The sequence below is a fragment of the Streptomyces sp. R818 genome, assembly GCF_056172735.1.
Window position 1 is genome coordinate 960,569 of the sequence record NZ_JAOCNE010000003.1, and the last position, 82,526, is coordinate 1,043,094.

Below are 82,526 nucleotides of genomic sequence, written 5' to 3' on the forward strand. Positions count from 1 at the left end.
GCGGCCGCTGGAAGCCGGGTGAGCGCATCGTGGAGCGCCGCATCGCCACGGAGCTGGAGGTCAGCCAGACTCCCGTGCGGGAGGCTCTGCGGGAGCTGGAGTCGTTGCGGCTGATCGAGTCGGCGCCGAACAAGGGCGTGCGGGTACGCAATCTGTCGGCGGCGGATCTGGAGGAGAGCTATCCGGTGCGGGCCGGGCTCGAAGCCATTGCGGCGGAGCTGGCCTGCGGCCGGCTCGCGGAGGACTGCTCGGCCCTTGAGCCGCACGTCGCGGCGTTGTACCGGGCCGACCAGGAGGCCGATGGGACCGCGCAGGTGCGGCACACGGTTGGTTTTCACCGGGAGCTGGTGCGCGCCGCGGGGAATTCGGTGTTGCTGCACACGTGGGAGGGGCTCGGGATCGAGGTCTTCACCGCGTTGTCCATTCGGTGGCTGGGGACCGTTCAGCAGTCCTATGCCGAGGAGCACGAGGAGCTTGTCGCGGCGTTTCGGCGGCGGGATCCCGAGATTGCCGCGCTGGTCAAGGCGCATGTTCTGGGATGCGCCCCGCGCCCGTGAGACGGGACTCGTCTGCCATCTGCGGTGCGTCGCGGACCTCTGACCGTGCGTGGTTGCTCGCGCAGTTCCCCGCGCCCCTGAAGGGGCACTGCGTGCCCCTATCCGTGGCACCTTGTGCCTACTTTCTCGATCTGAAGAGGTTTTACCCGGCGAACCTTTGATCGATCATCGATCACGGAGTTATTGTCACTGGCGGGTCTCCACCGGGACCCCGCCCTGTCCTGCCAAAGACCAAGGGCACCCCCACCCCACCCCCTTCGACTCAGGAAGGCGTGCGGCGACTATGACCGACCCCATGCGCATCCAGCCGAGCGAGCTCGACCAGCTCCCGGACCGCGACCCCGAGGAGACCGCCGAATGGCAGGCCTCCCTGGACGCCGTCACCAAGGCGGCCGGGCCGCACCGTGCCGCGCAGCTGATGCGACGCACGCTGGAGCGCGGCGAGGCCGGCGGCCTGCCGCTGCCCAAGCTCCTGTCGACCGAGTACATCAACTCGATCCCCACCTCCGCCGAGCCGGACTTCCCCGGTGACGAGGAGATGGAAGCCAAGATCACCGCGTACAACCGCTGGAACGCGGCCGCGATGGTGACCCGTGGCTCGAAGGCCGGCGTCGGCGGGCACATCGCCACCTTCGCCTCGGCCGCCTGGCTGTACGAGACCGGCTTCAACCACTTCTTCAAGGGCAAGGAGGGGGACGGCAGCGGCGACCAGCTCTACATCCAGGGCCACGCGTCGCCCGGCATCTACGCCCGCGCCTTCCTCGACGGCCGCCTCTCCGAGGAGCAGCTCGACAACTTCCGCCGCGAGGCGGGGGGCAACGGTCTGCCGTCGTACCCGCACCCGCGCCGCCTGCCGTGGCTGTGGGAGTTCCCGACCGTGTCCATGGGCCTCGGCCCGCTCTCCGCGATCTACCAGGCGCGCTTCAACCGCTACCTGACCGCGCGGAACATCAAGGACACCTCCAACTCCCACGTCTGGGCCTTCCTCGGCGACGGCGAAATGGACGAGCCCGAGTCGACCTCGGCGCTCACGCTCGCCGCCCGCGAGGGTCTGGACAACCTGACCTTCGTCATCAACTGCAACCTGCAGCGCCTGGACGGCCCGGTCCGCCCGAACTTCCGCGTCGTGCAGGAGCTGGAGGCCCAGTTCCGCGGCTCCGGCTGGAACGTCATCAAGTCGATGTGGGGCAACGCGTGGGACGAGCTGTTCCAGCTCGACACCACCGGCGCGCTCCTGGAGCGGCTCCGTGAGGTCCCGGACGCCCAGTTCCAGACGTACCAGACGCGTGACGTCGCCTACATCCGCGAGAACTTCTTCGGCACGAACCCGGCGCTGGTCGAGCTCGCGAAGGTGCTGTCGGACGACAAGATCTCCGAGTGCTTCCACGTCTCGCGCGGCGGTCACGAGCCCCGCAAGGTGTACGCGGCGTACAAGGCGGCCGTCGAGCACAAGGGCGCGCCGACCGTCATCCTCACGCAGACCGTCAAGGGCTTCACGCTCGGCAAGGGCTTCGAGTCCAAGAACGCCAACCACCAGATGAAGAAGCTGACGATCGACGAGTTCAAGGACATGCGTGACCTCCTTGACCTGCCGATTCCGGACAGCCGCTTCGAGGACGGTGTCGTTCCGTACGCGCGTCCCGCCGAGGACTCCCCCGAGCTGCGCTACCTCGCCGAGCGCCGTGCCGCCCTGGGCGGTCCCGCCCCGGCCCGCCGTACGCAGCCGCTCGCGCCGCTGCCCGCCCCGGCCGACAAGGCGTTCGCCTCGTTCGACAAGGGTTCGGGCTCGCAGTCGGTCGCCTCGACGATGGCGCTCGTACGGCTCCTGAAGGACCTCGTACGGGACAAGACGTCCGGCAAGCGCTGGGTGCCGATCATCCCCGACGAGGCGCGCACCTTCGGCATGGAGTCGCTGTTCCCGTCGCTCGGCCTGTACTCGCCCAAGGGGCAGACGTACGACCCGGTCGACCGTGACCAGCTCATGTACTACAAGGAGTCCGAGTCCGGCCAGATCCTCAACGAGGGGATCAACGAGGCGGGCTCGCTGGCCGACTTCATCGCCGCCGCCACGTCGTACTCGACGCACGGCGAGCAGATGATCCCGTTGTACATCTTCTACTCGATGTTCGGCTGGCAGCGCACCGGCGACCAGTTCTGGCAGCTCGCCGACCAGATGGGCCGCGGCTTCGTCGTCGGCGCCACCGCCGGTCGCACGACGCTGACCGGTGAGGGTCTGCAGCACGCGGACGGCCACTCGCCGATGATCGCGGCGACCAACCCGGCGGCCCTGTCCTACGACCCGGCCTTCGCGTACGAGATCGCGGTCATCATGAAGGAGGGCCTGCGCCGTATGTACGGCGAGGCCAAGCCGGGCGAGGACCAGGACGTCTTCTACTACCTGACGGTCTACAACGAGCCGATGCCGCAGCCGGCCAAACCGGCCGTGGAGGGTCTCGACGAGGCCATCGTCAAGGGCCTGTACCGCTTCAACACGGCGGAGACCGCGGGGGTCAACGTGGCGGCGGCGAACGCCCCGCGCATCAACCTCATCGGTTCCGGCACCGCCATCCACTGGACGCTCAAGGCGCAGCAGCTGCTCGCCGAGGAGTGGGGCGTCGCCGCCGACGTATGGTCGGCCACCTCGTGGACCGAGCTGCGCCGTGACGCCCTGGAGGCCGACGAGGCGCTGCTCAAGGGCGAGGAGCGGATTCCGTTCGTCCGTCAGGCGCTCGCCAACGCACAGGGCCCGGTCCTGGCCGTCTCCGACTACATGCGCCAGGTCCCCGACCAGATCGCGCAGTGGGTCGAGCAGGACTACACCTCCCTTGGCGCGGACGGCTTCGGCCTCTCCGACACCCGTGAGGACGCGCGCCGCCACTTCGGCGTCGACGCCGAGTCGATCGTCGTCGCGGCCCTCGCCCAGCTCGCCCGCCGCGGCGAGGTCAAGGCGACGGCCGTGAAGGAGGCGCGCGAGCGCTACGGCCTGTAGTACCTGCCGGTTCGCACCGGTCACGCGTGCCCTGTCCCGATTGCCGGGGCAGGGCACGCGTGCGTGAATGGACGGGTCGTCAAGGGGCCAGAGGGGCGGGCCCGGCCGTGGGAGGCGTTTCGCGTGCAGATCTCCAAGACCCCCTCCGCCCCGTGCTGGGCCGACCTCTCCACACCGGACCCGGACGGGGCCCGCGGCTTCTACGAGGCGCTGTTCGGCTGGCGTTCGCGGCTCGCGGACGACCCGGCGACCGACGGCTACGGCCTGTTCGCACTCGACGCCGAGGACGGTCATCTGGTCGCCGGGGTCGGCCCTGCGGCGGAACCCCGGGAGCCCGCGGCGTGGCTGCCCTACTTCCAGACGAGCGGGGTCGACGCGGTCACCGCACGCGTGGGCGGCAATCGCGGCCGGGTCGTCGCCGGTCCCGTGCCTGCGGCGGGCCAGGGCAGGCTCGCGGTCTGCCAGGACCCGGCGGGGGCCCCGTTCGGCCTGTGGGACCCGCTGTCGCACGCGGGCTTCGAGGCGGTGAACGTGCCGAGCAGCTTCTGCTGGTTCGAGCTGCTCACGCGGGACGGGCCGGGAGCGGTCGATTTCTACCAGGCGGTGCTGGGGTGGGGTACGCGACAGCGCCCGTTCGGCGACGGATACGGATACGGAGACGGGGCCACGTATACGGAGTGGACCGTGGCGGACGAGGCGTTCGGCGGGATGGTCGACATGTCGACGGGCTCGGCCGGCTCGACCGGCTCGACCGGCCCAGCCGGTGGGTTTCCGCTCGATCTGCCGTCCCACTGGAACCTCTACGTCGCCGTGGACGCCCCGGACGCCACGGCCGCGCGCTGCGAGGAGCTGGGCGGGCGGGTCCTCGTGGCACCGGCGTCGATCCCCACGGGCCGGTTCGCGGTGCTCGCGGATCCGCAGGGCGCGACGTTCTCGGTCATGCGCTTCACCGCCACCCGGGCTGACCGTCCATGATGGCGGCATGCGTGCTGCCCGCCTGATCAAGATGGTGCTGTTGCTCCAGTCCCGGCCCTCGATGACCGCGGCCGAGCTGGCGCGCGAACTGGAGGTCTCCGAGCGGACGGTGACGCGCGACGCTCAGGCCCTCTCGGAGGCGGGCGTCCCCGTCTACGCGGACCGGGGCCGGGTGGGCGGCTACCGGCTGATCGGCGGCTACCGTACGCGCCTGACGGGCCTGGCCCGCGGTGAGGCGGAGGCGCTGTTCCTGTCCGGGGTGCCCGGGGCGCTGCGCGAGATGGGCCTGGACGACGCGGCCTCGGCGGCCCGGCTGAAGGTGTCGGCGGCGCTGACCCCGTCGGCGCGGGACGCGTCGCGCACGGCGGCGCAGCGGTTCCACCTGGACGCGCCGGGCTGGTTCAAGGAGCCGCGCACCCCCGAGCTGCTGCCTGCGGTCGCGGAGGCGGTGTGGGGCGACCGGGTGCTGCGGGTCGCGTACGCGCGCCGGGACCGTCAGGAGCAGCCGGTGGAGCGGGAGCTGGAACCGTACGGCCTGGTCCTGAAGGCGGGCGTCTGGTACCTGGCGGCGGCCGTGCGCGACGGGACTCGGCCCGTGGCGGAGCGACGGGTGTACCGCATCGACCGGCTCACCTCCGCCGAGGCGCTGGACGAGCGGTTCGAGCGGGACGAGGAGTTCGACCTGCCCGCGTTCTGGGAGGAGCGGGCGGCCCAGTTCGCGCGGGCGATCCTCCGTGCCGAGGTGGTCGTACGGCTGACGGCCGACGGGGTACGACAGCTGCCGTACGCCACCGGTACGGCGTCCGCGCGGGAGGCGATGGAGTCGGCGGGCCCCGCGGACGCGGACGGGCGGGTGACGGTGACGCTGCCGGTCGAGTCGGAGGACGTGGCGTACACCCAGCTCATGGCGCTCGGCCCGGAGGCGGAGGTGATGGCTCCGGCCGCTCTTCGGGGACGGTTCGCGGAGGCGGGGCGGCGGATGCGGAGGTGGTACGAGCAGGACGGGTGACGGGCCGTCGGCGGGGGTGCCCTGGGCATGTGCATGCATAACGAACTGGCGCACGTCCGACGCTCGGCGTGCGGCCCCCCGGCGCAGGGCCGATGCTTGTCCCGTGATGGACGAGACCGAGTTCTGGGAGATCGTGGACAGCACCCGCGAGGCCGCCGAGGGCGACCCCGAGGACCACGCCGAGCTGCTCGTCGACAGACTCCTGCGCTCCGACCCCGACTCGGTGCTCGACTTCGCCCGGCACTTCGAGTCCCGGTACAACCGCGCCTACCGCTGGGACCTGTGGGGGGCGGCCTGGGTGCTGCTCGGCGGGGCCAGTGACGACGCGTTCGACTACTTCCGGTGCTGGCTGATCGGGCAGGGCCGGGAGGTGTTCGAGGGGGCGCTGCACGACCCCGACTCCCTTGCCGAGTCCCTGGACGAGTTCGACGAGGACGTCGACGGGGACGGGGAGGATCTCGGTTACGCGGCGGACGAGGCGTACGAGGAGCTGACCGGCACGGTAGCCCCCGACTTGGGCCTTGCCCCGCCCCCCGCGGAGCCCGACGGCACCCCGATCGACTTCGAGAACGAGTCCCTGCTGGCCGGGTTGTACCCCCGCCTGACGGAACGCTTCGGCTAGCACGGCCCCCGCCGTAGGGCTTCATCACATCGCCGGCCACCACGCCGTCGTGGTTGCTCGCGCAGTTCCCCGCGCCCCTGAAGCATGCGGCTTCGCCGCAGCCCCAGGGGCGCTGAGATGGCGCACGCAGTGCGCATCTCAGGGGCGCGGGGAACTGCGCGACCAGCCCCCACCGGCCCGCGGATCACGCACACCTCACGCGGAGCGAATCGCCTGTTCGAGGCCCGGGAACGCGAACTCGAACCCGGACTCCAGCAGACGCGTCGGCACCGCCCGGGTGGACCCGAGAACCTCCCCCGCCATCTCCCCGAGCGCCAGACGGAGCGCCGGCGCCGGCGCCGGGAAGAGCGCGGGCCGCCGCAGCACCCGGGACATCGCCGCGGTGACCTCACGATTCGTCGCCGGATGCGGAGCGGTCAGGTTCACCGGCCCGGCCAGGGCGTCCGTGTCGAGACAATGCCGCACCGCCGCCACATGATCGTGCAGCGCGATGTACGCCCAGTACTGCCGCCCGTCCCCGAGCCGCCCCCCGAGCCCGGCCTTGAACAGCGGGAACAGCTTCCCCCAGGCACCCCCGCCCCGGGCCACGACCAGGCCCGTACGCGCGAGGACCGTACGGACACCCGCGTCGCGCGCGGGCGCGACGGCCGCCTCCCACTCCACGCACACCTCCGCCAGGAACCCCTCCCCCGCGGGAGCGGACTCGTCGACGGCGCGGCTGCCCGTGGACCCGTAGTAGCCGATGGCGCTGCCGTTGACGAAGACGCGGGGCGGCTCGGGCAGCCCGGCGATCGCCTCGGCGAGGGTGCGGGTGCCGAGGACCCGGCTGTCGCGGATCTCCCGTTTGTAGGCCTCCGTCCAGCGCCGGTCACCGACCCCGGCACCGGCGAGGTTGACGACGGCGTCGCACCCGGCGAGCCGTTCGGCGTCGACCTCCCCCTTCTTCGGGTCCCAGCGGACCTCGTCCGCCGCGCGCGGGGCCCGGCGCACCAGGCGCAGCACTTCGTGTCCGTCACCGGTCAGGGAGCGGACGAGGGCCGAGCCGGTGAGTCCGGAGGCGCCCGCCACCGCGATACGTGTCATGCCTCCATCCTGCCGGTCGTACAGTGACGCGCATGTCGCGACAGCCACCGCTCATACGTTTCGCCGTGCCGGACGACGACGGGGCCCTGAGCCGTCTGGACGGGGAGACCTGGTCGCCGCTGCACGCGGTCCTGCCGCCGCGCGAGCCGCCCTACCCGCCGTTCTTCAGCGACCGGTTCGGCCCGCGCGACCACCTCGTCGCCGAACTGCACGGGCGGGTCGTCGGCTACATCCGGCTCGTCCGCCCGACCCCGCTGCCCTCGAACGCCCACGTCAGGCAGGTGCAGGGGCTGGCCGTCGCGACCGCCGCGCGCGGGCACGGCGTGGGCCGGACGCTGGTGCGGGCCGCGGTCGAGGAGTCGCGGCGGCAGGGCGCGCGCCGCCTCACGCTGCGGGTGCTCGGCCACAACACCCCGGCCCGCAAGCTGTACGAGGCCGAGGGCTTCGTCGTGGAGGGGGTGCTGCCCGAGGAATTCCTGATCGACGGGGAGTACGTGGACGACGTGCTGATGGGGCGGTCGTTGCTCGACGGCACGGCGTGCTGATGGGGCGGTCGTTGCTCGACGGCACGTGGCGGAGTGCGGGGGCAGGCGACTCGTAGCAGGGTTGAGGGCGTAGGCCGTCACGAAGGGAGCCCTGCCGGCATGACCTGGCCCGTGGCGCGCCGCCGTGACGGGGAGGAGCGCGCCTGGCTGCGCGGGGCGCCGCCGCCCCGGTGGGTGCGCTGGCTGCCCATCGTGCTGCTCGTCGGTCTGGGCGCGCTCCAGGCGGGTACGGAGCAGCACCTGGAGCTGGGTTTCCTCCTCGGCGCGATCCCGCCGCTGGCCGCCCTGTCGTACGGGCCGGTGGCGACTGGTGTGCTCGGCGCCGTCGTCACGGTGATCCTGGCGCTGCCCCCGGCGGGGTTCGGCCGCCCCGGCAACAGCGATCTGCTGACCGTGCTGTTCGTCTCCGTGCTGAGCGTGCTGATCGCCTGGGTGCGTCAGCGCCGGGACGAGCATCTGGTGACGGTGCGTACGGTCGCGGAGGCCGCCCAGTTCGCGGTGTTGCCGCCGCTGCCGGAGCGGGTGGGCCGGGTGCGGTGCGCGGGCCTGTACCGGGCGGCGCAGCGCGGGGCGCTGGTCGGCGGCGACTTCTTCGACGTGCGGCGCGGGCCGCACGGGGTGCGGGCGGTCGTCGGCGACGTACAGGGGCACGGCCTGTCCGCGGTGGGGACGGTGGCGGGGCTGCTCGGCGCGTTCCGGGAGGCGGTGCTCGACCAGCCGGACCTGGAGAGCGTCGCGGCGCGGCTCGACCGGCGGCTCATCGTGGACACGGCGGGCGACGAGCTGGCCGAGCTGTTCGCGACGGCGGTGCTCCTGGAGTTCCCGGACGACTCCTCCACCGTACGGATCGTGAGCTGCGGTCATCCGTGTCCGCTGCTGCTGCGCGGCGGGCGCGTGACGGAGATCCCGGTGCCGTCGGCGGCGCCGCTGGGGGTCGGGCTCGACGTGGAGCCGCCCGTGGGGATCACGTTCGAGCTGCGCCGCGGGGACCGGCTGCTCGCGCTGACCGACGGGGTGACGGAGGCCCGGGACTCGGCGGGCCGCTTCTACCCGCTGGCGGAGCGCCTGCGGGGCCACGCGAACGACGAACCGGCGGCGCTGACGGACGCGGTGTGGCGGGACGTGGTGCGGTTCGCGGGGACGGTCAGGGACGACCTGACCCTGCTCGTCTTCGCCCCGGACCTCCCCTGACCTCGCCTGACCTCGCCTGACCTTCCCCGAGATCCTGTTCGCGACCCGGCAGGAGTGCCCCGCGCGTGCCTCGCGGAGCGCGAAGTGTGAACGTAGGGGCCATGAAATACCTGGGACTCCGGCTCCGCCCGGGGCGTCGCCGTACCGCGACCGCCGTCTCCGTACTGCTGCTGCCACTGACGCTGACCTCGCTGTCCGCGTGCTCGGACGACGACGCGACCGCGACGCCGCCGGTGGCGTCGCCGCCCGCGACGGCGAGCGGCGCGCGATGCGGGACGGTTCCGCTCGACACGGACCACGGCTCGGGCGCGGCGCCCGAGCCGGCCGGCGCGTACACGCTGGACAGCGGTGCGCACGCGGCGCCGCGCAAGGAGGAGTTCGAGACGGCCGAGCGGGACGAGTCGGCGGTGCTCGTGTCCGGCTCCGGGCACCTCACGACCCGTGACGCGCACATCACCAAGCGGGGCGGCACCTCCTCCCTCGACGCCTCGGGCCGCCAGGGTCTGAACGCGGCGGCGCTGGCCAGGGACGGCGGCCGCCTCGACCTGTCCGGCGGCTGGTTCTCCACCAAGGGCAAGGGCGCGACCGGCGTCTTCGCGTCGGGCGAGGGGTCGCGCGCGACGCTCAGCGCGAGCGCGGTGCGCACCAAGGGCTCGTACGCGCCCGCCGTGCGGGCCGCCGACAAGGGCGAGGCCGAGCTGACGTACGCGGAGATCGAGACGGCGGGCGCGCAGGCGCCGCCGGTCGCGGCGGACTCCGGCGCGAAGGTCGAGGTGTACGACTCGACGATGACCTCGGCGGGCTGCGGTTCGCCCGGGGTGCAGACGGCCGGAGAGGTGTCGGTGACGGGCACGCTGTTCGACCTGGCGAACTCCGAGGCGTTCACGGTGGAGGGCGGCGGCTCGCTGTCCCTGCGCAACGTACGGGCGACCGCCGCCGCGGGCGGGGTCGTGCTGCGCGGCGACGGCGACGCGTCGTTCACGATGTCCGGCGGGTCGATCCAGGCGGCGGACGGCGACCTCTTCTCCGTACGGGAGGCGATCGCGGACATCGAATTGAGCGGTGGCGCGGAGCTGAAGACGAAGGGCGGCAAGCTGCTGCGGGTCCGCGACAAGGGCGTCGTGACCTTCACGGCGGACAACCAGCGGCTGAAGGGCGACGTGGTCGTCGCCGACGGCTCGGCCGCCCTCGAACTGACCGGCCGCGCCAAGCTGGACGGGGCCGTCGCGGGCGCCTCCCTGACGCTCGGCCCCCGCGCCCGGTGGTCGGTCTCCGGGGACTCCCGGCTCAAGGGCCTGGACCTCGGCCCGGGGGCGCGCCTGTCGAAGGTGATCGACGGGAACGGCCACTCGGTGACGTACGACCGTGCCGAGAGCCCAGGGCTGAAGGGCAGGACCTACCGGCTGAACGGCGGCGGAACCCTTCGTCCCGCCTGAGGCCCGTCCGAGGTCCTAGTCGCGGTTCTGGAGGCGGGCCGCGCGCTCGCGGATCGCGGGGAGTTCGCGCATCAGCGCCTCGCCGGGGCAGGCGGTCTCGTAGCCGTCGCGGTGGCCGGAGATCGCGTGGAAGTCGGCCGAGGTGCCCTTCTTGTAGCGGCTCAGGCTGTTGCTGCTGGTCAGGCGGGTGGTGGAGCGCGGGTCGACGTCGGAGAGGCCGAGTTTCCACGCGGCGAGCGCGGCGATGGAGTCGGCCATCGCCTTCGGCACCGGGGTGCCCTCGCCGAACGTGCCGATGGCGGCGATCCCGGCGGTGTCCTGGTTGAAGCCCTGGGTGTGCGCGCCGACCACCGGCCGGTCGACGCCGCCCGCCCGGCCCTCGTAGACGGTGCCGCAGCGGTCGACGAGGAAGTTGTAGCCGATGTCGTCCCACTCCTTGCCGCCCGCCTGGCCCGCGTAGACGAAGCGGATGATCTCCGGGACGTCGGCGCAGTCGTAGCCGTTGGGCGAGTCGGTGTGGTGGATGAAGACGGCGACGACGCGGTCCCCGTACCGGACGGGGTCGCGGTCGTAGGTCTTCATGCCGCCCAGCCACCGCGAGCGCGGCACGACGCGCGGCTTCGGGGCGGCGTGCGCGCCGCTCGCGCGGTCCGCCGGGACGGCCGTCGCCTCCCGGTCCGCCGCCCCCGGGCGGTCGCCCGCGACGGCACACAGCACCAGCGCCGCGAGGGCCACTCCCCCGGGCACCCAGCGCACCACCCTCCGCACACCACGCACGCCTCCCACTCTCGGACGCGGACGCGCTGTGCGGTCTCCCACATGTGGGCCGATTGGCGGAACCAGCACGGTCACCGCGTTCGTTTGTTACCGATATGGACCCGCAGAACCACGTCCTCGACGCCGTACTCATCGTGCTCGCGCTCGTCTATGCCGTCTCCGGCTACCGGCGCGGGCTGCTCGCGGGCCTCGTCTCGCTCGCCGGGTTCGTCGGCGGCGCCGTCGTCGGCGTGTGGCTGCTGCCGTACCTGATGGACTCGGTCACGCCCGGCACGTCCACGGCGACGGTCGTCGCGGTCGTCACGGTGCTGCTGCCCGCGGTCGCCGGACAGGCCCTCGCGGGGCGGCTCGCGGCGCGGGTGCGCGGCGGGATGGACCGGGCGCCGGGCCCGCTGCGGGTGGCGGACGGGGCGGGCGGCGCGGTCGCGAGCGCCGCGGCGGTGCTGGTCGTCGCCTGGGTGGCGGCCAGCGTCCTCGCGTCGTCGTCCTCGGCGGCGCTGAACCAGGCGATCCGGTCCTCGTCGGTGCTCGGCGCGGTCCACGACACGATGCCGTCCTCGACGCCGGGCTGGTTCGCGCGGGCCACCGGGGCGCTCACCTCGGCCGGGTTCCCACAGGTCTTCGACCCGTTCTCGAACGAGCCCTCCGCCGAGGTCGCGAAGCCCTCCGGGGACAACGTGACGGCGGCGGCGACGCGGGCCGCGCAGCGCAGCACGGTGAAGGTCGAGGGCTCCTCCGGCACGCAGGGCCGCGAGGGCAGCGGTTTCGTCTTCTCGCCGCAGCACGTCATGACCAACGCGCACGTCGTCGCGGGCATCGACGACCCGTCGGTCCGGGTGGGCGGCGTCGGCCGCGCCTACGCCGCGCGCGTCGTCCTCTTCGACCCCGACAAGGACGTGGCGGTCCTCTACGTCCCGGAGCTGCGCGCCCCCTCCCTCCCCCTCGACGACAGCGCGTCGCGCGGCAAGGCGGCGGTCGTCGCGGGCTACCCCGAGAACGGCGGTCTCGACCTCCAGGCGGCCACGGTCGCCGACACGATCCGCGCGGGCGGCCAGAACATCTACGGCTCCGGCACCGTCACCCGCGAGATCTACTCCATCCGCTCCACGGTCCTCCCCGGCAACTCCGGCGGCCCCCTCCTCACGACGGACGGCCGTGTCTACGGCGTCGTCTTCGCCCGCTCCACGACGGACGCGGGCACGGGGTACGTCCTGACGGCGGACGAGGTGACCCCGGAGGCGCGGAGCGCGGCGGCCGCGAAGGAGCCGGTGGACACGGGAGCGCTGGTCTCCTCCTAGAGCGACGGGTGGTGCGCGGACGGGGCGCATCGCCCTGTCACTGCGTGCCTCCAAGCCGCCCCCCGCGCGCGACTGTTCCTGGGCGCGTGCGCACCTAACCTCGTGCCGAACCGGGTATTCCGGCGCTTTGTCGGGGGCATGACGCCTCCGGGACGATCCGCCGCCGGCCGCGCAACGCTGGGAGGGGCACGTGCTTGAGCCCGCTGACGCAGGAGCAGGGGCCGTCGTCGTCGTAGGGGCCGGGGTGGCGGGGCTCGCCGCGGCCCAGCATCTGACCAGGGCGGGTGTACGGGTGCTCGTCCTGGAGGCGGGCGGCTCGGTCGGGGGCCGGATGTCCACCGAGAAGGTCGACGGGTTCCGGCTCGACCGGATCGGGCGGCCCCTGTCCACCTCCTACCCCGAGCTGAGCCGCGCGCCGGGCCTCGACGGGCTCGTGCTGCGGCTGTTCGCCCCCGGTGTCCTGGTGCACAGCGCGGGCCGCCGCCATCGCGCGGGCGAACCGACCGACCCCCGGCGCACAAGGGGCGCATTCAGCGCGGCGCGCGCCCTCGCGACCGCCCCGCGCCCTCCGCGCGGCACGCGCCCGCCCCTCGGCGGCCCCCTGGACCACGCCCGGCTCGGCGCGGCCCTCGCCCGGCTCGCCGCGACCGACCCCGCCCGGCTCCTCGCCCGCCCCGAATCCCCCGTCGGCCGCGCCCTGCCCGCCCGGACCCTCCACGGCTTCGTGCGCCCGCTGCTCTCGGCCCTGCTGTGCGACCCGGAGCTGACGACGTCCAGCCGCTGCGCCGACCTCGCCCTGCACGCGTACGCCGCGGGCCGCCTCGCCGTCCCCGAGGGCGGCGCGGACACGCTCCCCGAACTGCTCGCGGCCACCCTGCCGCCGGGCACCGTGCACACCGGCGTGCGGACCACCGCCGTCTCGGCGAACTCGGTCACCACGGCCGACCACGGTCACCTCCCGTGCCGCGGCGTCGTGCTGGCGACCGACGCGGTCACCGCCGCCGCACTGCTGCCCGGCCTGCGCGTGCCCGCCTTCCACGAGGTGACCGTCGTGCACCACGCCGCACCCGAGCCGCCGCTCACCGAACCCGCGCTGCTGCTCGACGCCGACCGGCTCGGACCCGTCGCGCACACCGCCGTGATCAGCCAGGTCGACCCGGTCCGGGCCCCGGCGGGCCGCGCGCTCGTCTCCTCGACGGTGCTCGGCCCCCCGCCCACCGACCGGGAGCTGCGCCTCCACCTGGCCGCGCTCTACGGCACGTCGACGTCCGCCTGGGAGACCCTGGCCGTCCACCACACCCCGCACGCGGTCCCGGCGATGCCCGCCCCGCACGACCCGCGCCGCCCCGTCCGCCTGCTCGACGGCCTGTACGTGTGCGGGGACCACCGGGACACCAGCACGGTCCAGGGCGCGCTCACCTCCGGGCGCCGGGCGGCCCGGGCGGCACTGCGCGACCTGGGCCTCCCGGCCGTCCCGGCACAGAGCCGCCCGCGCGCGCCCGAGCCGGTGCGCAAGGCGGCCTGAGCGCCCGTCATCCCAGCGCCGCGACCTTCTCCCGGTACCCCCGGACGGGCCCCGCGTCCCGGTACGGCTCAAGCCGGCGCTCGAACTCCCGCACATACTCGTGCGCCCGCACCGACCGCATGTCCGCCGCCGCGGTCGCCGCCTCCGCGCCGAGCGCGCACGCCGAGTCCAGCTCGCCGAGGCCGAGCCGCGCGGAGGCGAGCACGACCCGGCAGAACAGCCGGCTCCGCGCGAACCCCGGCGCCCGCAGCCGCAGCGACCGCTCCGCGTGCTGCGCGGCCGTCCGGTACAGCTGGAGGTCCCGGTGGCAGTGCCCGAACTCGTCGGCCAGCTGCGCCTCGTCGAAGAACCGCGCCCAGTGCGGCACGTCCTCCCCCGTCCGCGCCGCCTCCAGCGCCCGCTCGGCCCGTACGAGCGACGCCGTACAGGCGCGCACCTCGCCGAGGACGCCGTGCCCGCGCGCCTCGACCGCGTGCAGGAGCGACTGCAGCAGGGCGGGCGCGGACGCCCCGACCCCCTGCTGCGCGACCCGCGCCAGCTGCACCGCCTCCCGGCCGTGCCCGAGGTAGACGGCCTGCCGGCTCATGGTGATGAGGACGTACGAGCCGTACATCCGGTCCCCCGCGGCCTGCGAGAGCCGCAGCGCCTGCACGAAGTACCGCTGCGCGAGCCCGTGCGCCGCGATGTCGTACGAGGTCCAGCCCGCGAGCCGGGTCAGATCGGCGACGGCCGCGAAGAGCCGCCGCCCGGTCTGCTCCCCGTACGTGCCGCGCAGCATGGGTTCGGCCTCGTGCTCCAGGTAGCGGACGAGCGCCTGGCGCGCGTGCCCGCCCCCGTAGGCGTGGTCGAGGGCGCGGAACAGCTCGCCGACCGAGCGGAGCGCCGCGATGTCGCCGCCGGTGACCCGGTGTCCTGGGCCGCGCTCGGTCGTGGTGCGCTGCCGGGGCACGACGGGCCGCCCCTGCGCGGGGACGCGGGGCGGTGCCTCACCCCGTAGGACGCGGTCGTCGGCGCGCCCGATCAGCCAGTCGCGGCTGGGCACGACGAGCCCGGCCGGGGTGAACGCGATCTTGCGGAGCTCGGCATGGCTCCCCGAGTCCTTGCGCCACAGGCCGCTGACGATGTCGACGGCCTCCTCGGGCGAGCCCGCGAACTCCAGGCCCGCGTAGACGGGGGCGCACGCGTCGAGCCCGAGGTCCTGGGCGGAGAGGCGGCGGCCGAGGCGGCGGGTGAACACCTCGGCGATCAGCGCGGGGGTCGTCCCGCGCGGCTGCTGCCCGCGCAGCCATCTGGTCACCGATGTCTTGTCGTACCGCAGGTCAAGACCGTGTTCGAGCCCGAGTTGGTCCACGCGGCGGGCGAGGCCCGCGTTGGAGAAACCAGCCTCCGCGATGAGCGCGGCGAGCTGGCGGTTCGGTGTGCGCTGCGGAGGTCGTTCCGTCATCAGCTGTGCGGTCTCCTGCCTTCCGGGCCGGGGTGCAGCCCTCATGGAACGGCGCGAATGTAGCGGCGATATTCGGCCTCCACCGGGCCTTGAAGGACCCTTCATCCGATCGTGTGACGAACCCCGCAAAGAGTGGACGCGACAGCGCTCGAACGAGGGGCGGAAGGCGTACGAGCGGCGTGCGGACGGGGCGGTCCGGAGGCAGCCTCCGCTCAGGCATACGATTCCTGTGCACTACACCGAGAAGTACGGAGCACTGGTAAGCGGTCGGCGACGGCCTCGATCGCCGCGCGCCGCCGCCCCGTACTCGGAGAAGTACCCGGAAGGTCTGTCCCGTGCCTCACATCGTCATCGACTACTCCGACGGCCTCGCCGGCACGGTCGACGTCCCCGCCCTCGTGGCCGAACTCCACCCCCTCGTCGTCGAGCGCGTCAGCTCGGTCGGCGTCGGCAAGACGTTCGCCCGGCCCTCCACCACGTACGTGGACGGGGTCGCGGCCGCGTTCGTGCACGTGGAGGTCGGTCTGCTCGCGGGCCGTCCGCAAGCCGCGAAGAACGCGCTGTCGGAGGACGTCCTCGCCCTCCTGGACAAGCACACCTCGGCGGCCCCGGGCGTCACCTGCTCCGTGGAGGTCCGCGACCTGGACGCCTCGTACCGCCTCTTCCCCACCCACTGAGCCCGGGAGCGGGAGCCGTACAGTTGTTCCGGGCGCGATATATGCACGGTGCAGCTGGATGTGCACGGTGCGGCTGGTCAGCTGCTGAGGGAGGCACGTGCCGTGAGTGAGTTCCGGTTCGTCCGCATGGGGTTCGGTGCGGACATGGTCGAGTACCAGGTCGCCTGGGACGAGCAGCGCCGCGTGCACGCCGCCCGTTTCGCCGACGAGGTGCCCGACACCTGTCTGCTCCTGGAGCACCCGGCGGTCTACACCGCGGGCCGGCGCACGGCGCCCGAGGAGCGCCCCCTGGACGGCACCCCCGTCATCGACGTGGACCGCGGCGGCAAGATCACCTGGCACGGCCCGGGCCAGCTCGTCGGCTACCCGATCCAGAAGCTGCCCCGCCCGGTCGACGTGGTCGCGCACCTGCGCCGCCTGGAGGACGCGATGATCGCGGTCTGCGCAGAGTTCGGCGTCGAGACCTCGCGGGTGGAGGGCCGGGCGGGCGTCTGGGTCCTCGGCGACCCGGTCGCCCAACGGCCCCAGCTCGGCGGCCTCACCCTCGACTTCGACCCGCGCGCCGCCGACCCGGAGTTCGACCCCCGGCTCAACGGCCCGGAGTACGCCCCGTCCAACGCGGGCCAGCGCCGCGAGGACCGCAAGATCTGCGCCATGGGCATCCGCGTCGCCAAGGGCGTCACGATGCACGGCTTCGCGCTGAACGTGAACCCGGACACCTCGAACTTCGACAAGATCATCCCCTGCGGCATCCGCGACGCGGGCGTCACCTCGCTCTCGTACGAGCTGGGCCGCGAGGTCACGATCGAGGAGGTGCTCCCGGTCGCCGAGAAGCACCTGCGCACCGTCCTCGGCGACGCGGACCTGCGCCCGCGCGTCATCGAGAAGACCCCGGCGTAGCACCGTCCGGTGAACGGGCCGGGGAATGCACCCCGAGGGCCAGAGGTTGGCCGTCCGTAAGGGCCATGAACATTCGGGCGTACCCTGATGTACGCCGAGGAATCAAAGCTTTAGGGAGCCGGTCGTGTCCGCAGTCGCACCCGACGGACGCAAGATGCTGCGCCTGGAGGTCCGTAACGCTCAGACCCCCATCGAGCGCAAGCCCGAGTGGATCAAGACCCGGGCGAAAATGGGTCCCGAGTACACGAAGATGCAGAACCTCGTGAAGTCCGAGGGCCTGCACACGGTCTGCCAGGAAGCGGGCTGTCCCAACATCTACGAGTGCTGGGAGGACCGCGAGGCCACGTTCCTCATCGGCGGTGACCAGTGCACCCGTCGCTGCGACTTCTGCCAGATCGACACCGGCAAGCCCGAGGCGCTCGACCGCGACGAGCCGCGCCGCGTCGGCGAGTCCGTCGTCACGATGGACCTGAACTACGCCACGATCACCGGCGTCGCCCGCGACGACCTCGAGGACGGCGGCGCCTGGCTCTACGCGGAGACGGTCCGCCAGATCCACGAGCAGACGGCGAACCGCCCCGACGGCCGTACGAAGGTCGAGCTCCTGGCCCCCGACTTCAACGCGGTGCCCGAGCAGCTGGCCGAGGTCTTCTCGTCCCGCCCCGAGGTCTTCGCGCACAACGTCGAGACGGTCCCGCGCATCTTCAAGCGCATCCGCCCGGGCTTCCGCTACGACCGCTCCCTCAAGGTGATCACCGAGGCCCGCGAGTACGGCCTCGTCACCAAGTCCAACCTGATCCTGGGCATGGGTGAGGAGCGCGCCGAGGTCAGCGAGGCGCTGCGCCAGCTGCATGACGCGGGCTGCGAGCTCATCACCATCACGCAGTACCTGCGGCCCTCCGTGCGCCACCACCCCGTGGAGCGCTGGGTCAAGCCGCACGAGTTCGTGGAGCTGAAGGAGGAGGCCGAGCAGATCGGTTTCTCCGGCGTCATGTCGGGCCCGCTGGTCCGCTCCTCGTACCGCGCGGGCCGGCTGTTCCAGATGGCGGTCGAGAAGCGCGGCGCGTACGTGGCCTCGCAGGCGGTGTGAGCGCGGGCACTCCGTGCCGAACGGGCCGTGCGGGACCGTGTGAACTCCCGCACAAGTGACTACCGGCCGGTATCGGCCTGAAGGACGCGGTCCCGGCCGTCCTCGCAGATGAGGGCGGCGATCGGGGCCGCGTCGACGTGTGAACGGCGTCCGCCGGGGCTTCATCACGGTTTGACCGTCCGGTCACGCCCTGGTAACACCAATCAGTGACCCTGAAATCACGCCTCGTGCACCTTTCACCAAAGCCGTGATCGGTTCCGTTTCCGTGACCGGCCGGGTGCCCCGTCACCCGTTCCGTCTTCCGTCTTTCGTCTCCGTGATCCGTTATCGAGGGGGGACCTCACCCATGCAGGCCGCGCCCGTACGCGCCACCGCGATCCCGACCTTCACCGACGCCCTGCGCGCCGTCGAGTCGCTGCTCATGAGCAGCGGTCAGCGCACCGCCCGCCGCAATGCCTGGACCTCCGTCCTGGAGGACCGCCGCCGCGCCAAGGACCGGGTGGAGGCGCAGCGCGTCCTCGAATCGTTCGGCTCGCGCGGCTGACCGCAGGCCTTCCGCCGGGCCGCCGGGCCGGTGCTGCTGTTCATCGGCGGCCACCGGCCACGTAGACTTCACGCATGGCGAGGAAGGAACCTGCAGCGGACGCTGCAAACACCGGGCGACTCAAGCAGATCGCTCTGACCTACAAGATGACCCGCAAGGTCGATTCGAAGATCGGTCTTGTACTCGCGGCTGTGGGAATCGTCACCTTCGGTGTCTTCCTCGCGATCGGTTTCTTGATCGGTCACCCCATCTATCTCGGAATTCTCGGCTTCCTGCTCGCCTTCCTCGCGATGGCGATCATCTTCGGGCGCCGCGCCGAGCGAGCGGCCTTCGGCCAGATGGAGGGCCAGCCCGGCGCGGCGGCCGCGGTGCTCGACAACATCGGGCGCGGCTGGACGACCACCCCGGCGGTCGCGATGAACCGCAGCCAGGACGTCGTGCACCGCGCGGTCGGCAAGGCCGGCATCGTGCTCGTCGCCGAGGGCAACCCGAACCGGGTCAAGACCCTGCTGGCCGCCGAGAAGCGCCGGATGGCCCGCGTCGTCGCGGACGTCCCGGTCCACGACATCCTCGTCGGCAACGGTGAGGGCCAGGTCCCGCTCAAGAAGCTCCGCACGACCATGCTCAAGCTGCCCCGCGTGCTTCCTGGTCCCCAGGTGACCGCGACCAATGACCGGCTGCGGGCGATGGGCGACCTGATGTCGAACATGCCGCTGCCGAAGGGGCCGATGCCGAAGGGGATGCGGATGCCTCGCGGCGGCAAGATGCGCTGACGCTCCGCTGCTGTCCACGAAGAAGGCGCCCCGAGCTTTGTCGCTCGGGGCGCCTTCTTCGTTGTCTGTTTCTTTGTCTGCGGCGTGCGTCGTGGCTGGTCGCGCAGTTCCCCGCGCCCCTGAGATGTGCACTGCGTGCGCCATCTCAGAGGGCGCGTTTGATGTGCGGGCCCGGCACGCTCCAGGGGAAGGCGCGGCGAAGCCGCTGCCTTCAGGGGCGCGGGGAACTGCGCGACCAGCCCCCACCGGCCCGGTGGCCGACGACGCTCAGATACGGACCTCTACGGACTTCGCGAGCCGATCGTGCAGCCCGCGACCATCCCGGTCCCAGACCAGCGCGGGCACGGCCACACACAGAAGCAGCGTCCGCACGACAACCCGCCCGAACCCGAGCCGCCCGCCCGCCTCGGAAACAACCCGCAACCCGACGATCCGCTTACCCGGCGTACAGCCGATCGTGCCGACGGTCAGCACGCCGAGCACGAAGAAGATGAGCAGCGCCCAGTTCCCCGTAGCCTGGTCGTAACCATGCGTGACGAGGCCGTATGCGATCAGCATGCAGAGCGCCCAGTCGACGACGAGCGCCAGGAGGCGGCGGCCGGGGCGGGCGATGGAACCGGGCCCGTGCTCCGGCAGGCCGAGCTGCTGGCCGCGGTAACCGAAGTCCGCGCCCGACTGTTCCAGGGCCTCGCGGGGCCCGGACAGCCACGATCCCATTGCTTCCCTGTTGTCCACGCATCCACGGTACTGCCCTCGGCCGCCCGGCCCGCCCGGGCCCCCGGGTCCGGTTAACTTGAGCGAAACAAATGGGTCATGCTTGAGAAACCACGTCTGCCTATGGTCAGGTCCAGCGTGTGCCACCGCACCGGCCGCACCACCGAGCTGCAAACCCCGCCCCTCCCCGGGTGGGAGTAGGAGGAGTTGGATGTTCCAGAACGCCGATGACGCCAAGAAGTTCATCGCGGACGAGGACGTCAAGTTCGTCGACGTCCGGTTCTGCGACCTGCCGGGTGTGATGCAGCACTTCACGGTGCCGGCCGCGGCGTTCGACCCGACGGAGGAGCTGGCCTTCGACGGCTCCTCGATCCGTGGGTTCCAGGCCATCCACGAGTCCGACATGGCGCTCCGCGCCGACCTGACGACCGCGCGCGTCGACCCGTTCCGCCGCGACAAGACGGTCAACATCAACTTCTTCATCCACGACCCGATCACGGGCGAGCAGTACTCCCGCGACCCGCGCAACGTGGCGAAGAAGGCCGAGGCCTACCTCGCCTCCACCGGCATCGCCGACACCGCGTACTTCGGCCCCGAGGCCGAGTTCTACGTCTTCGACTCGGTCCGCTTCGAGACCTCGGCCAACCGTTCGGTCTACGAGATCGACTCGGAGGCGGGCGCCTGGAACACCGGCGCCGTCGAGAACAACCGCGGTTACAAGGTCCGCTACAAGGGCGGCTACTTCCCGGCCCCGCCGGTCGACCACTTCGCCGACCTGCGCGCGGAGATTTCCCTGGAGCTGGACCGTCAGGGCCTCCAGGTCGAGCGCCAGCACCACGAGGTCGGCACGGCCGGCCAGGCGGAGATCAACTACAAGTTCAACACGCTGCTCGCCGCGGCCGACGACCTGATGCTCTTCAAGTACATCGTGAAGAACGTCGCGTGGCGCAACAACAAGACCGCGACCTTCATGCCGAAGCCGATCTTCGGTGACAACGGTTCGGGCATGCACGTCCACCAGTCCCTGTGGTCCGGCGGCGACCCGCTCTTCTACGACGAGCAGGGCTACGCGGGCCTCTCCGACATCGCCCGCTACTACATCGGCGGCATCCTGAAGCACGCCCCGTCGCTCCTGGCCTTCACGAACCCGACGGTGAACTCGTACCACCGCCTGGTCCCGGGCTTCGAGGCGCCGGTCAACATGGTGTACTCGCAGCGCAACCGCTCCGCGGCCATGCGTATCCCGATCACGGGCTCGAACCCGAAGGCCAAGCGCGTCGAGTTCCGCGCGCCGGACCCGTCCTCGAACCCGTACCTCGCCTTCTCCGCGCTGCTGATGGCGGGCCTCGACGGCGTCAAGAACAAGATCGAGCCGGCCGAGCCGATCGACAAGGACCTCTACGAGCTGGCTCCCGAGGAGCACGCCAACGTCCAGCAGGTCCCGACGTCCCTCCCCGCGGTCCTCGACGCCCTCGAGGCGGACAACGAGTACCTCCAGGCCGGCGGCGTCTTCACCTCCGACCTGATCGAGACCTGGATCGACTACAAGCGCACGAACGAAATCGCCCCGATCCAGCTCCGCCCGCACCCGCACGAGTTTGAGCTCTACTTCGACATCTAAAGATCGTGTTCAGGTGACTTGGGCGGGATCGGACGTATGAGGTGCATGTGCTCCGTCCGCCCGCATCCCTGACCTAGCGACAGTGCGGCCGCCACTCCTCAGCGGGTGGCGGCCGCACCCGTTTTCACCAGCGCTGCGTAACACTTCGGGTCGCGCCTCACTTCCGCTTAGGGCAGCGGCTCTGGCCATCGCTCATTGCGTATGTCGAGACCTCCGCCGAGTTCACGGACATCACAGGATCAGGGCCGCCACGCTTGCGAGCCCGTGCCGGGTCCCACAAGTAGAGGACGGCACCATCTGTGCTAAAAGCAAGCAGCGCATGATCGATGGCAAGCGGGCCATTGTGCACGGAGAGCTCGCCCTTGAGCGGCTGCACACATATCCGCTTGCCCTGGATGCCGAAGTAGGAGTCGGGGGCGGTCGCGTGTACCACATCGCTAGCGGCGCGTTGGGCCGCTGCAGAAGTGCGGTTTATGAACGCAATTCCTCCGGCGAGGACGAGAATGACGGCGGCGCTTACGGAGACGACGTTTACGATGCTCTTCTCCCAGGCCCAGTGGAAGTGGCGCGCCCAGCCGTAGAGGGCAAGAGGCGGCAGGAGTAGCCCGACACAGCCGAGTGTCGGAAGCAGTGCAGACGCACCGGTCCAGTAAACGGGGGTGGAGACCGAGTCGGAGGGGATTCCGAAAGCGTCTTCCACATACAGGAACTGCAAGAACGAGCCGACGAACGGCAGGACCCACGGCAGGGGCAAAACGAGCACGGTAACCAGACCCACAGCATGTTTGCTGATCCAGGTCTGACGAACGGCGTACCAGCAGCCTCGGGGTACACACCACAGCAGGGCCAGACAGGAAAGTGCGAGCAGAATGGTTCTGATCTGCGCGATGACGTCGTAGGGGACCTGCCGGTGCCACATGTATCCAGGTATCGAGCTGCCGACGAGGACCAACGCCCCAACCGCCCAGCGCAACGGCCAGGGGCGGTGCTGATTGCTCGTGTACCAGTTGCCAACGAACCATGCGGCGACGGCCAGCGCCGCGAACATGGCCAGCTGGCCGATCAAGGATCGGTCGTACGCCAGCCAGCCATAGAACATGATCAGACACGCCAGGGCAAGGCGGAGTGTCGCCCCTCGACGACCGCGCCACCAGAGGTTCCCGTCCTCACCGGTCTCATTGGCCATGGGCCCAACGCTCTTACGCAAGCCGTGGCGCGACTCGTCGAAGCGGAATCCCGCGAGCTGCTGCTGTCGAAGCAGCTCTCTGACTTCTGTCTCCTCGACGGATGGAGAAACGCTGATGGTGCGCTGCTCGTCAGCTAGCCCCGCATGGGCACGAAGCGAGGCCAACCAGCCGAGCCCTCGCCTGTTCCGCCAACTTGATAGCTGAAAAACTCGCCACGTCACCAACGGCGTGGGCACTGGAGGGCGGACCAGTGCCCCTCCCACGATGGTCACAGACACGTGTGTGCCGATGACCTCCAGCAGGCGTCGGCGGGCGCCCGTTTCAGCGCCCGTGCGCGAGCCTGGAAGACGCACTTCTACGACGTAGGCGACTTGATCCTCTGGCTGGCCGGGATCCTCCTGGTCCCCCGCCAGCCGGATCGCCCATCCTTGCTGCTCACAAAGTCCCTTGGCTAGCAGCTGATCACGCTCACGCCTCGGAGTTCGAAAGACCAGATCCACTCGTTCGTCGAACACCGCGACCGGCAGACTGATTTCCGCCTCGACTACAGGTGCGGCAAGTCGAGGTTCGCCGGATCTGGCATCGTTCGCACCTCTGCGCGCCCCAGGAACCCTCGACGCAGTCGGCGTTCGCGTCCTCCGTTCACCCACCGACGTCGTCAGACGACGATTGAGTAACGTGCCGAAGAGCATTGTCCGGCGTCCCCCTTGCTGTCAGCGTTTCACCAGTGGACCGTCATACGGCCTAATTGCGTGCACGGTCGCACAGTGCGCAAGTTGTCACAACACGGCGTGTTGTAGCCAGAGTTGAGGAACGATAGTGCCGACCGTACGAAAGCTAGGGGGCCACGCATGACGCGCATCGAAGTACGCATAGATGGGCAGGACCAAGACGAGGCTTTGCAGTCTCTCCATGGCTGGCTGTCCGATGACTTGGCTATACGAACCACCGCAGAGATCTCCCTCCTTGAACAGCCCCCGCGTAGCGGGGCCATGGGGGGCTGGCTCGACGCCGTGCAGTTGGCCACGGAGAACGGCTGGAGTGCCGCGTCCTTCATATTGGCTCTTGCAGCATGGCGTCAGACACGAGCGCGTGCACCACGTATGACGATCCGACGCGGCGATCTCGAGATTTCCATCACGGACGCGTCACCGACGGAGATCGAAGGAGCCATCGCCTCTCTCGCTGAGCCCGCGCCGACGCCGACATCGAACCGATCAGGCGGCCAGCAGGCATGACAGCTAAACCCGACCCGCTTCAGTCCCGAGCCGTAATACTGGGAGTCAGCCGCTACTCACACCTCGAAGACCTTCCTGGCGTGGCTGACAACCTTCCCGCACTCGCAGATGCCATCCGCGGCCCCTACGGGTGGGGCCTCCCGGCTGAGCACTGCACCGTAGTGGCTGAGCCTGCCTCGCTGGACGGCATGCTGGAGCCCGTGAGCGCGGCCGCCAAAAGTGCTCGCGACACGCTGCTGGTCTACTACGCAGGACACGGGCTCTTGAACCGGCAGCAGGAACTCCATCTAGGGCTTCCAAACTCGCACATGGGTCAAGGACGCAGAGCGGTGCCCTACGCGTGGTTGCGTGAAGCCATCAGCGAGGGCCGCGCCCAGCGTCACGTGATCATCCTCGACTGCTGCTTCAGCGGCCGGGCTCTCGGCAGCATGTCGGGACCTGGCACCTTGGCCGACCAGGCGTGGATCGACGGCAGCTTCCTCATCGCGGCTGCCCCTGAGACCGGCCTCGCCCTCGATCCGCCTGGTGAGCCGTACACCGCCTTTACCGGCGAGCTCCTGGCCACGATGGAGCGCGGGGTTCCTGGGGCGGGCACGTGGCTCACGATGGACGACCTCTACGGTCACCTGCGCTCCGCGTTGGCCTCCAAGGAGCACCCCACGCCACAGCGCCGTACGCGAAATCGTGCTGGCGAGCTGGTGTGGGGACGCAACGCCGGCTACGAGCCGTCCCTGAAGCAGCCGGCCCATCTGCTCGCCGATAGCGCTGCGTGGCCCGACCCGGACCGATTCCTGGACGCTGCCGAGTTCATTCAGGCGCTTGGCGTGGTCCGTGTGATCAGCGGCCTCACGCAACGCGAGGTGAGTTCGAACTCCCCCCTACCACTGTCCGAGGGAAGCATCAGTCGGCTGCTCAACCTCGACGGCCTCCCTAAACGGTGGACGAAGACGATCGAGGCGTACCTTTCTGCGTGCGGCGTACCCGACGACCAAGTCGACCGATGGAAAACAGCCTGGGAACGGCTCAGAGCTGCCTCAGCGCAGACTTTTTCGATCGTCGCACCTGCTACGGCAACGGAGCAGAACTCGTCGAAGTCCTTGCGCAGTAGACTCAAAGCCATCGGTCTTCGCAAGCAGTCATCGGTGAAGCGCAGCAGCCGCTGACGCCATAACAAGCGCTGCCGACTTCCGCCAGTGGCAGGGCACTACTTCGTTGTAGGCGAGGCTGTGGCGGACGGCGTGTCCGTCTTCTGCGTAGTGCTTCCACCATCCCCACTGCCGGAGAACAGCCCGAGCTTCGCCCCAAGAAGCAAAAGGGCCACAGCAGCTACGCCAGCCCAAGTCTTTTTCTTTGGCCGCTTACGGCGGCCTGTGGGCCGGTTCACCATGTGACCAGCGCGATAGTACTGACCGGAACGCCCTGCCATCACAAACCCCCGAGTTGAACGACCGCCCTGCCCACCGAGTCTCTCAGCGAACCGAGCGGACGGCAGCTACGTCGAACGCACTTGGCTGAATTGAGGGCTGCCACGTGCATAGCAACGCTTTCTAAGGGGCCCTGAGAGGAGCGGTCCCCGTGCCGACGCCCCCTCAGTCTGCTCATCGAACACGCGCAGTAGATAGGCATAACGAAGGACTGCGCGGCCAAGAGCATCCCTCCGCCTTCTGCTGACCCAGGGCCACCCCGAGGCTTACTGCCCACAGTCGTCCCAACAGGCGGGTGCCTCCCCGTGCGCTCCGTTGAGCTGGACGAGATGGGCATGACCGCGATGAGCCCAGATCGTGTATCCAGGCCCGGACACGCCCCGCTTCACGGCGACCGCGACCATGTCCTCCGGGCCGGTGATCAGTTCCTCGCACCACCGACACACCTGCTGAAACTGCGTCTCGGGCACCGCGCGGCCGCCCAGAGTCTCATAGTGATCGGCCAGGGCGACGACCGACCGGCTCAAGCGCCGCGCATGGGCCAGACCCGCGGGCAGCCCCGGGCGAGCAACGATGTTCAGGCGGGCCCGTGCCTCGCCGATTCCGATGCGTGCGCAGACCGCCGGCACATCATCACAGGGCAGGGCATGCGCGAGAGCCACGACCTCCGGGATGGCGAGCATGATCATGCCGCGCAGGGAGAGAACGAGGGACTCCAGTTCCTCCGAGGTCGGGAGTTCGGGCTCCGCACCGAGTAGACGATGCGCGGTCGCCCGCATCGTTTGGGTGTCCAGGGGGCGCTTCTCCGGTCCTTCGGCTGATGGTGAGTGGACGGTGCAGTGCATAGATCAGCGCTCCTCACAGCTATGTGTACGCCCCGGTGCGTTCGTACCTCTTCATGCTTCGATAGCCCTTGACGGGGGAGAAGTTGACCAGCGGTGACTACTGTGGACAGTCCGGTCAACCCTTCGTTCGGAGGCAGCACATGACCGACTTCGCCACCAGCGCCCGCGCCGCTCTCGCGGACCGAGGAATCTCCATGCGCCGGGCCGCACGCGCGCTCAACTTCGACCCCTCGTACCTGTGCCGCGTACTTGGTGGGAAGCAAGCGGCCTCGGCGAATCTCGCCCGCGGCCTGGACGAACTCGTCGGTGCCGAGGGCGCGCTGGCTGCACTGGTCAGCGGGCCGAATAGCACGGCCGTACCCAGCACAGATGACGACCTGGAGGCCCTGGAACTCGCCCGGCGCGTAGAAGCGAGCGACGTCGGCGGGGAGACTTTGGACCGCCTCGAAAGCGCCTTTGACGGGTTCGCAGTGGCATACCAGACGGCCAACCCAGCCGCCCTTCTCCACGACGTACGGCGACACTCCTCGTACGTGCACAAGCTTCTGGACGAGCGGAAGACGCTCAGCGAGCACCGTCGACTGCTCGTCCTCGGCGGGTGGTTGTCACTGCTCGCCGCCACGCTGCACGTGGACCTCAAGGAGGGCACCGCCGCCACGTCGCGGCTTCGGACCGCGGCGCTGCTAGCCCAGCACGCCGAGCACCCCGACATTCTTGCGTGGACGTATGAGACGAGGGCGTGGCGAGCGCTTGTCGCGGGGGACTACGCGAAGGCGGTGGAGTTGTCCCGGGCCGCCCAAGGCCTCGCCCCGCGGGGCAGTTCCGTTCTGGCGCAGTCCGTGGCGCAGGAAGGGCGCGCACATGCCCGGCTCGGGCAGAGAGGTGAGGCGTACGACGCCATAGAGCGTGTGCAGCGGCTCGCGTCCGGCATGGTCATGCGCTCAGAGCCGCAGCACCACTACCAGTACGACCCGCGCAAAGTGATCAGCTATCAGGCGACCACGCTCGCCTGGCTAGGCGACCCGGCGGCCGAGGCGCCCGCGCGGGAGGTGATCGGGCGCCCTGGCCCCGGGCTTGCCCCGAACAGGTGGCCGCGCCGTATTGTCACGGCTCATCTCGACCTCGCGCTGGCGCTGCTCTGCCTCGATCGGCTGGACGAAGCGTCCGCGGCGGCGCAGACGGCGATCTCGTCAGGGCGTCTCCTGCCCGCGAATTTCTGGCGAGTCCTTGAGATCGTCAAGGGCGTCGAGGACCGCGGGCTGCCCGAAAGCCGCGACCTGCGGGAGGCGTACATGGAGCTGCGTCCCTCGCCGGCCTAGCGATGACCCGGACAGCTGAGCCATGACCCGCCCCGCGATCACGCCCCCTGCGGCAGATCCCCCGTCTCGATGACCCCCCGGCTCACATCCGCCACCTTCCGCTGATGCGACCGCGCATACTTCCGCAACCGCGAGAACGCCTCGTCCAGGGAGATCGAGTGTTGCGCGGCGAGGATGCCCTTGGCCTGTTCCACGACCACGCGGCTGGAGAGGGCGTGTTCGAGTTGGCCGGCCAGGACTCGGCTCTCCGTCACCTCGCGTTGGAGCGAGAGCGTGTGCGCGGCCGCGTCGGCGAAGGAGCGGGCCAGGGAGAGGGCCTTCTCGTCGAGGCTGCGGCCGGGGGCGCCGAAGAGGACGAGGGCGCCGGCCGGGCCGTCCTTCGCGGGGAGCGGCAGCGCGGTGACGCGGGTGTGGCCGAGGGACTTGACGCGGGCGGTCCAGCGCGGCCAGCGGGCGCGGGTGGGCTGCGTGGTCGCGTCCACGTCGATGAGGGCGCAGCCGGTAGTACGGACGTCGTAGCCGGGGCCCTCCTGCCAGGAGGCGGCGTCCGCGGCGAGGGAGCGCAGCGCCGGGTCGGTGGCCTCGGTGGCGACGGGCGCGGTGCCGGGCGCGTAGTGGACGATCGCTCCGGGCGCGTCGAACAACCGCCTGCCGCCCTCCACGAGGGTCGCGAGCAGGTTCTGCGTGTCGAGCGGGTCCCGAGCGGCCGCCCCTGTCAGTTGGGCGAAGACCGCCGCGAGTTCCTGCTCCTGGAGCGTCACGGTGGAAGACCTCTCAGCCGAGTTTCAGTTGTCCATGGACGATATCCCGGGCCACGTCCCCGATGGGGCGCCCGTCGGCGAACGCCCTGGCTTTGACCAGTTCCAGCGCGTCGCCGACCTGGCAGTGGAGTTGGATGGCGACCATACCGGCCGCCTGGTGGACGACGGCCCGGTAGTCGACGCCACCGAACAGCCCGGGTACCGCGTCCTGGCCGATCAACACACTTCTTGTGAGCGCGTCCGCGACCTCGGTGACCTGGGCTGTGGTGGTCGTGCCGGGGTGCGGGTCGAAGACGGCGAGCGCGCCGATGCACTCCCCCGGCACCTGCAGCGGCACCGCCACCACCTGGGCGATGCCGAGGGATCTGAGCGCCGGGCCGTATCCGGGCCAGCGGAGGCTCAGGACGGCGTCCGACGCCTCGACGGGGCAGCAGTGGCGCACGGCGTCGCGCGCGGGGCCCTCGCCGAGCACGAACTCCAGGTCCTGCGCCGTGTGGGAGGAAGGGTCGGAGGAGGCGACCGCCACCTGGTTGCGCTCCCCGTCGACGAGGGTCACCGCGACGCTGCTGGTGCCGCACGCCTCGGCGACTCCCGTCATGAAGAGGGGTTGCGGTCCCCCGTCGCGGGCCCACTGGCCGGTGCGGCGGGCGTGCGCCTCCAGGAGGTCGGCGGCGACCTTGTGACGGGTCGCGGTGGTGCGGTGGACGTCGGCCAGGCGCAGGCACAGGTCGTCGCCGGTCCGGTCGGCCAGGGACTCGTACCGGGTGGCGAGCCGGACGGCGCGGTCAGCGCGCTGACGGGCCGTGGCCGCACGCTGCCAGGCGAGCGCGGCTTGTGTCGGCGAACCGGCCCTGGGCTCCATGGACCTCAGCCTACGCCCGCCGGGTCAGACCGTACCGACGCTTCGGCCTTCTTCCATCAGAAGGACGACACCGCCGCGGTGCCCGTCGAACGGGCTGCACTGCACGGAGCAGACGAAGCTGCGGCCGAGCCGGTTGACCGCGTCGATCTGCACGGGCGCGCCGCGCTTGCCCGACTTGACGCAGTCCTCCACGACGGCGCGCAGCTTGTGCGTGGGCAGCCCGAACTCCAGGCCGAAGAAGGAGGTGTCCAGCACTTCGTCGGTGCGCAGGCCCCACAGGTCGATCGCGCCCCGGTTCCAGCTCTTGACGTTGAGCTTCTTGTCGAGGACGACGACGGCGGCGGCGATGGAGTGAGGACGCCCTCCAGGAAGGCGCGCGCCTCGTCCAGCTCCTCGCTGCGGATGCGCGTCTCCTCGTTCATCGTCTCCAGTTCCTCGTTGCCGGACTGGAGCTCCTCGTTGGTGGTCTCCAGCTCCTCGTTGGTCGACTGGAGTTCCTCGTTCGTCGTCTCCAGCTCCTCGATGGAGGACTGGAGCTCCTCGTTGGTCGTCTCCAGCTCCTCGTTCGTGGACTGGAGCTCCTCGTACGCCGTCTCGAGGTCCTCGCGTACACGCTTGATCTCGGCCTTGAGCTTGGTGGCGACGGTGACGTCGGTGAAGGTGATGTTGGTGGCGGCGGGGAGGCCGCCCGCGCCGACCAGCGGCTGCACGGTGATGTCGAAGAACTGGGCGTCGTCGCCCGCTCTGCGCTCCGCGCCGTTGACCCGCAGGGTGCGGCGCTCGTGGGTGGCCTGGTCGATGAGGGACCGGAGTTCGACGGGGCGGTAGGAGATCTCCAGGTCCTGGAAGGGGCGGCCGATGTCGTTGGTCGTCAGGCCGAACTGGACCCGGGCGTGGTTGTTGATGAGGACGACGACGCCGTCGGTGTCGACGGCGAGGGCGGCGCCCGGCGCGGCGTCGAGGACGAGGTCGCGCACCTGCCGGTTGCGGGCGACGCTCTGCAGTTCGCCGCCGAAGTTGGTGCGCAGCTTGGGCGGGGACGGCTGGTACGGGGCCGACGCGTTGCCCGCGCGGCGGCGGAAGATGCGCTGGCGCATGCTGACGACGTCGAACCGGTCGGCGTCGTTGAGCAGCATCTCGGCCTTGCCGAGGAAGAGGAAGCCGCGCTCGCGCAGGGCGAAGTGGAAGCGGTCGATGATCTGGGTCTGCGCCTCGACGTTGAAGTACATCAGCGCGTTGCGGCAGACGAGGAGGTCGAGGCGGGAGATCGGGGCGTCGCGGGTGATGTCGTGGCGGCCGAAGATGACGCGGCGGCGCAGGTCGGGCCGGAAGCTGTACTGCGAGCCGTTCACCTCGAAGTACCGGTCGCGCAGTTCGGCGCTGAGCGGTTCGAGGGTCTTCGCCGGGTAGAGGCCGGAGCGCGCGTCGCGCAGCGCCTCCTCGTCGACGTCGGTGCCGTAGATCTTGACGCGGGCCAGGGTCTCGTCGAGGCCGAGGTGCTCGGCGAACATGATGGCGAGCGAATAGGCCTCCTCGCCGCTGGAGCAGCCCGCGCTCCACACCCGGATCTCGTCCTCGGCGCCGAGCCGTTCGAGGAGTTCGGGGATCACCTCGTGCTGGAGGAAGGTCCAGGCGTCGGCGTCCCGGAAGAGGGAGGTGACGTTGATGAGGATGGTGTTGAACAGGGCCCGGAATTCGTCGGCGTTCGTCTCCAGGAGGTCGCGGTAGTCCGAGTAGGCGTTGATGCCGACGTCGGCCATGCGCTTGCGGATGCGGCGGCCGAGCGACGAGCGCTTGTATCCGGTGAAATCGAAGCCGCGGGCGTCCCTCAGGAAGCCGAGGAGGTCCTCCAGCTCCTCGTCCGTCTCCACCTCGCGGGGCGCTTCGCTCATCGTCGCGTACCTACTGCCTCTTGAACTCGACAAGTCCACGGATGACCGTGGGGATTTCCTCCAGAGGTAGCACGAAGTCCACCGCTCCCGTACCCATTGCGGCCTCCGGCATGCCTCGGAACTCCGCGCTCTGCGGATCCTGCGCGATCACGGTACCGCCCCGGCTCTTCACGGCGTCCACACCCATCGCGCCGTCGTTGCCGGTGCCGGTGAGCACGACGGCGACGGCGCGCGGCCCGTACGCGCCGGCCATCGACTCGAAGAGCAGGTCGGCCGAGGGCCGCAGGAAGTGGACCAGTTCCGTACGGGTGAGGGTGAGCGTGCCGTCGGCGCCGACGAGGAGGTGCCGGTCGGGCGGTGCGATGTATACGGTGCCGGGCCGGGCCGTCTCGTCCTGTTCGGCGAGTTTGACGACGAGGTCGGTGCGGCGGCCCAGGATCTCGGCGAGGACGGTGCGGTGGCGCGGGTCCAGGTGCTGCACGACGAGCACGGGCACGGGCAGGTCGGCGTCGAGCCCGCCGAGCAGGGTGGCGAGGCCGTGGATGCCGCCTGCGGACGCGGCGACCGCGATGACCGCGAAGGTGTCGGGACCGGTGTCGGGGCCTGAGTCGGGCAACTGGGACGGCACCCCGCCCAGCCTAGTCGTACAAGGTGCGCCGCACAGGGTGCCGTTCCCGGCCACGCCGTACTCCGCACAGGTGACCCGTCCGGCGGGGTGTGCCCACGGGCGGCCGGACGCGCCGGAGGGGCCGGACACGCGGTCCGGCCCCTCGGGCGCCTCAGGTTCAGCGGCAGTAGCGCATCAGCGCCCGCACCATGTGGCACGTCGTGTCCGACGGCGGATGGATACCGATGAGCTCGGCCGTGGCGCGGATCCTCTTGTTGTGGGCCTGGTTCGGCAGGTAGACGCCCGAGTCGAGCAGGGCTATCGCCAGGCGCATGGCCTTGAGGCGACGGTTGTGGGTGATGTACCAGTCGCGGGGCCGTCCCGCGGGGAGCGGCTTCTTGGCGAGTGGCGCGTACGGCAGGTCCAGCAGCATCGGTGCGGCAGCGGGCACAGGCATCCTCCTGTCGCGAACTCGAAAGCCCCCGAAAGCTCTCGAACAGTGCTTCTATTCTACTGCGGACCACTGACAAAAGCCGCTGGCCAGCGCCTACTTGAGGGCGACTCGGGAGGTGTCTCGGGAGGCGTCTCGCGTACCGTGGGCCCCATGGAGATCTGGATCAACCCGGCCTGTTCGAAGTGCCGCGGCGCGCTGACCCTGCTCGACGCCGAGGGCGCCGACTACACGGTGCGCCGCTACCTGGAGGACGTGCCGTCCCCGGACGAGATCCGCGCCGTTCTCGGCCGGCTCGGCCTGGAGCCGTGGGACATCACCCGCACCCAGGAGGCGGCCGCGAAGGAGCTGGGTCTCGCCTCGTGGGCGCGTGACGCGGAGAGCCGCGAGCAGTGGATCGAGGCGCTGGCCGCCCGTCCGAAGCTGATCCAGCGCCCGATCATCACCGCCGACGACGGCACGGCGGTGGTGGGCCGCAGCGAGGAGGCCGTACGGGACGCGCTCGGACGGGGCTGACGTACCACGGAGAACGCCGGTAACACGGGGTTCACATCCGGGCAACGGACGGGAAATCGCCTGTTGACAGGCTGCGCGGCAGATAGCGACCCGTACCTGAGGATGTGGCCCCGTGACGTTCAAGGCTGAGTACATATGGATCGACGGCACCGAGCCGACGGCCAAGCTCCGTTCGAAGACGAAGATCATCGCGGGCGCCCCCGAAGGCCTCGGCACGCTGCCGATCTGGGGGTTCGACGGGTCGTCGACCAACCAGGCCGAGGGCCACGCCTCGGACCGCGTCCTCAAGCCCGTCGCCGTGTACCCGGACCCGATCCGCGGCGGTGACGACGTGCTCGTCATGTGCGAGGTCCTGAACATCGACATGACGCCGCACGAGTCGAACACGCGGGCCGCGCTCGCCGAGACCGAGGCCCGCTTCGGCGCGCAGGAGCCGATCTTCGGCATCGAGCAGGAGTACACGTTCTTCGAGGGCGACCGCCCGCTCGGCTTCCCCGTCGGCGGCTTCCCCGCCGCGCAGGGCGGCTACTACTGCGGTGTCGGCACGGACGAGATCCACGGGCGTGACGTCGTCGAGGCGCACCTGGACAACTGCCTCAAGGCCGGTCTCGGCATCTCCGGCATCAACGCCGAGGTCATGCCCGGCCAGTGGGAGTTCCAGGTCGGCCCGCTCGCCCCGCTCGAGGTCTCCGACCAGCTGTGGGTGGCGCGCTGGCTGCTCTACCGCACCGCCGAGGACTTCAAGGTCTCCGCGACCCTCGACCCGAAGCCGGTCAAGGGCGACTGGAACGGCGCGGGCGCGCACACCAACTTCTCGACGAAGGCGATGCGCGAGGGGTACGACGCGATCATCACCGCCGCCGAGTCGCTCGGCGAGGGTTCCAAGCCGATGGACCACGTCAAGAACTACGGCGCCGGCATCGACGACCGCCTGACCGGCCTGCACGAGACCGCCCCGTGGAACGAGTACTCGTACGGCGTCTCCGACCGCGGCGCCTCGGTGCGCATCCCGTGGCAGGTCGAGAAGGACGGCAAGGGGTACATCGAGGACCGGCGTCCGAACGCCAACGTCGACCCGTACGTCGTCACGCGGCTGCTCGTCGACACCTGCTGCTCCGCGCTGGAGAAGGCCGGGCAGGTCTGATTTCGGCCATGTCACCCTCGTGGGCGCCCGCATTGTGTGCGGGCGCCCTCTTCTTTGCGTACGGCATCTGCTTCAATGAGGGCATGGCCAGTCACCAGAACATCACCGCGCGGGGTCGTCGCCACGACCTCGAGCCGTTCTGGCCCTCCCGTCAGCACCACGACTTCGACCGGGTGTGTTGCCGCGCGACGAACGCGCAGGCCCTCTAAAACCGGCACCGGTCCATCCGCTGCACGGCCTTCGGTCCGCGCGCACGACGTACGTCTCGCATTGACGACTCCGCGCGAAAGAGTTGACCACTCATGGCTGACGCCCGCCCGATCTCCCCGCTCCCCCGCCCGCCCCACACCCGTACCCGGCTGCGCGCCGTCGACCGGGACGAGGTGGCGCCCGCCGCCCTCGTCCCCGCCGTGGACGTCGCCGACTACCTGCCGCCGGGCGCCACACTGCTGCCCGCGCCGCCGCACACCCTGCCCACCCTTCCGGGCCGGCCTCCGATGATCGGCTACCTGGTGCTGGTCCCGGCCGATCAGCAGCCCCCGCTGCCCGTGACGCCCGCCCCGGCCGCCGAGGAAGGGCCCGAGAAGGGCTCAGTCCCGTCCGACGCGCTCATCGGGATCGACGACGCGCAGCGCACCGCCAGCGTCCGGGGCCGCCAACTCGACCTCACCTACCTGGAGTTCGAGCTGCTCGCCCACCTCGTCGCGCATCCGCACCGGGTGCACACCCGCGACCAGCTCGTCACCACCGTGTGGGGGTACGGGCACGTGGGCGACGGCCGCACCGTCGACGTCCACATCGCGCGGCTGCGCCGCAAGCTGGGCGCCGAGCACCGGCACACGATCCAGACGGTGCGCCGCGTCGGCTACAAGTACGCGCCGCCCGCGAGCCACTGAACCGCCCCGCCGGGGTGGAGGCAGCACCACCCCGGTACGGGTGCCGTTCCCACTGTCCCGACCGCCCCGACCGGCCACACTGTGAGGCGTACGGGCGTCGGGGAGGACGGAGCGGGCGATGGGTGCGAGGGCGCGGAGCGCCGTGGTGGCGGGGCTGCGCGGCCTCTGGGTCGCGGTGGCGGGGTTCGCCGGGTCGCTCACCCTGTTCGTGCTGTCGGTCCTGTCGATCGCGCTGACGGTCGCCGGGGTCGGCATCGTGACCACCCCGTGGGTGCTCGGCCTCGTACGGCACTGGGCGAACTGGCGGCGGGCCGTCGCCGCCGAGTGGTGCGGGGTGCGGATCCCGGCCACGTACCGGCCGTTCCCGGACGATCCGCGCGGCGGGCTCGTCGGGCGGGCCGGGCGGACCCGGCTGCTCCTCGGCGACCCGGCGACCTGGCGGGACCTGGGGTGGCTGCTCACCGACATGACGGCCGGGTTCGTCACCGCGCTGCTGCCCGCCGCGCTGACCTTCTACCCCCTGGAGGGGTACGCGCTCGCGGCCGGGCTGTGGCGGGCGTTCACGGACGGCACGTACGTCGGCTGGTGGTACGGGTTCGTGCCGGTCGGCGGCCAGGGCACGGCCCTGCTCGCCGCACTCCTCGCCACGGCGCTGCTCGCCACCGGCCTGTACGTGACGCCCGCGCTGCTGCGGGCGCACTTCCTCCTCACCCGGTACGTGCTCGCGCCGCCCGGCGGTGAACTGGAGCAGCGCGTCCGGGACCTGACCGCTTCGCGGCGGGCCGCCGTGGACACCTCGGCGGCCGAGCTGCGGCGCATCGAGCGCGATCTGCACGACGGGGCGCAGGCCCGGCTCGTCGCGGTCGGCATGGACCTGGGCACGGTCGAGGCGCTGATGGAGAAGGACCCGGCGAAGGCCAGGGAGCTGCTCGCGCAGGCCCGCCGTTCGTCGGCGGAGGCGCTCACCGAGCTGCGGGACCTGGTGCGCGGCATCCATCCGCCGGTGCTCGCCGAGCGCGGGCTCGGCGACGCGGTCCGGGCCCTCGCACTGCGCCTCCCCGTGCCGACGGAGGTCGAGGTGGAGCTGGCGGGGCGGGCCGAGGCGCCGGTCGAGTCGGCCGCGTACTTCGCGATCAGCGAGGCGCTCACCAACGCCGTGAAGCACGCGGGCGCCGACCGGATCTGGGTCGATCTCGCGCACTCCGAGGGGTACCTGCGGATCGCCGTCACGGACGACGGCAGGGGCGGCGCGGTGCTCACCGAGGGCGGCGGTCTGAGCGGTGTCGAGCGCAGGCTCGGTACATTCGACGGTGTCCTCGCCGTCAGCTCCCCGGCCGGCGGTCCGACCATGGTGACGATGGAGATCCCTTGCGTGTTGTCCTAGCCGAGGACCTGTTCCTGCTGCGGGACGGTCTGGTGCGGATGCTTCAGGCGTACGACTTCGAGATCGCCGCCGCCGTCGAGAGCGGACCCGAACTCACCAAGGCACTGGCCGAGTTGACGCCGGACATCGCCGTCGTCGACGTACGCCTGCCGCCCTCGCACACCGACGAGGGGCTGCAGTGCGCGCTCGCCGCGCGCCGCGAGCGGCCGGGCCTGCCGGTCCTCGTCCTCTCGCAGCACGTGGAGCAGTTGTACGCGCGTGAGCTCCTCGCCGACGGCGACGGCGGGGTCGGCTACCTCCTCAAGGACCGGGTCTTCGACGCGGACCAGTTCATCGACGCGGTCCGGCGCGTGGCGGCCGGGGGTACGGCGATGGACCCGCAGGTCATCCAGCAACTCCTGTCGCGGCGCGCGGCGGACGCCCCGGTCGGCGGGCTCACCCCGCGTGAGCTGGAGGTGCTCGAACTGATGGCGCAGGGCCGCTCGAACGCGGCGATCGCGGGCCAGCTGGTGGTCACCGAGCGCGCCATCGCCAAGCACACCTCCAACATCTTCGCCAAGCTCGGCCTGCCGGTCTCCGACGACGACAACCGGCGGGTGCTCGCGGTCCTGGCCTATCTGGACCGGGGCGGTCGCTGAGTTCGCTCCTGTTCCTGAGAACCGCGGGCGCCGATTGAACACGGGCGCCTCCCGTTGCGTACGTAGTCCCATGGGACGCACCTCACGGAAACGGCGCTCTTCGCTGACGACACGGATGACCGTCGCGTCGGCCGCACTGCTCCTGGGCGGAGGCGGGCTGGTCGCGGTCAACATGCACGCGTCGGCCCAGGAAGACTCAGGGCAGGACGCGGGCAGCGGGACGCAAGCGCAACAGTCACAGCAGGGGTCGGCACAGGCGCGGCAGGTGGCCACCATCGACTGCCCGGACGTCGGCACCGCCCTGCCCGAGGTCCCGGACGGGGCCCGCGCCCAGGTCGACGGTGAACTGGCCACCCTGGACAGCCAGATCACCGCGGCCTACCAGCGGCTCGCCTCGAACCGGGACGCCGCCGCGCGGGACCCGGGCTTCGTGCGGAACAGCATCCTGGGCCCGCTGAAGGACAAGCGCGGGGCCGTCCTCGGCCGGATCGGGGAGGACATCCGGCGCTCCGGGGGACGCCCGCCGCGGGGACTCGACGGGATGGCGCCCTGCACGGGACGCTCCCCGGAACAGCCGCAGCAGCCTTCGCCGCAACCCTCGCAGGATCCGTCGCAGCAGCCCTCTCAGCAGCCCTCTCAACAGCCCTCCGCACCTCCTGGGAACGGCGGTACCGGCAACGGCCCCGACGCCGCCGACTTCGTCGACATCACGTCCGTCCAGCCCAACGTCGTGACGCCGCGCAACCGGCGCGCCGCCTCGCGCGGCACCTTCACCACCGCGTGCGGGCGCAACGAGAACGGCAAGTTCAACCCGGACAACGTCATCGTCGCGCCCGGCGTCGGCAACGGCGCCCACCACATGCACGACTACGTGGGGAACCAGGCGACGGACGCCTTCTCCAGCGACGACGACCTCGCGGCCGGGCGGACGAGCTGCCGCAACCAGGGCGACAAGTCGACGTACTACTGGCCGGTCCTGCGGCTGCAGAACGGCAAGGACGAGGCGGACGTCGGCGCCGACGGCGGCGGCAAGGACCAGAACACCGGCGAGATCCAGACCCCGTCGTCCGTGACCCTGAAGTTCGACGGGAACCCGACGAGCAAGGTCGTCGCGATGCCGCGCTTCCTGCGGATCATCACCGGCGACGCGAAGGCCCTCACCAACGGCGACGCGAACGCCAACGCGTCCTGGAGCTGCACCGGTTTCGAGAACCGCCAGCTCAAGGACAAGTACCCGATCTGCCCTCAGGGTTCGAAGGTCGTGCGCACGTTCCGGTTCCAGAGCTGCTGGGACGGGGCGAACGCCGACAGCGCCAACCACCGCACGCACGTCGCGTTCGAGGACCCGCGCACCGGCGCCTGCCCCGGCGGGTTCAAGGCGATCCCGCAGCTGGTGCAGCGCATCGTCTACAGCGTGCCGCCGGGGCCCGGGTTCGCGGTCGACTCGTTCCCCGAGCAACTGCACAAGCCGATCACGGACCACGGTGACTTCATCAACGTCTTCGACGCCAAGCTGATGCAGCGCGTCGCCAACTGCATCAACCGCGGCGACCGCTGCATCTGACCCCCAGATCCCCCCACGGGCCGCTGCGCGGCCGTCTCAGTGGTGACCCGCGTGCCCTCCCCCGGCCCGCTCCACGGTCCCGCCGAGCCGGCCGCGCAGCCGTGTCACCACGCGGTCCGCGCCGACCGCGACCCACTTGCGGCCGACGAGGTAGGTGCCGCCGTAGTCGTCGGCGGCGTCGAGCCATTCGGCCTGGCCGCGGTCGGTGGCGAAGGTGGCCAGAACGTACCGCTCCCGGCCGCTGCCGCAGGTGGCCTGGCGGAGTTCGGCGGCGTCGGTCTGGAGGTCGGGGCGGCACCCCGCCGTGCGCGCCAGTTGCTCCAGTGAGCCGCTGGCCGTCCGGGTGGTCGGCAAGGGCTCGGGCGCCTCCCCGTGCGTCCCGCAGCCGGTCGCCACCGCGGCCACCACGACCCCTGCCACCAGCGATTTCCTCATCCCGCACTCCTGTCCCGGCCGCTTACGGCTCATCGACGCGATCCCGCCAGACTCCGTACGCACCGTTGAGCGCGGGCGTGCGCCCCGGTTACGGTGCGCCGCACCATCCGCGACGCAGGGGGTCACACGTATGTCCGCGCCAACGCGACGCACGGTTCTCGGCACGGCAGGCGCCATCGGGCTCGGCACGGCCCTGGGGGTGGGCGTGCCGGCGACCGCTCAGGCGGCACCGCACGCCCTTGATACGTCGGCGGCCCGCGCAGCGCTCAACAGGCGACTGCCGCACCACGCGGACCAGTTCAGACTCAGACTGCTCCCGCCCCAGGGCGGCGCGGACCGCTTCCGGGTCTCCGGGAAGCGGGGCGCGATCGAGGTGTACGGGACGACCCCGGCGACGCTGCTCGCCGGGGTCCACTGGTATCTGAAGTACGTGTGCGACGCGCACATCGCGTGGAACGGCGACCAGCTCGACCTGCCGCGCACCCTCCCGGCCCCCACGCGCGCCCTGGAGCGCTCCACCTCGCTGCCGCACCGGTTCGCGCTGAACGACACCAACGACGGCTACACGGCGCCGTTCGCGGGCTGGCCGTACTGGGAGCGCATGATCGACGTGCTGGCGCTGCACGGCTGCAACGAGGTGCTCGTCATCGCGGGCATGGAGGCCGTCTACCACCGGCTCCTGAAGGACTTCCACTACAGCGACGAGGAGTCCCGCGCCTGGCTCCCCGCCCCCTCGCACCAGCCGTGGTGGCTGCTCCAGAACCTCTACGGGTACGGCGGCCCCCTCTCCCCCGAACTCATCGCCGACCGTGCGGAACTGGGCAAGAAGATCACCGACCGGCTGCGCGAGCTGGGGATGAAACCCGTCATGCCGGGCTACTACGGGCACGTGCCGAAGGGGTTCGTCGAGCGCAACGGCGGCGACGCGCACGTGGTGCCGCAGGGCACCTGGCACGGCTTCGACCGCCCCGACTGGCTCGACCCGCGCACGACGTCGTTCGCGCAGGTCGCCGAAGCGTTCTACGGGCATCAGCGGGACCTCTTCGGCGACCTCGACGCGTTCAAGATGGACCTGCTCCACGAGGGCGGCACCCCCGGTGACGTGCCCGTCGCGGACGCGGCGCGCGGCGCGCGGCGTGGAGACCGCGCTGCAGAAGAACCGGCCGGGCGCCACCTGGGTCATCCTCGGCTGGGAGGCGAACCCGCTGCCCGCGCTCCTCGACGCCATCGACAAGAAGAAGATGCTGATCGTCGACGGGGTCTCCGACCGGTTCACCTCGGTCACCGACCGCGAGAAGGACTGGGGCGGGACCCCGTACGCGTTCGGCACCATCCCCAACTTCGGCGGCCGGACGACCATCGGGGCCCGCGCCCACATCTGGATGGACAAGTTCTTCGCCTGGCGTGACAAGGCGAACAGCGCGCTGGTCGGCACCGCGTACATGCCCGAGGGCACCGACCGCGACCCGGCCGCCTTCGAGCTGTGGTCCGAACTCGCCTGGACCGAGCGGAAGATCGACCGCGCCGACTGGTTCGCCGGGTACGCCGACTTCCGCTACGGGCGCCGCGACAAGGACGCCCGCGCCGCCTGGCAGGCCATGGAGGAGACCGCGTACCAGCAGCAGGCCGTGGAGCGCTCCGACCCGCACGACTCGCTGTTCGCCGCGCGCCCCGACCTCTCCGCCGACCGCGCCGCCTACTACGCGCCGCGCGCCCTGACCTACGACCCGGCCCGCTTCGACGCCGCCTTCACGGGGCTGCTCGGCGTGGCGGGCAGCCTCCGGGGCAGCCAGGCGTACAAGTACGACCTCGTCGACGTGGCCCGGCAGGCGCTCGCGCACCGCAGCCGCCAGTACCTGCCCCAGCTCAAGGCCGCGTACGCCGACAAGGACCAGGCCCGCTTCAAGGACCTCGCCACGCTGTGGCTGAAGCTGATGCGCCTGTCGGACGACGTCACGGGGACGCACAGCGCCTTCCTGCTCGGGCCGTGGATCCAGGACGCGCGCGACATGGCGACGAACGACGCCGAGCGCGCCGAGTTCGAGCGGTGCGCGAAGGTCCTCATCACCGTGTGGGGCGACCGCGCCACCTCCGACCCGGGCAACCTGCACGAGTACGGCAACCGCGAGTGGCACGGCCTCATGGCCGACTTCTACCTGCCGCGCTGGCAGAAGTGGCTCGACGAGCTCCAGGACGCCCTCGCGGCGGGCCGGGAACCCGCCAAGGTCGACTGGTTCGCCTTCGAGGAGCCGTGGACCCGCGAGCGCAAGGACTACCCGCTGCGCCCCTACGGGGACGCCTACCGCACGGCCACGCGCGTGTACGACGTGCTGTCCCGCGCCCCGTACCAGGGCTCCCTGACGGTGACGGCCGAGCCGCCCGCCTTCCCGCCGGGCGGGCACGCGCGCGTGGCGGCCACGTTCCGCAATGTCAACGGCCTGCGCGCGACGGGCCGCGTCGACTTCGCGCTGAAGGGCATCGACGCGACGCCCGAGCACGGCACGTCGCTGCGGAGCGTGCCCCCGGCGGGCGAGGGCACCGTCTCCTGGCAGGCCAGCGCCCCGGGCACCCCGCTCGACGAGCCGCTGCGCCCGCTGCCGTACACGATCGACGTCACGTACGGGCCGCAGGGCGAGGACCGGATCACCACCTCGTACAAGGGCACGCTGTTCGAGGCGGGCCCCCTGGAGGCGGGCTGGAAGACGTACACCAACAACGAGGCGATCTTCGGGCAGCTCGGCGACCGGTTCGCCATCGACGGCGCCGGAAACGACCTGTGGAAGGGCACCACGCAGTTCGGCACCATCTACCGCGAGGGCGCCCTCCAGGACGGCACGTCCGTCATCCTGCGGGTGGACTCGCAGGCCGTCACGGGCGCGTGGGCGCGCGCGGGCATCATCGTCCGCAACTCCCTCGCCACCCCGGGCTCGCTCGGCTTCCTCAACCTGGCCGTGACGCCCTCCAACGGCGTGGTCCTCTCCTACGACACCAACGGCGACGGCACGCTCGACACCTACCAGCGGATCACCGGCATCAAGGCGCCGGTGCTCCTCCGTCTCACCCGCGCCGGCGGCTCGTACACCGGCGCCTGCTCCACGGACGGCGGGACGACCTGGCGGACCGTGGCGACCGTGCCCGTGCCGGGCGCGGCGGCGACGCAGGACGTGGGCCAGTTCATGACCGCGACGAACGGCGGGAACGGGGCGCGCGGCACCGTCGAGTTCAGCGGGTGGCAGCTCACGTAGGTCCGCGCAAGGACCCGGGCCGCACGCGGAAAACGGTTGACGCGCATCGGCCGATCTCCGAGTGTGGCCCGATGAGCACCGAGAACAGTGTGTGGGAAGAGCGGATCGCCGCCGCGTGGGCCGGTTTCGACGCGTACGGCGAGGAGCGCGCCGGTGAGTTCCGCGCGCTCGTCGACGGCCTGGTGGCCGAGCTGCCCGCCGACAGCCCGGTGGGCCCGTTCGAGCGGGCCTGCGCGTTCGACTCGACCGGCCACTCCGACAAGGCGGTGCCGCTCTACCAGGAGGCGCTGCGGCGCGGCCTCTCCGGCTACCGCGCGCGCCGCACGAAGATCCAACTGGCCAGTTCGCTGCGGAACGTGGGGCGCCCGGAGGAGGGCGTCGCGCTCCTCGAACCGGAACTGACCGCTCCGAGCGACGAGCTGGACGACGCCGTACGGGCCACGCTGGCGCTGTGCCTGTCGTCCCTCGGCCGCGACCGTGAGGGCCTGTCCCTCGTGCTCGGGGCACTGGCCCCGCACCTGCCGCGCTATCAGCGGTCGATGGCCAACTACGCGCGGGCGCTGACCGGTTCGCAGTGAGACGTGGGGCCGGGTGACCATCCCATGATTCGCTCGTTCTGCTGAACGTGCAGTCAAAGGTGGAGCAACCCAGTCCCGCGCGGCCCCCCGGCACGCCCGGCACCCCCGACGTCATCGACGTGGAACAGGCCGAGGCGGCTCTGGTCGAGCACTACCCGCGCCTCGTCCGCCTCGCCTACCTGGTGCTTCCGCCGGGCCTCGGCCGCAACCGCCGCGTGCTCACCGCCCACTCCGTCACCCAGCGGGCCCTCCCGCGCGGCCGGACCGCGACCGCGCCCCCGGCCCTGCCCGCCCAGCGCGGCAGCGCGCCCCGCGGCGCCGACCCCGGCTACGCCTACGTACGCCTCAAGGTGCTGCGCAGCTCCCTCGAAGCGGGGCGCCCGCTGCTCCGCCCGGCCTGGCCCAAGCGGTCCCAGCTGCCGCCGCTGCTGCCCCGGGTGCGCGGCCTGCGCCTCTTCCCGAAGTCCGGCGGCGCCGACGAACTCGCCCTCGACCAGCGGCTCTCCGCGCTCAGCGGCCCCGCCCGCGCCGTGTACGTACTGCGCGGCCTCGAACACCTCGACGACGACGCCGTGCGCACCGTCCTGACGGCCGTGGGCTGCACGCCGCAGGAGACGACCGCCGCGCTGTACGAGGCGGACGAGCTCGAGGAGGACCGCTACGAGCTGCTCGCCTCCCCCGAGTTCGACCCCTGCTCGCTGCACGCGCGCCCCACCGATCTGATGCGCCGCCGCCAGCACGCCAAGGCGGCGATCGCGGCGGCGGCGGCGCTCCTGGTCTGCGGCGCGCTGCTCGGCCTGCCCGGCGACAGCTGGGGCCCGGACGGTGCGGCGGCGCCCCCGTACGCGCAGAACCCCGCCGGTCAGGCCGCGCTCGACCCGGCCAGGCTGACCCGGGTCGACCCGGCCGCCTGGCGGTCCTCGGACCGCACCGACTTCTCCGTGTGGCCCGCGCGCGGCTCCCTCACCGGCGACGAGGCGCTGCTGCGCCGCGCCCTCGCGGTGTGGGCGCGGCCCGGCGAGAGCGTCCAGGTCTCCGCGACGCCCGGCACCCCGGCGGGCGCCCCGCCCGGACCCGCCCAGCTGCTCTACGCGGGCGAGATCGACCAGGCCCGCGTCGTGCTCCTCTACGACGGTCTGCGCGTCGTCCGTTACGCCGAACCGGCGCGGGGCACGAGCGGCGCCGCCCTCGACCTCGCCCGGGTCGACGGGGCGGGCGCCGGGCAGTCCGGTGCCGTCGTCGTCGACCGGACCGACACCAACGTCCGCTATCTGACGGCGCCCTGGGTGACCGGGGCCGCCGTCCGCGACCTGGTGAAGCCGTCCGACGCGGCGCAGCCCCTCACCCGTACGAAGGACGGCGTGACGGCGCCGTTCCCGAGCCCGGCGCTCGCCCCGGCCGGGGCGCCCTGCACCGGCTGGAACGCGCTGGCGCTGACCTCCGCCGACGCCACCCGGTACGCCTCCGACCTCGGCGAACTCGTACCCGCGCACCTCACGTCCGGGGCGCCGGACGCGCCGCGCGAGGCCCGGCCGGGCGACTGGGCGGCCACGGCCTGCTCCCTCGCCGCGGCCCGTTCGCACGGGGTGCGGTCCGTCAACTCCTGGGCCTACGCCGAGCAGGCCCTGCCCGAGGGGAACGGGCGGGCCGAGTGGGTGTGCACCCGGGCCGAGACGTGGCGGGGTGGCGGGCCGCGCACGCTGGCGATGTTCCGGGCGCCCGGGGCCGATTCGGCGGTCGTCGCGGCCAAGTCCGAGACGTCGGCGGCTTGTGGGGCGCGGGATCAGGCGGTGCTCGCCGGGGTTCGCTGGAAGTCGCGGGGCGGGAACTGGTACCTGGTCGCGGCGGGCAGCGACAAGGTCGAGTCGGTGAGTGCGGCGGGGTCCACGGAGGCGGGGCAGGTGCTGGCGGCGCGGGTCGCGCGGGGCGCGGATGTGACCTTGAGCGGAGTCGCCGACGGCGGGGTCAAGGTCTCGCCCCTGCGGTAGTCCAGCCCCGGGGCTCCGCCCCGGCCCCCGCTCCTCAATCGCCGGAGGGGCTTGATCGTTGCCGGAAGGGCTTGATCGTTGCCGATGAGGGGCGGGTTCGTCGCTCGGTAGAGTGTGCGCATGACGACCGGGGTGCGGCGGAGGATGGGTGTCGAGGAGCGGCGGCGGCAGTTGATCGGGGTCGCTCTCGAACTGTTCAGTCACCGGTCGCCCGACGAGGTCTCCATCGATGAGATAGCCGCCGCCGCGGGGATCTCCCGGCCCCTCGTCTACCACTACTTCCCCGGCAAACTCAGCCTTTACGAAGCCGCGTTGAAGCGCGCCGCCGACGATCTGGCGCAGCGGTTCGAGGAGCCCCGGGAAGGGCCGCTCGGCGCCCGGCTGCTGCGCGTCATGGGGCGTTTCTTCGACTTCGTGGACGAGCACGGGCCGGGCTTCTCTGCGCTGATGCGCGGCGGCCCGGCGGTCTCCGCGGGCCGGCACCTGCTCCGGCGGAGACCGGTGTCCGGCCGACGAACGCGCTGATCCGACTCCGTCCGGCAGGCCGCGTACGGTCCAGATCTCGCCATCTGGACGTGCGCGAGCCCTCGCCGCCTGGAACTGGTCGTCCGGTCCTGGATCTCGCTCGCGAGGCGACGGCGCTCTCTGGCTCGACGGGCGGCGTGTCCCGCGCGAGGAGCTCCAGCTCCAACTGGTCCACGACTTCGCCGCGCTGGCGGCGGTCAGCGCCGTCCACGACCGGGACGGCGGCTCCTGCACCGTTCTCGCGACGAGCCGCGACGGCCCGTTCACGGACCTGCTCAACCGGCTCAGCGCCCTGGCGGCGTGACCGGCTCAGCCGCGCGCCGACTTGTAGGCCGGCTCCAAGTCCCGGACCTCCACCGACAGATGCACGCCCCCGGGCTCCTTGATGTGGGCGGGGAGCAGGGCCAGGACCGACTCCGTGAGGGCCGTCTTGGCCTCCTCGGTGCGCCCGGCGAGCAGGGCGATCTCGATGTGCACCACGTTCGCCTCCTCGGCGCCGTCGCCGACGACCGTCTCCTCGGCGCTCCGGAACCGCGTCTTGCAGGCCGGGATCCGGGCCCCGACGAGGTCGACGCAGGCTTGGTGGACGGCGCCCGCGAGCGCGGGGCGGTCGAGACGGTCGTCGAGTGCGGCGGAGTGGTCGACGGTGATGTTGGGCATGGCTGCTCCGTGTTCGCTGGGTGTGGCCTGCGGTGTCCGCTGTCTCCAGCCACCTTTACGGTGATCGGCATGAGCGCACAACTCTCGTTCCGCCTGGCGGACACCGACGACCTGGCCACTTTGACCGGCCTGTACGACGCGGCGGCCCGCTGGATGGTGGAGCGGGGCATCGACCAGTGGCGCCCCGGCGACAAGGACGAGGAGCACTTCCGGCGGCGCATGAAGGAGGGCGAGGTGTGGCTCGCCACCGCCGAAGCCGGCCCGGGCGCTCAGGTCGTCGGCGCGTACGAGCTGTGGTGGGCCGATGAACCGGCGTGGGGCGCGCAGCCGCCCGTCGCCGGGTATGTGCACCGCCTGATGGTGCGGCGCGGCGCGCCCGCCGGTACGGGCGGTGCCCTGCTCGCGCACGCCGAGCGGCGGATCGCCGAGGCGGGCCGCACGCGCTGCCGCCTCGACTGCGTGTCCTCGAACCCGCGGCTGCGCGCGTACTACGAGGGCCGCGGCTACACGGTCGTCGGCGAACAGCCCTTCAAGGCCGGTGCGGGCGGCAGCGCCTACGCGGTGACCCTCATGGAGAAACCGGTGGGCTGAGTCTGAGCACGAGCAGGGCGATGTCGTCGGCGCGGTCGGCGCCGAAGCAGGACAGCAGGGTGTCGCACAGGGCGTCGGGCGCCGCGGGGGCGGCGGTCGCGGCGGCGCTGAGCTGGGCCATGGAGACGGAGAGGTCGGTGCCGCGGGTCTCGATGAGCCCGTCGGTGACCATGAGGAGCCGCTCGCCGGGCGCGAGGTCGAGGACGGTGGGCTCGGGGTGGGGCAGGCCGAGGCCGAGCATGGGGCCCGCCGCGTCGGCGTAGTGCGCCGGGCCTTCGTGGGGCACGCGCAGGGGCGGGATGTGGCCCGCGTTCGCGATCAGGGTGCGGCCGGTCGCCGGGTCGACGAGGGCCAGGCAGAGCGTGGCCGAGCTGTCCGGGTGGTAGTGCTGGAACATCCGGTCGAGGCGGGTCAGGAGCCGGGCCGGGTCCGGGTCCTCCAGGCTGTACGCGCGCAGGGCGTGCCGGATCTCGACCATGACGGTGGCCGCGTCGAGCGAGTGCCCGACGACGTCGCCGATGGCGACCAGGACTCCGGCGGGGGTGGGCAGCGCGGCGTAGAAGTCACCCCCTATCTCCGTCTGCTGCGACGCGGGTACGTAGCGGAAGGCGACGTCGACGCCGGGGAGCGCGGGGAGCTGGGCGGGCAGGAAGCTGCGCTGCAGCGTCAGTGCGACGTGCCGCTCCTGCTCGTACATGAGGAGGGGTTCGGCGGCGAGGGCGGCGGCGCGGGCGAGCTGCGCCACGAGCGGTCCGATCCGCCCGGCCGGGTCGGCCGCGACCGGCATCGCCAGGCAGACGGGGAGATGTCCGGCGCGGGTGCGGGCGAGCACGAGCTGGACGTCGCGGGGCCCGAAGTAGGCGTTCGGCCACAGCGACCGGGGCACGATCGTGCTCTGCACGCCGCCGGGGGCGCACACCACGCGCCGGGCGATCGCGGCGGCCCGCTCACGCGCGACGGCGTCGGGGACGGGGGCGAGGCCGCCGCGCCGGGAGAGCCCGGCGTGCACGTCCCCGTCGTCACCGAGGACGAAAACGGCGGCGCTCCGCCGGGTCAGCCGGGCCGCCGCGTCGGCCGTGGTGGTGGCCAGCTCGACGAGGCAGCGGGCGCCCTGCACGTCGACGACGGCCTCGGAGAGCAGCGCGAGCCGGTCGAACTGGCTCTGCGCGTCGGTGAGTTCGCGGGCTCCGCGCAGCGCGGCCCGGACGACGGCGCGGATCTCCTCGGGTTCGGCGGGGACCGTCAGATACGCCTCGCCGCCCGCGTCGAGCGCGCGGCAGCGGTCGCCAGGCCCTGAGGGGCGGGCGGAGAAGTGCACGACGGGGATGCCCGCGAGCAGGGGCAGGGCCTTGACGCGGCGGCACAGCTCGTAGCCGCTGAGGTCGGGCAGGCCGACGTCGACCAGGGCCACGTCGGGCAGTGCTCCGGCGCGCAGCCGGGTGTCGAGCTCGACGAGCGCCTCACCGGCGGAGGCGACGGGGACGACGACGTGTCCCGCGCGGGTCAGGACCGCGCCCATGGCGTACCGGCTGGCCGCGGTGTCGTCGACGACCAGGACCGTGCTGCCGCGGTCGGTCCTGGTCTGCTGGGCGATGGTGTTCACGAGGCGGCCCCCTCGGGGCGGAGCGGGCGGGCCCCCTGCGGCCCACCGCACCAAGGTATCGCCGGGCGCGCCCGGCGGGGCCCCCGATCGCGCAGCTTCACCGATCCGGGTGGCACGCGGCAACCCGGCGCCGGCGCACGGCACTTCCCCCGCCGCGCCCACTCGGTGTGCAATACGGCATGTGACCGGTAAGGTCCCGTCCCGTGACCGCACGTCTTGCCGACATAGCAGCTCAAGCGGGGGTCAGCGAAGCGACCGTCAGCCGCGTGCTCAACGGCAAGCCCGGGGTCGCCGCGGCCACCCGGCAGTCCGTCCTGGCCGCGCTCGACGTGCTCGGGTACGAGCGGCCCGTGCGGCTGCGCCGGCACAGCGCCGGTCTGGTCGGTCTGATCACGCCCGAGCTGGAGAACCCGATCTTCCCGGCGCTCGCCCAGGTCGTCGTGCAGGCGCTGACCGGGCAGGGGTACACGCCGGTCCTGGCGACGCAGACGCCCGGCGGCTCCACGGAGGACGAGCTGACGGAGATGCTCGTCGACCGCGGGGTCAGCGGCATCATCTACGTCTCCGGGCTGCACGCCGACACCACGGCCGACACCCGGCGCTACGAGCGGCTGCGCGGGCAGGGCGTCCCCTTCGTCCTCGTCGACGGTTTCTCGCCGGCGGTCGCGGCCCCGTTCATCTCCCCCGACGACCGGGCGGCGGCGCGGCTCGCGGTGACGCATCTGGTCTCGCTCGGCCACACCCGGATCGGCCTGGCGGTCGGTCCGCGCCGGTTCGTGCCCGTACAGCGGAAGATCGAGGGGTTCGTCCGCACGATGCAGGAGCTGCTCGCCCTCTCCCCCGAGGAGGTGGAGCACGACCTCGTGCAGCACTCGCTGTACACGCTGGAAGGCGGTCAGGCGGCGACGGCGGCGCTCCTGGACCGGGGCTGCACGGGGATCATCTGCGCGAGCGACATGATGGCACTGGGTGCCGTCCGCGCCGCGCGGGAGCGGGGTCTGGAGGTGCCGACGGACGTGTCGGTGGTGGGTTTCGACGATTCGGCGCTGATCGCCTTCACGGATCCGCCGCTGACCACGATCCGCAAGCCCGTGCACGCGATGGGCCAGGCGGCCGTCAACACCCTTCTGGAGGAGGTCGGCGGCACGCCCGCGCCGCACAGCGAGTTCGTGTTCATGCCGGAACTGGTGGTCCGGGGGTCGACGGCGTCGTCCCCTGGGGGCCGCCCTCGTCCTTGAGGCGTAGAGGATGCGACCGATACTCGACCGGGGGATGATCGGACGAGGGCCGATATCTGGCAGACTCTGTTGCTATGGGTGAATCGACCGTGACGACACTGGAAGGCCGACAGGGCCGCCCCTCGTCACCCATCGCGGAGGACCGCGGCGGGCAGCGCGGTCGTGGCCGTCTCGACGCCGTGCGCCGCCTGCGGACGCCGCGGCGTCCCCGGCTCTGGTTCGAGATCCTTCTGATCGCGGTCAGTTACTGGACGTACTCGCTGATCCGCAACGCGGTGCCGGAGCAGAAGGCGCAGGCGCTGTCCAACGCGGACTGGATCTGGAGCGTCGAGCAGCACCTCGGCATCGCCTTCGAGCGCAGCGTCAACCATGCGGTCGACTCGGTGACTTGGCTCATCGTCGGCATGAACTACTACTACGCGACGCTGCACTTCGTCGTCACGCTCGGTGTCCTCGTGTGGCTGTTCCGTCGCCATCCGGGCCGGTACGCGGCCGTGCGCCTGGCCCTCTTCGCGACGACCGCCGTCGCGCTGGTCGGCTACTACTTCTACCCGTTGGCACCGCCGCGCCTGATGACCGGCGGGCACTTCATCGACACGGTCGCCGTCCATCAGACCTGGGGGTCGATGGCGTCCGGCAACCTGAAGAACATGTCGAACCAGTACGCGGCGATGCCGTCGATGCACATCGGCTGGTCGCTCTGGTGCGGCCTGACGATCTTCGCGCTCGCGTCGGTGCCGTGGGTGCGGGTGCTCGGCCTGCTCTACCCGGCGCTGACCCTGCTGGTGATCGTGTCGACGGCGAACCACTTCTGGCTGGACGCGGTGGGCGGCATGCTCTGCCTGACGTTCGGCTTCCTGGTGGCGCGGCTCTGGTACGGGGCGCTGCCGTACGCGCTGCCGCGCCAGGTGGCCAGGGAGGCGTCCGCCGAGGAGCCCCGTCCTAAGGAGCCCCGTAGAAGCGCTCCTCCATCACCGCGCGTGCCCGGCGCGTGATGCGGCGGTAGTCGTCGAGCATGTCCCCCACGTGGCCGGGGTCGTAGCCCAGGTAGCGGCCCACGGCGCCCAGCTCGCGCCCGTCGGAGGGGAAGGTGTCGCCGGCCCGGCCGCGCACCAGCATCACCGCGTTGCGCACCCGGGTCGCCAGGACCCAGGCCTCGTCGAGCGTCGCCGCGTCCTGGGCGGGCAGGAGGTCCGCCGCGCGGGCCGCGGCGAGGGCCTCGCGGGTGCGGGTGGTGCGCAGGCCGGGTAGTGCGTGGCCGTGCTGGAGCTGGAGGAGCTGGACCGTCCATTCCACGTCGGAGAGGCCGCCGCGGCCGAGCTTGGTGTGCAGGGTGGGGTCGGCGCCACGGGGCAGCCGCTCGGACTCCATGCGGGCCTTGAGGCGGCGGATCTCGCGCACGGCGTCGTCGCCGAGCCCCTCGGCGGGGTAGCGCAGCGGGTCGACGAGTTCGGTGAAGGCGGCGCCGAGGTCGGCGTCGCCCGCGACGTGCTGGGCGCGCAGCAGGGCCTGCGCCTCCCAGACGAGGGACCAGCGCCGGTAGTACGCCTCGTACGACTTCAGCGTGCGCACCAGCGGGCCCGACTTGCCCTCGGGGCGCAGGTCCGTGTCGATGAGGAGCGGCGGGTCGGCGCTGGGCAGGGCGAGCAGGCGGCGCATCTCGCCGACGACCTTGTTGGCGGCCCGGGCGGCCTCCTGCTCGTCGGCGCCCTCGCGCGGCTCGTAGACGAAGAGGACGTCGGCGTCGGACCCGTAGCCGAGTTCGTGGCCGCCGAAGCGGCCCATGCCGATGACGGCGAAGCGGGCGGGGAGCTGGTCGCCCCAGCCGTCCCTGACGACGGCGCGCAGGGTGCCGGCGAGGGTCGCCGCGGTGAGGTCGGAGACGGCGGCGCCGACGCGGTCGACGAGGGCGCCCTGGTCGGCGACGGCGGGGCTCTCCTCGGTCCCGTAGGAGGCGATGATGTCGGCGGCGGTGGTGCGGAACAGTTCGCGGCGGCGGACCCCTCGGGCGGCGGCGACGGCCTGCTCGACGCCGTCGGCGCGGCCGACCGCGGCGAGCACCTCCTGTTCGAGCTGGGCCGGTGGGCGCGGGTCGAGGCCGTGGGGGTCGCCGAGCAGGGCGACGGCCTCGGGGGCGCGCATGAGGAGGTCGGGGGCGAGGCGTCCCGCGGACAGGACACGGGCGAGGTTCTCGGCGGCGGCGCCCTCGTCGCGCAGGAGCCGCAGGTACCAGGGGGTCTTGCCGAGCGCGTCGGAGACCTTGCGGAAGCCGAGGAGGCCCGCGTCGGGGTCGGCGGAGTCGGCGAACCAGCCGAGCAGCACGGGGAGCAGCGTGCGCTGGATCGCGGACTTGCGGGAGACGCCGGAGGCGAGGGCCTCCAGGTGGCGCAGGGCCGAACTGGGGTCGGCGTAACCGAGGGCGACGAGCCGCTCGCGGGCGGCCTCCGTGGACAACCGGGTCTCACCGGGCGCGAGTTGGGCGACGGCGTCGAGGAGCGGCCGGTAGAACAGCTTCTCGTGCAGGCGGCGCACGACCGAGGTGTGCCGCTTCCAGGCGCGGCTGAGGTCGGTGAGCGGCTCGGTGCGCATGCCCATGGAGCGGCCGATGCGGCGCAGGTCGGCGTCGTCCTCGGGGACGAGGTGGGTGCGGCGCAGCTTGTAGAGCTGGATGCGGTGTTCGAGCGTACGCAGGAAGCGGTACGCGTCGTCGAGCTGGACGGCGTCGACCCGGCCGACGTAACCGCGCTCGGCGAGCGCCGCCAGGGCGTCGAGGGTGGTGCCGCTGCGCAGGGAGGTGTCGGCGCGCCCGTGCACCAACTGGAGAAGCTGCACCGCGAATTCGACGTCGCGCAGGCCGCCGGGGCCGAGCTTCAGCTCGCGGTCGACCTCGCCCGCCGGGATCCCCGCGATGACGCGCTTGCGCATCTTCTGCACGTCCGGCACGAAGTTCTCGCGCTCGGCGGCCTGCCACACCATCGGGGAGACGGCCTCGATGTAGGCGGCGCCCAGCTCGGGGTCGCCCGCGACGGGCCGGGCCTTGAGGAGCGCCTGGAACTCCCAGGTCTTGGCCCAGCGCTGGTAGTAGGCGACGTGGGAAGAGAGGGTGCGCACCAGCGGGCCGTTGCGGCCCTCGGGGCGCAGGTTCGCGTCGACGGGCCAGATCGTGCCCTCGACGGTGGTGTCGGAGCAGATCCGCATCATGTGCGAGGCGAGCCGGGTGGCGGCCTGGACGGCCTTCCCCTCGTCCTCCCCTTCGACGGCCTCGCCGACGAAGATGACGTCGACGTCGGAGACGTAGTTCAGCTCGTGGCCGCCGCACTTGCCCATCGCGATCACGGCGAGGCGGCACAGCGCGGCGTCGGCGGGCGCCGCCTCGCGGGCGATGGCGAGGGCGGCGCGCAGGGTCGCGGTCGCGAGGTCGGCGAGTTCGGCGGCGGTCTGCGCCACGTCGGTGGTGCCGCAGACGTCGCGGGCGGCGATCGACAGCAGGGAGCGCCGGTAGGAGGCGCGCAACGAGTCCGGGTCGTCGGCGTCCGCGAGGCCGCGCTCGAACTCCTCCAGGCCCGGGTGGAGATCGCTGTGCTCGTACGTGACCAGGGCCCGCCAGTCGGCCGGGTGCCGGGCGAGGTGGTCGGCGAGGGCCTCGGAGGCGCCGAGGACGCCGAGGAGGCGGTCGCGCAGCGGCTTGGCGGTGACCAGCGTGTCGAGCAGCTCGCGGCGGCCCGCGTCGCCGCCCGCCCGCTCCTGCGACTCGACGAGCCGGACCAGGCCGAGCAGCGCCAGATCGGGGTCGGCGGTGGCGCCGAGGGCGTCCAGGAGCAGCGGGTCGGAGCGCACCGCGGACAGCGCGGGCGTGTCGAGCAGCCGCTCGGCGCCCGACGGGTCGGTGAACCCGTGCCGCAGCAGTCGCGTGAAGGTACTGCTCCTGCGCCCTTGCGGCACCGACATCCCGGCCTCCTGTTCGATCACACGCTGGTCATGAGAGTACTGCGGCCGGTGCGGGACCGATGGGTTGTGGGGGCGCGGGGAGTCGTCATGATGGTGGCAAGAGTCGCCACACGTTCAGCAAAGTCGTCCCGTCGGCGGAAAGCCGTGACGGTCCCACCGGCGGGACGCCGTCCCTATCGGAAGGACAGCAGGACATGGAGTGGACGCTCGAAGTGGTCGTGGTGCCGGTCTCGGACGTGGACCGCGCCAAGGAGTTCTACGCGGACAAGGTGGGCTTCAAGGTCGACGTGGACCAGCAGGTCGTACCCGGCGTCCGCATCGTGCAGCTGACGCCGCCCGGTTCGCGCTGCTCGATCTCGCTGACGGAGGGCCTGCCGGGCGCGCCGGGCCAGCCGGGCATGGCGCCGGGCACGCTCTCCGGGCTCCAGGTGTGTGTCACCGACATCGCGGCGGCTCGCGAGGAGTTGGTGGCGCGCGGCGTGGACGTGTCGCAGGTCCAGCACGCGGGCGCGCAGGGCTGGGCGGACGGCCCCGGTGACGAGGAGTGGAACTCGTTCATGTTCTTCAAGGACCCGGACGGCAACGGGTGGACGGTACAGGAGGCGCCGGCGCCGTTGTCGCAGCGCTGAACCCTTCTCCGCGCGGTCGCGAAAGCGGCTCCCCAGCCGTTCACCCACGCTTCACCCGTCAGGGTGGGCACGCGTGACACAAGGGCATCTTGGCGTGTGCATGATCTGGCCGCACGCTGCACGCCAAGATCCCCCGTCCCCTCCCTCGGAGGTCACACGTGTCCGGCAGAACCCTCCTCGGCCGCGCCCGCGGCAAGGCGCTCGCCTCGGCCCTCGCGCTCGCGACGGCCGCCACCGGCAGCTGGCTCGCCCTCACCGGCACCTCGCCCGCGCAGGCCGCGGCCGCCGTGCCCACCCCGGACCACACGGTCGTCGTGGTCTTCGAGAACCACGCGTACAGCCAGGTCATCGGCTCGTCCTCGGCCCCGTACATCAACAGCCTGAAGGCGGGCGGCGCCAATCTCACGGCCTCCTACGCGGAGACGCACCCGAGCCAGCCCAACTACTTCGCCCTGTTCTCCGGCTCCACCCAGGGCGTCACCGACGACAGCTGCTACACGCCCGGCTTCTCCTCCGCGCCGAACCTCGCCTCGGAGCTGATCGCCGCCGGAAAGACGTGGGGCAGCTACAACGAGGGCCTGCCGAGCCAGGGTTCGACCACCTGCTCCTCCGGCGACTACGCCCGTAAGCACAACCCGTGGTTCGGCTTCGGCAACGTACCGACGTCCTCGGCGAAGACCTTCACCCAGTTCCCGTCGGACTACTCGACCCTCCCCCAGGTCTCCTTCGTCGTCCCCGACCTCTGCTCCGACATGCACGACTGCTCGGTCTCCACGGGCGACACCTGGCTGAAGAACAAGCTGGGCGCCTACGCGACCTGGGCGAAGACCCACAACAGCCTCCTGGTCGTCACCTTCGACGAGGACAACCGGCTGAGCGGCAACAAGATCCCCACGGTCCTGTACGGCCAGCGGGTCACGCCGGGCTCCACGTCCGCGACCAAGTACAACCACTACGACCTGCTCCGCACGCTGGAGGACATGCACGGCCTCCCGCACGCGGGCAACGCCGCGAGCGCCAAGGACATCACCGGCGTCTGGACCTCGTGACATGTACGTAGCGGACAGCCGCGCCGGCGCCCCGTCGGGCCCGGCCGCGGTGCCGTCGTCCGCGGAGCCCGCCGCCCGGTCCGACGCCGGGCGGCGGCGCGCCGTGGGCCCCACCGTGCTCGCGCTCGGCACGGTCAGTCTGATCACCGACGTCTCCTCCGAGATGGTCACGGCGGTGCTGCCGCTGTACCTCGTCGCGGGGCTCGGCCTGAGCCCGCTCGGCTTCGGCGTCCTCGACGGCGTCTACAACGGCTTCTCGGCGCTTGTCCGCCTGGCCGGCGGGCGGTTCGCGGACAGCGGCGGCGGCCGGCACAAGACGGTCGCCGTCCTCGGCTACAGCCTCTCCGCCCTCTGCAAACCCCTGCTCCTGCTCGCCGGCTCGCTCCCCCTCATCGGCGCGGTCCTCGCCGCCGACCGCACGGGCAAGGGCCTGCGCACGGCCCCGCGCGACGCCCTCATCTCCCTGTCCAGCGCACCGGAGACGCGGGGCCGGGCGTTCGGCGTGCACCGGGCGATGGACACGGCGGGGGCGCTGCTCGGCCCCCTGGTGGCGTTCCTGGTCCTGCGCTACACGGTGGACGGGTACGACGCGGTGTTCACGGTGAGCTTCTGCGTGGCGGTGCTCGGGGTCGTGGTCCTCGTGCTGTTCGTGCCGCCGTCACGGGGCTCGTCGCCCGCGGATGGCGGCGCCCAGCCAAGGGGCTCGTCACCCGCGGGCGGCGGCGCCCGGCCGAGCAGCTCATCGTCCCCGGGCGGCGGTGTCCGGCGACCACGGCAGGGCATCGACTGGGCCCACCTGGCCCGTCCCACCCTCTGCGCGGCCCTCCTCGGCCTGGCCACGGTCAGCGACGCCTTCATCTACCTGCTCCTCCAACGCCAACTGGGCGTACCGGAGCGCTGGTTCGCGCTCCTCCCCCTGGGCACGGCGGCGGCGTTCCTGCTCCTGGCGGCGCCACTCGGCCACCTCTCGGACCGGGTGGGCGCCTGGCCGGTCTTCCTGGGCGGCCACGCGGCACTCCTGACGGTCTACGGACTCCTGCTCACGCACGCCCACTCCGCGGCGCTGCCCTACGCGGTCCTGCTCCTCCACGGCACGTTCTACGCGGCGACGGACGGCGTCCTGATGGCGGCGGCGTCCGTGCGCCTCCCCGAGGACCGCCGCTCGTCCGGCCTGGCGGTCGTCCAGACGGGCCAGGCGCTGGCCCGTTTCGGCTGCTCGCTCGGGTTCGGGGCGGCGTGGACGGCGTGGGGCGACCGTACGGCGCTGACGGTGGCGGCGGTGCTGCTGGCGGGGTGCGGGGCGGTGTCGTACGCACTGCGGCCACGTCCGGGTTCTGTCGTAGGGAAGGTGACCGCATGACGAACCGCGGCAGGCTCACGATCCTGACGGCGGCGGTGCTCGCCCTCGCCGCGCTGGCGACGGCGGCGGTCCTGCACGCCTCCGCGCGCGCGGACCGCAGGAACGAGGCGAGACCCGGCGGCCCGGCGGTGACGACGGGAGAGGTCCGGCTGACCCCCGGCGCCCCGCGTCTGGTCTTCCGGAACATGGCGTGGGGTCCGCACAGGGACGAGTTGGCGACGGTCCGGGCGGGCGCCCCCGACGGCGGCCGGCGTACGGCGACGGCCACCGGGGTGCGGTGCCTGCGCTTCTACGCGAGCTCCGGCACGGGCATCTGCCTCCAGGCGGTCCACGGCACGCTGACCGACACCTACCGGGCCACGGTCCTTGACGCGCGCCTGCGCGAGAAGGCGCACTACGCGGTCCCCGGCATCCCCTCACGCGCGCGGGTGTCGCCGAGCGGGCGGTACGCGGCGTGGACGGCGTTCGTCGGGGGCGACAGTTACGCGGGCACGGACTTCTCGACGCGGACGGCGCTCGTGGACACGGCGACGGGAGAGCTGACCCCGTCGCTGGAGTCGTACGGGATCGTCAAGGACGGGCACGCCTACCGCTCGGCGGACGTCAACTTCTGGGGCGTGACGTTCGCGGCGGACGACCGGCACTTCTACGCGACGCTGGCGACGAAGGGCAGCACGTACCTGGTCCGGGGCGACCTGCGCACCCGCGAGGTCACGACGCTCCACCGGAACGTGGAATGCCCGTCGCTCTCCCCCGACGGGAAGAGGATCGCGTACAAGAAGCGGGTGAAGGGCGCATCCGCGGACGCCCCCTGGCGCCTCTACGTACTCGACCTCGCCACGATGCGGGAGACGGCGCTGGCCGAGCCGCGCAGTGTGGACGATCAGGCGGTGTGGAGCGACGCGGAGCACGTGACGTACGCGCTGCCGGGCGACTACGGCGCCGACCTCTACACCGTCCCGGCCGACGGTACGGGCAGCGCGCGGCGCCTCCTGACGGCGGCGGTCTCCCCCGCCTACCTTTGACCGATGGACATGACCCTGGAAGTGATCCCGCTCCCCGTCTCGGACATCGACCGGGCCAAGGCCTTCTACACCGACAAGGTCGGCTTCCACTGCGACGTGGACCGCGAACTGGCCCCGGGCACCCGCCTGGTCCAGCTCACCCCGCCCGGCTCGGGCTGCTCGATCGTCCTCTCCGCCGGCATCCCGATCCCGACGGGCACCCCGGCCCCCGGCACCTACCACGGCCTCCAGCTCGTCGTCACCGACATCAAGGCCGCCCACGCCGAACTGACCGGACGCGGCGTCGACGTCTCGGACCCGGTCCAGTTCGGCCCCGACGACGGCGGCACGTTCGCCCACTTCACGGACCCGGACGGAAACGGCTGGGCGATCCAGGAGTACCGGAAACGGGCTACGACTCCGCTGCGGGATGCGCTGGGCTGAGGGCTGCCGGGGGTGGCGCCCCGGTCTCGCTCATTGCCCCGAACCCCATGAGCACGTATGGCAACTATGATAGTTGTTATACGCTCTGGCCCATGGAGACGAAGACTTACTCGACCATCGACCTGCGCAAGGGGATGGGCGAGATCCTGGACCGGACCCGGATCGCCGGAGAGGCGGCCGCCATCACCCGCAAGGGGAAGACGGTCGCCTATCTGGTACCGGCCGAGTGGTTCGAGCAGATGGCGTGCCAGCAGCAGTCGCAGGCGCCCCAGCACGACGCTGCCTGACCCTTCACGCCAAGGAGCCCGCACCATGCCCGCCCATGCGCTCCGATTCAAGGGGCCCGAGGGAGAACCGCACCGGTTGCCTCCCATGCCCGAACGCACGCCACAAGCACTTCGCTTGGCCATTCAGGAGCACGCACCGCATCTGCTGCCCGACTTCGAGGCCCACTGGAAGCGCGTCATCGGAGACGCCTTCAACATCACACCGGTGCCGGCCTTCATGCGCCTCTGGTGGACGCAGTACGCCATCGCACGCGACCCCGCTCTGGACGCCCACCTTCGCGACCTCGAGGCCCGCGCGGCCAAGTCCGAGGACCCCGAGGAATCCGTCCGGCTCCTGGAGGAGTACAGCCGCCTCCGGCACGAAGCCGCCGAGAGGAATCCGGGAGAGTGATCGTCGAACCACCCCGGCCGCCTTGGCAGATGGACTGGACGAAGAACGCCCTGCACGCGTTCCAGAACATGCCCGCCGAAGGCAGCGACTTGATCATGAGCGCCCGCGCGGAACTGGTCACCGCTGAGGATCCGTACTTCCGGGGCATCGACACGGATGCCTCTCTGCCGCACTGGATGACCGTCCGCCCCCTGGCCTCCACAAGCCCCGGCGGCGCGCACATCGTCGACCTGGCCGGCGGACGCGGCTGGCTGATCTACACCTTCATGCGCCGCACCGCCGACACTCAGATCATCGTCACCGAGGCGTTCTGGGCCTAACCGCCCCTACAGCACCGGCAGGTTCTTCCTCAGCTCGAACGCCGTGACCTCGGAGCGGTACTCCTCCCACTCCTGTTTCTTGTTGCGGAGGAATTGATCAGCGCTGCCGGCGGCCTTCGGCACCGCGATGCGGGACCCTTCTGGCCTGCGCTGCGGCGGCTGTTGTTGGTCGTCGTTGGTCACTGCGGGCCGCCCTCTGACGGCCCAGCGACGGCCCCATATTGGGCACCTGGTTTCGCGCCAGCGGCTCCATGGCCCCCAGACAAGGGGGAAGCGCCCTGCCCTGATCCACTCAGCTACAGCGCGTATCGCCGAAGTTGGCCCGGTCAGGGCCCATGCCAACTTTCGGCTCCTGGTTACAGAGTTATTAAGCGTGCATCATGTGCTGCTCACACACATCATGATCGCGGCGTGTCCACCCTCTTCAAGCGTCGTCAGAAACCGCAGGGACGTCACACCCCGAACCTATGGCCGGTGTGGCTTGTCGCGCCTGTCAGCCTAATCGCGGTCGGCGCGCTTGCCTACGGCCTGTATCAGGGAGCGAACTCGCTTCTCTCAGCTGAGAGCACGAGCACGAAGCCAGTCGACGTCCAGGACGTCATCAAAACCACCGTCACTGTCCTTACGCTCGCTGGTGCCGTCCTTGCTGGCCTGTACGCCTACCGCAAGCAACTCCTTGCTGAGGGCGAGTCCCATCGCGCAGACGCCAGCCAGCTCGCCGAGCGGTACACCACTGCGGCCGAGCAGCTCGGCCACGAACAGGCTGCGGTCCGGCTCGCGGGGGTGTATGCGATGGCGCGTCTCGCTGATGACTGGCCGGAGCAGCGGCAGGTGTGTGTCGATGTGCTGTGCGCGTACCTGCGTATGCCCTACGAGACGGACCCCGCTGGGAATGGGTTCAAGCAGGGGGAGCGGGAGGTACGCCTCACTATCATCCGCACCATCCGAGACCACCTTCTGAATCCCGCGTCACCCTCGACTTGGTGCGGTCTCGACCTGGACTTCACCGGAGCCACCTTCGACGGCGGGGACTTCAGCAGGGCCACTTTTTCTAGCCGGTAACGTCAGCTTCTACGAGGCGAAATTCTCTGACGGCACAATAAGTTTCTTTGGCGCGAAGTTCACTGGCGCCATAGTGAACTACTATGGGGCGCACTTCTCCGGTGCTGCGCTTGACTTTGGCATGGCAGAATTCGCCGAAGGATTCGTTGGATTTCATGGGACTAGGTTCTCCGCCGGCGAGGCCCGCTTCAACTCGGCAACTTTCTCCGGCGGTGAGGTCAATTTCGGCGGGGCGGAGTTCTCTGGTGCCACCGTCCATCTCCGGGGAACGAGGTTCTCTGGCGGTTACGTCTACTTCGGCGGGGCGGAGTTTTCCAGCGGCGAGGTGAACTTCCTCGCAGCAAAGTTCCTCGGGGCGAGATCAATTTCGAGGATGCAAAGTTTTCCGGCGCTACCGTCTATCTGCGCGGCGCGAGATTCTCCGGTGGCGACATTAACTTCAGCGGGGCGGAGTTCTTCAGCGGACAGGTCAACTTCCTCGCAGCAAAGTTCCTTGGTGGCAAGGTCAGCTTCGAAGGGGCAGAAAATAAAGGTGCCGCGGTCAGCTTCCGGGGCGCGCAATTCCTCGACGGCAGCGTCAACTTTCGCAGTGTGGAGTTCTCCAGCGGAGAAGTCAACTTCAGCGCAGCAAAATTTTCCGGCTCCACGGTCGACTTCGACGAAGCAGAGTTCTCCGGAGGCGGGATCCACTTCCGGCGGGCGGAGTTCTCCGGAGGAGAGGTCCACTTCCGTCGAGTAGAGTTCTCCGGCGCCACAATTCGATTCCGAGGGGCAAGATTCTCCGGCTCCACGGTCAACTTTGGTGAGGCAGATTTTTCTGGCGGTTCCGTTCACTTTGGTGGGGCGGAGTCCTCCGGAGGCCAGGTGAGCTTCACAAGAGCCAACATTCACAACGCCGCAACCGTTAATTGGGGTCCGTTCCCTGCGCTCCCCAATAACAGCCCCTCCCCCTGACGAACCGGACGAATATTGCAGAGCTGGCCTTCAGCGCTCGCCCAGCGCGTTCAGGTGTGCAGAGAAATCTTCCACTAGGCTCACCAATACGGCCTTACCCTTGGCGGCTGTTGCGTACGACGGGTAACCGATGACCCCGCTCTCGGTGTACGCCTTCATTCCATGTGTAAGGAGGAATGGGCGCTCGCCATCGTCGTGGTCCGCAGTCTCGTAGCCTTGGCGCACGACAGCCGGTTCCGCATGGAGCAAATCGAGGTCTCAATCTCACCCGCATGCATGTCGCCGTGCGCATCGGAAGCGAGGCCAGCGCGCTCACTGGCTCGGTTCCATTCGCGGCCCTGCGGGAAAAGCGTCATCCGCGCCTCGGTGAGGTTTGCTTCCTGGACGATGTTCGAGAGCACGTAGTTGCCGCCGTGAGCATTGACGAGAACGAGCTTGCGGACGCCTTGGGCTTCGAGGGACGCGGCAATGTCGCTACCTCACCTCCGAGGACATCGCCTCGATGTTCGGTGTCCCCCTCGAAACCGTCTACCAGTGGCGCAAGAAGCGCACCGGCCCGCCCGGCTTCCGCATCGGCAAGCACCTGCGCTACGACCCCGCCGACGTTCGCGCGTATGTCACCGAGCTACGCCGTTTGGACGCCGACGCCGCCTGACGCCACCAGTCAAGAATCACCGTTCAACTCCCCAGGGAGGGCCGCCCCGCGGCCCTCCCTGCGTGCTGTCGAGAAGGGACCGCGCCACATGGCTGGCCACATCCAAGACCGCTGGTTCAAGAACGAGGTCTCCCCCACCGGCAAGACCGTCCGCGGCAGGACCGATCGCCACGGCATCGGCCTGCGCTACCGCGCCCGCTACATCGGCCCCGACGGAACTGAGAAGTCCAAGAGCTTCCCCGACGGCAAGAAGCGTCTCGCCGAGAAATGGTTGACGAAGATCGAGGCCGACATGGACGGCGGTCGGTACATCGACCCAAAGGCCGGCCAGACCACCTTCCGGCAGTACGCAGAGAAGTGGCTCAACTCGCAGACAACGAACGGGACCACAAGGGAACCCGTCAGCGTTCAGATCCGGCGCCATGCCATCCCGTATTTGGGGTCACGCCCCCTCGGCTCGTTCAAGCCGGAGCACATCCGCGACTGGCCTGCCGAGCTGGAACGCGCGGTACCCGCTTCCTCATACCGCCGGGTCATCTACGGCAGCGTCTCCGCCGTCTTCACGGCCGCCGTGGAAGACGACCACCTACACCGCAACCCGTGCAAGGCGAGCACCGTCCGCGTGCCCGGCCCGAACAACCGCCGCGTCATCCCGTGGACAACCGAGCGCACCTTCGCCGTCCGGGCCGCGCTCCCCGAGCAGTACCGCGCCGCCGTCGACTTGGGGGCCGGATGCGGCCTGCGGCAAGGAGAGATCTTCGGTCTTCCAGTCGATGAGATCGGGTTCGACACCGGTTGGCTGCACGTCGGCTGTCAGGTGAAGGTGTCGACCGGCGGCAAGCTCGTGCGCCTTGCCCAAGCGCAACAAGGAGCGTGACGTACCGCTGGCGGACTCCGTGGCTCACGTCCTCAAGGAACACATGGAAGCTCACCCGCCTATTGAGGTCAGGCTGCCGTGGCAGCGCCCAGATGGCCCATTGGTCACGAAGCGGCTCCTGTTCGTGCGTTCTGACGGGAGCGGCGCTGTTCGACGGACCGACTTCAATACACGCTTCTGGAAGCCCGCGCTTGTGACGGCCGGCGCCATCCCCGAGCCCGAGCCCGGCAAGCGCCATCAGGCCGCCCGTGAACACGGCATGCACGCCTTGAGGCACTTCTATGCATCCGTTCTCCTAGACGCTGGCGAGAACATCAAGGCGCTGAGCACGTACCTTGGCCACACGGACGCTGGCTTCATACTCCGGGTGTACACGCACCTCATGCCGAGCAGCGACGGCCGTTCACGCAAGGCCGTGGACACCATGTACAGCCACCTGAATCTGCCTACAGGTTGGACCTGGCCGCAGTAGAACTCTCCTTACTGCATCAAGACGGCTCCCCGCGTGCGGCCCGGCCCCGGCCGGGCCTGCGCTCCTATCTCCGCCTCTCTGTAAACCGCCCGACGCCCGAGCCGCGCTCACAGCAACCAGCCTCCTGAAGACCAGCGAAGGAGCACGTCGTGACTGGGGCGGTCGACTCCGCGGCTTTACGGAGCCGTTTTGGCGTGAGCTCGCAGATCATGGCCCCATCGTCATGCTTCACCGGGTATGTCCACAGACTGCGCGACGTGCGGGAGGCTTACGGGGCAATGATCACTCGTGCCAAAGCAGCGCCACCAAGCAGCTACGCCGACCTCACGGCCTAGTCAGCACTTCAGATTTACCCATCCTGCACTAGCGGACCTACATGAAGTCCGATCTCCTGAACACAGTAACGTCTCCCTGGATATCTTCCCCCTGATAGGAGCTCACTTTACGGTTGCCTTCCTCGCGAATCCAGGCGGGTTCGAGGTCTACCACTTCTGAGAGATTCCAAGCCGCGCGAACAGCGTCCCCAAAGGCGCCAGGGATTCCAGCACTGTGGAATTCAGCTTCCGGTAGCGGCCAATCTCCGGCGTGCGACGAAAGAGCCATTCTTCGCCCAGTCTCGAAGTAAACTACATCGTCAACGAGATCCACAGGAATATCCTGCATCCCTATCCGAGCGTAGGCGTACACAGGATGGGCCACATAAACGCAATCCCTACGAGAGATCCAATCGATCAACTCCGACTGCGTCAACCAGCCTTCTTTCGTTCTCCAAACTGCCAGTGGTCCAGTTTCCCCGCCAAGCTCGATGATAGCTCCAGCAATATCCTCAATCCACTCCGGTTCTAGATCGCAACCAGAAGACGACAACTGTTCAACTTGAGCCTTAATCCATTCAGCCATGGACTGCCTATCGGCTACCGGCCTCGCGGAATCACGCGCGGCCCTTTCTGTTACCCCCATAAAAAGGCCAACTGTACCGTGAATTGCGGTCCCAGTTCGCGCCGGCCCAGCAGTCACCGTAGAGGAAGTCTTACCCCATCGGTCAAAGTCGCGGGACAAAACGCGATCAATGAGGGCTGCACGACCAATTGGCCTCCCTTCGACATCATAAATGACTTGCAACTTCTTAGCGTGATGGCCAATCCACTCCTGCACTCCTTCCCATCGCAGCCCTGAACTAGCGAGAATATGAGACCCAATGACCCTATCGATCAGCGCCACCCCATCGATGACCAGCCAATCATTTTTGGCCATGAGGCGCTCGACGGAATTTTGCCCATTTTCCCCAAAGTAGACATCAATTTCGGGTGCAGGCAGGATGTATTCGATGACATTTTTCAGCGAGGTCGACGTGTCAAAAGAAATCGACTCAATCTCGGCCCTGGCGGAGACTTCGATTCCGCCAATAGCTATTGAATCTTTAAGCAAAACTTTGACTGTTGTCCCGGGGTCATCCAATTGCTCGCTGGGCGCCGCCCTTCGAAGGCATGGCCTTACGTTAACCCCATGACCGAAATCTAGAATCCACGTGTCCGCAGCTCCGCTCTTCTGCGACCGTGAAATAACTTGAACCCGGTCTCCCATCATAAAGACGGAGAAGAACCCGATACCAAAGCGGCCAGTAGGATTGAACCTGCTAGCAACCAATCCTGGATTGTCTCTTGCTACCGCAGGAGCTAGCCATGACGAACAGCCGAAGTCCAGAAGTTCATGGCCCATCACCGATGGCGACATTCCTATTCCATTGTCGCTGCATGCCAACCAAAGGCCGTCGTTACCCTGCTCCAGCCAAACACTTACGCTACCTTGGAATGACCGTCCTCTGTACTCCGCCAGCGCTTCTCGCGCTTTCACGGCATCACAAGCATTGGCGATAATCTCGCGGAGAGCAACAGTCCAATCTGAACCATACAACTCTCGTCCGCCAAGCCTCTCGACCAAACCAGCTACGTCGTTTACTGCAATGTCAGCGGCTACTGGCTCCCAGTCGCGACACGGCGAAACCTCGCGAAAAGATTTTGGAGAATCGACATTTGATACACCTCTCGCCGCTAGGCGAGGACGCCCACTCTCCACCAATACTGAATCGGCGCTACGCAACTCATCATCAACAACACGTAGAGCATCAAATGCCAGCCACCAGGCGTTAATTTCGTCTCGTCCGAAGCCTTGCGAGGCAGTGAAGACCAGGCGATCATTCTTCAAATAAGGCCGCTGAAGCCGACTCTGGAAAAGCCAGTGGTACCTGGATTCCTGCGGCAGATTACGTACAGCTGCAAGCAAATCGGGGGCACGAGAAGGGTCTAGATGTGCGGCGTCTGCCGTACGCAAGAGAGTCGCCAGAAGCAAAGTGTCGACAGCCCAATTAACAGGAGCAAAACTTGGCACACCGACTGGCGATCCAAGGATATTTACCACACGGTCGTAGTCCCAGTGGTGACTGGCTGCCACCGAGCCTACCAAGCGGCCATAAGCTGACCGGATTTCTGCATCGGCGATCAGATAAGCAGTCTCATTGTCTTGTGTCGGCCAACTGCTAATGGGAAGAATTTCAGCGATACTTGCGTGGAGGTCACGCAAGAGAAACTTTTCCGCACGAGTTGCGATATCTTCCACTGGCGCTGCTAGCTCAGCGGGGTACGGAGCGCGTCCGAGGTCTTTTCGAAGCTCAGTAGCAAGCGCATCTGGCCACTCGGCGCGCGCTCGAATACCACCACCAGCCAAGACATGCGACGCTCTGCTCATTGCTAGGTCGTGTGTAAGGATAGATGCCCCGAGGACAAAACCCTCAGCCGGATTAAGTGTGGTGTCAGGTCCCGCGATGAGGTCGGCGAGTTCCCACAGGGCGTCAAGATGAGAGATGTCATGCTGGGTGAACTCTGGGAGATCCCGAGATATCTCACCTGCCAGTTCCCTTGCCCGCTTATGCATGTCCAGCAATGCCTGTCGAAATCGATCACGCGTCCCGGGATGAGAGACGTGAGCGTTTGCCCCTAGGGACCTGTTCCACAAGCCAGGCTTAGCTTCAACGGCATCCATAAGATTTCATTGTTCACCAAGTCTGAACACGTCGCCACCGGTTCAGACATACACTCCTGTCACCTGACCGCTGGAAGCAGGTAGAAGCCTGCCAACACCCACATCGTGGTCACAGACGCCACTATGAACAGCAGCACGTACGTTTCATACCATCGAAGCAGGTTGCCCGACCGGGGACGTGCGCGGAAGCCGTGGCCGACAAACTCGTCAGTGATGTCGCACTCCTCATTGCGGTAGGCGAGCCACGCCAACGCACCGACAACAATCAGCATGCAGGTGAAGACTGCGACCACCGTGGTAAGCACCAGCAGACTGATCACGCCACTGCGCGCAGTACTCGGAGCTACGTCCCACTTCCTGAAGCCAACGAAGAGCGCGATGGCTGCACCTACAGGGGCGGTTGCGAGTGTTTGATAGATCGCGAGGAAGCGGTACACGTTCTCGTTCGCCGCGTGGATTTGCTGCAAGATGTACCGATATCGTTCCAGAGCGAAGTCTTTGCGTACCGCTACTTGTGACTCCGACAGTTCTGCGTCTGCCATCGTTCGTCCACCCCCCGGCTTGGCGTCCCATCAGCATAGACTCGCTGCCGTCACGCTCGGCGTGGTCTTCTCTGCAAGAGTCCGGTCCACAGCAACTTCCGCCTCGCGTAGGACCTTCCGCCGGTTATCTGGAGCGAGACGATGCCTATAGCTGCCCGCAGGTTGTCTGAGCCCCGCGGCTCTTGAGAGAAGCGGCGTCATCCACTGGGTCGCGGCCCTTCTCGAACCCGGCCGCTCTTTCACGTGGCCGCACAGCGAGCAGCTCCCCGTTGTACCCGAGGCGTTGGAGTGACGGAGAGGGCCGGTCCTGCGGCTCGGTCTAACGCCAGACGGCCCACAGACGGCCCAGCCCCAGCCGCCTATCCAAGAGAGGACCCACGGTCGGCGACCGTGGGCCCTCTCTTGGAAGTGAGCGGAAACTGCCCTGAGCTGCCCCTACAGCACCGGCAGATTCTTCCTCAGCTCGAACGCCGTGACCTCGGAGCGGTACTCCTCCCACTCCTGCTTCTTGTTGCGCAGGAAGAAGTCGTAGACGTGCTCCCCGAGTGTCTCCGCGACCAGCTCGGAGCGTTCCATCAGGGCGATGGCCTCGCCGAGGTTCTGGGGGAGGGGTTCGATGCCCATGGCGCGGCGTTCGGCGTCGGAGAGGGCCCAGACGTCGTCGTCGGCGCCGGGCGGGAGCTCGTAGCCCTCTTCGATGCCCTTGAGGCCCGCCGCGAGGAGGACCGCGTAGGTGAGGTAGGGGTTCGCGCCGGAGTCGATCGAGCGGACCTCCACGCGGGCCGAGCCCGTCTTGCCGGGCTTGTACATCGGGACGCGGATCAGGGCCGAGCGGTTGTTGTGGCCCCAGCAGATGTAGGACGGGGCCTCGCCGCCAGCGCCCGCGGTGCGCTCCGAGCCGCCCCAGATGCGCTTGTAGGAGTTGACCCACTGATTGGTGACCGCGGAGATCTCGGCCGCGTGGCGCAGCAGCCCCGCGATGAAGGAGCGGCCGACCTTCGAGAGCTGGTACTCGGCGCCGGACTCGTAGAACGCGTTGCGGTCGCCCTCGAAGAGGGAGAGGTGGGTGTGCATGCCCGAGCCCGGGTATTCCGAGAACGGCTTCGGCATGAAGGTGGCCTGGACGCCCTGCTCAAGGGCCACCTGCTTCATGACCAGGCGGAACGTCATGATGTTGTCGGCCGTCGAGAGCGCGTCCGCGTAACGGAGGTCGATCTCCTGCTGGCCCGGCGCGCCCTCGTGGTGGCTGAACTCCACCGAGATGCCCATCGACTCCAGCATGGTGATCGCCTGGCGGCGGAAGTCCATGCCCACGTTCTGCGGGGTGTGGTCGAAGTAGCCCGAGTTGTCGGCCGGGGTCGGGCGCGAGCCGTCGAGCGGCTTGTTCTTCAGGAGGAAGAACTCGATCTCGGGGTGCGTGTAGAAGGTGAAGCCCAGGTCGGACGTCTTGGCGAGGGCGCGCTTGAGGACGTAGCGCGGGTCCGCGAAGGACGGCGAACCGTCGGGCATGAGGATGTCGCAGAACATCCGGGCGGTGCCCGGGGCCTCCGCGCGCCAGGGCAGGACCTGGAAGGTTCCCGGGTCCGGCTTGGCGATCATGTCGGACTCGTAGACCCGGGCGAACCCCTCGATGGCAGAGCCGTCGAAGCCGATTCCCTCGTCAAACGCCTGTTCCAACTCGGCGGGGGCCACGGCGACCGACTTGAGGAAGCCCAGCACATCCGTGAACCACAGGCGTACGAACCGGATGTCGCGCTCCTCCAGGGTCCGGAGCACGAATTCCTGCTGCTTGTCCATCTTCCGCTTCCACCCATCCTTGCTGGTCAGGCCGCCTGCTCCGGGGACGTCGACGGGCCCGGTCACATCCCACCACACGCCCGTTTCGTACGCGTTGCCGACCTTGATCGTCCTTGATCGGCCGGTGTCGTGTTCATAGTGCCTGCTGCACCCCCCAGGGCCATAGTGCCTGCCGTGCGCGGCACGGACGACAGCCACCTCCCGCGGAGGCCGTTTTGCGCACTACGATCAGCGGGCCCGCCCGTCTCGCCCTTTTCGCAGAAGGACACGCCATGGGTTCCGCCAAGAAGACCTCCGCCTCTCCCGCCAAGGACCGCAGGGACCGTATAGAGGAGATGCGCCGTGCCGAGCGCGCCCGCGCCCGGCGCGGCCGGATCGCCGTGATCTCGGTGAGCACGGTCGTCGTGGCCGCCCTGATAGGAGTCACCGCGTGGGCCGTGACCAAGAGCGGTGACGACGACAAGGGCGAGGGGAAGGCGTCCGGCGCCTCGGGGCACTTCTCCTACGACAAGGACGGCGTCGGCACCTGGAGCGCGAAGCTCGCCCGCAACCACGTCACCAAGAAGGTCGCCTACCCGATGAACCCGCCGGTCGGCGGCGACCACAACCCGGTGTGGATGAACTGCAACGGTGACGTCTACGAGAAGTCGATCCCGAACGAGAACGCCGTGCACGCCCTGGAGCACGGGTCCGTCTGGGTGACGTACAACGACAAGGCCGCCGACAAGGACGTGCAGGCGCTCGCCGCCAAGGTCAAGAGCACGCCCTACTCGCTGATGAGCCCGGTCCAGGACCAGAAGGACGCGATCATGCTCAGCGCCTGGGGGCACCAGCGGACGGTCAAGAGCGCGGCGGACCCGGCGGTCGCGTCGTTCTTCTCGACGTACGTGCAGGGCAAGCAGACCCCGGAGCCGGGCGCCTCGTGCACGGGCGGTCTGTCGAAGTGACGCGCAGGACGACAGGGTGGCTGGTGTCCGTGGCCGCGGCGGTCGCCGTGGCCACGGGCGCGGTCACGTACGCCGCCGCCGACGGGGACGGCGGCCCGGCCGATCTGAAGGTGCCGGCGGCCGAGTCGGCGGACGCCGGGTTCGCGCGGGACATGGCCGTGCACCATCAGCAGGCCGTCGAGATGTCGTACATCGTGCGCGACCGCACCAAGGACGTGGAGGTGCGCCGCCTCGCCTACGACATCGCGCAGACCCAGGCCAACCAGCGCGGCATGATGCTCGGCTGGCTCGACCTGTGGGAGCTGCCGAAGGTGTCGGAGAAGGCGCCCATGGCCTGGATGGGGGTGGGTGACGCGCCGGCCGGTGAGGACGGCGCGCTGATGCCCGGTATGGCCAGTAACGCGCAGCTCGCGAAGCTCAACAAGGTGAGCGGGCGGGCGGCCGAGGTTCTGTACCTGCAGCTGATGATCGCCCACCACAAGGGTGGTGTGCACATGGCCGAGGGGTGCGTGAAGCGGTGCGTGGTCGGGGCCGAGCGGCGGCTCGCGCGCGGGATGGTGGCGTCGCAGCAGTCCGAGATCGACCTGATGACGGACATGGTGAAGGACCGCGGGGCTACCCCGGGTGCGACTGCCTGAGCATCGACACCCCGGCCAAATCGGCTGTTTCTGATCGGACTTGACGTGACTTGACCCCTTCTTGGCCCCCGCATTCCCCCAGCGTGAAGTGTTCCTGACGAGAGTGAAGCCCTCTGCGTGTGCATTACACGCTCCGCAGGACACGTGCACCTCACCCAGGGGTTCCATGAGACCAGGGGGTCGTTCCATGAGATCCATCCGCGGTTCGCGCCGCACCCGCGCCGGTCTGAGCCTGGCGGCGACACTGCCGCTGCTCGCCGGCGCGCTCGCCCTCGCCGCCCCGGCCGCACAGGCCGACTCCGGCCGCGCCGGCCTCGCCGGCACCAAGCCGCTGTGGGCCACCGGCACGGCCGACAAGGGCGCGACGGCCGACAGCAACAAGGTCACCGCCCGCGTCTACCTCGCCGGGCGGGACGCGGCGGGTCTGGCCGCGTACGCCAAGGCCGTCTCCGACCCGTCCTCCGCCTCGTACGGCAGGTACCTGAGCGCCAAGCAGGCGCAGGAACGGTTCGGCGCGACAAAGGTGCAGATATCCGAGGTCACGAAGTGGCTGAAGTCCTCGGGCCTCACCGTGACCGGCACCACCCAGCACTACATATCCGTCTCCGGCGACGTCGCCGCCGCCGAGAAGGCGTTCGGCACCCAGCTCCACAACTACGCCAAGGGCAAGCACACCTACCGCGCCCCCTCGGGCACGGCGTCCGTGCCGCGCTCCCTCGACGGCGCCGTGCTCACCGTCACCGGCCTGGACAGCGCCCCGCACAAGGCCGACCACCAGGACGAACTCCCGCCGCCGGACGCCGTGTTCCGCAACTCCGGGCCGTTCTCCTCGTACTACGGCTCCAACATCGCCAAGAAGCTGCCCTCCGCGTACGGCAAGAAGGTCCCGTACGCCGTCAAGGGCTACACCGGCAAGCAGCTGCGCGCCGCCTACGGCGCGGGCAAGGCGACCGGCAAGGGCGTGCGGGTCGCGATCACCGACGCGTACGCCTCGCCGACCATCTCCAAGGACGCGAAGACGTACGCGGCCAAGCACGGTGACGCGCCGTACGCGAAGGGCCAGCTCAAGCAGGTCCTCCCCGCCGACTACACCAAGACCGAGGAGTGCGGCGCCGCCGGCTGGTACGGCGAGGAGACCCTCGACGTCGAGGCCGTGCACGCGGTCGCGCCCCAGGCCGACATCACCTACGTCGGCGCGGCGTCCTGCTACGACGACGACCTGCTCGACTCACTCGCCACCATCGTCGACAAGCACCTCGCCGACATCGTCTCCAACTCCTGGGGCGACATCGAGGCCAACCAGACGCCGCAGCTCGCCGCCGCGTACGACCAGGTGTTCCAGCTCGGCGCGATCGAGGGCATCGGCTTCTACTTCTCCTCCGGCGACAACGGTGACGAGGTCGCCAACACCGGGGTGAAGCAGGTCGACACGCCCGCGAACTCCGCGTGGGTCACGGCGGTGGGCGGTACGTCGCTCGCCGTCGGCAAGGGTGACAAGTACCAGTGGGAGACCGGCTGGGGCACCCTGAAGTCCGACCTCGCCGCCGACGGCAAGAGCTGGGTCGACTTCCCCGGGGCGTACACCTCCGGTGCGGGTGGCGGTACGAGCCGTACTGTCGCGCAGCCCTTCTACCAGCGCGGCGTCGTGCCGAACTCGCTGGCGCGCGCCAATGGTGGGCTGAACCGTGTCGTCCCCGACATCTCCGCGATCGCCGACCCCAACACCGGGTTCCTCGTCGGTCAGACGCAGACGCTGCCGGACGGGTCGCTCGGGTACGACGAGTACCGCATCGGGGGTACGTCCCTGGCGGCGCCGGTGATCGCCGGTGTGCAGGCGCTCGCGCAGCAGACGCGGGGCGGGCGGGCGATCGGGTTCGCCAACCCGGCGATCTACGACCGGTACGGGTCGCGGGTCTACCACGACGTCACGGATCACCCCGTGAAGGGGGCCTGGCTGTGGCGCGGGTCGATTTCGCGAACGGGTTCGATGCGACGGAGGGGTTGCTCACGTCTGTGCGCAGCCTGGGCAAGGATGCCTCGCTGAAGGCGGTTCGGGGCTATGACGATGTCACGGGGGTCGGGTCGCCGGCGCCGGGTTATGTGACGTCCTTCGGGCGCGGCAGGTAGGTCTCTCTACGGGCGTCCGTCCCGGTGCGCTGCTGCGCGGCTGGGGCGGACGCGGATGCGGGCCCGTCGCGGCTGGTCGCGCAGTTCCCCGCGCCCCTGACGCCGTTGCGTCTGCCGAGCGCGGCTCCGCGGGCGACTGACGGTCACGTCGTGGTTGCTCGCGCAGTTCCCCGCGCCCCTGGGGGGGGTTGCGGCTTCGCGGACACTGACGGTGCGTCGTGGTTGCTCGCGCAGTTCCCCGCGCCCCTGCGGGGTTGCGGCTTCACGGTCGGCTGACCGACGCGTCGTGGTTGCTCGCGCAGTTCCCCGCGCCCCTGGAGGGCTGCGGCTTCGCCGCGCCTCCCCCCGGAGGCCGCGCCCCTGAGATGGCGCACGCAGTGCGCATCTCAGGGGCGCGGGGAACTGCGCGACCAGCCACGGCGAGAGCCGCGGTCGAGAACCGGGAGGGATGGCGCACGCCGTGCGCATTCCAGGGGCGCGGGGAACTGCGCGACCAGCCACCACCCCACCCGCACTCGACACTGGCCACTCGCCGACACGAGGCCCCGTCAGGCCAGCCGGGTCAGGTCCGACCGGGTCGTGAGGCCCCGCAGAGGCTCGCCCCGCACCACCCGTTCCACCTCCTCCACCGCATACAGCCCGAGACGCCGCACCTCACTCCCCTGCGCCCCCGCGACATGCGGCGTCACCAGCACATTGGGCAGCCGCAGCAACGCATGCCCCGCCGGCAACGGCTCAGGATGCGTCACGTCCAGGAACGCCGACAAACGACCCACCCCGCACTCAGCGGCCAGCGCCTCCGTGTCGAGGAGTGCCCCCCGCGCCGTATTGACGACCACCCCGCCGTCGGGGATCAGCGCGAGCATCTCCGCGCTCAGCATCCCCGTCGTCGACGGCAGGAGCGGCGCGTGCAGCGTCACGATGGAGCTGCGGCGGCACAGCTCGGCGAGGGCCACCCGCTCCACCCCGAGCCGCGCCGCCTCGGCCCCGTCCACGTACGGGTCGCACAGGAGCACCCGGTACCCGGCCTCGTCCGCCCGCAGCGCCTCGATCACCCCGCGTCCGATGCGGGACGCCCCGACGACCCCGACGACCCGCGCGTCCGCGCCCTCCCGCGCCGCGAAGTCCGGCCACGCCGTGGCGTACCCCGCCGCCGCGCTCAGCGCCCCCTTCGCCGCGAACGCGACGGCCGCCAGGGTGAAGGCGACGACGGGCCGCGCGTTCGCGTCCGCCGCCGAGGAGACGAGGAGCCCGCGCTCCCAGACGGCGTCGGTGACGACGGGGCGTACCGACCCCGCGGCGTGGACCACGGCGCGCAGGCGCGGGGCCGATGCCAACACCCCTTCCGTGAGCGGCGGGCAGTCCCAGCCGGTGACCAGGATCTCCGTGCCGGCGAGGACCCGCGCCGCGTCCGGCGCGTCCAGCGCCCCGGTCAGCGGGGCCGCCGCGAGGCGCGTGCCGCGGCCGAGCCGTTCCCGCAGGTCGGGCGGGAAGGCCGCCTCCACCACCTCGGCACCCATGGCCAGCGCCGCGGTCGGTCGGTCTGCCGTCACTCGGTCCCACCCATCGTTGTAACCGGTTACTGATTGGTGCCAGGAGGCTAGGCACCTGCCATGGCCGGGGTCAAGGTCGATCCAGGACAGAGGGGTTGACCGTTCGTAGTAACCGTTTTAGATTCCGCCTCACCTTGTGCCGAAGACGGTCCATGGACGGTTCAAACGACGGAGGGGTTCCGTGCCCACTGTGGCGAAGGAAAGGCCCGGCACCGGGGCGGTGGACCCCCCGGACGAGCCGCAAAACGGGGCACTCAACCCCATAGCTCAGCCCGATTCGGCCTGGAAACGGTTTCTGCGCAGCCGTACGCTCCTGCTGCTCATGCTGCCCGGCGTCGTCTACTTCCTGGTCTTCCACTACGGCGCCTTCGTCGGCAACGTCGTGGCGTTCAAGGAGTACGACCCGTTCGCCGGGCTGTGGGGCAGCCCGTGGGCCGGCGTCGGCAACTTCAGCCGGATGTTCGGCGACCCGGACTTCTGGCACGCGACGTGGAACACCCTCTACATCGCCGTGCTGCAACTGGTCTTCTACTTCCCGGTGCCGCTCGCCATCGCCCTGCTGCTGCACAGCCTCACGTCCGACGTGCTGCGCCGGTTCGTGCAGTCGGTCGTCTACCTGCCGCACTTCCTGTCGTGGGTGATCGTCGTCGCCCTGTTCCAGCAAGTCCTGTCGGACGCGGGCCTGTTGAACTCGTTCCTCCAGGACTCGGGGCTGCACACCGTCGACATCATCGGCAACCCGGACGCCTACCGTCCGCTCGTCGTCGCCGAGGTGATCTGGAAGGACGCGGGCTGGGGCACGATCATCTTCCTGGCCGCCCTGATGCAGGTCGACGAGCAGAGTTACGAGGCCGCCGCGATCGACGGGGCCGGGCCCTGGCGCCGGTTCTGGCACGTCACGCTGCCGTCGATCCGGCCCATCGTCGTCCTGCTGCTGATCATGCGCCTCGGCGACATCCTCTCCGTCGGCTTCGAACAGATGCTGCTGCAACGGCAGTCGGTGGGCCCGGAGGTCGGCGAGGTCCTGGACACCTTCGTCTTCTGGCAGGGCATCGTCGGCGGCGACATCGGCTACGCCACCGCCGCCGGACTCTTCAAGGGCCTGGTCGGCGCGGCCCTCGTCTTCGTCGCCAACCGCATCGCGCACAAGCTCGGCGAGCAAGGGGTGTACAAGTGAGCCGCACAGCGACAGCCCCCGCCCGGCCCTCCTGGATGGAGAAGCCGAAACCTCTCACCCGCGCCGCCAAGGGCCTCGCCGTCCTCGTCCTGCTCGCCCTCGTCCTCGTACCGTTCCTCGTCATCGTCTCCACCTCGCTCGCCTCCAACGAGGAGGTCGTCGCGGGCGGCGGCTGGGTGCTGTGGCCGACCGAGCCGACGCTGCGCGCGTACGAGACGATCCTCAGCGGCGGCATCGTGACGAAGGCGCTCGGCGTGAGCGTCGGCATCACCGTCATCGGCACGCTGCTCTCCCTCGCGTGCACCGCGTTCCTCGCCTACGCGCTCAGCCGTCCCGGCGTCTTCGGCGGCAAGCCGGTGCTGCTGCTCGTGCTGTTCACGTTCCTCTTCCCGCCCGGCATGATCCCCGCGTTCCTGCTGGTCAAGGGGCTCGGGATGCAGAACATGTACGCGGCTGTCGTCGCGCCCGTGCTCATCAACGTGTTCAACCTGGTCGTGCTGCGCGGGTTCTTCCAGGGGATTCCCGAAGAGCTGTACGAGGCCGCGCGGCTCGACGGGGCCGGAGACTGGACCACGTTCTGGCGGATCGCGCTGCCGCTGTCGAAGGCGGCGCTCGCCGTCGTCGGCCTGTTCTACGCGGTCAGCTACTGGAACTCCTGGTTCACCGCCTCGATCTACCTGGAGTCCGACCACTGGCCGCTGTCGCAGGTGCTGCGGACGTACGTCATCGGGGGCGCGCAGATCGCCGACACGGGGCTGAGCGAGGCCGGGATGGTGTCGGCGCCGCAGACGACGCAGATGGCCGTCCTCGTGATCGCCGTCGTACCGATCCTGCTCGTCTACCCCTTCCTGCAGAAGTACTTCACCAAGGGCGTGCTCACCGGCGCCATCAAGAGCTGAGCCACTCCCTCACCCATCCCTTGTCCGAGGAGCCCTTCACCATGTCCGCTCACATGTCGCGCCGCACCCTGCTGCGCTCCGTCGCCGTCGGCGGCGCCGCGCTCGCCGTCCCCTCCCTCCTGACCGGCTGCTCGACCGGGAGCAGCGGCGGCGGCTCCGTCCACAACAAGGGGACGAAGGCCGCGCCCTGGCCGGCGTACGCCGCCGCGCGGGGCCCGGCGCCCGACCTCGCGCCGACCGCCGAAGGGGTGCAGGCCGGGTTCCTGAAGTACCCGGAGAAGCTGGTCCGGGCGGTGGCCGAGAAGCCGGGCACCGGCAAGGAGAAGGTGCGGATCATCTCGATCACGTACGGCACCCCGCCCAAGCCGGCGGCGCGCAACAAGTACTGGGCCGCGCTGAACGAGGCGCTCGGTGTCGAGGTCGAGTTCACCGTCGTGCCGGACGCGGACTTCCGCACCAAGATGGCGACGCTCATGGCGGGCGACGACCTGCCCGACATCATCGCGATCGGCGGCGGCTACACCCTGCCGCGCGAGGCGCAGTTCGTGAAGGAGCGGTGCGCCGATCTGACGGAGTTCCTGTCGGGCGACGCGGCGAAGGACTATCCGCACCTCGCGGCGATACCCACGTACGCATGGGAGGGCATGGGGCGGATCGCCGGGAAGATCTACGGGGTGCCGGTCGAGCGGCCGAAGCCGCAGGACACCTTCTTCCTCAACCAGGAGGCGTACCGGAAGGCCGGGTTCGAGCAGGGGATGTCCGCCGCCGACTTCGCGACCGTCGCCAAGGCCGCGACCGGGCACCGCACGTGGGGGCTCGGCGCCTCCATGACCAGCTACTTCGGGTTCAAGACGCACGCGATCTGGCACGGCGCCCCGAACGAGTGGCGGATCAAGGACGGCAAGGCCGAGTACTTCGCCGGGACCGAGCAGTTCAAGGCCGCCCTGGAGTACATGGCGAAGCTGCGCGCGGCCGGCGCGTACTACCCGGAGGCCACCTCGGTCTCGCAGGTCGACCTGAAGACGCAGTTCTACAACGGCACCGCCCTGTCGATGACCGACGGGTTCGGCGCCACGATCTCCAACGCGCAGGGCATCAAGGACGCGTACACCCTGGACCTCGCGCAGCCCTACACGGTCACCGGGGCGCCGCAGTTCCAGCAGAGCCGCGGCATCTTCGGCTACACGGCGCTGAAGAAGGCGTCCAAGGACCGCGTGAAGCTGCTGCTCCGGGTGCTCGACTGGCTGGCGTCGCCGTTCGGTTCGCAGGAGTACGAGCTGCTGCACTACGGCATCGAGGGCACGCACTTCGAGCGGGACGAGGACAACAACCCGATCGCGACGGAGCTGGGCCTCGTCGAGTCCAAGGACAACCTGCCGCTGACCAAGGTCGCGGACGCGCCGCAGCCGCTGTACTACCCGGGCTACGCGGACCTGACGAAGCGGGTGCACGCCTGGCAGCGGAAGGTCGTGCCGATGATGGTGGCGAACGACCGGTGGGGGCTGCAGTCCGACACCTTCAACCGGCGGGGCGCCACGCTCGACCAGATCATCAGCGACGGTGTCACGGCGGTCGTCACCGGGCGCAAGAAGGTCTCCGACTGGGACGGCATCCACAAGAAATGGCTCGCCCAGGGCGGCAGGAAGGCGCTGGAGGAGTTCGGCGCCGAGTACGAGGCGGCGCACTGACCCGGCGGACCGGCGGCGACGGAGCACGCGATGATGGTGCGGGGCCCTCGGTGGCCGGGCCCCGCACCGGCGACATTCCAGGGAGAGTCAGGGTGGGCGAGCGCAGCGGCACGGGGGCACCCGCGGGCGGCGGCGGGCGGGCGACGATCCGCGACGTGGCCGCGCGCGCGGGGGTGTCGGTGGCGACCGTGTCACGCGTCCTCGCGGGCAACTACCCGACGTCGGCGGCGTCGCGCGCGAAGGTGCTCCGCGCGGCGAAGGACCTGGACTACGTCGCCAACGCGCACGCGCGCGCGTTGGCGGGCGCGGGCCGCAAGACGATCGCCGTCCTCATGCTCGACGTGGTGAGTTCGTTCTACGCGGCCGTGGCGCAGGGCGTCGAGAAGGAGGCCGCGCAGCACGACCGGCTCACCCTGGTCGCGTCGACGGGCGCGGACCCGGCCCGTGAGCTGGCGCTCGTGCAGATGATGCGCGAGCAGGCGGCGGAGGCGGTCGTCCTGGTCGGCGGGGTCGTGCAGGACGCGGCGTACCGGGAGCGGATGGCGCAGTACGCGCAGTCCCTGGCGGCGGCCGGGTCGCGCCTCGTGCTGTGCGGCAGGCCCGCGCCCGCGCCCGACGTGCCCGCGGTCGTCGTGGAGTACGACAACGAGGCGGGCGCCCACGCGATCACCAGCCACCTCCTGGGCGCGGGCCACCGCAAGATCGCGCTGATCGGCTACCAGCCGGGCAACACGACCGGCGAGGCCCGGGTCCGCGGCTATCTGCGCGCCTTGGAGAGCCATGGCGTCCCGGAGTCGGACGCGCTCCTGCACGGCATCGGCTTCGGCCAGATCAACGGGGACGAGGCCATGCGCGACCTGCTCGCCACGTGCGACGGGCGGCCGGACTTCACGGCCGTCTTCGCGGGCGACGACCGGGTGGCGGCCGCCGTGGTCAAGGTGCTCGGCGAGTACGGGCTCCGCGTCCCGGAGGACATCTCGGTGGTCGGCTACAACGACGACCCGGTGGCCGCCGACATGACCCCGGGCCTGACGACCGTGCACATCCCCGGCGAGGAGCTGGGCCGCACGGCGGTCCGGCTCGCCCTCGGCGGGGCGGGCCGGACGGGTCAGCGGCGCCAGCTCCTCGGCACGCACATAGTGATCAGGGACAGCGTGCGCCGCCTCACTCCCTAGGGCTGCCCTAGGGCTCCCCTCACTGCCTGGCGTTCCCCCTCACGCCCTGGCGTTCTCGCGTTCCGCCGGGGTGTGGCTCGCGACGAGGCGGCCCGGGCCGGAGGGCACCGGCTCGCGGCGGCGGTCCACCGTGTAGGCGAGCGCCGCCACGCCGAGACCGAGGACGGCGAGGACCGCGCCGGTCACGGCCGGGGAGGTGACGCCCATGCCCGCCGCGAGGGCGAGGCCGCCGATCCAGGCGCCGCCCGCGTTGGCCAGGTTGAACGCGGCCTGGTTGGCGGACGAGGCGAGGGAGGGCGCGGCGGACGCCTTCTCCATCACCATCAGCTGGAGCGGCGATCCTGTGGTGAACGCGGCCATGCCGAGCAGCAGCACGGCGAGGGCCGCGCTCCACTCCGTCCGCATGAGGAGCGGGAACAGGCCCAGGACGACGACCAGGGACGTCAGGCCGCCGAAGAGGGTGCCGCGCAGGGAGTGGTCGGCGAGGCGGCCGCCGGCCAGGTTGCCGATGGTGGCGCCGACGCCGAACAGGGCGAGCAGCAGCGTGACGCTGCCCTCGGCGAACCCGGCGGTGTCGGTGAGCATCGGCGTGATGTAGCTGTAGGCGGAGAAGAGGGCGCCGAACCCGGCGACGGTCGTGCCGAGCGCGAGCCAGACGGGGAGCGAGCGCAGCGCCCGGAGTTCGCTGCGGACGCCGACGGCGGAGCCGTGTCCGTGGTCGGCGGGGACGAGCGCCGCGAGGGCGGCGATCGCGGCCAGGCCGATGGCGCTGACGGCCAGGAAGGTGGCGCGCCAGCCCAGTTGCTGCCCCATGGCGGTGGCGACGGGGACGCCGACGATGTTGGCGACGGTCAGGCCGAGGAACATCAGGGAGACGGAGCGGGCCTTGCGCTCGGGCGCCACGAGGGAGGTCGCGACGACGGCGCCGACGCCGAAGAAGGCGCCGTGCGGCAGTCCGCTGACGAAGCGGGCGAGCAGCAGCCAGTGGTGGTCGGGGGCGACGGCGGAGACCGCGTTGCCGACGACGAAGAGCACCATGAGCCCGATGAGGACGCGGCGGCGCGGCATCCGGGCGGTGACGGCGGCGAGGAGCGGGGCGCCGATCACGACGCCGAGCGCGTAGGCGGAGACGAGGTGTCCGGCGGCCGGGATCGAGATGTCGAGGTCGTCCGCGACGTTGGGCAGCAGGCCCATCATCACGAACTCGGTCGTGCCGATGCCGAAGGCGCCCACGGCGAGCGCGAGCAGGGCGAGGGGCATGAGGATCGTCCAAAGAAAGTGGGGACACGGGGTGAGGCGGGGCGGAACCGGACTCATAAGTTTACGTACGGAACAAAGTGTCCCGTGCGCAGTATTCCGCCAGGTAAAAACCGTGTGAAACCCCGCGTAACTCAGACGGTGCGCGTCACAGCGTGACCCGCGCCGCGATCGGCAGATGGTCGCTGCCCGTCTCGGGCAGCGTCCACGACGACACGGGCTCCACGCCCCTGACCATGATCTGGTCGATCCGGGCCATCGGGAACGCGGCCGGCCAGCTGAACCCGAAGCCGCTGCCCGCCGCGCCCTGGGTCGAGCGCATCTGCGAGGTGATGGCGGTCAGGGCCCGGTCGTTCATCGTGCCGTTGAGGTCGCCGAGCAGGACGACCTTGCCGAGCGGCTCGTCGGAGATCGCCTCGCCCAGCGCGTTCGCGCTCGTGTCGCGCTGGCTCGCGGTGAACCCGGAGTGCAGCTTGACCCGTACCGAGGGCATGTGGGCCACGTAGACGGCGACGTCGCCCTTCGGCGTCGCGACGGTGGAGCGCATGGCGCGGGTCCAGCCCAGCCTGATGTTGACGGGCCGGGTCTCGGAGAGCGGGTACTTGCTCCACAGGCCGACCGTGCCCTGCACCGAGTGGTAGGGGTAGGCCGCCTTCAGCGCCTTCTCGTACGTCGGCACGGCCTTGGCGGTCAGCTCCTCCAGGGCGAGGATCTGGGCGCCGGAGGCGGCGACGTCCTCGGCGGTGCCGGTCGGGTCGGCGTTGTCGGCGTTGACGTTGTGCGTGGCGACGGTCAGGTCGCCGCCGCCGCTCTGCTTGTCGGTGAGCAGGCTGCCGAAGCCGTTGAACCAGACGATCGTCGGAATGAGCAGCGCCACGAGCGCCGTCGCCGACTTGCGCAGGAGCCCCAGGACGAGCAGCACCGGGATGAAGACGCCCAGCCACGGCAGGAACGTCTCGGTGAGCGAGCCGAGGTTGCCGACGCTGTTGGGGATCTGCGCGTGCAGCAGCATGACGAGTGCGAGCAGGACCGCGAGGACCGCGAGGACGATGCCCCGCCGCCACAGGCCCCGGTCGCTCCGCAGCCGGCGGCCCAGCCGGCGCAGGCGGTCACCCGGCCCGGTCTGCCCGGTCTCCTCGCCGTCCACCGTGTCGGTGTCGTACGCCTGCGCCATACCGTCGTCGCCTCACTGCCGTGCCCGCCGTCCCTGCCCGAAAAACCCTAGGGGATGTCCGGCGGCTTCTGTCCCGTCACACCCCGAGCGGGCGGAGTCTGTGACGTCCGTACGGCCACGATGACGACCGGATCGGCGTCCGGAGTTCCGAACGCGGCGCCCGTTCGGGCGTCTTGTGACGAAACGCGCACATTCAGCCGCGGCCCGCCCCGTCTTCGGGCCGCAGTCCGTCGAGGGCGAGGTCGACGATCCGCTCCGCGAGGTCGTCGGCGAGAGGCATGTCACTCCGCATGATGGAGCGCAGCAGCATGGGCCCGGTGATCAGATCGGCGGCGAGCTCGATGTCGGTGCCCGCGGGCAGCTCGCCGTCGGCGACACCGCGCCGCAGCACGTCGTGCATGGTGCGGCGGCGCGGGTCGATGACAATCTCGTGGTACGCGTCCCAGAGCCGCGGCAGGGTCTTCATCTGCGCGAAGACGTTGTGCAGCAGCACCGACCTGCGCATGCTGAGGCCGCGCCGGCGCAGGTGCTCCAGGAGGCAGACCAGGTCGTCGCGCAGGGAGGTGCCGGGCAGCTCGGGGTCGGGGGCCTCGATGGAGCGCAGGACGTCGACGAACAGCTCCTCCTTTCCGCTCCAGCGCCGGTAGATGGTGGCCTTGCCGACGCCGGCGGTGCGGGCGATCCGCTCGATGGACAGCTCGGCGAGCGGGACGCCCTCCTCCAGGAGCAGGACGACGCCCTCGACGATGGCCTGCTCCACCGCCTCGCTGCGGGGCCGGCCCCTGGCCGGGACCTCGGCCTCGGCCCGTTCCGTGTTCACGCCCTTGGCCCTCCGCCTTCCGCCACAGCCCCGGAACCCGGCACTCCGCCGGTCCCCGGGGTGATTGTCTCAGCGCCTCCGTCCTCGGCCGCGTACGGGTGCGAGGTCTTCCTGCGCGTACGGGTGCGAGGACGGAGGCGGGATCTCAGTGGCCCGCGCCGACCCTCTCCGCCTCCCCCGGCGCCCCCTCGGGTGCGGCCGGGGCCCTGCCGGGCAGGAACAGGGCCGTGACGACGGCGCTGATCAGGGCGATGCCCGCACCCCACAGGGCGGTGACGTGCATGGCGTGCAGGAACGCGTCGTTGGCGGCGCCGACCAGGCTCTCGGCGCGCGGCCCGATCTTCTCGGCGACGCCGAGCGTGGCCTCGATGGAACCGCCCGCGGTCTCCCGCAGGTCGGGCGGGAGCAGCCCGAGCTTGTCCTCTATGCCGCCCCGGTAGGCGGTGGAGAGCACGGAGCCGAGGACGGCGATGCCGAGGGCGCCGCCGACCTGGCGGAAGGTGTTGCTGAGCGCGGAGGCGGAGCCGGCCTTCTCGCGCGGCAGCGCCTGCATGATGACGACGCTGGTCGGGGTCATGACGTGCGCCATGCCCGTGCCCATCAGGAAGAACATGACCTCCAGGAGCCAGATCGGGGTGTCCGCGTCGAGGATCGTGAAGGCGGCCAGCATGCCCGCGAGCAGGACGAGCCCGCCGGTGGTCGTGGCCCGTACGCCGATCTTGTCGACGACGATGCGGGCGCGCGGCGCGAAGATGAGCTGGGCGACGGCGAGCGGCAGCATCAGGGCGCCGGTCTGCAGCGGCGAGTACCCGCGCACGCTCTGCGTGTAGAAGACGGAGAAGAACGTGACGCCCATCAGCGCGAAGAAGACCAGGGCGAT

Annotated in this window: 72 protein-coding genes and 8 pseudogenes; 52 read left to right on the forward strand and 28 right to left on the reverse strand. The window is 70.4% G+C overall.

The window, feature by feature from the left end:
- The 5 genes from N5I75_RS09485 to N5I75_RS09505 all read left to right on the forward strand — a co-directional run.
- Positions 1-557 (forward strand): GntR family transcriptional regulator (locus N5I75_RS09485; protein WP_476676228.1); only part of this gene is annotated, 557 nt, incomplete at its 5' end.
- A 283-nt stretch (positions 558-840) separates the two neighbouring features.
- Positions 841-3,546 carry a pyruvate dehydrogenase (acetyl-transferring), homodimeric type gene (gene aceE, locus N5I75_RS09490; RefSeq protein WP_476676230.1) on the forward strand — a complete coding sequence of 902 codons (2,706 nt, stop codon included), beginning with the start codon at positions 841-843 and terminating at the stop codon, positions 3,544-3,546.
- Positions 3,547-3,669: 123 nt separating this feature from the next.
- Positions 3,670-4,521 carry a VOC family protein gene (locus N5I75_RS09495; protein WP_476676232.1) on the forward strand — a complete coding sequence of 284 codons (852 nt, stop codon included), beginning with the start codon at positions 3,670-3,672 and terminating at the stop codon, positions 4,519-4,521.
- Positions 4,522-4,528: 7 nt separating this feature from the next.
- Positions 4,529-5,530, forward strand: a complete 1,002-nt coding sequence (locus N5I75_RS09500) for a helix-turn-helix transcriptional regulator (RefSeq protein WP_476676234.1) — start codon at positions 4,529-4,531, stop codon at positions 5,528-5,530.
- 106 nt (positions 5,531-5,636) lie between these two features.
- Entirely contained in the window at positions 5,637-6,152 is a 516-nt protein-coding gene (locus tag N5I75_RS09505) for a DUF4240 domain-containing protein (RefSeq protein ID WP_476676999.1), read from the forward strand.
- A gap of 195 nt (positions 6,153-6,347) precedes the next feature.
- On the opposite strand, the gene N5I75_RS09510 is transcribed toward N5I75_RS09505, so the two are convergent.
- Positions 6,348-7,235, reverse strand: a complete 888-nt coding sequence (locus N5I75_RS09510) for a TIGR01777 family oxidoreductase (protein ID WP_476676236.1) — start codon at positions 7,233-7,235, stop codon at positions 6,348-6,350.
- Positions 7,236-7,267: 32 nt separating this feature from the next.
- Here N5I75_RS09510 and N5I75_RS09515 point away from each other — a divergent pair, with 32 nt between their 5' ends.
- From N5I75_RS09515 to N5I75_RS09525, 3 genes are all read left to right on the forward strand, one after another.
- Entirely contained in the window at positions 7,268-7,780 is a 513-nt protein-coding gene (locus N5I75_RS09515; RefSeq protein ID WP_476676237.1) for an N-acetyltransferase family protein, read from the forward strand.
- 99 nt (positions 7,781-7,879) lie between these two features.
- On the forward strand, positions 7,880-8,971 hold the full coding sequence (locus tag N5I75_RS09520; protein WP_476676239.1) for a PP2C family protein-serine/threonine phosphatase: 1,092 nt from the start codon (positions 7,880-7,882) through the stop codon (positions 8,969-8,971).
- Positions 8,972-9,072: 101 nt separating this feature from the next.
- On the forward strand, positions 9,073-10,407 hold the full coding sequence (locus N5I75_RS09525) for a hypothetical protein (protein ID WP_476676241.1): 1,335 nt from the start codon (positions 9,073-9,075) through the stop codon (positions 10,405-10,407).
- A 15-nt stretch (positions 10,408-10,422) separates the two neighbouring features.
- Here N5I75_RS09525 and N5I75_RS09530 read toward each other — a convergent pair whose 3' ends face one another.
- The gene (locus N5I75_RS09530; protein WP_476676243.1) at positions 10,423-11,184 is read right to left on the reverse strand and encodes a peptidoglycan recognition protein family protein; all 762 of its coding nucleotides are present in this window, start codon (positions 11,182-11,184) and stop codon (positions 10,423-10,425) included.
- Between the two features lie 95 nt (positions 11,185-11,279).
- Between N5I75_RS09530 and N5I75_RS09535 the strand changes: the two genes are divergently transcribed.
- Both N5I75_RS09535 and N5I75_RS09540 read left to right on the forward strand, forming a co-directional pair.
- A complete protein-coding gene (locus N5I75_RS09535; RefSeq protein WP_476676245.1) occupies positions 11,280-12,482 on the forward strand; it encodes a MarP family serine protease in 1,203 nt (400 codons plus the stop codon).
- Positions 12,483-12,672: 190 nt separating this feature from the next.
- Positions 12,673-14,007, forward strand: a complete 1,335-nt coding sequence (locus N5I75_RS09540; RefSeq protein ID WP_476676247.1) for an NAD(P)/FAD-dependent oxidoreductase — start codon at positions 12,673-12,675, stop codon at positions 14,005-14,007.
- Between the two features lie 7 nt (positions 14,008-14,014).
- Here N5I75_RS09540 and N5I75_RS09545 read toward each other — a convergent pair whose 3' ends face one another.
- On the reverse strand, positions 14,015-15,451 hold the full coding sequence (locus N5I75_RS09545; RefSeq protein ID WP_476676249.1) for a regulator: 1,437 nt from the start codon (positions 15,449-15,451) through the stop codon (positions 14,015-14,017).
- A gap of 335 nt (positions 15,452-15,786) precedes the next feature.
- Between N5I75_RS09545 and N5I75_RS09550 the strand changes: the two genes are divergently transcribed.
- The 5 genes from N5I75_RS09550 to N5I75_RS09570 all read left to right on the forward strand — a co-directional run bounded on the left by N5I75_RS09550 (position 15,787) and on the right by N5I75_RS09570 (position 19,435).
- On the forward strand, positions 15,787-16,128 hold the full coding sequence (locus N5I75_RS09550) for a 5-carboxymethyl-2-hydroxymuconate Delta-isomerase (protein WP_476676251.1): 342 nt from the start codon (positions 15,787-15,789) through the stop codon (positions 16,126-16,128).
- 102 nt (positions 16,129-16,230) lie between these two features.
- The gene (lipB, locus tag N5I75_RS09555; protein WP_476676253.1) at positions 16,231-17,028 is read left to right on the forward strand and encodes a lipoyl(octanoyl) transferase LipB; all 798 of its coding nucleotides are present in this window, start codon (positions 16,231-16,233) and stop codon (positions 17,026-17,028) included.
- A gap of 124 nt (positions 17,029-17,152) precedes the next feature.
- Complete coding sequence (gene lipA, locus N5I75_RS09560; RefSeq protein ID WP_476676255.1) at positions 17,153-18,118, forward strand: lipoyl synthase; 966 nt, start codon at positions 17,153-17,155, stop codon at positions 18,116-18,118.
- Positions 18,119-18,464: 346 nt separating this feature from the next.
- Positions 18,465-18,662, forward strand: a complete 198-nt coding sequence (locus tag N5I75_RS09565) for an SCO2195 family GlnR-regulated protein (protein ID WP_361069087.1) — start codon at positions 18,465-18,467, stop codon at positions 18,660-18,662.
- A 74-nt stretch (positions 18,663-18,736) separates the two neighbouring features.
- Complete coding sequence (locus tag N5I75_RS09570) at positions 18,737-19,435, forward strand: DUF4191 domain-containing protein (protein WP_476676257.1); 699 nt, start codon at positions 18,737-18,739, stop codon at positions 19,433-19,435.
- A gap of 267 nt (positions 19,436-19,702) precedes the next feature.
- Here N5I75_RS09570 and N5I75_RS09575 read toward each other — a convergent pair whose 3' ends face one another.
- The gene (locus N5I75_RS09575) at positions 19,703-20,170 is read right to left on the reverse strand and encodes an RDD family protein (RefSeq protein ID WP_476676259.1); all 468 of its coding nucleotides are present in this window, start codon (positions 20,168-20,170) and stop codon (positions 19,703-19,705) included.
- 190 nt (positions 20,171-20,360) lie between these two features.
- On the opposite strand from N5I75_RS09575, the gene glnA (N5I75_RS09580) reads away from it, so the two are divergent.
- Positions 20,361-21,770 carry a type I glutamate--ammonia ligase gene (gene glnA / locus N5I75_RS09580; protein WP_476676261.1) on the forward strand — a complete coding sequence of 470 codons (1,410 nt, stop codon included), beginning with the start codon at positions 20,361-20,363 and terminating at the stop codon, positions 21,768-21,770.
- 157 nt (positions 21,771-21,927) lie between these two features.
- Here the strand turns inward: glnA (N5I75_RS09580) and N5I75_RS09585 are convergent, their stop codons facing one another.
- The gene (locus N5I75_RS09585; RefSeq protein ID WP_476676263.1) at positions 21,928-22,956 is read right to left on the reverse strand and encodes a hypothetical protein; all 1,029 of its coding nucleotides are present in this window, start codon (positions 22,954-22,956) and stop codon (positions 21,928-21,930) included.
- Between the two features lie 852 nt (positions 22,957-23,808).
- Between N5I75_RS09585 and N5I75_RS09590 the strand changes: the two genes are divergently transcribed.
- Both N5I75_RS09590 and N5I75_RS09595 read left to right on the forward strand, forming a co-directional pair.
- Positions 23,809-24,195: an effector-associated constant component EACC1 gene (locus N5I75_RS09590; protein ID WP_476676264.1), complete on the forward strand. Its 387-nt coding sequence runs from the start codon at positions 23,809-23,811 to the stop codon at positions 24,193-24,195.
- Positions 24,192-25,358, forward strand: coding sequence for a caspase family protein (locus tag N5I75_RS09595; RefSeq protein WP_476676266.1), 1,167 nt, complete (start codon positions 24,192-24,194; stop codon positions 25,356-25,358). Before N5I75_RS09590 ends, N5I75_RS09595 begins: the two co-directional genes overlap by 4 nt.
- Before the next feature lie 527 nt (positions 25,359-25,885).
- Here N5I75_RS09595 and N5I75_RS09600 read toward each other — a convergent pair.
- A complete protein-coding gene (locus N5I75_RS09600) occupies positions 25,886-26,464 on the reverse strand; it encodes a DUF6415 family natural product biosynthesis protein (RefSeq protein WP_476676268.1) in 579 nt (192 codons plus the stop codon).
- A 140-nt stretch (positions 26,465-26,604) separates the two neighbouring features.
- Here N5I75_RS09600 and N5I75_RS09605 point away from each other — a divergent pair, with 140 nt between their 5' ends.
- Positions 26,605-27,783: a transcriptional regulator gene (locus tag N5I75_RS09605; RefSeq protein WP_476676270.1), complete on the forward strand. Its 1,179-nt coding sequence runs from the start codon at positions 26,605-26,607 to the stop codon at positions 27,781-27,783.
- A gap of 38 nt (positions 27,784-27,821) precedes the next feature.
- Here N5I75_RS09605 and N5I75_RS09610 read toward each other — a convergent pair whose 3' ends face one another.
- The 6 genes and pseudogenes from N5I75_RS09610 to N5I75_RS09635 all read right to left on the reverse strand — a co-directional run bounded on the left by N5I75_RS09610 (position 27,822) and on the right by N5I75_RS09635 (position 32,362).
- Positions 27,822-28,544 carry an ANTAR domain-containing response regulator gene (locus tag N5I75_RS09610; protein WP_476676272.1) on the reverse strand — a complete coding sequence of 241 codons (723 nt, stop codon included), beginning with the start codon at positions 28,542-28,544 and terminating at the stop codon, positions 27,822-27,824.
- Between the two features lie 13 nt (positions 28,545-28,557).
- Positions 28,558-29,406: an ANTAR domain-containing protein gene (locus N5I75_RS09615; protein WP_476676273.1), complete on the reverse strand. Its 849-nt coding sequence runs from the start codon at positions 29,404-29,406 to the stop codon at positions 28,558-28,560.
- A 24-nt stretch (positions 29,407-29,430) separates the two neighbouring features.
- Positions 29,431-29,754 (reverse strand): PAS domain-containing protein, encoded by a 324-nt coding sequence (locus N5I75_RS09620; protein WP_476677001.1) that lies wholly within the window; start codon positions 29,752-29,754, stop codon positions 29,431-29,433.
- Between the two features lie 356 nt (positions 29,755-30,110).
- Positions 30,111-31,298: pseudogene (locus N5I75_RS09625) on the reverse strand (CheR family methyltransferase); the annotation flags it as partial.
- Positions 31,299-31,308: 10 nt separating this feature from the next.
- On the reverse strand, positions 31,309-31,926 hold the full coding sequence (locus N5I75_RS09630; RefSeq protein ID WP_476676275.1) for a chemotaxis protein CheB: 618 nt from the start codon (positions 31,924-31,926) through the stop codon (positions 31,309-31,311).
- Positions 31,927-32,083: 157 nt separating this feature from the next.
- Complete coding sequence (locus N5I75_RS09635) at positions 32,084-32,362, reverse strand: hypothetical protein (RefSeq protein WP_398196802.1); 279 nt, start codon at positions 32,360-32,362, stop codon at positions 32,084-32,086.
- A gap of 147 nt (positions 32,363-32,509) precedes the next feature.
- On the opposite strand from N5I75_RS09635, the gene N5I75_RS09640 reads away from it, so the two are divergent.
- The 7 genes from N5I75_RS09640 (at position 32,510) to N5I75_RS09670 (ending at position 38,498) form a co-directional block, all read left to right on the forward strand.
- A complete protein-coding gene (locus tag N5I75_RS09640; protein WP_476676277.1) occupies positions 32,510-32,872 on the forward strand; it encodes an arsenate reductase family protein in 363 nt (120 codons plus the stop codon).
- Positions 32,873-32,984: 112 nt separating this feature from the next.
- Positions 32,985-34,016 (forward strand): glutamine synthetase, encoded by a 1,032-nt coding sequence (gene glnII / locus N5I75_RS09645; RefSeq protein WP_476676279.1) that lies wholly within the window; start codon positions 32,985-32,987, stop codon positions 34,014-34,016.
- A gap of 83 nt (positions 34,017-34,099) precedes the next feature.
- Complete coding sequence (locus N5I75_RS09650; protein WP_394434753.1) at positions 34,100-34,225, forward strand: hypothetical protein; 126 nt, start codon at positions 34,100-34,102, stop codon at positions 34,223-34,225.
- 93 nt (positions 34,226-34,318) lie between these two features.
- On the forward strand, positions 34,319-34,912 hold the full coding sequence (locus N5I75_RS09655; RefSeq protein ID WP_476676282.1) for a winged helix-turn-helix domain-containing protein: 594 nt from the start codon (positions 34,319-34,321) through the stop codon (positions 34,910-34,912).
- Between the two features lie 118 nt (positions 34,913-35,030).
- The gene (locus N5I75_RS09660) at positions 35,031-36,296 is read left to right on the forward strand and encodes a sensor histidine kinase (RefSeq protein ID WP_476676284.1); all 1,266 of its coding nucleotides are present in this window, start codon (positions 35,031-35,033) and stop codon (positions 36,294-36,296) included.
- The gene (locus N5I75_RS09665) at positions 36,281-36,934 is read left to right on the forward strand and encodes a response regulator transcription factor (protein ID WP_476676285.1); all 654 of its coding nucleotides are present in this window, start codon (positions 36,281-36,283) and stop codon (positions 36,932-36,934) included. The genes N5I75_RS09660 and N5I75_RS09665 overlap by 16 nt, the downstream gene beginning before the upstream one ends.
- Positions 36,935-37,004: 70 nt before the next feature.
- On the forward strand, positions 37,005-38,498 hold the full coding sequence (locus N5I75_RS09670) for a DUF1996 domain-containing protein (RefSeq protein WP_476676286.1): 1,494 nt from the start codon (positions 37,005-37,007) through the stop codon (positions 38,496-38,498).
- A gap of 36 nt (positions 38,499-38,534) precedes the next feature.
- Here N5I75_RS09670 and N5I75_RS09675 read toward each other — a convergent pair whose 3' ends face one another.
- Positions 38,535-38,933, reverse strand: coding sequence for a hypothetical protein (locus tag N5I75_RS09675; protein ID WP_476676288.1), 399 nt, complete (start codon positions 38,931-38,933; stop codon positions 38,535-38,537).
- A 130-nt stretch (positions 38,934-39,063) separates the two neighbouring features.
- Between N5I75_RS09675 and N5I75_RS09680 the strand changes: the two are divergent.
- The 4 genes and pseudogenes from N5I75_RS09680 to N5I75_RS09695 all read left to right on the forward strand — a co-directional run bounded on the left by N5I75_RS09680 (position 39,064) and on the right by N5I75_RS09695 (position 45,573).
- A pseudogene (locus N5I75_RS09680) lies at positions 39,064-42,178 on the forward strand (alpha-N-acetylglucosaminidase).
- A 71-nt stretch (positions 42,179-42,249) separates the two neighbouring features.
- Complete coding sequence (locus tag N5I75_RS09685) at positions 42,250-42,756, forward strand: tetratricopeptide repeat protein (RefSeq protein WP_476676290.1); 507 nt, start codon at positions 42,250-42,252, stop codon at positions 42,754-42,756.
- A gap of 59 nt (positions 42,757-42,815) precedes the next feature.
- Positions 42,816-44,744 carry a hypothetical protein gene (locus tag N5I75_RS09690; RefSeq protein ID WP_476676292.1) on the forward strand — a complete coding sequence of 643 codons (1,929 nt, stop codon included), beginning with the start codon at positions 42,816-42,818 and terminating at the stop codon, positions 44,742-44,744.
- A 120-nt stretch (positions 44,745-44,864) separates the two neighbouring features.
- Positions 44,865-45,573 (forward strand): annotated as a pseudogene (locus tag N5I75_RS09695) (TetR/AcrR family transcriptional regulator).
- A gap of 5 nt (positions 45,574-45,578) precedes the next feature.
- Here the strand turns inward: N5I75_RS09695 and N5I75_RS09700 are convergent.
- Entirely contained in the window at positions 45,579-45,929 is a 351-nt protein-coding gene (locus tag N5I75_RS09700; protein WP_476676294.1) for a 5-carboxymethyl-2-hydroxymuconate Delta-isomerase, read from the reverse strand.
- Positions 45,930-45,998: 69 nt separating this feature from the next.
- Here N5I75_RS09700 and N5I75_RS09705 point away from each other — a divergent pair, with 69 nt between their 5' ends.
- Entirely contained in the window at positions 45,999-46,520 is a 522-nt protein-coding gene (locus tag N5I75_RS09705; RefSeq protein WP_476676296.1) for a GNAT family N-acetyltransferase, read from the forward strand.
- On the opposite strand, the gene N5I75_RS09710 is transcribed toward N5I75_RS09705, so the two are convergent.
- The gene (locus N5I75_RS09710) at positions 46,498-48,123 is read right to left on the reverse strand and encodes a SpoIIE family protein phosphatase (RefSeq protein ID WP_476676298.1); all 1,626 of its coding nucleotides are present in this window, start codon (positions 48,121-48,123) and stop codon (positions 46,498-46,500) included. The two genes, N5I75_RS09705 and N5I75_RS09710, sit on opposite strands and share 23 nt — an antisense overlap.
- Before the next feature lie 203 nt (positions 48,124-48,326).
- Here N5I75_RS09710 and N5I75_RS09715 point away from each other — a divergent pair, with 203 nt between their 5' ends.
- Both N5I75_RS09715 and N5I75_RS09720 read left to right on the forward strand, forming a co-directional pair.
- Positions 48,327-49,361: a LacI family DNA-binding transcriptional regulator gene (locus tag N5I75_RS09715; protein ID WP_476676300.1), complete on the forward strand. Its 1,035-nt coding sequence runs from the start codon at positions 48,327-48,329 to the stop codon at positions 49,359-49,361.
- 74 nt (positions 49,362-49,435) lie between these two features.
- Positions 49,436-50,356, forward strand: coding sequence for a phosphatase PAP2 family protein (locus N5I75_RS09720; RefSeq protein WP_476676301.1), 921 nt, complete (start codon positions 49,436-49,438; stop codon positions 50,354-50,356).
- Here N5I75_RS09720 and N5I75_RS09725 read toward each other — a convergent pair.
- Complete coding sequence (locus N5I75_RS09725; protein WP_476677003.1) at positions 50,304-53,309, reverse strand: bifunctional [glutamine synthetase] adenylyltransferase/[glutamine synthetase]-adenylyl-L-tyrosine phosphorylase; 3,006 nt, start codon at positions 53,307-53,309, stop codon at positions 50,304-50,306. The two genes, N5I75_RS09720 and N5I75_RS09725, sit on opposite strands and share 53 nt — an antisense overlap.
- 194 nt (positions 53,310-53,503) lie before the next feature.
- On the opposite strand from N5I75_RS09725, the gene N5I75_RS09730 reads away from it, so the two are divergent.
- From N5I75_RS09730 to N5I75_RS09765, 8 genes are all read left to right on the forward strand, one after another.
- Entirely contained in the window at positions 53,504-53,938 is a 435-nt protein-coding gene (locus N5I75_RS09730; protein WP_476676303.1) for a VOC family protein, read from the forward strand.
- Positions 53,939-54,096: 158 nt separating this feature from the next.
- Entirely contained in the window at positions 54,097-54,987 is an 891-nt protein-coding gene (locus N5I75_RS09735; RefSeq protein ID WP_476676304.1) for an alkaline phosphatase family protein, read from the forward strand.
- A gap of 1 nt (position 54,988) precedes the next feature.
- Positions 54,989-56,347 carry an MFS transporter gene (locus N5I75_RS09740; RefSeq protein ID WP_476676305.1) on the forward strand — a complete coding sequence of 453 codons (1,359 nt, stop codon included), beginning with the start codon at positions 54,989-54,991 and terminating at the stop codon, positions 56,345-56,347.
- Positions 56,344-57,372, forward strand: coding sequence for a TolB family protein (locus N5I75_RS09745; RefSeq protein WP_476676306.1), 1,029 nt, complete (start codon positions 56,344-56,346; stop codon positions 57,370-57,372). The genes N5I75_RS09740 and N5I75_RS09745 overlap by 4 nt, the downstream gene beginning before the upstream one ends.
- Before the next feature lie 3 nt (positions 57,373-57,375).
- Positions 57,376-57,795, forward strand: coding sequence for a VOC family protein (locus tag N5I75_RS09750; protein WP_476676307.1), 420 nt, complete (start codon positions 57,376-57,378; stop codon positions 57,793-57,795).
- A 92-nt stretch (positions 57,796-57,887) separates the two neighbouring features.
- A complete protein-coding gene (locus tag N5I75_RS09755; RefSeq protein WP_476676308.1) occupies positions 57,888-58,082 on the forward strand; it encodes a type II toxin-antitoxin system Phd/YefM family antitoxin in 195 nt (64 codons plus the stop codon).
- Positions 58,083-58,107: 25 nt separating this feature from the next.
- Positions 58,108-58,473, forward strand: coding sequence for a DUF6247 family protein (locus N5I75_RS09760; RefSeq protein ID WP_476676309.1), 366 nt, complete (start codon positions 58,108-58,110; stop codon positions 58,471-58,473).
- On the forward strand, positions 58,470-58,793 hold the full coding sequence (locus tag N5I75_RS09765; RefSeq protein WP_476676310.1) for a hypothetical protein: 324 nt from the start codon (positions 58,470-58,472) through the stop codon (positions 58,791-58,793). Before N5I75_RS09760 ends, N5I75_RS09765 begins: the two co-directional genes overlap by 4 nt.
- Positions 58,794-58,799: 6 nt before the next feature.
- On the opposite strand, the pseudogene N5I75_RS09770 reads toward N5I75_RS09765, so the two are convergent.
- A pseudogene (locus N5I75_RS09770) lies at positions 58,800-58,892 on the reverse strand (glutamine synthetase); the annotation flags it as partial.
- Positions 58,893-59,204: 312 nt separating this feature from the next.
- On the opposite strand from N5I75_RS09770, the gene N5I75_RS09775 reads away from it, so the two are divergent.
- Positions 59,205-59,855: a hypothetical protein gene (locus N5I75_RS09775; protein ID WP_476676311.1), complete on the forward strand. Its 651-nt coding sequence runs from the start codon at positions 59,205-59,207 to the stop codon at positions 59,853-59,855.
- On the opposite strand, the gene N5I75_RS09780 is transcribed toward N5I75_RS09775, so the two are convergent.
- Together N5I75_RS09780 and N5I75_RS09785 are read right to left on the reverse strand one after the other, a co-directional pair.
- Positions 59,845-60,012 carry a hypothetical protein gene (locus tag N5I75_RS09780; protein ID WP_476676312.1) on the reverse strand — a complete coding sequence of 56 codons (168 nt, stop codon included), beginning with the start codon at positions 60,010-60,012 and terminating at the stop codon, positions 59,845-59,847. The genes N5I75_RS09775 and N5I75_RS09780 overlap by 11 nt on opposite strands.
- Before the next feature lie 134 nt (positions 60,013-60,146).
- Positions 60,147-60,416 carry a hypothetical protein gene (locus N5I75_RS09785; RefSeq protein WP_476676313.1) on the reverse strand — a complete coding sequence of 90 codons (270 nt, stop codon included), beginning with the start codon at positions 60,414-60,416 and terminating at the stop codon, positions 60,147-60,149.
- A 30-nt stretch (positions 60,417-60,446) separates the two neighbouring features.
- On the opposite strand from N5I75_RS09785, the gene N5I75_RS09790 reads away from it, so the two are divergent.
- Positions 60,447-60,809, forward strand: a complete 363-nt coding sequence (locus N5I75_RS09790) for a pentapeptide repeat-containing protein (protein ID WP_476676314.1) — start codon at positions 60,447-60,449, stop codon at positions 60,807-60,809.
- A gap of 30 nt (positions 60,810-60,839) precedes the next feature.
- Here the strand turns inward: N5I75_RS09790 and N5I75_RS09795 are convergent.
- A pseudogene (locus N5I75_RS09795) lies at positions 60,840-61,279 on the reverse strand (creatininase family protein).
- On the opposite strand from N5I75_RS09795, the pseudogene N5I75_RS09800 reads away from it, so the two are divergent.
- Positions 61,252-61,464: pseudogene (locus N5I75_RS09800) on the forward strand (helix-turn-helix domain-containing protein); the annotation flags it as partial. The pseudogenes N5I75_RS09795 and N5I75_RS09800 sit on opposite strands and share 28 nt — an antisense overlap.
- An 88-nt stretch (positions 61,465-61,552) precedes the next feature.
- Positions 61,553-62,813: pseudogene (locus tag N5I75_RS09805) on the forward strand (site-specific integrase).
- A 372-nt stretch (positions 62,814-63,185) separates the two neighbouring features.
- Here the strand turns inward: N5I75_RS09805 and N5I75_RS09810 are convergent.
- From N5I75_RS09810 to glnA (N5I75_RS09820), 3 genes are all read right to left on the reverse strand, one after another.
- Positions 63,186-65,852 (reverse strand): HD domain-containing protein, encoded by a 2,667-nt coding sequence (locus N5I75_RS09810; protein ID WP_476676315.1) that lies wholly within the window; start codon positions 65,850-65,852, stop codon positions 63,186-63,188.
- Between the two features lie 59 nt (positions 65,853-65,911).
- Positions 65,912-66,394 (reverse strand): hypothetical protein, encoded by a 483-nt coding sequence (locus tag N5I75_RS09815; protein WP_476676316.1) that lies wholly within the window; start codon positions 66,392-66,394, stop codon positions 65,912-65,914.
- Positions 66,395-66,829: 435 nt separating this feature from the next.
- Positions 66,830-68,191 (reverse strand): type I glutamate--ammonia ligase, encoded by a 1,362-nt coding sequence (gene glnA, locus N5I75_RS09820; RefSeq protein WP_361069183.1) that lies wholly within the window; start codon positions 68,189-68,191, stop codon positions 66,830-66,832.
- A 272-nt stretch (positions 68,192-68,463) separates the two neighbouring features.
- On the opposite strand from glnA (N5I75_RS09820), the gene N5I75_RS09825 reads away from it, so the two are divergent.
- The 3 genes and pseudogenes from N5I75_RS09825 (at position 68,464) to N5I75_RS09835 (ending at position 71,903) form a co-directional block, all read left to right on the forward strand.
- Positions 68,464-69,138, forward strand: coding sequence for a DUF3105 domain-containing protein (locus N5I75_RS09825; protein ID WP_476676317.1), 675 nt, complete (start codon positions 68,464-68,466; stop codon positions 69,136-69,138).
- A 23-nt stretch (positions 69,139-69,161) separates the two neighbouring features.
- Complete coding sequence (locus N5I75_RS09830) at positions 69,162-69,776, forward strand: DUF305 domain-containing protein (protein ID WP_476676318.1); 615 nt, start codon at positions 69,162-69,164, stop codon at positions 69,774-69,776.
- Positions 69,777-69,963: 187 nt separating this feature from the next.
- Positions 69,964-71,903 (forward strand): annotated as a pseudogene (locus tag N5I75_RS09835) (S53 family peptidase).
- A 548-nt stretch (positions 71,904-72,451) separates the two neighbouring features.
- Here the strand turns inward: N5I75_RS09835 and N5I75_RS09840 are convergent.
- Positions 72,452-73,423 carry a hydroxyacid dehydrogenase gene (locus tag N5I75_RS09840; protein WP_476677005.1) on the reverse strand — a complete coding sequence of 324 codons (972 nt, stop codon included), beginning with the start codon at positions 73,421-73,423 and terminating at the stop codon, positions 72,452-72,454.
- A gap of 355 nt (positions 73,424-73,778) precedes the next feature.
- Here N5I75_RS09840 and N5I75_RS09845 point away from each other — a divergent pair, with 355 nt between their 5' ends.
- The 4 genes from N5I75_RS09845 (at position 73,779) to N5I75_RS09860 (ending at position 78,395) form a co-directional block, all read left to right on the forward strand.
- The gene (locus N5I75_RS09845; protein ID WP_476677006.1) at positions 73,779-74,633 is read left to right on the forward strand and encodes an ABC transporter permease; all 855 of its coding nucleotides are present in this window, start codon (positions 73,779-73,781) and stop codon (positions 74,631-74,633) included.
- Between the two features lie 35 nt (positions 74,634-74,668).
- Entirely contained in the window at positions 74,669-75,532 is an 864-nt protein-coding gene (locus N5I75_RS09850; RefSeq protein ID WP_476677008.1) for a carbohydrate ABC transporter permease, read from the forward strand.
- Positions 75,533-75,573: 41 nt separating this feature from the next.
- Positions 75,574-77,220: an extracellular solute-binding protein gene (locus tag N5I75_RS09855; protein WP_476676319.1), complete on the forward strand. Its 1,647-nt coding sequence runs from the start codon at positions 75,574-75,576 to the stop codon at positions 77,218-77,220.
- A gap of 92 nt (positions 77,221-77,312) precedes the next feature.
- Positions 77,313-78,395, forward strand: a complete 1,083-nt coding sequence (locus N5I75_RS09860) for a LacI family DNA-binding transcriptional regulator (RefSeq protein WP_476676320.1) — start codon at positions 77,313-77,315, stop codon at positions 78,393-78,395.
- A gap of 39 nt (positions 78,396-78,434) precedes the next feature.
- Here N5I75_RS09860 and N5I75_RS09865 read toward each other — a convergent pair whose 3' ends face one another.
- The 4 genes from N5I75_RS09865 to N5I75_RS09880 all read right to left on the reverse strand — a co-directional run.
- The gene (locus N5I75_RS09865; protein WP_476676321.1) at positions 78,435-79,655 is read right to left on the reverse strand and encodes an MFS transporter; all 1,221 of its coding nucleotides are present in this window, start codon (positions 79,653-79,655) and stop codon (positions 78,435-78,437) included.
- Positions 79,656-79,800: 145 nt separating this feature from the next.
- Entirely contained in the window at positions 79,801-80,826 is a 1,026-nt protein-coding gene (locus tag N5I75_RS09870) for an endonuclease/exonuclease/phosphatase family protein (protein WP_476676322.1), read from the reverse strand.
- A gap of 193 nt (positions 80,827-81,019) precedes the next feature.
- Positions 81,020-81,646, reverse strand: a complete 627-nt coding sequence (locus N5I75_RS09875; RefSeq protein ID WP_476676323.1) for a TetR/AcrR family transcriptional regulator — start codon at positions 81,644-81,646, stop codon at positions 81,020-81,022.
- A 145-nt stretch (positions 81,647-81,791) separates the two neighbouring features.
- Positions 81,792-82,526 (reverse strand): MFS transporter (locus N5I75_RS09880; protein WP_476676324.1); only part of this gene is annotated, 735 nt, incomplete at its 5' end.

Coding starts and splice junctions, on each gene's coding strand:
- N5I75_RS09655 (WP_476676282.1), top strand. CDS start 34,319: ATGGCTGACGCCCGCCCGATCTCCCCGCTCCCCCGCCCGCCCCACACC.
- N5I75_RS09595 (WP_476676266.1), top strand. CDS start 24,192: ATGACAGCTAAACCCGACCCGCTTCAGTCCCGAGCCGTAATACTGGGA.
- N5I75_RS09565 (WP_361069087.1), top strand. CDS start 18,465: ATGCAGGCCGCGCCCGTACGCGCCACCGCGATCCCGACCTTCACCGAC.
- N5I75_RS09670 (WP_476676286.1), top strand. CDS start 37,005: ATGGGACGCACCTCACGGAAACGGCGCTCTTCGCTGACGACACGGATG.
- N5I75_RS09605 (WP_476676270.1), top strand. CDS start 26,605: ATGACCGACTTCGCCACCAGCGCCCGCGCCGCTCTCGCGGACCGAGGA.
- N5I75_RS09810 (WP_476676315.1), bottom strand. CDS start 65,852: ATGGATGCCGTTGAAGCTAAGCCTGGCTTGTGGAACAGGTCCCTAGGG.
- N5I75_RS09720 (WP_476676301.1), top strand. CDS start 49,436: ATGGGTGAATCGACCGTGACGACACTGGAAGGCCGACAGGGCCGCCCC.
- N5I75_RS09635 (WP_398196802.1), bottom strand. CDS start 32,362: ATGCCTGTGCCCGCTGCCGCACCGATGCTGCTGGACCTGCCGTACGCG.
- aceE (WP_476676230.1), top strand. CDS start 841: ATGACCGACCCCATGCGCATCCAGCCGAGCGAGCTCGACCAGCTCCCG.
- N5I75_RS09650 (WP_394434753.1), top strand. CDS start 34,100: ATGGCCAGTCACCAGAACATCACCGCGCGGGGTCGTCGCCACGACCTC.
- N5I75_RS09755 (WP_476676308.1), top strand. CDS start 57,888: ATGGAGACGAAGACTTACTCGACCATCGACCTGCGCAAGGGGATGGGC.
- N5I75_RS09840 (WP_476677005.1), bottom strand. CDS start 73,423: ATGGGTGCCGAGGTGGTGGAGGCGGCCTTCCCGCCCGACCTGCGGGAA.
- N5I75_RS09730 (WP_476676303.1), top strand. CDS start 53,504: ATGGAGTGGACGCTCGAAGTGGTCGTGGTGCCGGTCTCGGACGTGGAC.
- N5I75_RS09590 (WP_476676264.1), top strand. CDS start 23,809: ATGACGCGCATCGAAGTACGCATAGATGGGCAGGACCAAGACGAGGCT.
- N5I75_RS09545 (WP_476676249.1), bottom strand. CDS start 15,451: ATGACGGAACGACCTCCGCAGCGCACACCGAACCGCCAGCTCGCCGCG.
- N5I75_RS09525 (WP_476676241.1), top strand. CDS start 9,073: ATGAAATACCTGGGACTCCGGCTCCGCCCGGGGCGTCGCCGTACCGCG.
- glnA (WP_476676261.1), top strand. CDS start 20,361: ATGTTCCAGAACGCCGATGACGCCAAGAAGTTCATCGCGGACGAGGAC.
- N5I75_RS09825 (WP_476676317.1), top strand. CDS start 68,464: ATGGGTTCCGCCAAGAAGACCTCCGCCTCTCCCGCCAAGGACCGCAGG.
- N5I75_RS09515 (WP_476676237.1), top strand. CDS start 7,268: ATGTCGCGACAGCCACCGCTCATACGTTTCGCCGTGCCGGACGACGAC.
- N5I75_RS09535 (WP_476676245.1), top strand. CDS start 11,280: ATGGACCCGCAGAACCACGTCCTCGACGCCGTACTCATCGTGCTCGCG.
- N5I75_RS09745 (WP_476676306.1), top strand. CDS start 56,344: ATGACGAACCGCGGCAGGCTCACGATCCTGACGGCGGCGGTGCTCGCC.
- N5I75_RS09570 (WP_476676257.1), top strand. CDS start 18,737: ATGGCGAGGAAGGAACCTGCAGCGGACGCTGCAAACACCGGGCGACTC.
- N5I75_RS09585 (WP_476676263.1), bottom strand. CDS start 22,956: ATGGCCAATGAGACCGGTGAGGACGGGAACCTCTGGTGGCGCGGTCGT.
- N5I75_RS09855 (WP_476676319.1), top strand. CDS start 75,574: ATGTCCGCTCACATGTCGCGCCGCACCCTGCTGCGCTCCGTCGCCGTC.
- N5I75_RS09685 (WP_476676290.1), top strand. CDS start 42,250: ATGAGCACCGAGAACAGTGTGTGGGAAGAGCGGATCGCCGCCGCGTGG.
- N5I75_RS09815 (WP_476676316.1), bottom strand. CDS start 66,394: ATGGCAGACGCAGAACTGTCGGAGTCACAAGTAGCGGTACGCAAAGAC.
- glnA (WP_361069183.1), bottom strand. CDS start 68,191: ATGGACAAGCAGCAGGAATTCGTGCTCCGGACCCTGGAGGAGCGCGAC.
- N5I75_RS09520 (WP_476676239.1), top strand. CDS start 7,880: ATGACCTGGCCCGTGGCGCGCCGCCGTGACGGGGAGGAGCGCGCCTGG.
- N5I75_RS09500 (WP_476676234.1), top strand. CDS start 4,529: ATGCGTGCTGCCCGCCTGATCAAGATGGTGCTGTTGCTCCAGTCCCGG.
- N5I75_RS09740 (WP_476676305.1), top strand. CDS start 54,989: ATGTACGTAGCGGACAGCCGCGCCGGCGCCCCGTCGGGCCCGGCCGCG.
- N5I75_RS09600 (WP_476676268.1), bottom strand. CDS start 26,464: ATGCACTGCACCGTCCACTCACCATCAGCCGAAGGACCGGAGAAGCGC.
- N5I75_RS09640 (WP_476676277.1), top strand. CDS start 32,510: ATGGAGATCTGGATCAACCCGGCCTGTTCGAAGTGCCGCGGCGCGCTG.
- N5I75_RS09760 (WP_476676309.1), top strand. CDS start 58,108: ATGCCCGCCCATGCGCTCCGATTCAAGGGGCCCGAGGGAGAACCGCAC.
- N5I75_RS09725 (WP_476677003.1), bottom strand. CDS start 53,309: ATGTCGGTGCCGCAAGGGCGCAGGAGCAGTACCTTCACGCGACTGCTG.
- N5I75_RS09505 (WP_476676999.1), top strand. CDS start 5,637: ATGGACGAGACCGAGTTCTGGGAGATCGTGGACAGCACCCGCGAGGCC.
- N5I75_RS09750 (WP_476676307.1), top strand. CDS start 57,376: ATGGACATGACCCTGGAAGTGATCCCGCTCCCCGTCTCGGACATCGAC.
- N5I75_RS09780 (WP_476676312.1), bottom strand. CDS start 60,012: ATGAAATCCAACGAATCCTTCGGCGAATTCTGCCATGCCAAAGTCAAG.
- N5I75_RS09510 (WP_476676236.1), bottom strand. CDS start 7,235: ATGACACGTATCGCGGTGGCGGGCGCCTCCGGACTCACCGGCTCGGCC.
- N5I75_RS09675 (WP_476676288.1), bottom strand. CDS start 38,933: ATGAGGAAATCGCTGGTGGCAGGGGTCGTGGTGGCCGCGGTGGCGACC.
- N5I75_RS09870 (WP_476676322.1), bottom strand. CDS start 80,826: ATGGCGCAGGCGTACGACACCGACACGGTGGACGGCGAGGAGACCGGG.
- N5I75_RS09705 (WP_476676296.1), top strand. CDS start 45,999: ATGAGCGCACAACTCTCGTTCCGCCTGGCGGACACCGACGACCTGGCC.
- N5I75_RS09850 (WP_476677008.1), top strand. CDS start 74,669: ATGGAGAAGCCGAAACCTCTCACCCGCGCCGCCAAGGGCCTCGCCGTC.
- N5I75_RS09700 (WP_476676294.1), bottom strand. CDS start 45,929: ATGCCCAACATCACCGTCGACCACTCCGCCGCACTCGACGACCGTCTC.
- N5I75_RS09615 (WP_476676273.1), bottom strand. CDS start 29,406: ATGGAGCCCAGGGCCGGTTCGCCGACACAAGCCGCGCTCGCCTGGCAG.
- N5I75_RS09660 (WP_476676284.1), top strand. CDS start 35,031: ATGGGTGCGAGGGCGCGGAGCGCCGTGGTGGCGGGGCTGCGCGGCCTC.
- N5I75_RS09845 (WP_476677006.1), top strand. CDS start 73,779: ATGCTGCCCGGCGTCGTCTACTTCCTGGTCTTCCACTACGGCGCCTTC.
- N5I75_RS09865 (WP_476676321.1), bottom strand. CDS start 79,655: ATGCCCCTCGCCCTGCTCGCGCTCGCCGTGGGCGCCTTCGGCATCGGC.